We start from the raw sequence: 110,561 nt of genomic DNA, 5'->3' as shown, positions 1-110,561 counted from the left end.
GCCCGTTCGTCTATCGGTTAGGACGCCAGGTTTTCAACCTGGAAAGAGGGGTTCGATTCCCCTACGGGCTACCACTTGTGCTTGTGCCATTGGCAGATGGCCCGTTCGTCTATCGGTTAGGACGCCAGGTTTTCAACCTGGAAAGAGGGGTTCGATTCCCCTACGGGCTACCACTTCCCTGACTTACACCCCAAATTTTTCGCGGCAAAGATCCTGAATCTGTCCCCACAGCGATTTGAATTCCGGTGTATTTTCTGCAGCATAATGGAAATTCTTCATCAAACCGGTAAGCTGTGTAAAGACTTGACGGACTTCACCCTTATCCGCAAATTCCGCGGTCGATTGCGTGACATCGTAGACCAGTTTGAACGTCATCTTCTGACGCTCCAGCGGAACGGTGGCATCCACTTTGTCGAATGCGTCCTGCTGCAGATAGACCATGTCCACGAACAGGCCCTTTTGCTGGATCACGAAATCCTCGATCGTGACGCCCTCTTCACCAGTGACCTGCATCATCTGATCGACCTGCTCGCCTTTTTCGATCAGCGCCAGCAGATCGCCCACCTTGCCTGTCCAACCAGCCTCGGCGTTCTTGTCATACCAATCCGAGAGTTGTTCAGTATAGCGCGACCAACTGAGCAAGGGATCGACGGCGGGATAGAACCGTTTGTAGGCTCGTTCCGAGGACAGCCCAAGAAAGCACTTCACCGTTGACAGCGTGGACTGCGTCACTGGTTCGTCAAAATTGCCTCCCGCTGGTGACACAGTGCCGATCAACGTCAGGCTACCCAGGTCGCCATCGTTTGTTTTCAGCGCCCCAGCACGCTCGTACAGGCCCTTGATCGAACTCTCCAGGTAGGCAGGAAAACCCTCTTCACCCGGAATTTCCTCCAGCTTGCCGGAAGTCTCGCGCATGGCCTGCGCCCAGCGACTGGTACTGTCCGCGATCAGCAGAACATCATACCCCATCTGACGGTAGTATTCGCCCAGCGTGATTCCGGTGAAAATCGACGCCTCGCGAGCCGCAACGGGCATGGAAGAGGTGTTGCAAATGATGATCGTCCGATCCATCAGACTTCCGCCCGACATCGGATCGGTCATCTTGGGGAATTCGTGGATCGTTTCAACAACCTCGCCCGCGCGTTCACCACAGGCAACGACGATCACGATATCCACTTTGGAGTTCCGCGCGATAAGGTTTTGAAGCACAGTCTTACCCGCCCCGAACGGGCCGGGAATACAGGCCGTACCACCACGCGCGATGGGAAAGAACGTATCAATCAAGCGTTGCGAGGTCAGCACAGGTTCAGTCGGGTACAAGCGTTCGGACAGGGCACGTTTCAGAACCGTTTCAGGCAAGGGCCGCCGAACTGGCCACTTCTGACACAGCGTCAAAGTGTGCTCACCCCCCTGCTCGTCTTCAAGTCGGGCAACAATCTCATGGATTGACGCGGCCCCTTTCTGAACCCAAACGACCTTGTATTCGCCAACCCAATTGAAGGGCAGCATAATTTTATGGGTGAACCGGCCTTCCGGAACAGTTCCGATGCTGTCGCCTGCCGTGACTGTATCTCCAACCTTAACCGAGGGCGTGAAGGACCATTTCGCCTGATCGTCCAACGGTGCTACATCGGCCCCCCGCGGCAAGAAGGTTCCAAATTCGGAAGCAACTTTGGGCAAAGGCGATTGCAGGCCGTCAAAGACCTGACCCAACAGCCCCGGCCCCAGTTCTACAGACAGCAACTGACCCGATTGTTCCACCGGATCGCCAACGGCCACGCCGTCTGTGCTTTCATACACCTGTACATCAGCTGTGTCCCCGCGCACGCGCAGCACCTCGGCTTTGAGCCGTTCCTGACGCCCGCCCGGTCCAGCACGGGTCGGCAGGATGAACACCACCTCGTTTTTGACCAATTGGCCCGGAACTCCGGCGGCATCTTGGTTGGCCTGAATCTGCACCAGCCCTTCCTGGACCGAGACGACACGGGCGGTTGCGGTTTGAACTGGAGGTGTTTGGGCAGTCATGCGCTTACTCTCTCAAAATCGAATTCTGCGACATTGGCCATGGCCTGCTGGGCCAGTTTCTCAAATCTTGTGGCTGCGTCCTGAGCGTTGCTTTGCGCCCATCGATCAAAAATGTTCCAGATCAGGACGTATATTGCCACGGCCTCAAAATCGAACAGGTGGCGGGCGGCGTACCGTTTCAGTTGCTTATGGCTGACCGATAACAACAGTCGCTCCAGCCCCAAAGGGTCCTCGGCTTCTAACAGCTGACGCGCGTCCTTGATCCACGGCATCGGCACCAAAAGTCGGAAATCCGGGTCCCCCCAGTTGGCTGGAATATGGCGGCTCCAACGTCCAATGCCGTACGCTCCCGAGGGCGGATTGCCTCCACGCGCGCGCAGGCGCAGTGCAGCAACTACAGTGCGCAAGTCCATCCGCTCAAGGAACAGTCTACGCAAGGTTGGTTGCGGAATTTTGCCCAACGCCTGATTGCATCGCTGTACTGCCTGCGCATCCGTGACATCCATGTCATATGCACTCCAGTTCAGCGCCTGCTCCAACGCTTTCAGAACACGCGCATCCTCAGATGCAAGCGCGGTCAGGCGACGATCCAACCGCAGCCGTGACAGCGGTGGCTGCTTGGCCACAAACAGCCGTTCAGATCCCGGCAGGCTGCTGATCAGCGCGATATAGGCGTCAGGGTCTGACATCTCAGCGGATCACACCTTCCAGCACGGCACGGAACCGCGGCTGAAGATGCTCCATCAGCAGTGAGGCGACCGCCTTGTCCGTCAGGTCCAGCACAACGCCCTGATCTTCGGCCCGAACGCGGATACCATCTTGGTTGTCGTCCGATGCATGCAGCTCTACCTGTTCGCGCAACATTTCAGCTGTCAGCCCAAGAACATATTTGGTCAGCTTGCCAGACTGGATGTCATCCGCGTTCTGCTTGATGTCTTCCTGCGTCGCGACTTTGGCAGGCAGAATGACCTGGACCTTGCCATCCAGATTGACGCCATCAGCCTCTTGACCGACGACCTCCAAAATCATCTGTTTCAGCAATTTCGGGTCAGCCATTTCCTTGGTCACCAGACGTTCGACATCTTCACGAAACCGGTCGGTCAATCCACCTTTCATGGTCAGAACTGCATCACGCATGGCGGTATTCAACGCCTCTTCTCCCGCCGCGCGGTATTTGTCGGAATCGCTGCGCGCCTTTTTCTGATAGTCGTCCGCTTCGCGTTTCGCGTCAGCCAAGATTTTGGCGGCTTCGGCCTTGGCCTCTGACCGCAGTTTTTCAGCGTCAGCCTGACCAGCCGCCACGCCATCATTTCGCAGCTTATCGATCAGGGCATCCACACCGTGTGAAATCATGCCATCCTGCGCCATCAGCTGATCCCCGCGCTGATCACCAGAGCAAAGACAAAGGCAAAGACGCCGAACCCTTCGATGATCGCCGCCGGAGCCAGTGCCAGGCCAAAGATCTCGGGCTTTTCCTTGGTGGCGTTGATCGCCGCAGCACAGGCCCGACCCTGCCAGATCCCGCAATACATCAATGCGATGCCTGACAGGATACCTATCCCGAACAAGCCGCCCGCGTTTTCGGGTGTCACATCTCGGTTCAAGGTAAACATGATGACGATGCCGTAAATCACCATGGTCGACGGAAAGGCTGATACGCCAACAAAGCGACCATAGCCGCCTTCAGTTTCTGTCATGGCGCCAATACTGGCCATGCCGGCGATGGAGCACCCGATCGCGCTGGAGGCCGCGCCCAACGCCATAGGCGCGTAAATGCCCAGCCAACCCAATGTCAAAACAAGCTCATTCATTCCTGAACCTCCTTGCGGGCGAACGGGCGAAAGACAACGCCTTCGTCCGGCAGACCCCATTTTAAGAATTCGATGTAATTGAGACGTAATCCGTGGACGACGCCGCTCATCATGGCGAGGGCGAAGTTGAGAATATGGCCGATGATTAGGATCAGCAGGGCAAGCAGAACGCCGAGCCCCTTGAGGGACTGCATCACCGACCCCGCCAGATCGTTGAACGTGATCGCCAATGAGGCTGAGGCCAGACCTAACGCAAACAGCCGCATGTAGCTAAGCACATCGCCAAATGCACCCATCGCCCCGGCAAGGCTTTGCAGCCCTTCGATCAGCCGCCATAACCAGTCGGTTGGTTTCTTGATGACCCGCTCGCTTGAGAACCAGACGATGGCCAGAACCCCGATCCCCATCAAGGCCGCACCCGGCACCGGAGAATTGCCCTTCATGTAGCTAAGCCACAAAATGAATCCTCCAATCAGCGCCGCGATCCAGCCCAGATTGGCAATGGCGTTTCGGTGCCCCCAAGCCGCGCGGGCGGCAAGCGCATTGGCCAGCACCAGATGCAATACGCCAACGACAATCGAAACCATCATCATCGCGCCGAAATTGTTCAGGTCGAGCAGTTTGAGCTTGGACCAGAACGACCCCTCAGTTGGCGATACGCCGAAATAGCTGCCGACCAATATGCCGTACAGGATCGTCGCCCCCGAGATGATCACGCCAAAGCGTCGCCAGGAACGCTCATGTGGTGTGCGATCAAGGCGTTTCCAAAACAACAAGAGCCCCGCCAAGATAATTGCCCCGTACCCGGCATCGGCCACGATCATCGCAAAGAAGATCGCGAACGAAACGGCGACGATGACGCTAGGGTCCCAATCCTTGTAACCCGGCACTTGATAAAACAGTGCCAAGTCTACAGCAGCACTGCGCTTTTCTGGTTGTTCTAACAAGGTGGGCGGGCTGTCTTCGGGGCCGGGTTCTTCGATCAGCACAGCGGCATCCTTGGCGTTTGCCATGTCCAGAACCGCATCTATACGATCCTCGGGCACCCAGCCCTGAAGGGCAAACATCGCCTCTTCGTCGCGCACCTTTTGGGTAGCATGGGCCAGCTCAGCCGCACTTTCGGCAACCGACAGGTTCCGGCGCATCAGTGTCAGGTATCGGGTCTGCGCGACGCGCTCAGCCTCAAGCGCTTCGATGGCGATCTCAGCCTCTTCCAGTTGCGCCTCAAGCTCGTGAATGGGCAGCGATCCTGTGTGCGTGCGCGGGACTGGAAGGATATCGTCATCCGGCTCATCCGGGTCGATCAGCACGGCATAGATGAACCTATGGTCCTGCTCGAGTATAGCCCAGGGCATATCCAGGGCTTCCAACGCATCGCGATGCTTGAGCGGCAGTTGATAGAACCACAATCGGTTCCCTGCTAATACATCGTCGGGTGGAAAATCCAGGTCACCCCAAGGGCGAACCTGCGCGATCCGGTTGGCCAGAAAATCCCTTTGGTCCGTCATGTCACGGGTCCGTTGCATCAGGTCCAGCACATCCTTGACGAACTGCTCCATGTCAAAACCGGGGTCGCGCTGGATTTGTCGGCGCGGTTCGGACACGTCATGCAGGAACCGCAGCGCCTTATAGGCGTCCCGCGCACCACGCTCGCTGATCTTTTCCGGTTCAGGGGGCGGCGGGACCAGCGGCAGGACGTGCATGCATCCCAATTCCTGCAGCGCCTCAAGCGTTTCGGTCTTTTGATTTGATCGCCCGACCAGTGACAGTTTCTTGAGGCGCGCGACACTCATGACACCGCCTCCTGCGCATGTTTGCGCTTTGAGATTTTCGACCGGACCACGGCCTGCATCTGTTCATCACTCAGATAAATGCGGATTTTCTTTATGTTCGCTTTGGCGCGCGGGATCAGAACCTTTTCGAACAGATTGACACGCTGGGTGATGGTGGCCACAGCCCTATCGAATATCTTCACCCGCTCTTCGGCCACTTTGACCCGTAGACGCGCCTCGATCATATCGTGCAGCAACCGGGCCGCCGCATCGACCCAATGAGGTTTGGCCAGATAGGAATACAGACGCACCGCGACCTCGATCCGGTCTAGCGCAGGCATCTTTACGCCCACGACGTTGACCTCTTTGACTTTGTAGTCTTTCAGCGCGACCAACCCGTCCAGATCAACGCCTTGCTGCGCCAGCATCGGCAGTTTTTCTCCAACCTTTTGCGCCAGTTCCTGCACCTCATCCTGAAGGCGCTGCACATCTTCGCGCGCCTTCGCGCGCTCGGCCATCAATTGCTGACGCTTAAGGTCCAGCGATGGCAAGAACCGCTCATAGCTTTTCAGCTGCGTCTGCTCGCGCGCGAGCGACGATTTATTCAGCTGAAACCGCGCCATCGGCATCCTTTGGGAAATACTTTTCGATCAGGGCCTGTTTCATCAGTAGCTGCTCAGGTGCGAAACACTCGGCCAGAGTTTTCCACCCCAAATCCAGCGCATCTTCCAGCGAGATTGAAACGTTGATGTCCATGAACCGGGTCTTGAACAGGTCACCAAACTTCAACAACTGATGGTCGTAATCCGAAAGGTCGAACGCCATTGCCTGTTTCTGCGCGGCGTCGCGACTTTCGGAATAGAACCGGATCATCGTGTTCATGATCTGCCCGTGATCCTCGCGCGTCGTCTTGCCGATCACGTTCTGCTTGAGCCGTGAGAGGCTGCCGAACGGGTCAATCACTCCCGAGTGCAAATAGATCTGCCCCTCGGTGATATAGCCCGTGTTGTCGGGCACCGGATGGGTCACGTCATTGCCGGGCATCGTCGTAACGGTGAGCACAGTGACCGATCCGCCCTTGGCATAGTCGCAGGCTTTTTCGTATCGGCGGGCCAGCTGGGAATAGAGGTCGCCCATATAGCCACGCTGCGACGGTACGCGCTCTTGGCTGATACCAACTTCCTTCATCGCGTCGGCATAAGCGGTCATATCAGTCAGTAGAACCAGCACGCGTTTGCCTTCTTCCACCGCGAATTTTTCGGCCACGGCCAGCGCCATATCGGGTACCAGCAGCCGTTCGACCAGCGGGTCCATCGCCTGGTTGACGAACATCACTGTCCGGGAAAATACGCCCGCATCCTCGAAGGACGTCCTGAAAGTAAAGTAGTCGTCAAAGATCAGCCCCAGCCCGCCAAACACCACGATATCCGCATCCGCCTGAATACCAATTCTGCTGAGGAACGCGTTGAACGGCTCACCCGAGACCGAAAAAATCGGGATTTTCTGACTTTCGACCAACGTGTTGAACACGTCGATCATCGGCACATCCGTTCGGATCATCTTGTTGGGAACGGCGCGTTCCGCAGGGTTCACGGTCGGCCCGCCAATATCCACGCGCGGTTCGGATGACAGGTCGGGTCCGCCATCGATTGAAACGCCCGCGCCATCAAAAACGCGGCCCAGAATGTTCTGCGAATACGGCGTCTGCATCGGATGACACAGGAACGTCGCCGTCGCCTCGGTCGAGATGCCCTTGGTGCCGGAAAACACCTGCAGGGTGACAACATCCCGGTCAATGAAAATCGCCTGCGCCAGTGTCTTGTGGCCGTCCACGGTTTCGATCACGGCCAGATCGTTGAAACGCACCGCTGCGTCGGTCGATCCGTCCAGAGGCACCCTGACCTTTATTGTGTCTCCAACAATCTCAAGAACACGCGTGTACTTCAAAAGACTTCCGGACATTGCTCATCCTCGGTCGTTAAAGGTGTTTTTTGAAATCAACGCCCCGTAATAACTTGGCGTTTTTTGCAATCATAAGCTCAGCTTACAACGAATTCATGAATTGGCAAATGAGGATGTCTTTGTTGCGACAAAGGAGACGAAAACTGCCTCTGGTGACCAAAAACGTTGGTATTCAAACGCGCTGGGAGAGCTTACCACCCCCTGCGCCCGAACAGGGATTGCAGCCGGCTTTGCCCGGCAAAAGGATCGACCTCTGATGGCGCAGTCAGGCCCGAGACAACGCGGCGCACCATTACCCAGCAGATTGCAGCAAATATCACACCGCCCAGCGCCTGCCCCAACAACACACCCGGAGCGCCTGCGAAATAGGCTCCGGCCACTGCAAATGGCCACGTGCCCAGCGTATGTCGCCCCCAGTTAACCCACGTGGAGTAAATGGGATAGCCAAGGTTGTTGAAGCTGGCATTCGCAACAAAGATCACCCCGTTGAAGAAGGACGCCAGGGCCAGCGGCCCGCAAAACAGGTAGATCAGCGCCCGCGTCTCGCCCTGGGCCTGAAACAAGTTGGCGATGGGGGCACGCAGGACGAACAGCACCGCCGCCATCAGAACCACATAGACGGCAGTGAATTTTACACCCGCCAGGAACGCGCCCTTCACCCTGTCATACTGCCCTGCCCCAAAGTTCTGCCCGACAATCGGGCCTATCGCCCCGGATAGAGCAAATACCACGGAGAATGCGACAGGCATCAACCGCCCTATTACCGCCATGCCAGCCACGGCGTCTGTTCCAAACTGTGCAACCTCACGGATCACGATGGCGTTGCCGACCGGCGTGGCGACATTGGTCAGAACTGCCGGTATTGCAATCGCCCGAACCGGTTGGAGGTCATCCATCACTTGCCTCAGCGACGGTCGCGCAAATCCATGGTGCACGCGCACTGCGGGCCGGACCGCCGCTATCAACATACAGATACGTGCAATAACCGAGGCAATCGCCGCCCCGTCCAGGCCAAGACCGACAGCGAAAATCAGGATCGGATCCAAAATCGCGTTGGCCAGCCCGCCGTAAATCGTGGCCTGCATGGATCGGCGCGCATCGCCATGCGCACGCAGCACGGCCATACCGGTCATTGCCACTGCCATAACCCACATGGTTGGCAGAATGATGCTGACATACCGTGCGGCCAGTTGCAGAACTTCGCCCTGCGCGCCCAGCAAGGACAGAAAAAACTTGATATTGATCATGACGATAGCAGACACAATCAACCCAATCAGAATCCCAAGAAGGGCAACGCTGGTCCCAAATTGCCGGGCTTTTTCGAGCCGCCCGGCCCCCAACTCGCGGGCGACTAGAGCCCCGGCTGCGATGGACAGCCCCACATTGATCGAGTTGGTGAAAAACAAAAGCGTGCCCGCATAGCCGACCGCTGCGGCCAAGGCGTCATTGCCCAGCATTGAGATGAACACCATGTCCACGAAATCCACGGCAAAGATTGCCATAAGACCAATGCTGGTGGTCAGCGACATTCGGGTCACATGCCGCATCAGACTGCCGGTCAAAAAGACAGCCATGCCCGTGGATTGTTGTGTCATTGGCTGGTCCGTCCCTTTGTCCTGGAAATCAATCTGCCCGCGATGGGCACTAGTCAGCAACCTCAAACTTGTGCCGTGCGCGCCGATTACAGCCCTACCTTTTTTGGCAATCCGCATTTTGCGCCGCTACGATGATGTTGCAGTACGAAAATCCTTACCGCTTTGGATATCGGCGTCCGCCGCTGCGTCCACTGGCGCCTCGCATCCAGCATTCTAAGTCAACGGATTTTGCCGGGAATGCCTGATCGACGGGAAGGTTGCCGTTCTCAACGAACAGGACAAACTCACCCATCCCGGCGCGTACTACCTTTTCGGCGCATACGTTCGCGCAGTGTATGTCGAGGGCGGGCACGCATGTGGCCGCCGTGCGAAACGGTCGATGGCGGTGAGGTACTCTGACCGCGGGTACCGCCATGCGGGGTACCAGCCTGCACTGGACGCAGGTCTCATGGTAGAAAAATCAGTACCAAAACTCGCTCAATACATTATAAGAAATGAATATACTGAATTTACGATATTCGATTAGCGCGAAGACCTGGGGAGGATTCAATGCTTCGACTTACAACCTGTTTGATCTCTTTGCTGACACTACCAGCGCTTGTTTGGGCAGACGCGGTCCCCAGCAAAGAGGCTGCCGAGGGCACCTTTGCAGACCGCCCTTATTCGCCCTACGCCAACCGATCGTTCCCCGAACGGCCGCTTTGGGGTGATACACACCTACACACCGGATTGTCGCTGGATGCGGGCGCGTTCGGGAACACTTTGTTGCCCGACGAAGCATGGCGGTTTGCAAAGGGGGAACAGGTTATTTCGTCGACCGGCCAACCCGTCCGGCTGGCGCGCCCCTTGGACTGGATGGTATTGACGGATCACACAGACCTCATGGGGTTTGCACCCGATCTGCAGGCAGGAAAACCCGGTGTGTTGGCGGACCCGAAGGGTCTGGAATGGTACGAGGGATACAAAGCAGGCGGTGAAGATGCGGCCAAGGCGGCTTTTGACATCATCACCAACTTTTCGCAGATGACCCTGCCCGAGGTTTTGCTGGAATCCTACAGCCCCGGCGCGGATGCTTTTGCGTTCACATGGGAGCAGATCGTTCTGGCTGCCGAGCGTCATAACGACCCCGGCAACTTTACCGCATTCATCGGGTTCGAATGGACCTCGGTCCCAAAGGGGTTCAACCTGCACCGCAACGTCATGCTGCGCGACGGTCCAATTCGCGCACTGCAGGTCGTGCCACCCGTAACCCAACCCCCTTATGGCGACACGGACCCCAAGGCGCTGTACGCGTGGCTTGAAGAATACGAAGCCAATACTGGCGGCCGCGCTGTTGCGTTTGCCCATAACGGAAACCTCTCCAACGGCTGGATGTTTCCGACCGAGGACACCTATCACGGCGGCAAGGTCGACGAAGAGTACGTGCAAAACCGCGCCAAGTGGGAGCCCCACTACGAAGTCACCCAGATCAAGGGCGACGGTGAAGCGCACCCGTTCCTCAGCCCCAATGACCCGTTCGCGGATTATGAAAACTGGGATGTCGGAAACCTCGATATCACAGAGCTTAAGACCGATAACATGCTGGCCGGTGAATACGCGCGCGAAGCACTGAAACGCGGTCTGGCGTTAGAGGAAAAATTCGGCGTTAACCCCTATAAGTTCGGCATGGGCGGGGCAACCGACAGCCATACATCCCTGGCCACGGCGGAAGAGGACAACTATTTCGGTAAATCCGTCAGTGCCGAACCCTCGCCTACCCGCGTCCTGCATCCATTTGTTGAAAGCGATCTGGGCGCATTCGAAGGGCACACTCTGGTCGCGTCCGGCTACACGGCGGTCTGGGCCACGGACAACACCCGGTCGGCCATTTTCGATGCGTTCAAACGGCGTGAGACCTATGCCACCACCGGTCCGCGGATCGGCTTGCGTTTCTTTGGCGGCTGGGACTTTCAGGATGACGACTTGCTGACGCGGCTTGTTGCGGATGTGGGCTATACCAAGGGCGTCCCAATGGGCGGCGACCTGCGCCCCAGTGAAGGGGACGGAGCGCCTTCGTTCCTGATCGGTGCGCTGCGTGACCCGGTCGGGGCCAATCTGGACCGCGTTCAGGTGGTCAAAGGCTGGTTAGATGCCGATGGTGAATTGCAGGAAAAAGTGTTCAACGTTGCCTGGTCTGATGACCGCGCGCTGGACGCAGAAGGCAACTTGCCCGAGGTCGGCGACACGGTTGATCTGGAAACCGCAAGTTGGAGCAACACGATCGGTGCGTCCGAGCTGGTAACCATCTGGACCGACCCGGAATTCGATCCCGGCCAGCGGGCCTTCTACTACGTTCGCGTGCTGGAAATTCCGACACCGCGCTGGGTTTTGTACGACAAACTGCGGTTTGGTTTGGACCTGCCGGAAGAGGCGCAGCTGATCCATCAAGAGCGCGCGTATTCGTCGCCAATCTGGTACACACCTAGCGAATAACCGAACAATACACTAATGACATTGCCGGGCGGTCAACCCCGCCCGGCAATATTGCGACACGACATTGAGAACCCGAATGCAAATTCTAAAACAGCCGTTATTCCACTTCATTTTGATCGGGGTTGCCATTTTCGCTTGGTTTGCATGGGTTTCCCCGCAACAGGACGTCGCTGAAGAAACCGACACGATCACAGTCGACGGTAATGATGTCGCCCTCCTGAAAACACGTTTCCAAAACAGCTGGAACCGCCCACCGACGGAAGACGAGTTACAGGCCCTGATTGACGGGGCGATCCGCGAAGAAGTTCTTGTGCGCGAAGCACGCAAGCTGGGTCTGGATCAAGGTGATCAGGTCATCCGTGCCCGCCTGGCGCAGAAGATGGATTTTCTAACTGACGCAATCGCGGCTTCGATCGAACCCGAGCCCGAAGTGTTGCAAACCTTTCTGAACGAAAATCCGGAACGGTTTACCAAACCGGCACAGATTGCTTTTGATCAGATCTACCTGAACGAGAACGCTGAGCTGGATGCCATCGAAAACGCGATTGAGGCTGCAAACACTCAGCAGGACTGGAGCAGCATCGGATCGACAACTTTGCTTCCAAAGTCGATGCCCCTGACGGTAGTGCGCGTGGTGGACGCAAACTTTGGCACTGGCTTTTCGGCGGCTCTGAATTCGTTGGAGCCAGGCAACTGGTCCGGCCCGGTCCGATCCGCATATGGCATCCACGTCGTTCGCGTTACAGACAAACAAGACCCCATATTGCCAAAGCTGGAAGATATCCGCGATACCGTTTTACTGGAATGGCGCCGCGAAGCCGGGTCGGACCTGGCGCAGGCGCAATATGAAAGCCTGGCGTCGAATTACCAGGTCGAAACACCCGACATGGACAAGGCAGTCGAATGAAGCGGCTCTTTTGCCTGTTATTCTCGGGCTGGCTGATGTTCGCTGCACAAGCGGGACATGCACATGCACTTGACCCCGGTTATTTGGACCTGCGGCAATTGGCGAGCAACACCTGGCAAGTGCTATGGCGCAAGCCTGATGTGAATGGCCGCCCCATGGGTATCGATGCCATATTGCCCGCTCACTGTGCCCAAAACCGAGGACCCGAGCCACGGTCCGACGGAACAGCTTGGATCGCGACCTGGGTTCTTGAATGCGAGGACGATATCGCCGGTCACACCATCACCATTGAAGGGCTGGAGCAACAACGAAACGACGTTCTGCTGCGCATCCAACCCATCTCGTCAGAACCATCCACATTGCGGTTCACACCCGAGACACCTGCATTGATCATTCCAGAACAGCCAACGACCTGGTCAGTTCTGAGCAGTTACTTCCGCCTTGGGTTCGAGCATATCCTGGAGGGTTGGGATCACCTTCTGTTTGTTTTCGCTTTATTTGTGCTGGTGCGCGACCCATGGCGGTTGGTCGGGGCGGTTACAGCCTTTACCGTCGCGCATTCCATTACGCTGGCGCTTGCCACGCTGGGCGTTCTGAACGTGCCCGGTCCACCGGTCGAAGCCGTGATCGCCTTGTCGATCGTGTTCCTCGCTTTGGAAATCCTCAACCGAAAGGATGGTGAACTGCGCCTGTCCGAACAATATCCCTGGATCGTCTGCTTTTGCTTCGGATTGTTGCACGGACTGGGATTTGCTGGCGCGCTGGCCGATATCGGAGTTCCAACCGAGGATATCTTCGCTGCACTGCTGGCCTTCAACATCGGGGTCGAGGCCGGTCAGCTTCTGTTCATCGCCGCACTGTCGGCCCTGATCCTGTTATGGCGTCTTGCGCTGCCAACGATTTCGCAAAAGGCTGGCGTCGTCGCCGTACCCGTCACCGGATATGCCATCGGCTGCGTGTCGCTGTACTGGTTAGTTGAACGCGTCAGCGGGTTTTGATTGGCGTGTCCGCTAATTCGCGGCCTCTTGCAGCAGCAGTAAACACGCCTGAACCCGGTCCGTTTCGACCTGCGCCCAGCCTTCGTTTGTTAGTTTCTGGTGCTGGCGCGCCTCGATCAACACCTGCTGGGCGCCCTCGGGATCACCGGCCTTAAAAAATCAGCTTGGCGATCAAAATCAACGGGTACCGTTTGTAGTTCCTTGCACCACTGTCCCACCAGGCCTCGGCCGTCTGACGCACCCCACTGATGTTGTTAAAGGTCGGCGCATCATAAACAGTCGCCTATTTGCGCCCGGAAAATCGCAATTGCTGGTCCAGTTACCGGCGTCACCGACGGGGCATGTCACCATCAAGGACGACACCAAAGCTTTGGCCAAGTGCTACGACAGGGGCGGGCCGACGGGCGCATTTGGCCGGAACCTACGCGACGGAATGGTGGTAACCAAAGCCGATACGCTCTTAACTCGGACGAAATCCGGAGAGAAACGGGAGGGGGCCGGTACGACCGGTTCGAAAATCGATTGATCATCAAGGCGCTGAAAATCATCGCAGGCACGCTTATTCTGGGTGTCGTCGCAATTGTGGGCTATCTGCTGATCGCCCCGCCTGACCTCTTGAAGGTTGGGACGAACTATTCGGCCAAGATCGTCTGTTCCAACGTCTTCATAGCCGGGCGCGACCCGGAAGAGGTTTTGACCGTCGATGTTCAGGCCCCGGGGCATCCACTGCTTAGGCAGATCTCGATCGACGTGGACGCCGAAGCCCAAACCGTGACGGCACGTATTTTCCGGTTCTTTGCCCCCGCGACCTCGCAATATCGCGAGGGGCTTGGCTGCACCAATGTCCATGACGCGACGCTCAGCGACGCGACCCTGACCGCGATTGAGCCCTTGCCCACTGGAATCTGGCCCGTCGGTAACGAAGTTCTACTGTCACAAGATCCTGAAGTTGCGCGTATCCTGGCAGATAGCACCCTTCTGGGCGAAGGATACCGCGCCGTGGTTGTCGTGCGGGGTGGGCGTATCGTTGGCGAGACCTATGCGGAGGGGTTTGACGAAAACACGCCTTTGCTTGGGTGGTCGATGACCAAGACGGTTACTGCGGGCTTGATCGGTACCCTGATCAAATCCGGCCAGATGTCGCTGGAGGATACGCTGACCGACAGTTATCCGGACTGGGCACAGGACGGACGCAAAAACATCACCCTTAAGGACATGATGGCCATGTCCAGCGGTCTGCAATGGAATGAGGAATATGGCGACGTCTCGGACGTGACCAAGATGCTGTATCTTAATGATGACATGGCAGGTTTTGTCTCGGGCCGTCCGGCGGAAAGTGAGGTTGGGGCGGGCTTCAACTACTCATCGGGGACGACCACAGCCTTGTCGCGCGTCTGGCAGAACAAGCTGACCGATGGCAGCCTAACCTATCCGCAAGAGGCTCTGTTCGAACCATTGGGCATGACATCCGTCGTGCTCGAGACCGACGCGGCGGACACATTTGTCGGGTCCAGCTATATGTATGCCACTGCGCGTGACTGGGCGCGTTTTGGGCAACTGCTATTGCAGAAAGGCGAATGGAACGACCAACAAATCCTGCCCGAGGGCTTTACGGACTGGATGTTTGAGCCGGTTGCCGCATCTGACGGGATGTATGCCAAAGGTCATCTGTGGCTGGACTCTCCGGGAGGGTTGCCGCCCTATGAGGACGCCGTCTGGCTTCAGGGGCATGACGGGCAGTTCATCGGTGTATTCCCATCCCAAGACATGGTCGTTGTGCGGTTGGGTTTGACGCCCTCCCGGCACGGATATTCCTCGTTACCGCTGGCCGAGGCGCTCATCTCTGCCTTGCAGAATTGATAAGAACGGCCCGCTGGTCGGGCCTCTGCTCTATTCCAGAATTTGCGTTGCAATACCGGTGCTTGCCAGCTCATCTTCTACAAGGGCCTAGATCTGATCCGGCGGCGTGTTCAGAGAATAAAGCATCAAAGCAGGATCGACGCCCAATTCGATCAGTTGCTGCATTGCTTCGCCTTGCCCCTTTTGGATGCTTTCAACGGCAAAGACCACGGGGATCAGGCGTGGTTGGTCTTAGTAATGCTGATGAAGTCCGACAATGCCTTGCAATGACACGATACGCGCGACCCCATCGGCCAGAACATATGGACAGGCGGACGTGCAGACCGCGCCCGGCTGTACAGCCGATGACAACCCGGTCTCGCGAATCTGCGCGCCGATCAACAAAGCTTCGGACACGTGGCCGCCCGGGCTGAGCAGCGCGACCATGTCGGGTTGTTCTTGCATCTCGGACAAATAAGTTTCGAACCTTTCGGCATCGCCCGTTTCGATCTGACCACTCATCAGAAGGACACGCCGCAGATCACCGGCTTACTCCAGCTCAGCCAGATCTTCGAAGCTTTGACGCGCGCGCTCGACCTCTTGCCCCAGCGCCTGACCGCTAAGTGCAATGTCATGCGCTTGCTCAAGCGCTGCCTGGTAGTCGCGCACGGTGTTTTCCAAGTGCTGTTCGACCGCTGCGGCACCAGCCAGTGCAGTGGCGTTAAGCCAGCTGGACATGGCTATAATTGCAACGGATCCAACGATCGTCGACAACGTCAGGCCAACGAACCGCTGGCCGTGCAAATCGACGGAAGTAACCGCAGCATATGGCTCCAGAACAAAAAGATGCCGACGGACACCGCGATCGAGTATGCGACCGCTGCGAAAAAGATTACCGCGCCATTGTCTTCCAACAGTAACGAAACACCAAGGTAAGTGTAGATTCCCTAAGCGATCGCCAAAACACCCAAAGCGGCTGGCGTGAACGTGTCCAACCAGGCCAGATGCGCCTCAAGCTCTTTGGCCGTCCGCAGCCCCCTCGCCTCCTCCGCGGTCAGGCGGTCCCTTTTCTCTGTCATGTCACCCCACGCTCCCAATCGATAAACTTGGATAATCACTAGATAATAACGCATGCGACCATTTGATTTGGTCCCATGCGTAACTTCAAGTTGAGCGGGTTGGGGCGAAGTGTTGTGATCGTTCCAGGATTACCGCGACGGGTTCAAAACACCGGCGAGCCCAGCATGACAGAACTGCAACAGGTTCCCGATTGCGCCCTCGGCGTCGCGTTTTTGGTCAGGGCCGGAAAGTGCCCCAATCCGCCACTCCGACGTGCACAACGCCAGCATGGACGACACTGAAAAGACCAACGCCCCGGCAACGTTCGCCGGGTCGGCCTTGGGATATTTTGTGCACAGCTTGTGAACGACCAGCGAAGCGACGGGATCAAAATGGGTTTTGGCCAGCGCATGCCAGCGCGCATCAGCGGAAACAATCGCCACAATGCGCGCGTACGCCAGCCACTGCGGGTCATTACTGAATGCGCGGGTCAACAGCGGCCGCATGAAGGCTGACATCAGGTCCGCGGCGTCCCAATCGCCGCGATCCTCCAATCGGCTGATGGCTTCACGACGCTCTTGCGATAGCTCGCTGGCGCGGCGTGCCACGATGCGTTCAAAAAGCTCATCCTTTGGACCACCGTGAAAGTTCACGTTGGCCTTCTGAACCTGCGCCCGTTCGGCGATGTCGCGAATCGAGGCACCGTCGAATCCCTGCTCGGCAAAGACAAGTTCCGCAGCGTCAAGAATACGTTCTCGTGCCGCAATGGATCGCTGCGAGGGCGCCCTTTTTCTTTCTTTTACAGCGTGTTGTGCCATTTCAAAAACTAATTTGCCTTATTTCGAACGATCGTTCAAGATAAATAATGTCGCAGGAGGAGAGACGGATGGAACAGGTGCAAGTCGGAGCGGGCCAGCCGGTCACGGTGAAGGCCCGCCCGGAAGAGTGTTTTGCTCTGATCGGAGCTGGGCCCATGGGTCTGGCGATGGCCAAGACACTTGTCGAGCAGGGAGTGCCATTTCAGGGATTTGAACTGGCTGATGATGTGGGTGGCCTGTGGAACATCGATGCCCCTCGGTCTACGATGTACGAGACCGCCCACCTCATATCGTCCAAGAAAATGACCGAATTCACCGACTTCCCTATGCAGGAAGAAACGGCGGAGTATCCATCACATCGCGAGCTCAAGACGTATTTCCACGACTTCGCAAACGCATTTGACCTGTACCAGCACTATCACTTTGGTGCCGAGGTCCTGAGTACCACACCGCTGGATGCAGGCGGATGGGAGGTGAAATGGCGTGACAAGGCAGGCACTGAGCACTGCCAGATCTTTGCGGGTATCCTGATCGCCAACGGCACATTGTCCGAACCCAACCTACCCAAGTTTGAGGGAGAGTTTTCAGGCGAGCTGATCCACGCCTCGGACTATCGTTATCCGACGCAATTCACAGGCAAGCGGGTTCTGGTCATCGGGGCCGGAAACTCGGGCTGCGATATCGCGGTTGACGCCATTCACCACGGGCAGTCTTGTGACATCTCGATGCGCCGGGGGTACTATTTCGTACCCAAATACGTCTTCGGCGTTCCGGCCGACACGATGGGCGGGAAGATCAAACTGCCCATGTGGCTGAAACGAAAGGTCGACGGTGCAATCCTGAAATGGTTCGTGGGTGATCCGCAGAAATATGGCTTTCCCAAACCGGATTACGCCCTCTACGAGTCCCATCCCGTCGTCAACTCGCTGATCCTGTTCCACGCCGGGCATGGCGATTTGAAGGTGCGCCCTGACATTGAAAGATTTGACGGCAAGACGGTCCATTTCCGTGATGGTACCAGTGCTGAATACGACATGGTTCTGGCCGCGACCGGATATAAACTGCACTACCCGTTCATCGATAAGTCACACTTGAATTGGCAGGGCGACGCCCCGCACCTGTACCTGAACTGCATGCACCCAACCCGCGATGATCTGTTCATTCTGGGAATGATCGAGGCGTCGGGCCTTGGGTGGCAAGGACGGCACGAACAGGCCGAGATGGTGGCGCGCTATATCGCGGGACTGAGATCCGGAAACTCTGCCGCAAAGACCATTCACGCGGCCAAATCCCAAAAATTCGAACGTGCGACCGGCGGCATGAACTATATCGACCTGCCCCGGATGGCCTATTATGTCGACAAAGCGACCTACCGCGGTGAAGTGACCCGGCAGATCGCGGCGTTGAAAGCGGCCCAGTCATGAACGGGATCGACGATGTCGCGCTGAACTTCGATGCAGGTAACCTAAAGCTGCTGAACGTCATCCTTGCCGTCGTGATGTTCTCAATCGCGCTGGATCTTAGGATGGATGACTTTCGCCGGATCCTGCGCGGACCGAAACCGTTGCTTGTTGGGCTGGCGTCCCAGTTTTTGGTTCTACCCGCACTCACCTTTCTGATGCTGCTGGTGGTCAATCCACTACCGTCGGTCGCGATGGGGCTGATCCTTGTAGCGGCCTGCCCGGGTGGGAACATCTCGAATTTCATGAGCCATCGCGCAGGCGGAAACGTGGCGCTTTCGGTGTCGATGACAGCTTTCGCAACCGTCGGCGCGATCATCATCACGCCCGCTAATGTTGCGCTGTGGGGGAATCTTTACGCCCCAACACGAGAAATCCTGCAAAGGACAGAAATCGACCCAGTCGCAGTGGCCATTACGGTCGGCTTCATGCTGATCCTACCGCTGATCCTTGGCATGCTGGTCAATGCGCGCTTCACAGCCGTCGCCGATAAAATCCGCCGCCCGATGCAGTGGCTCTCGATGGCGATCTTCATCACATTCATCATGGTTGCGCTCGCCGCGAACTGGGCAATTTTCCAGCATTTTGCGACCATGATCATCGGGATTGTTATTCTGCATAACGCGCTGGCTTTTATGGGCGGGTATCTGACCGCGACGGCAGCTAATCTGTCGGAACGCGACCGCCGGTCTGTCACAATCGAAACTGGGATTCAGAACTCGGGCCTTGGCCTCATCCTGATTTTCGCCTTTTTCGGAGGGCTTGGCGGCATGGCGGTGGCCGCCGCTCTTTGGGGCATCTGGCACGCAATCTCGGGGTTGGCTCTGGCCGCCTTCTTCGCAAGACGAGAGGTGCCCGAATGCGCCACATCCTGATCACCGGAGCTGCGGGCTCGGTGGGCACTGCCCTGCTGCATCGGTTGGGCGATCGTGCCGACATCACGATCACCGCAACCGATATTCAAGAACCCGCCAACTTGCCGAAAAATGCACGGTTCGTACGAATGGATGTCACCGGCAACGCGCCTCTCAACGTCATTCTGGCCGAAGAACCGGACACCATCGTTCATCTGGCGTCCATCGTGACCCCCGGTCCCAACTCGACCAGAGACCATGAATATCAGGTTGATGTCGAAGGTACCCGAAATGTGCTGAATGCGGCGATTGCCGCCGGGGTCAAGCGTCTGGTGGTTACCTCTTCGGGGGCCGCTTATGGGTATCATGCCGATAACCCGGTTCCCTTGCGCGAAACGGATACGATACGAGGCAATAAGGAGTTTGCCTATTCCTGGCACAAGCGGCTGGTCGAAGAAATGCTGGCCGAAGCCAGACAAAGCGCGCCCGACCTCGAACAGGTTGTTCTGCGCGTGGGCACAGTATTGGGGCCCAAGGTCGAAAACCAGATAACGGCTCTGTTCCACAAGCCCAGTCTGCTGGGCTTGAAAGGCTCCGACAGCCCTTTCGTGTTCATTTGGGACGAAGACTTGGCCGATATACTGGTTCGTGCGGCCACGGACGGGCCTGCCGGCGTTTTCAACGTTGCGGGTGACGGCGCGCTGACCATCTCACAGATCGCGTCACAAATGGGCAAATCGGTGCGTTGGCTGTCCCCTGCGGTGGTCAAGATCGCCCTGTCCATTGCCCGCCCGCTGGGTCTGTCGCGCTATGGGCCAGAACAAGTGCGTTTCCTTCTATACCGTCCCGTGTTGAACAATGCCGCGCTGAAAGGCGAATTCGGCTATCACCCCAAATTCACAAGTGCCGAGGCGTTTGATCGCTGGTGGGAGGCTGCCCAATGAAACCAACCGCTGTCATCACCGGAGGCGCTGGCGGTTTGGGCCGTGCGCTGTCCGCCGCGCTGAGGGCCGACGGCTGGCACACGGCGTTGATCGATTTACCGGGGCCAGAGCTTGACGCGCTTGCCAATCAGGATGACGTCAGCATCTATGCCTGTGATCTGACCGACGCTGATCAATGCAAAGACACCTGCACCCGGATCATTGCGGCAAGGGACTCCATAGATCTGGTGATCTACAATGCAGGCGTCTCGCAGATTTCCGCGTTTTCGGACAGCGATATGCGCTCGCACCGAAACTTGTTCGAAATCAACTATTTCGCTGCGGTTTCTTGCGCTCAGGATTTTCTGGACGCGGTCAGGAAGGCCAAGGGTACGCACCTCGCGATCTCTTCCGTTGCAGGTTTTGCACCCCTCATTCATCGAACCGCCTATGCAGCCAGCAAACACGCGATGGAGGGGTTCTTTAAGTCCCTTCGCGCCGAGGAATCCGCCCACGGGGTTCGTGTTTCCATCGCCGCGCCATCCTTTGTGGCGACCAATATCGGGCGACCGGAGGCCGCAGACGCTGGGTTCGTTCGTCCCGGCTCTGCCTCGGATGGTATCGACTACATGGAGCCGGAAGCGGCGGCGCAAGTAATCTTGCAAGGTTACCGGCGACGTAAAGACTACATCCCTGTCGGGCGGATCGCACAGATCGCCAATCTGCTGAACCGTCTGGCACCAAAGCTCTATTTCCGTCAGATGATGCGGACGGTAGGTAAGCGACGAACGCCCTGACCTGTCAACTGACCGAAGCCTCTAACACGGATTTTAGCTTTTGTGCATCAATCGGCTTTTGCAGCAAAAGGTAGCCTGCCGTTTTGCAAGAGGTCGCCAATTCGGTCGAACGATCAGCGGAAATGATGCAACCGGGCAGTTGCCCGAATTCGCGTGTCAGTTCGGCAATGGCTTCGGTACCGGCCTTTCCGCCGTCCAGTTGAAAATCGGCGACAATGACATCCGGTAAAATCCCGATCTCGTGCAGCAGGTTTGCCGCCTCATCTTTGCTGGCCGCTTCCAATACCTGAACGCCCCAGTTTTCCATCGTCATGCACAGCGCCCCGCGCAGGTTGTCATCGTTTTCAATCAGCAAGGCAACCGTCCTGTGCAGCACGTCCGAGCGCGATTGTATCGACGGCTCACCACTATTCAGCGCATCGCGTGCCTGGCCTGCTGATGGAACCGTGATTGAAAAAACGGTTCCGCGCCCCAGTTCGGACTGCAGACGTATCGGATGTTTCAACAAACCACAGGCGCGTTCCACAATGGCAAGGCCCAAACCCATCCCTTCGGCCGCACTGGCGTCTGAATGAATACGTTTAAATTCTTGAAAAACAACGTCTCTTTGGTCAGGTGCGATCCCAATGCCGGTATCCCAGACCTGAATCGATATGGTTTTCCCCAGTCGTCTTACACCGACCAGAACCCTGCCCGTTTCCGTATACCGGATCGCGTTCGACAAAAGGTTTTGCAGAATACGCCGCAAGTAACTGGCATCGCTTCTAACAACCGCATCGGTACCCACAAATCCCAATCCAAGCCCTTTTGCTTGCGCCATAGGCCTAAAGGCGTCCTCCATCTGGGAAAAAAGCTCTCCGACCGGGACGGAAGACAAGTGAACCGATGCCCGCCCGGAATCCAGTTTCGATATGTCCAGCAGCGCCTCAAGAATGTGTTCTACACTGTTGAGTGCGCTTTCCGCCTTCGCAGCGACATCCCGCGCGTCAGCCTTGTCCAATCCACTGCCCAGCGTCGAGACGTAGAGTTTTGCAGCCGACAGAGGTTGCAACAGGTCGTGGCTGGCCGCCGCAACAAAGCGCGATTTTGATGCGTTCGCGCGTTCTGCCTCGTTCAGCGCGTCCGCGAGCTCCATTGTCCGCGATGCAACGCGCTGTTCCAACAGTTCCTTGGCCTCGACCAGGGCTTGCGCGGATTTTCTGTCTTCCGTCACATCAGTGAAAGAAATCACAAATCCCTGATCCGGCATTTCCTGCGCAAAGACTGACAAAATCTTGGCACGACCGCTGTGCATCTGGAATTGCAGCGGCGGACGTTCGGTCGAGCGATTGACCCAGGCCAGCAGGTCAGCGTCGCTCACGCCGCCCTCAAAACTGATTGTCGCGCTTAACCGGTGAAACAACGTCTGGAACGGTGCGCCCATCTGAAATTGCGCGTTGGGAATGGCCAGAAGTTCGCTGGCGCGGTTGTTCCACCCGACCAGACGCAGCTTGCTGTCAAAGATACAGACCCCCTGATCGATATGTTCCAGTGTCGCGCGGATCAGGCGCGCTTTGTCATCAAGGATACGGTCCCGTTCCTGCCGCTCGAACCGCATGATGTCGGTCACATCCGTCTGCAGGATCACCGTGCCGCCATCCGGCGTCCGGTGTTCGGATACCTGCATCCAGCGGTTGCCGCTAAGGCGGATGTTAAAGACAACGTGATCTTCAGCATGGCGCGCCATGCGTCGTTGCACCCAGTCCTTTGGGGAAACGACCCCGGGCAGGGACAGAAACCTGGACTGGCTGACCAACCCGACATAATCGGTGAACCGCAGCCCCGGTGTCAGCTTGGTTTGGATGTCAGGCATATGCAGGCCAAAGCGGCTATTGCACAGGACCATTTCTTCATCCCGGTTGAACAGCGCAAACCCTTCCTGCACCGCCTCGATCGCATTGGCGAGGTTTGCGCGGGCGGCTTCGGTTTCCTGATTGGCCTGCGCCAAACGGGCGTTCGAGTCGTTGAGCAAGTCCAACGCCCGCTCAAGGTCATCCGTCCGCGCTCGCACTTCCTGTTCAAGCATGGCAGCCCGCTGAAACTGTGCGTAAGCCGCGCCCGAGGCGTCAGTGGATTCTTCAACCCGCCGCATCAGGGCCGCGACGATTTTCAGCAGCTTTTCATTTTGCCGATCAAGCGGATCATTGGGGTCGGTCAGAGATTCAATCATCGCCTACCCGTCTTCCGGGGGGTAAATCGCGACGCCGGTCAGCGTCTGGTTCACATGGATCGAATTGAATTGCTCGCCATAGGTCGAAAACCCCACGACATGGTTCTCAGCAAGCAGTCGCGAGATCTCGCCCGTCTTTTGCTTTTCCTGTGCCTCCAGCCGGCGCAGGATGCAATCGCAGCCCAGGATCGTGTCCGGACGGGTGGTCTGTGTCAGCGCAGCGATTTCTTCCTCGAGATGCGAAACCATGTCGCGAGGTTCGGCCAGCGTCAGCACCAGCCCCTCATCAATCGCGGAAAAGAACACAAGGTCACCATTGCCCGCGACGCGCTGAATGGCCCGCACATGATGCTGGCCGCCAATCTGCACAACCAGCGGGTGGGCCGCAAAGGTAAAGGTCGTCAGCTGTTCAGGGTCTTTTCCAAGTAGACGGGCATATTCGCGCGCGGCTGGCTCGGCGTTGATTTCCTGCACAATGCGGTTTGCCGGATCGGCCTTGGTGACAACCATACGCCGCGCCGTTGGCACCAGGTGATCCGTCTTGAACACTTTGATCGGGCAGCGCGTGCGAACTTGTGTCAGGATCGCCGCGTTCTGCATGGCCTGACCGTCCATCAACACATAGGTCGCGCCGAAATGGGTTCCGTCCCCTGCGGACCCGCCGAACAAGGGCACCGGCCCCAGTCCAATGGCGAGTTCCGACGTCAGCGCATCCTCTTTCGTCGACAGCCCGTCGATCATCAAAAAGGAAAACTCATGTTTCCAATCCGGTGCGGACGCCGCCATTTCGTTACGGTTGCGGATCATCTGGTCAATGATGTCCTGCGCCGAGAAATTCCCAAGGTCGGGCACCAACAGAGTGCGCACCTCGAAATGCGAAGACGGTAATCCGATGGCGACAATCTGATCTTCGCCGTAACCGCAATCTGCAAGCTCGCCCGCTGTGGTGCATCCGATTACCGGCGTTGGCGCAAAAGCATCGACTGCCTCGGAAATAACCGCCGCCGCATCCGCGCCGGAGCTCACGAACAGAATAACCAAGGACAAAAGATCATCGCCCAAGGATCCGGCGAGTTTTTCAATCGCCTGATCCGTGTCGCGATGTACAAAGCCCGTTTTGACGATACCTGGCGCACGGGCAGCAGCTGTCGCCCACCCGACTGCTTGGTTCATCCTGCCCTCCTCCCTGAAGCGCAACGTTTTCATATGATATGGCGCGAGGGCTTATTCTTGCAAGACGCTGGCAAGAGAAGCCTTCTTGGCAAGCAGCACGGCTTGCGTACGGCTTTGCACGCCGAGTTTACGCATGATTGCAGTTACATGCGCCTTGACTGTGGTCTCGGCAATGGACAGATCAAACGCAATCTGCTTGTTCAGTTTGCCTTCACAAATAAGCTGCAGAATGCGCGATTGCTGATTGGTCAATGTGGCAAGCCGATTGGCGGCGTCGCTGTGTTCGGTTTCCGCATCGTCGTCAATCAGTGCAAAACCGTCCGGCACAAAGACGTCCCCGGAATGAACTGTCTCGAAAGCTGTACGAAATACATCTCGCTGGCTGTGCTTGGGGACATAGCCTGAGGCACCCGCGCGGATCACCTGACTGATCACACGGTTCTCTGAAATCGACGACACCACGATGACCGGTGCATCGGTGGCCGCTTTGACGCGCACCAAACCTTCAAGCCCGTCCACATCCGGCAGGTTGAGGTCCAGTATAACCGCATCTGGTCGCAACCCACCAGCAATCAGAGCAATCGCGTTTTCCAATCGATCTGCGGTGTGGATTTCACCAATACGAGTGACACTTTGCAACGTCATCGACAAAGCATCACAAAACAATGGATGGTCATCGACGATCAGGACCTTGTCAAAATCAATCTGTCCGGCATTTTTTGCAAACATGAAACTTGGCCTTCGCAATCTGGTTGTCCCAACCCTAGCAACCAGCAGGTGCCGCGCCTACTGGCGAAACGTCGTATACCCGGAACCCATGCTTAGTTAACATTCCTTTTTTTATACAAAATCGACTGACGTAGTACTGCTGTCACCTTGGCTCCGATTTGGGGGGCTTCGCTTTCTCTGGGACCCGCGACGTTCAATACCGCATTGGGTCTCGCCATAACCCAATGCTTTACTTGGCGCGCGCACGCCTCAAGCCCCTGCCCTAGATCAACGACCAGATTAGGCTTTCCGATCTCTTGCGCGAAATCGACGGTCAACTGCGTTCCCGGACTGGTCGATCCATCCAAAAACACCAGCAACGCGTCGCAGGACAAAACGTTCATCCTTGTGCGCTCGGCAACATCTTCAGACTGCGTTTCAGACAAATTGGTGAAGCGATCCGGAATGCGGCCCGCCTCATTCAAGCGGCCTTTCGGAACCCAGCCGCCATAGGGGATCTCGTTTTCCAAAGCGAACTGGAAAGCCGCCATATCAACGCCTGTTTGTCCGCCGGTTATGATTTTCACAAGACGTTCCTTACCCTAAACCGGCGCCTTGCTAGCCCAACAGACCGATTTCATGCCCGTCAATGATAATCGCCAGGTCCCAGTATTTTCTGATTTCTTCCTCGGCGGCCTGGGCTGCAGCGGCCTCTTCGGGAACGCGTTCGACACGAAACCCGAACCGTTCAAGACCGCAATAATCAACGCGGCTGAGAATGACCGGAAAAACCTCCCGCTCCATCGCGGCGGCGGCCAAAAGCCTGGCGATGCGATACGGTATCTGTGGCGGTTCATGCACCCGCACGCCGATATGCACCGGACCACCGGGTTCGCGGTCCCACAGCATAAGCGACGGTGCCAGCCGCATGTTCGGAAAGACAACCTTGCCAAGCGGCTTGGCGCCGTGATCCTCATTGATCAGATCGTCCAGCGGCACGGGCCGATTTGGCGACGCTCGGCTGAGGATTTCGAACCATAGATCACTGGTCATATCCGACCCCCAATTCGGTCAACAATTCGGCGGCCTTGACTGCCCCCGTTTTTGGCAGCTCAAAATCATTCAAAGCGGATCGGTACAATTCGGCTCCGTCATGATCCAACCAATCTGCGACCGTGCGTTCAAGCTTCATGAATTCGCGCTCGGTGATGGCGGCGCACAAGTCACGGTCGGCCATGGCTGTGGCGCGCCGTTCCTGATCGTCCAGATAGGGTGCTGACTGCGGAATAAATATCGCCGGGATGCGATGGTACAGCATCTCAAGGACCGAGTTGTAACCGGCTGCAGATATAACCACATCCGCGGCAAGACAAAGCTTGGTCGCCTCTAACGTCTGAACCACGTGGGTGTTTTTCCAACCAAATGTGGCAGGCTGAACCGTGCTTCCGGGCCACGTTACAACAAGGTGCAGGCAATCTTTGCGCGCCTCAAGCATGCCCGAGATCGCCTGCAATTGTGCAGACCTGTCCGAGGCAACCCCACCCCCTAACATGCTGACAACCAGTTGCTTGAAGTCGCGCCCGAAACGTTCCGCCAGCCGGGCCCTGAGCTGTTCTTTTTCCGCGGCGGATTGTTCCACCTGACGCACGATTGGCCCGACATAATGGACATGGTCACCATAGCTGTAGGCGTCGTTCAACTCGTCAAATGCCTCGGAAGGCACGATGACACGGTCAAACACGCTTTCGCGGCGCAGCATGGTCTGCCTGGACCGGCCTTCGGGCCACAACCCGCGCCGGATCCAAGCCGCCGACAACTTGCGTTCACGGATAACACGATAGACGGAGTCAAACACGTAGCCGCCGTCAAAAACCAGCGTGTCGTTTTCCTGAAGCACCCCACCAAGACGCCGATAAGTCAGCACGTCATTGCCATCTGAATTGGTCTTTGTATCGGTGCGCTGAACCAGAGGGATACAGCCGATACCCTCACGGCGAACAAGCGGGACACAGCTGGGAAAGGCCGCGAACATTTTTGTCATGGTGTCCGGCATTTCACGGGCAATGATACTGCACCGCTGCGCGTGGCCCAGCCCCACCCCGTTTGTCGGGAAAAACAGGGTTTTAGGCTTGTCCTGTTCCGTCTGACGCCGTTTCGGTTTCAGACCTGCAGCCGTTTCCAGACGAGAAATATCAACTGTGTGCAACCATTGCGATTTCGAGGCCTGTTCGACAATTTGCGGCACGTTCCCGATCACATTGCCGATCAGATACCCATCCAATGCGAAAGGAGTCTTGGGGCCCAGCAATGCAGGTGCGCCCGAGGACATCAGAACCTCATCGTCGGTACAGTCAATGGCAACGCCGCCCGTTGCAATCAGCTCAACCGCAAAAGCGGCCATGCGAACTCCGGCAATTCCATTACCGAACATCGCCAGAATATCCGTCGAAATTGCCAAAGTCAGCGGCGACAGTCCGGTATACAAGTAGGTCGGCAAATCGTGAAACGGCGACGCCTTGATCGCCTCGTTCTGTGCGCCGCTAACAATGAGTTTCAGGTTATAGCCACTCTGGCTGCTCATCCGGGAAAAACAAGACAGCGTCTCGGGGTTGTCCAACTCCATCGAACCCAGAACAACGGTCACGTTCGGCACCACCCGTTTGGACCGCCGCGATACTGGCCGAACATCCGCCACCAAAGGGCTGGAGGTAGATGGCAACACCGGTCGCGGTTGAAAATCTGTCAGGTCGATCACCTTGGCTTCGCGCCCAAGCGCATAGGCCAGCCGGGCCTTGGCCGCGATATAGCTTTGCTGAGTCATAAAGCGGCCCGTCGCAACAACCGGGACACTCGGGTCGAGCTGTTTGTTGCGCAACGACGCAAGAAGAAAATCATCGATCTCTTCTGCACCCAGTACGAATACACTCTGCGCCTTGTTCTCACCCGGGTCGACAAGGAACTTGGCTGCCTCGTAGATCCTGCCACGCCCTGCATCCTCGGGCAGATAATCGGCATCAATGCAAACATTGAAGCCACGTGCGGCAAGCTGCTCAGCAAAGATCAACTGCGTGTCAAACGACCGCAATGAGCGTGTGCCCACTTCGACATAGATCATTTGTTCACCCCGCTATCGGCGGACAAAACCCCCGACAGCATCGCCTTGAATTTCCCTGCAGAGTAGTTCTGCAGCGCCGATTGCGATCTGGCCACCTGATCATGATACTTCTGCGGTTGGGCGATCAGGTCGGCAATGATTGCGTCCACCTGTGATGGCTGGCAAGCCAAGACAGCATTTCCGAACGTAGCGCCAGTATCAGTGTTGGTTAGAACCACCTTACCCGCGGCAACCGCTTCGGCCACAACGCGACCAAAACTTTCCTGCCAGGTCGGCGCGGTGAAATATACAAAAAAGTCAATCATTCCAAAGAACTCTTGCACAGTTATGGCATCAAAGGGAAGCAAGGTCCAATGCGCGCGAAGAACACGGGCATTCAACAAAGCATCCGCCCCTAGGATTACATTGCACTGCGAATGGCTTGGAAAACAGCTGTCCAAATCAGCAACAACCGGGAACTTCTCGAATCCGGGTCGTGAATGACGCCCACGGCGGTCCTGTGGTGTTTCACATGGGGCGCTCATCTCAGTCTCGCAAATGTTGAACCAGTCAGAGCTCAAAACCTCCCACTGTCGCGCCACACGAGAGGTTGCCAACCAGTCTACGACACCGCTTCGATTAAACGGTGATATCGGCGCGAGTGTTTTCCTCAGCGAAATTGTCGAGGCTTCGATCTGATTTAGACAGCTTGAAACATCAAACCCTTCCGCCCCGCCCGGACGCAGAAAATTCTCATGCGTGATCACGTACAGCTCGCGCGCAATGATCCTTGTGCCAAGCGTGTCCTGAAATTTCAAAAAAGACGGGTTGTGCAAAAACACGAAATCCGCGCTGATCCGGGGTGCATCCCAAATGATCGGAATGTTCAGCTCGTCCAGCACCTGCCGCAAAACCGGTGAAACGTGTTGGTTGGTGCCAAACGTCCTGGAAGTGATCGCGTGCACGACCACCTGCCCGCATTCGGCGGCCACCGGCAATTCGGCCGCCACAGCCGCAGAAGTCCCGCCAGAGAACCGCGGCTCGATGACATAGGCGATCGTTGGTGTGTTCGATCGCCCGAAGGCAAGCATTTCTGACATCCGACTCAGTGTTGCCGCGAGGCATCGAATGCCTCGTTAGCCGCACGGTTCTCGCTGCTGGCCGGTGCACTGGTGGCATAACTGAAATCCAGATTGCCAACAGATGCGACCTCGTGAAAGCTCCGCAGCTCCAGCGACAGTTCATCTTCGCCGGTCAATAGCTCCGGGTTTTTGTCGAGGTAGGAATACAGTGCCTGAATGTCATTGGTGGACAGCATTTGGTCGATGGCCAGCAGATGCTCAAGCGTAATTTCGGCACGCGCGTTTTGGGTCGTCGATAAGAATAGCAGAGCAGTTACGATGCCGATAAGTCGTCTATCCGTCATTTTGGATACCTCGTCGGAAACAATTAACAGTACAAAATCTTGAATCAGTCCTTCTCAGTATAGCTTAAAAATACAGTCATTGGGTCGTCGCTTTCTTAAGTTTGCTCAGGACCTGACTTTTCAGTTGATTGACGCGGTTAGGGGCCTGGGTTCTGGCCGTGCTGCGTGTGTTGGTTCGCTTGACACTGGCGACGCCAGAGCCTTTTCCTGCCAACCATAACTCTACGATTCCACTAGGAGTTTTGGTGTTGGACCCTGTGAAATCCCGCAGCAATGCACCTGAGTCTCTGGCAAGGGCGGCTGCTCTTTCCTCGTCCTGCTTGTGATAGAAGCGAACGTTTGACTGGGTGATCTTAAACCCCACGCGGGCTTGCCCGTTAAGCTCATGTCCGGTCGAAGTCAGGTTGGACACAACAGAATCCACAACGCTCTGCGGAACGTTGGTCGGCGCATAAATCCGGAAGGCCACGGACATGTTTGCCGGGGCAGGCTCTGGTTCCGGGGGTGTGATTACATCATTCAGCAGGGCCGGTGTCCGAGGCAAGACCGGTGATTCCAGCGGGCTTGGTGTCACCGAAAGGACCGGTGCCCGTAAAGCCAATGATGTCTCGAAAGCGGCCGGTGTGATCAATGGGGCCGGCGCATCGATTGGCTTTGGCGCGATTGGCAATGCCGCCAATTCGACAGGCTCGGGCTGGGGTTCGTATGGCAACGGTTGCGCAATCTCGGCAGCAAGGTTTGTTCCCTCTGGCCGCACGGCAATGTCCGAACCTGTTGCATCACTTGTCTGAAGACCCTGTTCCGGCTGAGAACCATTCTCGGGCTCGGTCAAGAGGACATCCAAAGATACTTGCGTCACTGTATAGTCCAGTACACCGGGCTGGATCGGAACTACAGGCGGACGCATTGTTTTTGAGGTTGCAGCTACGTTTACACCTTTCAAAAACTCTTCGGGTTTTACCACAGTCACAGTTGTTTCAAGCAAAGCGACAGAAGTGCTGAAAATTTCCGGCGTGGATTGAAACTGTACGAATCCCAGGTTCACCTCTTCCCGCGGCCGATAGCTTAGCAGGGTTATCGGTAGTGGCGGCTGGACAAGCGTTGGCACTAATGGCGGAAAACTGGGGGCCGTGCGAGACAATTCTGGTTCGATACCGCCCGATTGCTCGGATGCGTCCGATAAGGGCGATGGCAGCAAGGCCAAGACTTGTGAATCAGCTGTGTCTGTTTCAGGCAGAATCGCTTGAGATGACGTATTGAATTCAGACGCATAATTTACAGCCAGGTCCGGCTCGCCTCTTTCAACATCGGGCAGCGGCACCGAGCCTTCGGCCGGTTCTACGTCCAGTCGTGAGAGCGCGCCTACCGCTGTGCTGTTTTGGCTAAGTTGTCCCGCATTTTCGGTTGGCCCGGACGCGTTTAATCCAGACAGGAACAGAAATATCACAGATGAAGCGGCAACACCTATGCCGCATCCCGCCGCGACCAGTCCCAACCGCATCCTGAGGCGAGTCCGGCTCTGATCCACTGTCCTTTCAATAAAGCTTTGATGCAGACGATCCGCTAACCCTTCGTTGGATAGCTTTTGGCCTGACTCCGGGGCGACCAAATCGTCCGGTATATTGGTGGGGTGGATGCCCGGCACAGGCCCGACATGTGGTGGAACAGCGCGCGCTCCATCTCGCTCTTCGCGTGCGACGTTTCTGGTCGCACGGTCGTATTTGTTGACGGTTTGGCTGTCCGCTCGCCGCGCGGTCGTTTTTTGAACCGACTCAACAGATTGATGAGAGCCGGTTGCTGGGGTCGCCTTACCTGCTTTTTCAAACCGCCCCGCCGCTTTGTCTAACGCGCTTGGCAGCCGCGCACCATTGGTTGAGCGTTTGTCCTTTTTGGAGTCAGTATCTGGCGGCTGCGAAGCAACACCATTTGCCTTCCGGGCCGCCAAGTTTGTCGCCCTCTGTTTCCGAGCTTTTTCAAGCATCTCCTCCCATTCGGGAGATTCCAAAAAAGAATAGACATCCGATACATCGTCAGTGTCTTTTTTGGCAACTTTCGGGCGAGCCTTCGGATCGCTGGCCTTTGTCATCAAACCCCCGAACTGGTCGCCGGAACACGCACTTCACTGCCGCAACTCGGGCGAACCAAATACACTCGTTAACATCAAAAAACTCAAGAAAATATGAAAAATAGTATAGAAAATTGACCGCCGGAAGACAAGCATTCAGGTGTTTTAGGCACATATTCAGCCATTCTCACGAAAAACCAACACGCAACGACAAGCCGCCAACACGCCCTTGCCGTTCCTACACTGCCATTCCAAAGGTTCAACTTTTGCCGGGTTTCGTTGATCAGGAAATGCATGGAAAAGCGACGTGCATAAGCTTCTAACTGCCGTTCCGGATCAGGTTGAAGCTGTTTCGCTGTATTAAACCTCTATATCCAAGACCAGAATTCCGTCGATGCCGCCCACGGCGTTTTCGACCAACTGCGCGCCCAGCGCTTTGTGCCTCTCGTTGCTTTGATAGCTTGCCAATGCGGCCCAATCATCGAAATCAATCACAAACCCATGCTTGTAACCGCGTTCGATCTGTTCAGGGCTTTCGCTGCAGCCACCGGTGAACCCACCTGCGCCCGGCAGGGCGTCGGTCAGGTCCGACAGGCCCCTGTAAATCTTCCCGATGGTTTCTTCGGTCACGTCGGACCGAAATTTTGTCAGAACGATATGGCGGATCATAGTTAGTTGCCTTGATCATGAGTGTAGGAGCGCAAGCGTCCGAAGAATTCGAGCGTCACCATAACTAAGGCGTTTGCAACCAGAATGTACCTAAGACTTGGAGCCTGCCCTAGATGGCCAAATACTCCTCGCGGAGGCCGGTGTCTTGAAGCACCTCGTTCGCCGTCCCATCAAATACGATAGTGCCGGTGTCCAGAATGATCGCGCGATCGGCTAACTCCAATGCTCGAACGGCGTTCTGTTCGACGATGATCGTGGTCATGCCCTGTTGCTTGACGTGGGCCAGTGTTTTTTCAATCTCGTCGACAATGACCGGGGCCAGACCTTCGTAAGGCTCATCCAGAAGCAGGACTTTGATATCCCGAGCAAGGGCTCTTGCGATTGACAGCATTTGCTGTTCGCCACCCGACAAGGTAATCCCCTCTTGCTTTCTGCGTTCGCCTAGGCGCGGGAACAACTCATACAGCCGCTCCAGAGACCAACCGACAGGCGGGGCAATCTGGGCAAGCTGCAGGTTTTCCTCAACGGTCAGCCCTGGGATAATTCGTCTGTCTTCCGGCACAAGGCCAAGGCCAACAGACGCCGCTTCGTAGCTTGTCATATTGTGTAGCGGCTGATGATCCAGCCAGATTTCACCGTGCCTTACTTCAGGATCGCCTACCCGCGCAATCGACCGGAGTGTCGAGGTTTTGCCAGCGCCGTTCCGTCCAAGCAGGGCCAGAATCTCGCCTTCGTGCACGTTAAAGCTGACGCCTTGCACGATATAGCTTTCTCCGTAATACGAATGCATGTCCCATACAGACAAGAACGCAGGCGCGGTGCTTGCCCTATTGGCGTTTTTTGAAAAGTCGGGTTTCTCGTTCATAGCTTTTCCTTACGCCGCCTCGCCCAAATAGGCTTCACGAACCTTGGGATGTCCACGGATTTTCTCTGGAGTATCTTCGACCAGCGGCGTCCCTTGCGCCAGAACTGTGATGCGTTCCGCAAGGCTGAAGACCACATGCATGTCATGCTCGATAATGGCGATGGTTATGTCGCGCTCATCCTTGATCTGTTTTAGCAAATCAATGGTGTTGTTGGTGTCCGCCCGCGCCATGCCCGCCGTAGGTTCGTCCAGCAACAACAGCCGCGGATTTTGACTGAGGCACATGCCAATCTCAAGTCGCCGCTTGTCGCCCCGGGACAGCGACGCCGCGTGCATTTCGCGTTTGTCGGCCATGTTCATTTCTTCCAGCATGACTTCGGCCTGTTCGACGACCTCACGTTCGCGAGCGATGGTCTCATAGGCATGCATCCGGAATGCCCCATCCCGCATCGCGAAGATCGGGATCAGCATGTTCTCCATCACGGTCAGCTCGCCAAAGATCTCAGGCGTTTGGAACACGCGGCTAATGCCCATCTGGTTGATCTGGAACGGCTCGAGTCCCAGAACCGAGTTGTTGTTGAACAACACCGACCCGGTGTCTGGCATCAGCTTACCCACCAGACAGTTCAGCAGCGTCGATTTTCCCGCGCCATTGGGGCCGATGATCGCATGAACCGAGTTCTCTTCGATATTGAGGTTCACATCTGTCAGCGCCTTAAGGCCACCGAAGCGTTTGCTGACGTCTTTGACTCTTAGAATTGCCATTTCTCGCCCCTTATTCCGCCGGTTCTGTTTTGCCCGACGGCGCATCGTCGGTGTCTTTTTTCTTGCGCTTGAAGCGCTTGAGCAAACGTTGTCCACCCTCAACAAGACCACCCGGCAGATAGATGACAACCAGCATGAACAGGATGCCCAGCGTCAGGTGCCAGCCTTTGCCGATGAACGGGTGGATCACGAACACCACGGCGTCCTCCAACCCGTCAGGCAGGAATGCGAACCAGCTATGCAGGACGTTGTCGTTGATCTTCGAGAAGATGTTCTCGAAATACTTGATGAAACCTGCGCCCAGAACCGGCCCGATCAACGTGCCCGTACCACCGAGGATCGTCATCAGAACCACCTCGCCCGAAGCGGTCCATTGCATCCGCTCGGCACCTGCCAGCGGGTCCATTGCGGCCATCAGACCACCGGCCAGACCGGCGTACATGCCAGAAATCACAAAGGCCGCGAGCGTATATGGCTTGGAGTTCAGACCCGTATAGTTCATCCGCTGCTGGTTCGATTTTACTGCCCGCAGCATCATGCCAAAGGGCGACCGGAAAATACGGATAGACAGGTAAAACACGACCATCATTATGATTGCGCACAAGTAGTAACCCGCGTTGAAGTCAAAGCTCCACGCGCCCACATCCATCGTGTACGTCGCGCGCATTGGCAATCCAAACAGATGCGGTAAATCCGGCGCGTTAGCGCCCTGCAGGATCTGCGGATCGTCCGCATAAACCTGCAGGCCGGTTTCCCCGTTCGTCAGGTTAAACTTGGGGTTTGACAGAACCGAGTAGGCCAGCGCAAAGCTCATTTGTGCAAAGGCCAGCGTCAGGATCGAGAAATAGATCCCCGACCGCCGCAGGCTGATGAACCCGATAAGTAGCGAGAACAGGCCCGCGACGACGACACTCAGCGCGATGGCTGGAATGACGTTGTAGCTGAGCAGTTTGAACATCCAAACTGCCGAGTATGATCCTACGCCCAGAAAGGCCGCGTGACCGAAGGACAAGTACCCGGTCAGGCCAAACAGAATGTTGAACCCGATGGCAAAGATCCCGAAAATCACGAACCTCTGCATCAAATCCGGGTAACCCGCGTTGAACTGCGCCATGGCGCTGCCCTCTGGAAACGGGTTCAGGATGAAAGGCGCCAGCAAGGTCAGGAGTGCGACGACGATCAGCAGGCTGGTGTCTTTTTTATTCAGTCCCAACATTGATTATTCCTCCATCACGCCCTTGCGCCCCATCAGCCCGCGCGGACGCGTCAGCAGCACGATGATGGCGACAAGGTAGATGATGATCTGATTGATGCCTGGGATCGTTGTGGTGGCCCAGGTGGTCGAGGCAAAGCTTTCCAGAATGCCCAGCAAAAAGCCTGCCAGAACGGCGCCTGGCAATGACCCCATTCCGCCAACAACAACCACGACGAAGCTAAGGACCAGAAAGTCCATTCCCATGTGGTAGTTCGGCGGGTTGAGCGGCCCGTACATCACACCGGCCAGTCCGGCGACACCGGCAGCAATGCCAAACATAATGGTAAACCGGCGGTCAATATTGATGCCCAGCAGGCCCACCGTTTCCCGGTCAGCCATCCCAGCACGGACAACCATCCCGAAGGTGGTGAACTGCAGGAAGGAAAACACTACGCCAATAATGCCTACGGCAAAGCCAAAATAAACCAATCGCCAGATCGGGTAGATGATTGCATTGGGATCAAAACCAACCATGGTGCCCAGATCGACAGATCCGCTCAGCACATCGGGCGGCGGGGTCTGGATCGGGTTGGCGCCAAAGAAATACTTGACGATTTCCTGCAGAACGATCGCAAGACCAAAGGTCACCAGGATCTGGTCTGCATGCGGGCGCTTATAGAAGTGTTTGATCAGCCCGCGTTCCATCACATAGCCAACCAGCAGCATGATCGGGATCGCAAACAGGATGGCCAACGGGACGGACCAGTCGATGATCGTTGCGCCGACTTCGGGGCCGAACCAGGCCTCGATATAAGGGGTTTCGACCTTCAGCGGATTACCCAAAAAGTCTTTTTGGGTTTCATCGAGGGTCACGAAACTCAGGTTCAGCAGCTTTTGCAAAGTAACGGCGCAGAACGCGCCAATCATGAACAAAGCCCCGTGGGCAAAGTTCACGACGCCGAGCGTCCCGAAGATCAGAGTCAGACCCAGCGCGATCAGCGCATAAGCCGAGCCCTTGTCCAGACCGTTGAGTATTTGCAGTAGGATGGCGTCCATTGGGCCCACCTCAGGGTTGGTCAGTGTGGATTGAGTGGTTGGGACCAGGCCCACAGGCCTGGCCGCAAGTCGTCTGACCGCCGAGAACGACGGTCAGACATTCGCCAAAAGGCTTACGCGCCCGGATTGCACTTGCCCAGTTCGCCACCGGCGAACATCGGGTGCTCGGGATCGTACTCGACCTGCGCACGCGGCGTGATCTCGACGATTTCAAGCGTGTCATACGCGTTGGTCGGGTTCTCGTTGCCGCGCACAACCAGCACGTCCTTAAAGCACTGGTGATCGGCACCGCGATACCATGTCGGACCATTGCCCAACCCGTCGAACTCAAAGTCTTCCAGAGCTTCGGCAACACCACAGGGATTGAAGGTGCCCGCACGCTCACATGCATCCGCATAAAGCAGCACTTGTGCATAACAGGTCTGAGCGGAGTTGGACGGCGGCTTGCCGTATTTCTCACCAAAGGACTTCACGAAGGCCTTGGTGCCCTCATCCTGCAGCTGCCAGTTCCAGTTCATCGAACCCAGCACGCCCTTGATGTTCTCGCCCGCACCAGCGGCCATCAGCTCGGAATACAGCGGCACGACGATCTTGAAGTCCTTGCCGTTTGCAACCTTGTCGAGCAGACCGAACTGGATCGCGTTGGTCAGCGAGTTCACCATGTTCCCGCCATAGTGGTTCAGAACCAGCACGTCCGCGCCAGAGTTCAGAACCGGTGCGATGTAGGACGAGAAGTCGGTCGACGCCAGCGGTGTTTTGACCGTGTTGACCGTTTCCCATCCCAGGGCTTCGGTCGAGGCAACGATCGACTCTTCCTGGGTCCAGCCCCAGTTGTAGTCGGCCGTCAGGTGATAGGCACGACGTTCCTTGCCCATCTCAGCCGCCAGAACTGGCGCCAGCGCCGCACCCGACATGTAGGCATTGAAGAAGTGACGGAAACCGTTGGCCTTCTTGTCCTTACCCGTAGTGTCGTTTGCATGGGTCAGGCCGGCCATGAAGATCACGCCCGCCTCTTGGCACAGGCCCTGAACCGCGACAGCCACGCCCGAGGACGAACCACCGTTGATCATGATCGCGCCGTCTTTTTCGATCATCGACTTGGCCGATGCGCGGGCTGCATCCGATTTGGTCTGGGTGTCGCCGGTGACGAACCCGACCTTCTTGCCGAGGATACCGTTCCCCTGCAGCGCCTTCGACGAGAAAGTGTTCAGGCAACCACCGTCGCCTTCGCCGTTCAGATGTTCGACCGCCAGCTGTTGCGCCAGCAGTTCATCATTGCCTTCGTCGGCATAAGGTCCGGTTTGCGGAACATTGAAGCCCAGAGTGACGGATGACCCTGTCGGCTCATTAGTAAAGGCAGCGGCCGACGAAGCCGTAAAGATCGTAGGCAGGGCCAGACCGGTACCTGCAACGGCACCGGACTTTAGCACGCCGCGGCGCGTGACATTTTTCTTAGTCATTTATTCCTCCCATTTCCATTTTTCGTCCTTTGGCTCCTCTTCCAGCAGACGAAAGCGCACTTTTGTGCATTCCAATAATGGAAATCGGACAGAAAATTTCTCAATAAATTACTAGTCTTGAAACAAAATTTTGTAAATTTGTTCACGAAATTCGGGATTTTTTGTAAAGAAAGTAACAGTCAGCTATGCCCGGGCATTGTCGCGCAAATCACGGTGGAGGCTTATTTTGTGCCTCCAGCATGGTGGCCGGAATGCTTTAGCAGTTGGGTTCAAGCTGAGCATGAGACCAAGAACTGGTCCCCCCTACGGAACTGCATCAAAGCAACGCGGCTCGCTGTCTGTTTCGATTAATCCTGATGTAAACCGGGCGCTCAGGCCAATCGGCAATAGGATTGGGTTGCGCGAATCCGGACTGCAGTGAATTTGCCGTCACCCGAAACGTGATAATTCGAGCGCGCCGATATTTGGGTAAGGTCTTGCGGCGGAAAACACATTTGAATTGAGGCGGGTATGAGTGGCGGTGCCGTCAGACAAATTCGAACTAGTCTCAGCTAAGCCAATATAGGTGCCCTTTATGCCATACCAAGTTCGCGCCACTCGGCAAGAGCGACGGTGCGTGTCAGCTTGAAGGTGTCTCAGCTGGCGAGCGATCTTTCCTGGTTGAAGTGTTTGTAGACTGAGGAAAATGGATGGAGGCGAGTTTTTGCAAACTTCGCATACGCCTGAAACGTTGCATAGCGCGCTCTCTTCGTCGGAAAGGCAGGTGCGAATTCTCAACGCGGTTGTTGAGCCAACTGCCCGTCTGTTGTTTTTCGAGAGCACCCAAATCTCTGAGCGCTGCTTTGTAGGATGCAAACCGGTCGGTCACGACCTCCGCGGCGCAACCGTGCCGTTTCATCAATTTCTTAAGGAATTTCAGTGCTGCAGCTTTGTTTCGGCGTTTGGTGACAACGGCTTCCAGCACCTCGCCCTCGTGATCAACAGCCCGCCACAGATAGTGTCGCTTGCCATTCACCTTCACAAAGACCTCGTCGACGTGCCATTTCCATTTCGAGTGTGCTCGCAATTGCTGAACTCGCTTTTGTCTGATCTCGGAGGCAAACATCGGGCCGAACCTGTTCCACCAATATCGGACGGTTTCGTGGCTCACGTCGATGCCTCGCTCGTGCAGCAGATCTTCGACATTCCGAAGCGAGAGCGGGAAACGGATGTAAAGCATCACGGCCAAGCGGATGATCTCGGGACTGGTTTTAAAGTATTTGAAAGAGGCAGGTCTGGTCAGGGGCAAAAGCTACGCAACACCCCTACCCCGCTCAAGCAAAGTTCTTCTGACAAGACCCTCGAAGGGAGTCATTATACTCCGGCGAAGAGTATTTGTTTTTTGCGATCTGCATCCCTTTGACACAAAACGAAATCGTTCTCATGCAAAAAGCCCTGAGGGGAGGACGCAACTAAAAAATGCCCAAAATCATCTCGCCCTGCGACTAGCGCAACCAAAGTTTTCACTCCGTTTTGCTGTTTCATTGACGGCTTTATGAAACGCAACGCCGCACCAATGCGTCTATCGTCCGTGTTATTGGGCCCTGATGCGTGAAAGAGATGCCCGTGATGCATGGAAGCCTGCCCTGCACGCAATTCGGCAGCAACTGCATCTTTTTCGTTCACATCGACTGTGATTTCCTGCCCACGTGACAAAAGATTGTTTTCGCTGAAGGTGTCCACATGAGGCACGATACGGCTTTTATGGCTGCTAGGAACAAACCTCATACACCCGCTTTGCTCAGACGCTTCTGAAATCGCAACCCAACAGGTTACCTCTTCAGCATCATCCAAACCCCAATAGGTCAAGTCTTGGTGCCACGAGACTATCTTCGATGATCGCGCTTCTTTTACGAAAAGTGCGGCGCTCCAAACCATGAGGTCCGGCCCCAACACTGTTGAAGCAGCCTCAATCAGCTTCGGATGGCGAAGAAGTGCATCGAATGATGGTATCAGCCTGTCCGGATAAGAATATAGAAGCTTGAGTTTCTCTGGGTCGTCTCTGAGAATGCGCTCTGCTTTTTCAAAATCATCGCGCAGCTTTTGGACCTCGTAAGCTGTCAGGATATCCAGCGGAGCTACGAAACCGTCTCTTTCATAAGTCTTTGCAATATCACGCATTCGTCTATCCATCGTCATTTTCCGGAAACGTTAACTGCACTTTCATTGATTGGCTTCGATCAGACGCGACCTCAAAGGCAGTTACAGCCTCGCTAACTTCGAAGGAATGCGTCACCAACTGGTCGACGTTTATTAGTCCGCTTCGCATCATCTCGACCGCGACTGAGAACTCGGAATGGAAACGGAAAGACCCACGAAGCACTATCTCTTTTGCAGTCAACGCCTGCATCGGCACAGTCATATCTCCACCCAGACCAAGCTGAACCAATGTTCCACCAGGTCGCAAACATGCGACGCCAGAAGCCAGAGCCGATTGAGCCCCAGAACACTCCAGTTGGACATCAACCTGGCCCTTGTCGTTTTCAAACTGCTCCAGTTTTTGCGGATCGGCGTAGGTGTTGATGACATCGTCTGCCCCGCATTCACGCGCCAGAGCGAGGGTCTGGTCCGAGATATCCGTCGCCACTATTCTGGCCGCTCCAGAACGACGTACTGCCAAGATCGTGAGGCAGCCAATCGGACCGCATCCCGTGATAAGTACCGTTTTGCCTAAGAGGTTCCCGGCTTGTTTTATCGCGTGCAAACAGACAGCCAGAGGTTCGGCCATAGCGGCCTGCGCAGGGCTCAACCCATCTGCCGGAACACATTGACTGGCTTTCGCCACGAGTTTGCTTTGAAAAGCGCCTTGGATATGCGGGAACGGCATCGCGCTGCCATAGAACTTCATATCAAGACAGTGGTTTTGCTGCCCGTTCAGACAATAAATGCAGGCCTGGCAAGGGCGGGATGGAGAAACTGCAACCAGTTGGCCTAAGTGCAGCCCCTGCACACTTGACCCGACTGTCACGATTTCTCCGGCGACTTCATGTCCTAGCACCATCGGCTGACGCAACTTGATCGCACCGAAACCACCGTGGTTATAATAATGCAGGTCAGAGCCGCAAATCCCACCCGCGCGCATGGCAATCAAGACTTCGTCTGGCCCCACGTCGTGTACGTCCCGGTTTTCCAACCTCAGATCTTTTGCGGCATGGATAACAACAGCAACATTGGCCGAAGACATTGCACAGACTCCCTATACATATTGCCAAAAGATACGGATAGTCGGTGCTGACAACCAAGGGGTTTTTGCATGATGCTTGAAATGTTCAACCTAGAGGGAACACGCGCACTAGTAACAGGCTCTAGCCAAGGCATTGGATTTGCGTTGGCCCGTGGCTTGGCTGCCGCCGGTTCGCAAGTCGTTTTGAACGGGCGCGACACCGCGAAACTAGCGGCAGCAGCATCCGAGTTGAGCGAAACAGGCGCCTCGGTACGTGAACTTTCGTTCGATGCAACCGATCATGAAGGTGTCCGATCTGCCGTGGACAACTTTGAAGACAATGTCGGCCCCATAGACATCCTGATAAACAACGCCGGAATGCAACACAGGACGGAGCTACAGGATTTCCCCGCTGATGCCTTCGAGCACCTACTACAGACAAATGTAGCGTCCGTCTTTCATGTCGGTCAGGCTGTGGCACGGCACATGATTGAAAGAAAGTCAGGCAAGATCATTAACATTGCGTCGGTTCAATCCGCATTGGCAAGACCGGGTATTGCGCCTTACACGGCGACAAAAGGTGCCGTGACCAACCTTACAAAAGGAATGGCGACTGATTGGGCTAAGTATGGCCTAAACTGCAATGCCATTGCGCCTGGATATTTCGATACACCTTTGAACGCCGCATTGGTTGCTGACCCTGAGTTTAGTGCATGGCTCGAGAAACGCACCCCGGCCGGTCGCTGGGGCAATGTGGAAGAACTTGTCGGCGCCGCCATATTCCTTGCCTCCCCTGCATCCAGTTTCGTCAATGGACATACTCTCTACGTTGATGGCGGAATAACGGCGTCACTTTGATTTATGTCTTTCAACCGTCTGCTAGGTACGACTGACGCAGGCTTTGTTTAAAGCGCCGACGCCAAAGCAATCACCACAACAACCATCAATGAAGCCGCCATCGCAAAGTTGATCCTTTGATGTGATCTCTCACTTAAATCAAGGCTGCCTAGCTTTGCGCCAGCACCCAGCCAGATCATGTGCACTGGCACCCAAACCATATTGAATATTACGATTTTTATGACGACCTCCCAAACGGGCGCATCGGGCAAAAAGGCAAACCCTGAAAACAATGCAGTGCCGACCACGTAAGCCTTGGGATTAATGAACTGAAGTGTCAGCCCGTTCGCAAAACCAAGTGGCGAGACCGCGGGGGAAAACCCGACCTTTGAGCCAGCTCTTGCAATACGCCAGGCAAGAAATCCCAAATACCCAACAGAGGCAAATAGCAGCAAAGTTCTAAGTACCGGTATAGCCAAAGCTACTGCAGCGACTCCAGAGACAACAAACATCATGTTGATGAACCCGCCCAGCATCAAACCAGCCACAAAAGCTAGCCCAGCTCGAAAACCAAATGCTGATCCAATACCCGCAGTTGTCAAAACACCTGGGCCAGGCGTAATCAGCAGAAAGAAAACCGCAACGGCAAACTCAAACACTATTCAGATTGGCCTTCTACAGATCTCTGCATTCCGGCACAGCTGTGATCACCGATCCGTCCTTAAGGTGTTGCAGGAGATTGTCGACAGTTAGGTCACCCATAGCTGCACGTGTCTCAATAGTCGCGCTACCAGCGTGAGGGAGCAGAACGACATTGGACAACTCGCGCAATGCTTTTGGAACGCGCGGTTCGTCTTCAAAAACATCAAGCCCTGCCCACCCGAGCTCACCGTTTTGCAATGCATTGATTAGGGCAGTTTCGTCGACAACCGAACCTCGACTAACGTTTATAAGAGTGCCCCCAGCCCCCAACGCGCGCAACACCTCAGCGTTGACCAGCCTATTGGTCGACGGGCCGCCGGGCGTGATGCATATGAGGACATCCACATGTTCTGCCATTTCAACCAAACTGTCGAAATATCGGTACGGGACATCCTTTTGATTGCGGGTATTATAAGAGATTTCGGGGGCCCACGGCTCCAACTTATCAACGATCGCCTGACCAATGCGACCAAGACCAAGAATGCCTATTCTTTGATTGTCCGCTGATCGTGTCAAAGGGGCATTACCTTCAACTTCCCACCGTCCGGACCGAACGTAATCGTCGTCACGTATGAGCTCTCGATAACATGACAGCAACAGCAGAACGGCGGTGGTTGCGACTTCTTTGTTCAAAACATTGGGCGTGTGCGTCACAACAATCCCGCGCTCAGCTGCTGCATTTGCGTCGACGGCGTCGTAGCCGACCCCATAGACACTGATCATCTTCAGATTACCGAGTGATGTCATCAGGTTATGCGGAACACCATCGTGCCCGTTCGTAACGATATGCGTAACATTTTCCGCGTTGAAATTGTCCAATTGATGAATGTCGAACGCTGCGGACAGGCGCTCTCGCATCCGTTCTGTGATCCCTCCGATTTGCAATAAGTCAGTCATCTTGACCGACCTTTTGCCGCTGAACACCAAGCCCATCGATGCGAAGCTCCATGACGTCGCCTTTTTTTAGGTAAACTGGTTTCGGTTTGATCCCCATTCCGACACCGGGCGGTGTTCCAGTTGAAATGACGTCACCGGGGTGCAATGTGAAAAGTTGACTTAGATGCTCAATGATCTCGGCAACCGAAAAAATCATCGTAGCAGTATTCCCGGTTTGCATGCGCTGACCGTTTACATCCAGTGACATACCAAGACTTTGAGGATCAGGCACTTCATCCCGGGTCACTAGCCACGGACCAGTAGGGCCAAATGTGTCGCACGACTTGCCCTTGGTCCATTGACCGGTCAGTTGAGTTTGAAAATGCCTTTCCGACACATCGTTTACGATGCAATAGCCCGCAACATGTTCGAGCGCATCGGCCTTGGAAACGTATTTGGCCGTCTTACCGATGACGACCCCCAGTTCGCATTCCCAATCGGTGCAGGTAGATCCGCGCGGCATGACAACATCGTCATATGCCCCTATGACCGCTGAGTTAGCCTTGAAAAAAAGTATCGGATGCTCGGGAATATCTGCGCCGGTTTCTGCAGCATGGTCCGAGTAGTTCAAACCGATGCAAAGAAATTTTCCGATTTCGCCGACACACGGTGCGATACGAGGATCACGCTCCACAATTGGCAGGTTGTTCGGATCCAACGAACGCAAATTATCTAGCGTTCCATCATCCAGCATATCCCCCGTAATATCGTTGATATGAGCTGACAGATCCCGCAATTGACCCTCAGAGTCGACCAACGCAGGCTTTTCCGAGCCCTCGGCTCCGTAACGAACAAGTTTCATTTCTGTTCCTTTTAGTGGTTATCGCGTGGCATGAAGCCTCGTGCGATATCGCGGTAGTTTTCTGCACCCTTGAGCGTCATACCACGATCCAACCGATCTACTTTTTCGCGGAATATCTCCTGCCACGGGGATTGGTTGGGCGGCATTGAATACCCACCCTTTGCCTCCAGATCGCGAGCGCGTTCATGCAGCTCTTCGAGCGAAACCAGCATATCCGCTGTGCCTTTGCCAAGATCGATGCGCAGTCGGTCACCATTTCTCACTAAGGCCAACCCACCACCCTCTGCAGCTTCGGGTGAGGCATTCAGGATAGACGGACTTCCTGATGTACCGGATTGCCGTCCATCACCGATGCAAGGAAGAGCTTCGATGCCCTGTTTCAACAAATATGCGGGCGGCCGCATGTTCACGACCTCTGCAGCACCCGGGTATCCTTTTGGTCCCGCTCCGCGCATAATCAGAATACAGTTTGCGTCGATGTTTTCTGCGGGATCATCGATCCGATGGTGAAAGTCCTCAGGCCCATCAAACACAATCGCCCTGCCCTCAAACGCATTTGGATCATCCGGGTTCGACAGGTAGGTCTCTCGAAATGCCTTTGAGATCACAGATGTCTTCATAATCGCACTCTCGAACAGGTTGCCCGAGAGATTGATGAACCCCGCCTGTTGCTTAACCGGGCTACTGACAGGCTTGATTACGTCGCTATTCTGAGACCGGCGCGTCGAGCAGTTATTGCCCATCGTCTTACCGTTCACCGTTATCGCATCGGGATGCGGCAGCAATCCAGCATCAAGAAGCTCACCGACAACGGCGGGTACACCTCCGGCCTGTTGGTAATCTTCGCCCAGATACTCACCCGCTGGCTGCATGTTAACCAACAGAGGAACGTCGTGGCCAAGTTTCTGCCAGTCATCGTTGGTCAACGGAACACCAAGGTGCCGAGCGATCGCATTCAGGTGGATCGGCGCGTTCGTCGATCCGCCAATCGCAGAGTTGATAACAATCGCATTCTCAAAAGCCTGACGTGTCATCACATCGCTGGGGCGTAGATCCTCCCAGACCATGTCCACAATGCGTTTACCCGTTTCATAACTGATTTGACCGCGCTCTCTATACGGGGCTGGAATGGCTGCTGATCCGGGCAATTGCATACCCAAGGCCTCAGCAAGCGAATTCATGGTCGTTGCTGTTCCCATCGTATTGCAATAGCCCACCGAAGGTGCTGCGGCGGCTGCGATTTCCATGAACTCATCGGTGTCGATTTCGTCAGCCGCAAGGTCTTCGCGCGCTTTCCATATAACCGTGCCCGATCCAGCGCGTTCACCTTTCCACCAACCGTTGAGCATGGGGCCGACCGACAGGGCGATCGCCGGGATGTTGACAGTCGCAGCGGCCATAAGAAGTGCGGGCGTGGTCTTGTCGCAACCAATGTTGAGAACAACGCCATCTATCGGATACCCAAATAGACTCTCAACCAAGGACAGATAAGCCAGGTTGCGGTCGAGTGAGGCCGTTGGCCGTTTACCGGTCTCTTGTATCGGATGGACCGGTATTTCGATGCACGTTCCCCCGGCGGCGATGATTCCATCGCGAACACGTTTGGACAATTCGATATGATGCCGATTACAGGGGCTCAAATCACTGCCGGTCTGGGCAATGCCAATGATCGGTTTGCCTGATTGCAGTTCCTCACGGGTCAAACCGTAATTCAGGTATCTTTCCAGATACAATGCAGTCATCTCAAGGTTCTCAGAATTCATGAACCACTTGCGAGATCGCAAATCGTTTTTTGATACTTTTGTCATTGGCCTGACCAACCCCCGTCAATTATGTGCGTGTGTCCTGTGGTGAATGCACTTTCATCGCTCGCCAGATAGACGACCAATGCCGCAATCTCTTCTGCTTTCGCTACACGCCCCATAGGCTGTCGCGCCACAAATTGTGCAAGGGCCTCTTCTCTGCTGCCCAGTTGCTCGCCCAACGCATCTACGCGGTCACGCCAACTGGGACTGTCGACTGTTCCCGGACAAATGCAATTGCACCGGATTCCTTTTGTTATGAAGTCCACGGCCACCGATTTCGTCAGCCCAACAACAGCGGCTTTTGTCGTTCCATATACAAAACGATTTGGCGCACCGATTGTGGAACCCAGTGCGGAAGACATATTGATTATCGAGCCTCCTCCGCGCTCTAGCATTCCCGGTAATACAGCCTTTGTCGTGCGCACCATTGAGCGCACATTAAGGTCCATGGCGAAATCCCACTCTTCATCGGTTGCATCCAGAATAGTTCCGTGATGCACAAACCCGGCGCAGTTGAACAAAACGTCTGGCTTCGCTCGCGCGACCCCATGATGAATACTGTCATTATTCGTCACATCCATCTCGAAAATTTCGAGATTTTCGAGATTGTGACCGCGAATCAAATTTAGGTTTTCAGGGTTAATATCCGTTGCATAGACTTTCGCACCCTCTCTTGCCATTGCAATTGCGCTTGCAAGTCCGATCCCTTGTGCGGCGGCTGTGACCAGGACGTGTTTTCCCTTAAGTCTTTCTGACATATGAATATTCCGACCTCAGAAGTGGCGACTGGACAAGTGTTACTTCGTCCCACAGATCAACAGAGAAGCAAAGAAACCTTGGCGGATTTGCAACGACTTCTGGCATGTGGGCACAGAGCCGTTAGCGTATGACAGAGATTTTGGTTTGGCCATAACCATGCGTGGCGCACCTTCGGAAGGACAGTAAATGATGGGCAAGCAGTTCAAAGTGGCTCTGTTGGGAACCGGCCTGATGGGAGCTCCTATGGCGCGAAATATTTTGCGCGCCGAGTTTCCGCTCACTGTATGGAACCGCAGCTTGAAAAAGGCAAAACCGTTGACAGCAGAAGGCGCGACATTGGTGGAAACTGCCCCGCTGGCGGTTTCGGGTGCAGACGCAATAATAACCATGCTCTCGGATGGATACGCGACCGGCGCGCTACTTGCTGACGAGGCTTTCCGCGAGCAACTCAAAACGGGGATGATCTGGATTGATATGTCGAGCGCCAAACCCGAACACGCAAGAGAGCAATCCGCGCAGCTTTCCTCGATGGGGGTGCGGCATCTGGACGCCCCGGTTTCCGGTGGCACCAAAGGTGCCGAAGCTGGCACCCTTGCGATCATGGTCGGTGGCGATCAGGACGTTATGGAGCGCGTGCGACCGGTTCTGACAGCAATAGGCCAGCCTGTGCATGTTGGCCCAAGTGGTTCTGGTCAATTGTGCAAATTGGCCAATCAAACAATTGTCGCTGTAACAATATCGGCAGTCGCCGAGGCGACTCTACTGGCTCAGCAAGGTGGTGCTGACCCCAGCGCGTTGAGGGCCGCACTGAAGGGGGGCTTTGCGGATAGTATTATCTTGCAACAACATGGCGAACGCATGTCTGATGGAAATTTTGCACCCGGAGGTTTGTCTAAGTTTCAATTAAAGGATTTGGACAACACGCTAGAAGAAGCGCGCAGCCTTGGCCTTGAGCTACCTAGCACCCGATCTGTGCGCGACCGTTTCGAATATCTGATAGACGAAATGGATGGGGCCGAGCTGGATCATTCGGCTTTGTATCTGGAACTCAAAAAACGGAATGGAATGCTGTGACGCGGATCCTTGTTATGGGCGGTGGAGGAATGCTGGGCCAGAAGCTGGCCCTACGCGTTTCGACCCAAGAAATTTTTGGAGCAGATGCTCAACTCTCACTGTTCGATCTCTCGTTCCCGCCAGACAGTGCGCCAGGCAATCAGATTGTGGGGAACTTGACTGCGGCAGGCATCGCCGAGTCGGTTGCAGCTAAACGCCCGGACGTCATATTCCATCTTGCAGCTATCGTTTCAGGCCAAGCTGAGACAAACTTTGCGTTGGGTTGGGATGTCAACCTTTTGGCGACCTGGGCACTGCTGAACGCACTCAGAGATGAACACGAGGCATCAGGAGGCGAGTACACACCTCGTCTGGTTTTCGCCTCGTCCATAGCAGTTTTCGGGGCGCCGTTCCCCGAAAAGATAAGTGATGAGTTCCTCTCGGCACCTTTGACCAGTTATGGAGCACAAAAAGCGGCGTCTGAATTGATGATCACGGATTTCAGCAGGAAAGGATATATCGATGGTGTTTCTTTGCGCTTGCCCACTTTGTGTGTGCGCCCGGGCAAGGCCAACGCTGCCGCTTCCTCCTTCTTTTCAGGTATAATCCGAGAGCCATTGAATGGGGATGAGGCGGTCTTACCAGTTGCCGAAACTGTTCGCCACTGGCACGCCAGCCCTCGCGCCGCTGCGACTTTTTTGACCCATGCAGCAACTATGGACACGCAGCTTTTGAACGACAGACGCGCCTTGAACATGCCTGGCGTAAGTTGCACCGTCGCCGAACAAATCGAAGCGCTGCGCAATGTGGCCGGTCAAGATGCTGTGGGCTTAATTAGGCGAAAACCCGACGAGGCAATCGAAAGAATAGTCAAGAATTGGCCGCGCGACTTTCAAACAGATCGCGCCCTAGAGTTGGGGTTTAAGGCGGAATCAAGCTTCGACGAAATCATTCAGGTGTATTTGGACGACGATTTTCGACTTTAGTCGCCCATCGTCTTTCCAGTTAGGTGGCGTTTCAGATGATCGTGAATTTTTTCTCGGGTTAACTGCTCATCCCCTGACAATGCTGCTTCAAGTATATCGGCATGGTGTCTTATGTTTTGAGAAATGAACTCAAAGTTCCGATCTGCCACCATCAACTGCTGTCTGAATTGCGCGTAAACTCGGCTATGCATTTGTTTTAAGGTTTCCGAGCCACAGGCAGAAATAAGCGTTTGGTGAAACTCCTTCTCCGAGGCAAACCATATCTCGATCAGGCCGCTCGGGTCGTCTGTGGAGTGTATGCGTTTTTCGATATGGCTAAGTTTGTGATGCGCGGCCGTCAATCTTGCTTCCCAATCCACTCCGCCATTGCGGATCGACATCGCAGTGCCTTCGGCCTCCAACAAAACACGGACGTGTGTCAGTTCGATAAGCTTCTGCGGCGAACGCATTGGCACACGGAAACCTTTTTGTTCCTGAAAGTCCACCAATCCAACAGCGGCTAAACGAAAAAGGACTTCCCGAACCGCACTCGCAGAACAGCCATACTCAATACGAAGTTCTTCGGCTCTCACCTTGGCTCCATGCTCGAATCCATTAGAGACTAGGCGCATTTTAAGATTTTGATAAATATCGATTTCTTCTTTCATCCCTGTGTGCGCCTTCAATTTTTGCCCAAGTAGCGTCGTAAGCAAATTTTCGAGTTTATGCAATAATCTCGAAATTTTTAGAAATTTCAAATTTTTCTTGTTGCATTCGATTCGTCGGCTTAACGTTTATCTGCGTGATAGCAGCGGAGGCGACAAGATCTCCCACAAAGCGCAATGCTCAACGTCTGGGAGGACACTATGAAAATAGTCAAGACAGCGGCCGTGGCGGCCGTAGCCACGACAATGGCAGCCGGTTTCGCGATGGCTGAAACAACGAAACTTAGAATTCAAACCCATTTTTCGCCCGAAACTCTGTCTGGTCAGATGGCTGCAAAATTCGTTGAAGACATTCAAGAGATGTCGAACGGCGAAATCGAAGTTGAAATGTTCTATTCCTCTTCGGTGGTCAAATCAGTTGAAACCTTCGATGCCGCAGCTACGGGAATTCTGGACTGCGACATGACGGGCGGCGGCTATCAGACGGGAAAAAATCCGGCCTTCCAGTTTGCGGGCGACCTGCTCGGTGGGTATCAGAACCCATATCAGCAAATGGCTTGGCTTCTTCATGGCGGCGGAAGAGAAGCTGTGAATGATCTATACAACGGCTATGACATGGAGTTCATCGGATGGTGGATTCCCGGGCCGGAGTCGCTTTCTTCGACCAAGCCGATTGCAAAAGTGGACGACTTCAAAGATTGGAAATTCCGCTCCCCTCCAGGCCTTGCGACCAAAGTGTTCGCGGAACTTGGTGCTTCTCCGATCGTTATGGACTTCAACGAAATCTTTACGGCTTTGGAAACCGGCATCATTGATGGCGCGGATGCCGCGAACCTGACTAACAACGTGGGACTGGGTCTGTACGAGATCGCAGGTCACACAAACTATCCCGGTTTTCACTCGATGCCTGCAGATCACCTAGCCTGTCGCAAAGACGTTTGGGAAGCGATGCCTGCGCACCACAAGAAGATCATGGAAGTCGCAATGGATAGCTTGGCATTGCACAATGCCACAATCAATGAAGTGCAGAACGCTCAGACTGCAAAAGACCTGAAAGCAAAAGGTGTTCAGTTGTACGAATGGTCGCCTGAAGACCTGGCAGCGTATCGCGCGGCCGTTCAGGTCGGTTGGACTGAGTTCGCGACGACCCCTGAGGCACAGGCGCTTTTGGAAAGCCACATCAACTTCCTGCGTGACCTGGGCGCAATGCAATAGTCAGACTTCGACCGAATTACGACGCACGGAGAGGCCGCGTTAGCGGCCCCTCTGGATCGGCGTCTGGATCCATAACTTCATGAAAATCAACAGAATAATAAGCCATGTACTGCAGTACGACATGCCGGAAGTTCTGGGCTACTCACAACAGTATTATGACAAGCGTACAACCCATCTGGTCGAGATTCGGACAGATGAAGGGGTAACCGGTTGGGGGGAGTGTTTTGGTCCCGGAAACGTAGCCATTGCCAACAAGTCCATCGTAGAAAAGGTAATCCAACCATTGGTTCTTGGCATGGACCCTTTGGACAAAGACGTGATCTGGCACAAGGTGTACAACCTTCTGCGAGACCATGGCCAAAGCGGAATGCCAATACAGGCTTTGTCCGGGGTAGACATCGCACTTTGGGACATCACCGGCAAAATCTCTGGCCTACCCCTTCATAAGCTTGTCGGCGGCGCGCATCGCACAAGCGTTTCTTGCTACGGCTACGGCATGATGCTTCGGGATGAACCGATTTCTAGTCTGGCCAGCCGTTTTGAGGAGGAAGCCGCGAAGATCAAGGAAATGGGATTTACCGCCACCAAAATGAAAACGGGCTTTGGCCCGAAGCCTGATGTGAAGTTGTGCGAAGCAGTTCGACGCGGAGTTGGTGACGACTTTCCTTTTATGGTCGATGCGAACCATGCCTATACGACTTCGGACGCATTTTTTGTCGGTCGGGCGCTGGAAGAGCTGGACGCATATTGGTTCGAAGAACCGGTCGCGCCAGAAGACATTGACGGGTACCGCGAACTGCGCACTTCGCTTAAAGTCAACATCTCGGGCGGAGAGGCGATATTCAATCGCTGGGCCTGGCGCAATCTTCTTGAAAATCGCGGCATTGATATAGCGCAGCCAGAAGTATGTGCTTTGGGCGGTGTTTCAGAGTATCTCAGGGTACTGGCCCTATGCCACGCACATTTCACTCCGGTCGTAAATCACGTCTGGGGCAGCGCCATCGCCGTCGCAACTAATCTACACCTACTGGCGGCCATGCCAGCAATTCCAGGCGGTTTGCATCCATGGGAGCCGATGCTGGAGTTCGACACAACGGACAACATGTTTCGGGACAATCTGCTGACCGTACCGCTGGAAATTCAAAATCAGGTCAAGGCCAATAATGGCCGTGTCATGATCCCGACTGGCCCCGGACTGGGTGTCGAGCCGGATCGAGACTTTATCGATCATTACAGGATCGAAGGATAGGGACGAGGGTTACGCGATGCACAAGAATTCAGGCGGACCAATTGAATGGCTCATACCGTTGGCCTTCGTCACGACTGCCAGTTGGCTTGTTTGGCATCTTCCAGCATTCCTGTTGGATTGGCTGCCTTACACCTCTGAATCCCTCAAAAGTCAGGTAACGGAAATATATCTGCGCAGCGACGTCACGCCTGAATTGCCTGGTGTGTTCGGGGGGGTTGTCGACATCATCGACGTGGCCGCGCTAGTACTTCTGCCGTTTCTTGCAGTGATTGGTACAAAGACCGTGCGCCCGGCGACGATGGAGTTCGAAGGCTCGACGGTTATGGATCGTTTCGCCCTGTTCATAGGCCGAGTTACGATGATGATGATAGCAATCATGACTGTCGTCATGCTCTACGAAGTCTTTATGCGCTATATCCTGGAGAAGCCGACCGAGTGGGCCAACGAAATGACTCTCTGGTTCGCCAGCTTTGTGTTTTTGATGTCTGGCTACTACGCCATGCAGCAACGCAGTCACATACGAATATTCCTGCTTTACGACGCAGTTCCACGTTGGCTTCAGCGAGTTTTTGACACGGTTTCAACAATACTGATCGTCCTGTTTGCCTTCTTTCTGGTCTACGGCAGCTACAAACAGGTGTTCGTCAACAAGCTCTATAAATGGGAGCTTTATGGCTCCGCCTTCAATCCTCCGATCCCGGCGACGTTGCAGCCGATGGTGCTGATCGTAATTTCGCTCGTCGCAATGCAAGCAATTTTGAACTTGGTCGCGGATTGGAACAAAGAGCCGGAAATCCACACAGATGAACCGGACGAAGACGAAATTGAAATGATCAAACGAGCAGTGGGACAAGACTGATGGATATTGGAACAATCTCACTCATCCTGATGGTCGCCCTGATCGTGCTTCTGGCGATCGGGATGCCTTTGGGACTGGCCTCGGCTTCCCTTGCGGTTCTGGTTCTTGTCCTGAAGTTCGAACCGACACTGCTTTTGAACCCATTTTCATTCGGCGACGGGGTTCTCACCGGTCGGCCAGGCACTGGGCCGCTCTATATCCTGGCGCAGAAGATATATGGGCTCTTAACGGACTACGTGCTCATATCAGTGCCATTGTTTATCTTCATGGCGTCGCTGCTAGAGCGGTCCGGGATCGCGCGTGACATGTATTCGTCGCTGAATGTCTGGCTTTCCAGAACACGCGGCGGCATCGCGATCGTGACCTCGATCATGGCGGTGATCATGGCAGCCATGTCCGGCATAATCGGTGGTGAGGTTGTCCTGCTGGGACTTATCGCCCTGCCCCAGATGCTGCGCCTAGGGTACGATCAAAATCTCGCGATCGGCGTCATCTGCGCCTCGGGGTCGCTGGGCACCATGATCCCTCCCTCCATCGTTCTGATCATCTATGGGCTGATCACCGAAACCTCGATCAAGTCGCTGTTCACCGCGTCTTTCATTCCTGGCTTCATGCTGGCCTCGATGATCATCCTGTACATCATCATCCGCACGCAGTTGAATCCTCATCACGCTCCGCTGCCGGAACCGGATCCGAACGACCCCGAACCGGCCGAAAAACGCAAACTGTTTGGGGCCTTCATGAGCATCGTCGTCGCCGGGTTTTCCACCGTTCTGTTTATCCGGGCCGCGTTTTTCGAGCTCTCAGGCTCGAACGCTGCCAGCCAGGGCGAGCCCGCGAGGCTGGGAACGGCTGACTACCTGCCCTGGTTTGCCGGCATCACGATCGTTGCCCTTCTGCTGATCTTCTTCGTCTTTGGCAGAGAGCGCGCTAAAATCGGGTGGGAAATGGGCAAAGGCCTCGTCGCTCCGCTGGTCGTCATCGGCGTCGTGCTCGGCTCGATCTATGGCGGGATCACAGGCATCACCGAGGCTGCGGGCATGGGCGCCTTCGCCGTTCTCATTATCGCCATCCTGCGGGGCGAAGGATCGTTCGAGCTGGTTTGGGACAGCTTGATGCGAACCCTAAAATCCACAGGCACCATCATATGGGTTACGATCGGGGCCGCCGCGCTGGCGGGTGCCTACACCATTGCTGGCGGGCCCCAATACGTGGCCGACCTAATCGTCGGCCAGGAGCTGCCAACCATGCTGGTCATTCTGGTGATGATGCTGATCTTGCTGTTCATGGGCGCATTCATGGATTGGGTCGGCATCGTGCTGTTGATTATTCCGGTCTTTCTGCCGATCGTCCTGCGCCTTCCTATCGAAGAAATCGGAGTCTTTGGCCAGTTGGAGCCGAGTCATGTCGCCATCTGGTTCGGCGTCGTGTTCTGTATGAACATGCAGGTCAGCTTCCTCTCGCCCCCATTTGGCCCGGCCGCGTTCTACCTCAAGTCGGTGGCCCCGCCACATATCAGTCTGACGGATATCTTCCGCGGCTTCCTGCCATTCATCGGGATCCAGTTGCTGGCGCTTTCCGTTCTTCTGATTTGGCCGGGCATCATCGCGCTGCTGTTGTGAGGTCGCACCCATGCTGACACAAGATCAGATTGGCAAGTTTCAGACGGACGGATACCTCGTGGTCGAGGATGTTATCCCTGCCGATGTCCTTGATCGGGTACAGATCGAATACTCGGATGTCCTGAGCCGGCTCTATGACGGTTGGTACGAAAGAGGGCTGGTCAAGGACGAACCGTCTGGAATGACCTTCTGGGACAAACTTCTGTCCGCCTATCAGGCCGGTTGCGACTATTTCCAGCCGCTGGACATCTCGTTGCCCGGCGATCGGATCATGGCGGACACACCTTTCCATATCGGGCCTGCAGTGTTCGACTTGCTAACGGCCCGGCCCATGCTTGACATTGTCGAGCAGTTAATCGGGCCAGAGTTGGTGAGCAATCCAATCCAGCACGTCCGGCTGAAGCCCCCCGCTCTCAAGCTGTCCAAGGATGAGGTGCGCGCGCATATCACAGCGACGGACTGGCATCAGGACCGGGCGGTTGCGTTGGAGGATGCGGATCAGACCGACATGGTCACGGTGTGGATTGCCGTCAACGATGCAACGGTCGAAAACGGCTGCCTGCAAGTGCTGCCAAAGGCACAGGACCAATCCATCCTGCCGCATTGTGCGCGGACGCAGACTGGTATTGCCGACGGATTCATTGACGAAGGCCGGGCTGTGCCCCTTCCTGTCAAGGCGGGCGGGATCATCCTGTTTCACCCTCTGACGCCACATGCTTCGCTGGTCAATGAAACGGACCGGTTCCGCTGGTCGTTCGACATCCGCTTCAGTGCGGCAGGCCAGCCCACCGGTCGAGGCCATTTCCCCAGCTTCATCGCGAGGTCCAGATCGCGCCCCGAAACCGAACTGCGAGATTGGCGTGTCTGCAAATCTAATTGGGAAGCGGCGCGAGCAAGGCTGTCCGGACAACCGCACATAGATATTCACCGGTGGACATCGGACTCACCGTTCTGCGCCTAGCTGCTGCCGCCAGGAAAGCTGATTATGACTTTTGTACGTTTAGATCGAACGGATAGCGTGGTTGTTGCAACTCGGTCCCTGGAGGCCGGCAGTATGGTGGAGGATGTCATGACCAATACGCGCATCCCTTCGGGACACAAGGTCGCCACGCGGAATCTTGCACCCGGCGATCCTGTCAGAAAATACGCTCAGATTATCGGTTACGCCACCCAACCGATCGAACCTGGCGACCATGTGCACACCCACAATATAGAGTTCCGCAACACTAGTGTGGACTACGAGTTTGCGACGGATCACAGGCCCATGAAACCCGCCACCTCGGTCGATACGTTCATGGGCTACCACCGGGACAGTGGTCGGGTCGGCACGCGCAATTACATCGCGGTTCTGACCACAGTTAATTGTTCGGCGACTGCGGCCCGTATGATTTCCAACCACTTCACGCCGGACAAGCTGGCCGAGTTTCCGAACGTCGACGGCGTGGTGGCCTTTGTCCACGGAACGGGCTGCGGAATGGCGGATTCCGGCGACGGTTTCGAAGCACTTCAACGGGTCATGTGGGGATTTGCGAAACATCCCAACCACGCTGCGGTTCTGATGGTCGGTCTGGGCTGCGAGATGAACCAGATCGACTGGCTGCTGGACGCGTATGGTCTGAAGCAAAGTCCCACCTTCCAGACGATGAACATCCAGAACGTCGCCGGATTGCGCCGCACCGTCGAAATGGGCATCAGTAAGATCAACCAAATGCTGCCCATTGCCAATGAGGCGGGACGCAGTGAAGCCCCGGCGTCCGAACTTATGGTTGCGCTGCAATGCGGTGGATCGGACGCCTGGTCAGGTGTGACCGCCAACCCGGCGCTCGGGCATGCCTGCGACCTGTTGGTTGCCCAAGGCGGCACAGGGGTCCTTGCGGAAACGCCCGAAATCTACGGAGCCGAACATCTTTTGACCCGCCGCGCCCTTAGTCGCGCAACTGGGGAAAAACTGATCGGACTGATCGATTGGTGGCAGGACTATACCGCCCGCAATCACGGTTCGATGGACAACAACCCAAGCCCCGGCAACAAGCAAGGCGGTCTGACGACCATCCTTGAGAAGTCGTTGGGGGCAGCGGCGAAGGGCGGAACCACGCCTTTGACCGGTGTATTCAAATACGCCGAACCCATCACCGCCAAAGGCTTCACTTTCATGGATAGCCCCGGTTATGACCCGGCCTCGGTGACCGGGCAGATCGCGGCCGGCTGCAACCTAGTGTGCTTCACCACGGGGCGCGGTTCTGCCTTTGGGTCCAAACCGGCGCCTACGCTGAAAATCGCTACAAACTCTGAGTTGGTAGCGCGCATGCCAGAAGACATGGACGTGGATGCTGGCGACATTCTGACCAAAGGTGCCAGCGTCGAAGAGAAAGGACAGGAAATATACCGACGGCTGCTCCAAGTCGCCTCGGGCGCGCGAACCAAGTCCGAGGCGCAGGGCCTGGGCGACTACGAATTCGTTCCCTGGCAAATCGGAGCGGTGATGTGAAACGGATCCTTGTAGCCGGCGGTGGATTGATCGGTATCCGCCACGTGCGCGCCGTGATCGAGCACCCCGGCTGCGTGTTGGTCGGGTTGGCCGATCCAGATGGCTCGATCCAGATCGACGCGCCGCGTTTTGCCAGTATGGACAAGGTGAAGGGCCCGGTGGATGGCGTCATCATCGCGACGCCGACCCGCCTGCATGCCGAACATGGCATTCTGGCCGCATCCCGCGGTTGGCACATGCTGATCGAAAAGCCGGTTGCCGCATCGGTCGATGATGCCCAGCGCCTTAGGGCGGCCGTTCGCAAGGCCGATGTCTGCAGCCTTGTAGGCCACCATCGACGGTATCACACAACCTTGCAGCGCCTGAAAGAAGTGATCAAGCAAGGTACGATCGGACAAGTCATCAACGTCTCGTTGCTGTGGGCCATGCGTAAACCCGAGAGCTATTTTGAACAGAACTGGCGGACTTCCGATGGCAGTCCAGTCATGATCAATCTGGTGCATGATATCGATGTCTTGCGCTTTGTGATCGGGGAAATCTCGGATGTCGTCGCCCTGCCTGGCGCGTCGATCCGCGGATCGGATCGGATAGAAAGCGGGGCTGTTGCGGTTGCGTTCGAAAACGGCGCGACGGGCACTATCAGTTTTGCCGACACCGCACCCAGCCCTTGGGGATTTGAAGCCGGAACCGGCGAAAACCCGAACATCGGCACGACCCATCAGGACATGATGTGGATCACGGGAACCAGCGGCGCTGTGAGTTTTCCCTCCATGACTCTGTGGCGTGGAAAGGATTGGGGCACTGCGGCCCAAAAAAACCAACTTACACGACCGGAACAACAACGCGCACCGCTTGAAGCGCAACTGGATCACTTCCTTGACGTGATCAACGGCGTCCCTCCACTAATCGATGTCGAGGATGCAGCCCGGACGCTCGAGGTCACATCATGGATCGAACAGGGGCTGAAGGCGCGAACGGCTCGAGCGCGGGCGCCGGCCTGATTGACATGCGGCCCGGCAAAATACCGGACCACCCAAAGACCAATGATTATCCGTCGGGCAATATGAGCATTCAAACTGCAAAGCCGCACGCGCCAGACACAAGAATGAAAACCAGACACATTCACGGAAAGGGAAACCAATGAGCAAACCATCAATCGGGTTTATCGGCTTGGGACTAATGGGCGGAGCCATGGTGAGCCGACTGTTGGACCAAGGATACTCGGTCGCTGTATTGGGAAACCGCGACCGCACATACCTGGACGCCGCGATTGACCGTGGCGCCCGCGAGATGCAAAACGCCCAAAAACTGGCTGAAGCCAGCGACATCGTGATGTTGTGCATGGGCACCTCGGAACAGGTCGAAAGCCGTATGCGCGGCGCAGATGGAGTGATCGCGGGATTGAAACCCGGGGCGATCGTCATCGACTTTGGCACCTCGCTTCCAGGCAGCACACGCGCCTTGGCCGAGGAGGTTGCCGCAGCCGGCGGAAGCTATCTTGATGCGCCGCTTGGCCGTACGCCTACGCACGCGCTAGAGGGCAAGCTCAACATTATGACTTCCGGCGACAAGGCTGCCTTTAACAAGGCCGAGCCGACACTGAAAGACTTGGGCGAAAACGTTTTTTATCTTGGCCCCGTTGGGTCCGGACACACGATCAAGCTGATCAACAACTTCTTCGGAATGACCGTTGCGAACGCGATGGCCGAAGCCTTTGCCATGGCTGATATCACCGGTGTTGACCGTAAACAGGTGTATGACGTTATGGCCGCAGGGCCTCTGCATTCTGGAATGATGGATTTCGTCAAAGCCTACGGCGTTGAGAGCGACCCAAATCAGCTGGCCTTTGCCATCAAGAACGCGGCAAAAGACCTTGGGTATTATGACCGTATGGCACGCGATGCAGGCGTTTCCAGCGTGATGTCGCAGTGCGCGCTTTCGGCGCTGAATGATGCGCGCGACCACGGTCAGGCGGATGATATGGTTAGCCAGATGGTTGACTACTACGTCAAGCGTTTCAACACCTGATCGATGGCCGTCTCCGCCAACCCCACCGCTGACCTGCCGCGCCTTGGCATTGTGCTGATGCTGATGGCGTGGCTATTCTTTTCGTTGGTTGACCTTGGGGCCAAGTGGTTGGCGTTGGCCGGCGTGCCGGCATTTCAGTTGGCGTTCATGCGCTACGCGGGGCACTTTGTGATCTCTGTGGGTGTGATCGCCAAAGGCGGGATTGAGGCCAGCCGATTCAAGACCGACCATCCATGGCAGGTCATTAGCCGGGCCTTACTGCTGATCTCGGCGACCGTTTTCAACTTTTATGCCTTGCGGTTTTTGCCTCTGACCGTCGTGTCGGCAATCATGTTCTCAAGCCCGGTCATCGTGTGCTTCCTGTCCGTTTTCGTGCTGAAGGAGAGAGTAGGACCATGGCGTTGGGCGGCTATCATCCTGGGCTTTCTGGGGGTGTTGGTTGTCGTGCGGCCGTTTGGTTCGGCCTTTCATCCGACCATGCTGCTGATCGTCTATAACGCCACTGCGCTGGCCTTGTATTCGATCATGACGCGCAGGCTGTCCGGGGTTGTTGCGGTGGATACCATGCAATTCTACCTCGGGCTTACCGGGACGGTGGTCCTGCTGCCCTTCGCCATCTGGTTTTGGGTCCAGCCGGAAAACACCTGGAGTCTGATAGTCCTGATTAGCCTTGGCGTCTTTGGCTGGTGCGGGCATCAACTGCTGACTAACGCGCATCGGTTCGGAACGGCGAACCAGTTGATGCCATTCACCTATTCGTTCCTGATCTACGTTGCGATCTGGGGCTATCTGTTCTTTGACACTGTACCGGACGCATTCACGTTGGCAGGGGCTGCGCTGATCATGGTTGCCGGGCTCATCATCTGGAAAAGAGAAAAGAAATGACGCGAATTGCCTGCATCGGCGAAGCAATGATCGAATTGTCCATGCTGGAGACCGGCGCGAAGTTGGGCGTCGCCGGGGATACGCTGAACACAGCCATCTACATGCACCGCGCGGCTCCTGATCTGCAGGTGGAGTATGTGACATGTCTGGGCGACGACCCGTTCTCAGGGCGCATCGCGGACTTTGTCGCCAGCCATGGCATCGGGACATCCGGCATCCGCATCATTCCCAACGCTTCTCCGGGACTATACGCGATCACGACCTCTGCGGACGGTGAACGCAGCTTTACCTATTGGCGCAGCGAGGCGGCCGCCCGCCAGCTTTTTGCCGATCATGACTTCAGCTCGCTGAAAGGTTACGACGTGCTGTACTTGTCAGGGATTTCCGTGGCCATTCTTCCGCATTCAGTAAGGCTTGCGCTTCTGGACTGGCTCGAAGGCTCTTCAGTCCGGTTGGTCTATGACAGCAATTTTCGTCCGCGTCTTTGGGACAGCGCCGAACACGCCCGGCAGATCAACCAACGGCTTTGGCAGCGTGCAGATATTGCCCTACCATCCATCGACGACGAGATGGCACTGTTCGGGGAAAGCGCGGATCAAGTGGCGGCACGCTTTACCGATCATCACGGTGTCGGTGCATTGAAACGCGGAGAGGATGGCCCTCTGCCCATTGGTCAGAACATTGACCAAACCTATGAGCCTGCCAAAAACGTGCTGGATACCACAGCGGCGGGCGACAGTTTCAACGGTGGGTACCTCGCAGCCTTGCTGACAGGAAAATCGCAGGCCAAGGCCCTGATGGCCGGACACAATCTGGCGTCCACCGTTGTTCAGTTCCGCGGCGCGATCATTCCCGGATAAGTGACGCGAGATCCTCAGCGCCAACAAGGTCCAAAAGTGGCACTACCGGATCTGGCTGTTTGACAGCCGAGGCGATTTCCAACGCGCAAGGATCGTTCAGCGTCCTGCCCTTGGCGGTCTCGGACATGCAAAAGGAGATCCAGGCCCGCATCCCTGCAATCACCGCCTGAGAGCCGGTCTCACGGAGTGTGGGAACAAACCGATACGGCAGCTTTTGGCTGCCATCCATCGCGATTTGGTCCAGACGGTGCGCCAGCTCGAGGTTTTCAAAGCGGCGCAACAAAGCCTCGGCATAGTCCGGAACCTGTACTTGCAGTGCTGCGGGCAGCGTTGCGCCCGCATCCTTCATCAACTCGGAAACCAGCGGGCGCAAAACCGGGTCTCGAACCGCTTCGTGGACGTAGGTCAGGCCTCGCTCCAAGCCGCCATAAGCCAACAGGGAATGGGCACCGTTCAACATGCGCAGCTTTCGCATCTCGTGCGGGGCTACGTCATCGACCAGTTGCACGCCCGGCCAATCCGGGTGCGGACCGGCGAAACTGTCTTCGATCACCCACTCCGAAAACGCCTCGGTCGGAACAGCCATAGGATCGCCGCTGATTGCGCGAACGGCGTCCGTGGTAGCCGGGGTGATCCGGTCGACCATCGCGTTTGGAAAGCGAACGGCATTCCAATTCACGTCCAGGCCGGCTGCATTCGCAAAATCGGCAACTGCCATTTCGAGCGTTTTGCCGTTTTCCATGCGATTGTCACAGCTTAGCACCGTTACTGGCTTGCACCGTTCCGCAAGGCCATAAGCTAAAAACCCGATCAGCGTCGCAGGCCCTTTCCCTGCCAGATCGGCGGCAATCGCTGGGTCCTGAAGGTTCAGATTGCCCGCGGCGTCCAAATGGTAACCTTTCTCGGTGACGGTCGCCGAGATGATCTCGGCATCCGCCATCACATCGAAAATCTCTGTGCGATCATTGGGCACGACCAGAACGTCACGCAGAGCTTTGATGCGCCGGACGCCCTGCCCCTGTACGCACAAATCGTACTCGAAACCTTGTTGGGCCAATCCATCCCGAACCGAGGATGAACGCAGGCTGACGCCGACAACGTCCCATCCGCCAGCTTGATCCGTGTAGTCCAGCAAATGCGCCCGGGCGAAGTTTCCAAGGCCGAAGTGAAGAATTGTACCCATCTAGCTTTGCAATCCGTAAACTTGTTTCGCCAAATCGACAGCCAGCAACCGCGCAAGATGCTCAGCACTATCCCGACCGAAATAGCCGCGCGCAACCTGATCGGCCAAATGAATCGCCACTCCCCGTCGCCACAGGTCGTGCCGTGCAGGAATGGACAGAAAGGCCCGCGTGTCGTCATTGAATCCGGCCAGATTGTAGTATCCGGACGTTTCAACAATCTGATCGAAATACCGCGCTATACCGGCTGGGCTGTCGTGGAACCACCAAGGCGGCCCGATCCTAAGGCACGGCCAATGTCCCGCCATGGGCGCCAGTTCACGGGCATAGGTGCTTTCGTCCAATGTGAAGAGTATGATGCGCAGTTCCGCCGAGTTTCCGACCCGGTTCAAAAGCGCCTCAAGGCCCGTGACCCAATTCATAGCGATTGGAATGTCCGCCCCCTTGTCCCGTCCGAAGTCCCGCATTACCGCGTCGTTCGTGTTGCGCTTGCTGCCAGCATGTATCTGCATGGTCAGACCATCATCGATAGACATCTGCGCCATTTCGATCAGCATATGTCCATAGAACCGGCGAGCATCCTGTTCGGCCCCTTCCCGCCGTCTCAGCCGTTGGTACAGCGCATCCGGGTCGTCCAGCCACTCGGTCTGCACACGTTCGATACCGTGGTCAGTGGCCGTACAGCCCAGCTGGATGAAATAAGCCCGCCGCATTCGCAGCGCGTTGAGGTAGCCATCGTAGCTGCCCAGATCGCAGCCCGTCAGCTCGGCCAACTTTTTCAGGTTTTGTACGAACTCCGGGTCCGCCCCATCCAAAACCCCGTCTGGGCGGAACGCCGGAATAACTCGCCCACCCCAATCGCTTGTACGAATCTCCCGATGCTCAACGAGGCTGTCGAGAGCGGAATCTGTGGTGGCCAGAACCTCGATCCCAAATCTGTCGAACAAAGCCCTCGGACGAAATTCAGGTCGCGCCAGCTTTCCTGAGATCTTATCGTAAACCTGGTCTGCCGTGCGCGAAGACAACTCCTCAGACACGCCCAGCGTTTCATGCAGCACGTAATTCATCCAGATCCGAGATGGCGTTCCCAGAAACAAATGCCAGTGCTCGGCAAAAGTGCGAAAAACGGCGCGAGGATCCTTCTTTCGCCCCTCTTCCCCAATGCCAAGTTCGGACAAGGGAACGCCCTGCGAATAGAGCATACGGAACACGTAATGGTCGGGAACCACCAGCAGTTCTGCCGGGTTGGGAAACGGCGCATCGGTTGCAAACCACCCCGGATCGCAGTGACCATGCGGAGACACGATCGGGAGGTCCTTGATGCCCAGGTACAGGCCTTCTGCCATGCCATTCAAATTACCAGTCAATTCTGCCTCCGATACTGCTGCCCGCAATTGTTAACACAGTTTTTATGGTTGCATCTTTCCCGTTCGAACCCGCAGACTGACCGGGTGATCCGGGGGAATGAATGAATATTGCGCTGATTGGTTTGGGGATGGTTTCGGGAACGCATGTTGCTGCCATTCAGGCATCGGAGCGAGGTCTCAATCTTGCTGGCGTCTTAGGGCGCAATCCTGAAAAAGCAGCTGAGTTCGCGCAGCGAAACGACACCCGCGCGTTCAGCTCGGTTGAGGAAATCGCAAACGACTCAAACGTCGACTTTGCGATCATCGCAACCCCGCCTGATCAGCGCACAGAGTTGGTGCGGGTTCTTTCGACCGCTTCGAAACCGATCCTAATGGAAAAGCCTATCGAAAGAACGCTGGGCGCCGCGGCAGCCATAGTCGAGCAGTGCGAGGTGTCTGGCGTGCTGCTGGGCATCGTTTTTCAGCACCGCGCTCGCGCCGCCTCGCAGGCGCTGAAATCAGCCATTGTACAGGGTGAGTTGGGCGCGATCGCCACGGTGGAAATCCGTGTCCCCTGGTGGCGCGATCAGAGCTATTATGACGAGCCAGGTCGCGGCACTTATGCACGCGACGGAGGCGGTGTCATGATTTCGCAGGCAATCCACACGCTTGACCTCGCGATGTGGCTGCTGGGGCCGATCTCGGACATTCAAGCCATGATGAGAAAAACTCCGTTGCACGATCTCGAGGCCGAGGATTGGGCAGGTGCAATCTTTGAAATGGATAACGGCGCGGTGGGAACGTTGATGGCAACCACCGCCGTATATCCCGGGGCCGCAGAGTCCATCACCATCCAGGGCACGCACGCCAAAGCGCATCTGGAGTCAGGTGTCCTGACCTTAACCACTTTCGATGGTCAGAAATCCACGTTTGGCGAAACGTCCGCCACAGGCGGCGGGGCCGATCCCATGGCGTTCACCCATGAATGGCACCAGGCGGTCATAGAGGATTTTGCCAACGCACTCGCCGGTGGAACGCGACCCATGGCCACCGGACGCAGTGCCCTTTTGACCCACGCCGTCATAGACACGATGCAGATCGCCAATCGAACCGGCCAGAAAACACGAGTCATCTCATGAGCCTGACCTGCGTCGCCCTAGGCCTGGACCACCGCCATATCTATGGCATGACGGAAAACATGCGCAAAATCGGCGTGGACTGCGTTGGCTTTTGGACACAAGGCGAACCCGAAACGCTGGCGGGCTACGTCAAAAGGTTTCCCGATATTCCACGGCTGGCCCGACTGGAAGACGCCTTAACTTGCGGGGCGGATCTGGCGCTAATTTCGGCAATACCGGCAGATAGGGCCGCTTTGACAATCCGCGCCATGCAAAACGGCATGGACGTCATGAGCGACAAGCCGGGCTGTACGACGTTCGAGCAACTCGACCAGATCAAACGGGCGGTTGCGGACACCGGTCGCATCTGGTCGGTGAATTTTTCCGAAAGGTTTGAAACGCCCGTCAGCACCCGGGCGACCGAGTTGGTCGAGGCCGGTGCCATCGGGCGCGTGATCCAGACGGTCGGACTTGGCCCGCACCGATTGAACCGGGCAACCCGGCCGGAGTGGTTTTTTAAACGTGAACGCTATGGCGGTATTCTGACCGACATCGCCTCGCATCAGATCGATCAGTTCTTGCACTACACAGGTTCGGAAACCGCGGAAATCACAAACGCTTGTGTGGCGAACTACGCAAACCCCAAAGATCCCGGATTGCAGGATTTCGGAGAGCTCAATCTACGAAGCGAGAACGGCACCGGGTACATCCGGGTTGACTGGTTTACGCCGGATGCCCTGCCAAACTGGGGAGATGGTCGCCTGACGATCCTGGGCACCGAAGGCTATATCGAGTTGCGGAAATACGTTGATGTGGGTGGAGCCTCGGGAACAGACCATCTGATCCTAGTCAATGGTGAAACCTGCCAAAAGATCGACGCATCTGACGCCGGCCTTCCCTACTTTTCGCGCTTGGCCGATGACATCCGTAACCGGACCGAAACCGCGATGATCCAAACCCACTGCTTTACGGTCATGGAACTGGCATTGCACGCGCAGGAAATGGCGGAACGCAAATGATCAACGTTGCGATCCTTGGCGCTGGTATCGGTGCGCAACATCTGAGCGCACTGGAACGGCTTGACCGCGACTTCCGCGTAGCCGCCATGGTCGACCAGAATACGGACCGGATAGAACAGATTCGACAGAACTCGGATTTTCGCTCTCTGACCAATATTCAGGACGCGCTGGATGATCCGGCGATTGATGTCATCGACATCTGCCTACCGCCCCATCTGCATGTACCGACCACCCTTTCGGCACTGGCCGCAGGAAAACACGTTGTCTGCGAAAAGCCTCTTGCGACCTCGCTGCAGGATGTGGATCGGATCACCATAGCCGCACGCAGCGCGGGCAAGCAGGTGTTTCCGGTCTTTCAATACCGGTGGGGCCCGTCACTGGCCCAACTGCGCCACTTACAACGCGCAGGCCTGACCGGAGCGGTCCAAACTGCCGCGCTTGAAACCCATTGGTCCCGAGAGGCGGACTATTACGCGGTGCCGTGGCGAGGAACATGGGCCGGTGAACGCGGCGGCGCGGTTCTGGGCCATGCCATCCACAACCATGATCTGCTGACTCATATCGCGGGCGATATCGCCTGGGTGTCTGCAATGACAACGACGCGGGTCAACCCGATCGAGACGGAAGACTGCGCCGCGATCTGCTTCGGCATGACTTCCGGAGCCTTGTGCACAAGCAATATCACCCTGGGCGCCGCCACGGACGAAACCCGCCTGCGGTTCGTCTTTGAAAAGGTGACCGCCACCTCTGGCACAGAACCCTATGCCCCGGGCCAAACGCCTTGGACATTCGCCGCGCGGGATCCGGTGGATCAAGCCGCTATCGACGAGGCCCTTGCAGCAGCCGCTGCCGAACCAACAGGTTTCGAAGGGTTCTTTACCGAAGTCGGCAAGGCACTGCGGTCCGAGGCAAATTCGGCCGTTACGCTGAAGGATGGCGCTGCGTCCATCGGCCTTGTGACGGCGATTTATCACGCAGCGCGCACCGGGCAGCGCGTTGCCCTTCCCATCAGGCCCGATCACCCACTGTATGAAGGATGGCTGCCATGAAACAATGCTGGCGTTGGTTCGGACCCGAGGATCCGATCGCCCTGGCCGATCTCCATCAAGTCGGGGTTCAGGGAATCGTCACCGCGCTGCATCACATCCCACCCGGACAGCCTTGGGATGAACCGAGCATCGCCGACCGGCAGGCCGTTCTTGCCGCGGCCGGGTACAGTTGGGACGTTGTCGAAAGCCTGCCCGTATCGGAGGCTATCAAGACGCAGTCGGCAGACATGGCCGAGCATCTGCAGGCGTACAAGTCCAGCCTCAGGGCCCTGTCCGTCCGTGGCGTCAAAGTTGTTTGCTACAACTTCATGCCGATCCTGGATTGGACGCGCACCGCCCTTCGTGCCCCACAGCCGCATTGCGGAACGGCCATGCTGTTCGACCTGACCGATTTTGCTGTTTTCGACATACATATTCTCGAACGTCCGGGCGCGTCGGAAGACTATTCCAGCGTCGTCCAGCAAACGGCCAAGGATCGCTTTTCGCGCATGTCGGAGGAATCCAAGGCCCAGTTGCAGCACAATGTCACAGCGGGGCTGCCCGGCGCCAACGATCAGTGGAGCGTAGAGGACGTGCGCGGCTTGCTGCAGACATATGCCGAGATAGACCGTGACCGGCTGCGCGCAAACCTCATCGACTTCCTGTCTGAGGTCGCCCCGATAGCCCAAGAATTGGGGGTGCGCTTGTGCTGTCATCCCGATGATCCGCCCTTCTCGTTGCTCGGTCTGCCGCGGGTCATGTCCAGTACCGAGGACTACGGCGCCGTACTGGATGCGGTTGATATGCCCGCGAACGGCGCAACCTTGTGTACCGGATCGCTGGGTGTTTCCCCTGAATTCGATGGGCCGGAGTTCGTTCGCCGGCATGGCGACCGGATTCACTTTGTTCACTTGCGAAACACCCGACGCATCGCGGGGTCAGACAGCCAGAAACCCGATTTCTATGAGGCTCCGCATCTGGAGGGTGACACCGACATGATCGGAACCATTCGCGAGCTGATGAAAGAACAACGCCGCCGCAAATCTCAAGGGCGGGACGACTGGCAAATTCCGATGCGACCCGACCACGGACAAGAGCTGCTGAGCGATCTGGGCGGACACAGCACTCCCGGCTATCCGCTGATCGGACGAATGCGCGGGCTGGCAGAATTGCGCGGCATCATGGCGGCGTTTTCCTGACACGTCGGATCAGGCAGTTTCTTTCCGTCCGTAACACTTCTTTGCTTGCCTGTGCGCCGCATTCTTCGTTTACTTGCGGGACGTAAACGGGCAGCGGGGTGTCTTCCGGACTCGCCCGACGTCTGTTCAAGACGCGTGAAACTCCCGCGAAAACCGATGCCTTGGGGCATCATTTTTCGAAACGTCTGCCAGACGGCAACGACGGAAGAACGGGAGGAGTCCAAATGAAAACCGCAGGCGTAATCGGTCTTGGCGACATGGGCAGCGGCCTTGCCAAGAACCTGATCAAGAATGGCTTTGAAACATCCGGTTTCGACCTGAGCATGACACGCATGACGGCATTTGCCGACATGGGCGGCCGGCCCAAGGACAGCGTGGGGCAAGTCGGTCGTCACGCCGCCACTGTGTTTGTCATGGTGATGAGCGGAGATCAGGCCCGCGATGTCATCTTGGGTGAAAACGGGCTGGTTCCGAACATGGCGAAAGGCGGAACGGTCATCCTGTCGGCGACCATTACCCCGGCCGAAGCCCGCGCCATCGGGCAGGATATGGAGGGCTCGGGCATCCACCTAATAGACACCCCTGTCTCGGGTGGGTTCCCCGGCGCGCAGAACGGCACATTGACGATGATGGCTGCCGGTGCTGCGGATGTGCTGGACAGAAATGCAGAAGTCATGCAGGCAGTGTCGGCAACCATTCATCGGGTCGGAGAAAACGCCGGCGACGGGCAAACCGTGAAAGCCTGCCTGCAATCTCTGATCGGATCGATCTTTTCCGCCACATTCGAGGCTGCGGCCCTGGCGGCCAAAGCCGGTGTCAGCGGTCAGGCATTACTTGATGTGTTCTCCTCATCCAGCGCGGGGTGCGGCGTCGTGAATACCGCCCTTGAAAACATCATTGATCGCAAGTTCGAGGCCACCGGTAGCCATATCGCAACCATGCACAAGGACCTGACTATCTCGCTGGCACTGGCCGGTTCGTTGGGCGTTCCAATGCACACAGCGTCATCCGCAATGCAGATCTTTCACGCAGGAAAAACCAAATACCCGAACGGCGACAACTGGGTGTGTACTCAGGTCATCGAAGAGATCGTTGGCGCAGAATTGCATCGCTGAGAGGACCGGATATGAAACTAGGTGTGATTTGCGACGGCATTTCCCGCGATCTGCGGCAGGCCGTGGACGTAATGGACGAATTCAGCCTGGACTATGCAGAGCTACAGTTCGTGGGCGACACCGAGGTCGGGGACCATTCCCCGCAGGAAATTGCCGAGATCGACGCGCTCTTGCGCGACCGGGGCAAGCTTGTGTCGTGTCTGTCGCGCCATATCTTTGCGGGGATGACAGCTGCCAACAGGCCCGGCGACAACCTGCACACCCGACACATGGACGCCTTGAAACGCGTGATCGACATGGCGCATATCGTGGGGTCTCCGCTGGTTCGGATCATGACCCAACGAAAAGAGCAGATACTCTGGGGAAAAAACGGCGCCGAGAAGTGGAACGTGGCGCATGGGGTATGGGACTCGATGCCGCCGCTGATCGCGCCGGCGGTTGAACTTGCCAGGGCTGAGGGCGTGACGCTTGTCGTAGAAACCGGAAACGGCACGCTGGTCAATTCCAACTATACAGCCCGCAAACTGATCGACGAGTTGGATGCAAAGGATGCGTTGAAAATTCTTTGGGACCCCGGAAACAATTGCTGGTGCCATGAACTGGCATACCCGGACGGTTACGAAGAACTGCGCGGCGGCTATCTGGGGCACATTCACATCAAGGACGTAAAGGTCGACACGCCACGGGCAACGCTGGAAGTGCGCCGCATGGGGGAAGGTCAGCTTGCGCCTCTGTTCCAACCCATCGCGGACGCGCTCAGATCCGACGGCTATGATGGCGTGATTTCCTTCGAAAGCGTTTATCATCCCGGCAACGGAAATTTCGAAGATGGGTTTCGTCTGTGCATAGACAGGTTCAAAGGCCTGTTTGCATGAATGAAAGCTTTAGCGTGTTACAAATTAAATTCTTAAGCCTCAAAGTTGAATGCCGAATGGGGTGCGGAAAGCTGGGCGTATTCGCGCAAAATCAAGGAAAGGATCGGATGGATGAAGCAAGAGTTTTTTGACTTGTCCATTGAAACGCCCGGCAAATCCCTCACCGACATCAGCGGGGTGGTTCAGCGTACGGTGTCTGAACATGGATTTGGCTCGGGCCTACTGACCCTTTGGTGTGTCCATACAGGTGCCGCGCTGTTGGTACAGGCCAATGCCGATCCCGAGGTGGTCAAGGATATCGAGACGTTCTTCGAAGAACTGGTCCCCAAGTCACCAGGCAAATATCACCACCGCCCGACCGAAGACGACAACGCGCCATCGCATCTGCGCGCGCTGGTGACGCAAACGCAGGTGTCCATCCCGGTCGAACAGGGGCAACTTCCGCTGGGCCGCGTACAAAGCCTGTACCTGTTCGAACACCGCGAGGCACCCAAGACGCGGCGATTGAAGGTGCACTACATCGGGACGTGATGCCTTGGGTCCCGTGGCGCGTTGACGGTGTTACCGCCCCATCCAGCCCCCGTCGACAACAAGGATTTCACCGTTGACGTAGTCCGACGCTGCAGAAGCCAGAAAAACCACGGGTCCGGCAAAATCACCAGGCGTACCCCAACGGCCCTGGGGTGTTCGTTCCAGAATCGACTTCGACCGAACCGGATCGTCCTGCAAAGCTTGGGTATTGTCGGTCGCGATGTAGCCGGGGGCGATTGCATTCACGTTCACACCCTGCCCGGCCCATTCATTGGCCAAGGCCTTGGTCAGCTGTCCAATCCCACCTTTCGACGCCGCATATCCGGGAACGGTGATGCCGCCCTGAAACGTCAGCAGCGATGCGGTGAAGATGATCTTGCCCGAGCCGCGCGCCAGCATTTCCTTACCGATCTCGCGAGACAGAACGAATTGCGAGGACAGGTTGACCTCAATCACTTCGTCCCACCAGTCGTCCGGGTGTTCGGCGGCTGGCTTGCGTTTGATCGTGCCGGCATTGTTGACAAGGATATCAGGGGTTTGTCCGTCGGCCCTCAACTGATCAATGAACCCATGCAGCGCGGAGCGGTCCGAGAAGTCGCATTGGTAAGCCCGGAAACTGCGCCCCATCGCCGTGACGGCTTTTTCGACCTCCGAGCCGGACAGCTCGAGCGAGGCGGACACTCCGATAATATCAGCTCCGGCCGATGCCAATGCCTCGGCCATGCCGCGCCCGATGCCGCGTTTGCACCCGGTCACAAGTGCCGTTTTTCCCGTCAGGTCGAAACTTTGCAAAACACTCATGAACGCGGTCCTACTTCGATCAGGCTTTTCATTGCGGTTGGGCTGCGATCCAGTGCTTCGAACGCAGCCTGAATGTCTGACAGAGGGCTGACGTCGGTAATCACAACATCCGCGTCCACTCCGCCCGAAGCGACAACTGCGATCGCCTTCTCGTAATCCTCCGGCTCATAGACCCGAGCACCGATCAGTTGCAGCTCTCGCCAGAAGAATTGGAACAGGTCGATATGGGGTTTTTGAGCATGGATCGCGACCATCACGATCCGGGCCCGCGTCGCGGCAACCGCTGTCATCGCATCAACACCGGGCTGCGTTCCCGATACCTCGAAAACTACATCCGCCCCTTTGTCGCCCGTGCGCCCGTTGATCGTGGCCACCAGATCGGTTTCGATTGGGTTGATCGTGTCAAAACCAAGCTTTTCGGCAATGGCCAAGCGGTTTGGGTTCACTTCGGAAATCACGACGTTTCCGCCCGCGTCCCGCGCAACCATGGCAACCAGGATGCCGATCGGGCCGCCGCCGATGACGACGACGTCCTCGCCAGGTTGCAGGCCAGACAAGCGCACATCGTGGCAGGCAACGGCGACCGGCTCGATCAGCGCCGCGTGATCCATGCGCAAGTCATCCGGTAGAACGTGCAAGGTGTGGGCCGGAACGGTCCAGATCTCTTGCATGGCACCATCGGTATCGAGGCCGAGAAACTTGAGGTTCTGACAGATATGCTGATGCCCCCGTTTGCAGACCGGGCATTCTCCGCAGTGATCCAGCGGTCGGACCACGACCTTCTGGCCGGGTTTTACCGTATCGACGCCCTCGCCCACCGCTTCGACGACACCTGACATTTCATGTCCAATCACCCGATTCAGGCCGACACGGGCATCCATGTTGCCGTGGTAGACGTGCATATCCGTCCCGCAAATCCCACAATAGGCAACGCGAACAGCAGCCTCGCCGGGGCCCGGATCCGTCGCTTGGGCTTGCTCTACAACAAAGCTCTTGTTGCCCCTGTAGTATGCCGCACAGATCGTCTCGGTTGTCATGTATGCATCTCCATGTGTTCCGCATTCAGTTTGTCCCAGTCGAATTCCACTCCGGTTCCCGGTGTATCCGGGGCCACGGCCATACAGTCTTCCACAACCAGCGGACGGGTCGTGTACTGATCTATCGGGAATGAGTGTACTTCTAGCCACCCTGCGTTGGGTTGCGCGGCAACAAGGCTGACGTGCAGCTCCTGCATCCCATGACTGCAAACCGGAATGTCGTACTGTGCGCTTAGCCCGGCCACGCGCAGCCAACCGGTGATCCCACCGCAGTTTGAGGCATCGGGCTGGATGAAACTCAACTTCGCGTCATCAAAGGCGTATTCGAATTCGTGAATCGTGTGTAGGTTTTCACCCATGGCAAGGGGAACGCCCGTGGCTTCGGCAATTCGGCCATAGCCTTTGTAATCGTCTGGAATTGTCGGCTCCTCGAACCACAGGATATCGCAGTCTGCGAACCCTTGGGCGGCCTCGATGGCCTGCTCGACGCTCATGGAGTAATTCGCATCGACCATGAAGAACCGGTCCGGCCCCAGCATCTCGCGCACTGCCCGGGCACGTGCAAGATCGTCGACCAGATCCGGTTGCCCAACCTTGATCTTGACCGCGTTGAACCCACGCGCAAGGTAGCCTTCGGTCTGCCGCAGCAGTTTCTCCAACGAGAAATTCAGGTCGATCCCGCCGGCATAGGCCTTGCACCGTTTGGACGCTCCACCAGCCATTTGCCACAGTGGTGCATTCTGCGTTCTGCCACGAATGTCCCAAAGGGCAATATCCACGGCCGAGATAGCGAACGAGGCGATCCCGCCCCGTGCAACGTAGTGCACATGCCACTGCATGGCATCGTACAGGCTTTCGATCTGTTCGGCGTCTTGCCCAACCAGGAACGGCGCTAGGTCATGCTGGATCATCGCCAGAATGGCATGACCGCCCTTGCCGCCCGTATAGGTGTACCCAACCCCCTCGACCCCATCCGTCGTTTGAATGGTGACGGTGATCAATTGAAAGAACGTGTGATCCCCATGTTTGGCATCGACCAGGACTTCGGCGAGCGGGACGTTGAACAGCCGCGCTGAAACACTTTCTATGCGATTCACGAACCCAAGACCTTCTGCTGCCTGGCAATAACCCGAGACTGTAAAAGGATGACCGCAAAAAGAAAGCCTCCACGTATGACCATCTGCCAATAGGCGCTGAAACTGATGGTGCCCTGACCGTTTTCAAAGTTCAGAACGTTGAACACCAGACCCAACAAAAGCGCTCCGGCCACGGTCGCAGGGATCGACCCCATCCCACCTGTCAACAAGGTGCCGCCCACAACGACGGACGCGATGGCCGACAATTCCCATCCGATGCCCTCAAGGGGTTGTCCGGCTCCAAAACCCGAGGCCAGAAAGACGCCAGCCAGCCCTGCGCAGCCTCCCGAAAGCAAGTAGACGAAAGCCTGGGCGCGATTGACTTTCAGGCCCATTAGGTTCGAGGCATCCTCGCTGCCCCCGATCGCCAAGACGGTCCGCCCGATGGTTGTCCTTTCCAGCACCAGCCAAAGTACCAGCGTCAATCCGGCTACGATGACGATTGCCCAAGGAAACAGGCCAAACGCCTGCCCCATGCCAAGCTTGGTGAAGTTCGACCCCCAATCGACCGAAATTGTCTGGGCGCCCGAAATCACCAATGCGCCGCCTTTGGCGGCTAGCATGGTTGCCAGTGTGGCGATGAAGGGCGGGATCCGAAGGATGATTATGCAAAAGGCGTTGATCGCTCCGAAGCCAACGCCGGCAAGAACGGCCCCCGGCAGCGCAATCTGAATCCCGTAGGGGCTGAGATAGGCCGCAACAACCGACGTAAAGGCCGCCACGGATCCGACCGACAAATCAATCCCGCCGGTCATGATCACGAAGCACATGCCCAGCGCGATCGCAATGAACATCGCGTTGTAATTCAGGAAAGACGAGAAATTGTAGGCGCTTCCAAAGTTGTCATAGCGCATCAGCCCAAACAGGATCAAAGTCAGCAGTGCGATCCACACCGTCACCGAAGCCGAATTGCGCCGAAGGTATTTTCGCAGGTCAAAAGCCGTTTCATCCAACACCAATCATGCCCTCCGGAATTGCTGGACCCAAACGGCCAGGATAATGATGACGGCTTTGGCGATTAGTGCAACTTCGTCCTCTACCCCGTTGGCCAACAACGTATATTTGACCAATTGGATGATAACGGCTCCCAGTATGGCACCAAAGATCGGCGCCCGCCCGCCTTGCAAAAGAGCCCCGCCAACAACCGCGGCCGCGATGGCATCAAGCTCCATAAGATTACCGTTGCGCGCCGCGTCCGAAGCCGAGTTGATAGCAACGACGATCAGCCCCGCCAGACCCGCAAGCACGGCGCAGATGACATAGGCCCCAATCTTGACCCGCCGGACGGGACCGCCCGACAGATAGGCCGCGCGTTCATTGCCGCCGATGGCCAGCAGGTAACGACCCCAAGTGGTTCTGGTGATAACCCAAAACAGAACACAGGCAATGACCAGCGCCAGCCACCCTTGGAACGGCAAGCCAAGCACTTTGCCGGTTCCAAGATAACTGAATGAAGGGTTGGAAAACGTCTGCAGGTTCCCGTTCGTCAAGACTTGGGCAATACCGCGACCCGAGATAAAGAGAATGAGCGTCGCAATAATGGGTTGCACATTCAACACGGCAACCATCACACCGTTGAACACCCCGCATAGCCCGGCGATAAACAGCGGTAGGACAATGGCCAAAGTGACGCCCAGCATCGGATAGGCAGCGCCCAGATCCGACAGGAAAATCAGCGGAGCAACTGCCCCCGCCAGTGCCATGACCGCACCGACCGAAAGATCGATACCACCCGTGGCGATCACCAGCGTCATGCCCATGGCCACGATGGCGATCGTGGCAACCTGGCTGATATTCACGAACAATGTTTGCAGTTGCAGGAAATTGGGGGTGAAAAACGCGTTGAACACCAATAAGGCGACCAACGCGGCGATGCCGCCGTGAAAGCGGAAGGGCATTGAGGCGACCCGTTGCGGCAACTTCATTGCTCGGTCCATGAACCAGATCCTCCTTCATGATGCGCAAGCGCGCGCACCAGTATGTTCTCGGTAATCCCGGGGTTGGTCAGTTCCTTGACCGAGCGCCCCTCGTGCATGACCACGATGCGGTCGGCGCCTTCTACCAGTTCTTCGAATTCTGAACTGATGAGGACCACGCCAAACCCCTTCTCGACGTAAGACCGAATGAACGATTGGATCTCTCGCTTGGCGCCGACATCCACGCCTCGGGTCGGCTCATCGAGTATCAGGATGTCGGGCTGCGTCGCCAGCCAACGGGCAAGCAGCACCTTCTGCTGGTTGCCGCCGGACAACTCGCGAATGGGTTGGTCCATATGCGCCGCCTTGATGCCCAGATCGTCGATGAAGGCCTGAACGATCTCGCGCTCGCGGGCAAAATCGATCTGACCACGGCTGGCTAGTTTCGGCAACAGGGCCAACGTTATGTTCTCACGCACGGACATGTCGGGAATAATCCCTTCGGCCTTGCGATCTTCGGTCAGAAAGCCGACCCCGTTTGCTATCGCTTCACCCGGTCCGGACGGTTGCCCGACCGCACCGTGTATCTCGATTGCGCCGCTGCGTGCTCCGTCCACTCCGAACAAGGCCCGCGCCGCCTCGGTCCGGCCAGAGCCCAGCAGCCCGCCCAGCCCAACAATTTCCCCGCGGTGGAGTGTGAGGTCGAAATGCGTCAGTCGTGGGCCAGTCGAAACAGAGTCGGCCCGCAGAACGATATCGCCCTTCTTAGCCTTGGCGCCGGCGAAGTCCGTCAAACCGTCTGCCGCAATCTCGTCCTTGTTGCGGCCCAGCATGTCCGCGATCATTTCCAGCTTGGTCGTGTCCTGGACATTGCGAGTGCTGACAGTGCACCCGTCTCGCATCGTTGTGACCCGATCGCAGATCTGGAACAGCTCATCGAGGAAATGCGAGACATACAGAACGGACACGCCCTGTTTCTTCAACTCGCGCACCACACCGAACAGAACCTCGACCTCGCTGGCATCAAGCGACGACGTCGGCTCGTCCATAATGACCAGCTTCGCGTCCAGCGACACCGCTCGCGCTATCGCGACCAACTGCTGGATCGCAGTCGAGAAATTCCCCAGAGGCTCGGTTACGTCGATATCTATGCCAAAGCGCGCAAGAACCTCGCGTGCGCGCCAGTTACCCTCGCGCCAGTCGACCAGAAAGCCGAGGCGTTTGGGCTCGTACCCCATGATGATGTTCTCGGTCACTGACCGCAGCGGCACCAGGTTGAGCTCTTGATAGATTGTGGCAATTCCGTATTTCTGCGCTTCGCGCGGGGTAGAAATGCGGCTTGGCGCGCCCGTCAGATAGACGTCACCGGCATCCCGGCCGTAAACTCCGGTCAGGACCTTGATCATCGTCGATTTGCCGGCGCCGTTCTGCCCGATGAGTGCGTGAACTTCGCCGGGTGCTATTTCCAGACTGGCCTGGCTGAGTGCTGGAACCTCAGCAAAAGACTTGTCGATCCCCGACATCGAAACGAGCGCGTTCATGATATCTCGTACTCCAATTGTTTGCGGGCAGCGCTGACACTCAGCCAGCACCACCCACCAGGGAGAATCAATAGGCTTCGTCGATGTGATCAGCGGCGTTGTCTTGCGTAAAGATCCGGTCTTCGACCTTTACCCACTCAGGGATCTGCTCGCCCGCCGCATACTTCTTCATGACATCACAAGCCAATGGGCCAAAGAAGGGTGAGCTTTCTACGGTCACGCCCATCTTGCCATCGATAATTGCCTGAAGCGCATCACGCGTTCCATCAATCGAAACGATGGTCACGTCCTCGCCTGGCTTGCGGCCGGCCAGTTCCAGAGCCTGGATCGCGCCGATCGCCATCTCGTCATTGTGGGCGTAGACCACGTTCACGTCGGGGTGCGCCTGCAGCAGGGTTTCCATCACCTGACGACCCAGATCGCGCGCAAAGTCACCGGTCTGAGAAGCCACGATCTCAAAGCGGTCGTCCGCTGCGATCGCGTCGTCGAAACCCTTTTTACGGTCATTTGCAGGTGAAGAACCAGTTGTGCCCTCCAACTGGACGATAACGCCCTGGTCGCCGTCAAAATTGTCCATCAGCCATTGCGCGGCCCGGTTGCCCTGATCAATGAAGTCCGATCCTAGGAATGCTACGAAATGCTCGCCTGGCTTGGCGACGGCCGGATCAACCGAGCGGTCCACGAGAAAAGTCGGAATGCCGGCGGCGCGTGCTTTCATAACGGCCGGAATCAGTGGCTTTTCTTCCCTTGGAGGCAGAAACAGAACGTCGATGCCTTGTGCGATCATGCTGTCCACATCTGCTACCTGCTTGGCCGCTGATCCAGCTGCATCCGTCGCGATAAGGTCCCAGCCGCAGGCCTCGGCCGTGTCATAGAACGATTTGGTCTCGGCAATACGCCACGGATTGTTCGACTCCATCTGCGCAAAGCCGACTTTGTAGCGCTCCTTCTGCTCAAGCTGTGGCAGATCCTGCGCTATCGCAGTCGTGCCCAACAGCGCACCCGCGACAACCGTCGAGATCAAAAGAGTTCTGCGTTTCATGGTTATTCCTCCTCCATTGGTGCGGTCGCCTCCGTTTTGACCGCGAGTTTTAGGTCATGCCCAATTCATGTAAGTCGTCTGTTTCCTCAGATAGCCATCGAAGCCATAAGCGCCGTCTTCACCCCCAACCCCGGACATACCCCAACCGGTATGAAATCCCTGCACGGCCTCGCCATTGGAGCGGTTCAGGTACAATTCGCCGAACTTCAAGCGGCTCGGGGCTTCCATCAATCGCCGGTGCGATGCCGTAAAGAGATAGGCAGACAGCCCGAATGATGTGTCATTCGCTGCGTCTATCGCCTGATCAAAATCATCGACTCGCATTGCTGTCGCCACGGGGCCAAAGACCTCCTCTTGCATCGCGGCATTGCCGTTGTCTGAGACCTCAAGAACCGTCGGGGACATCCAGTGCCCCTTATGGTGCGCCCCGTCCGTCAGGGGCCCGCCTGCAAGATGAACCGTGGCGCCTTCGGCGATGCTGCGCTGGATGATCTCGACGACCTTGGTCACTTCGGCCTTGCTGACTTTGGGACCCAAATCGCAGTCGTCCATCGGATCCCCGATCGACAAAGCGCGGGCCGCGGACACGAATTTTTCCAGGAACTGATCCGCAATGCCGCGATGCAGATACATACGCTCGTTGCAGGTGCAAATCTGGCCGCAATTGGCAAACCGGGCGGCAATGGCGGCCGAAACGGCGGCGTCAATATCCGCATCCTCCATCACGATGAACGGAGCCTTACCGCCAAGCTCGAGCCGGACAACCTTGATCCGGTTGGCCGCAGCGCGAAAAATCTCTTTCCCGGCGCGTGTGCTGCCGGTCATTGTAATCAGTGAAGTATCGGGGTGTTCGACCAACCGCTGCCCTACCACCGGCCCCTTGCCTGTCAGAACATTAAGAACACCAGGCGGAAACCCGACCTTGTTGGCAAGCTCGGCGACCGCAAGACCGGACAGCGGCGTGATTTCGTGCCCCAACAGAACAACGGTGTTGCCCGCGACCAGCGCGGGTCCGACCTTCCTGGCGGCCAATGCCAACGGATAGTTCCAGGCCGTCAACGCAACAACAACGCCATAAGGATGACGCCGGATCTGGATTTCCTCGGACTCGTTGTCCGATGCAACTATGTCACCCGAAATCCTCCGGGCCTCTTCAGCCGCATGGCAAAGAAAGGTGACGGCAGCATCCACTTCACCTCGGGCTTGCGAGATCGGCTTGCCCTGCTCGGCGGTTATCAGAGCAGCCAAACGACCGGCGTCGACCCGGACGGCCTCAGCGAGTCTCAGGACCAGCCGAGCCCGCTCGATCGCCGGGCGCGAGGACCACGAGCCAAAAGCCCGATGGGCCGCCTCGACCGACGCATCCGCGTGAGCGGCGGCGCCATCTGGAACCAGCGCAACGATCTCTTCATTTGCAGGGTTTTCGACAACAACCGTGTCCGCGTCAAAGTCGACAAAGCGGCCATCGATGAACATCGAATGCCGAACGACTGGACCCAGCTCCCCTACTACAGACCGCAATTTCGCCTCCCGCGCTTGCTCGGTCAAACCACAATGGCGACCGCACCACCGATCAAAACACTAATAATATTATTTCGTCAACACTAATATTAATTACTATCAACTAATATTAGTTGCACGTCCTCCGCATAGACGATAAAAAGGATACGAACAAAAAGGTTGAACGATGAACGATCAAGCGAACAAGGCCGGGCAACACAGGGGTGTAGGACGAGTCGCGGGCCGGCAGCGCATAACGATGCACGACATTGCACGCGTCGCCGGATGCTCACAAACGACAGTATCGCTAGTTCTGAACAAGAACGATTCTGTCAAAATCTCCGAGGACACAAAGCAACGAGTCCTGGATGCCGCCAACACGCTTGGATACGCCATGCCCTCTCAACTCAGGAAACCCCAGGACAGCGCGCGCCGGCCCGCGGCGCTGGACGGGACCATCGCTTTCGTCGTGGATGATCTGGCGTCAAGCCCCGAAATGGTGAACGCTTTTAACGGGGTGAAACAGGCCGTTCGGGACACCGGTAATCTTGTATTGCTGGCAGAAACCCAAAACGACCCCGAGGTCGAGCCCAATACGCTCCGGTATTTCCTCGACCAACAGGTTGCGGGCATCATTTACGCAACCGTTTTCACCCGGCGGGTGGTCGTTCCGGAAATCCTCAGGCAGACCGCAACCCCGGTTATGCTACTGAACTGCTTTTGCGACGACCTCTCCTTTCCTGCGGTGATCCCCGGCGAAGTCGCTGCTGGACATACGGCGACCAACGCCCTGATCAAGGCCGGGCACAAACGGATCGCCACAATAACCGGTGAGCCGTTCATGGAATGCGCCGCTGGACGAACGACCGGGTACAGAAACGCCTTGGCTTCCGCCGACATTCCGTTCGACGAGGACTTGGTTGTCGAAGGCAATTGGTTGCCCAGCGCCGGATATGCCGCCACGCGTGAATTGATGGATCTGCCCTCTCCGCCAACCGCCATTTTCTGTCAGAATGACCGTATGGCAATCGGTTGCTATGAGGCACTCAAGGAACTTGGCCTTTCAATCCCCGAGGACATCTCGGTCATCGGATTTGACGATGACGAAACCGCGCGGCACCTGTCGCCACCCCTGACCTCGATGATCCTTCCCACCCGGGCGATGGGACGCTGGGTCGTCGAACAGCTATTCCACGGGCCGACGGATGGTCAGAGGCACCCACTCGTAAAGCTTGAATGCGAACTGGTCGAGCGCGACTCGATCAGCGAACCCAAACGCCGGACCTGAAGGCGAAATCATGACGGAAACCTTCGATCACATCGTAATCGGCGGCGGCTCTGCCGGCGCCGCAGCTGCAGCGCGACTGGTCAACCAGGGCAAGTGCAGGGTTCTGTTGCTGGAGGCCGGGCATTCGCACCGCCATCCGTTGCTGGACATGCCGCCGGGTATCTTCAAGATGATCAACGGGTCCAAGTTCATGACCTATCACCAGACCGAACCGCAGGACCACCTTGACGGCCGCGTGCATGACATTCCGCAGGCCAACGTACTTGGCGGCGGGTCGTCCGTGAATGCGCAGGTCTATATGCGCGGTCGCCCTTCCGATTATGACGCTTGGAACGACCTACTCCGAAATACCAACGACAGGGTTGGTTGGGGATGGGACGATGTGCTGCCCTATTTCCGCAGGATGGAAGACAACAACAGACTTCACAATGACCTGCATGGCAGCAACGGTCCGCTGCAGGTCTCGGATCCGGGGCATATCGACGAAATGTCCCGTTGGTTCGTTCAGTCGGTGCAGGCCCTTGGCGAACCATTCAACACTGACTTCAACGGCGCAACACAGCGCGGTGTCGGCTTCTATCAATTCACCAATCGCGCCGGAAAGCGCAGCTCGTCAGCTTATGCTTTCCTCGACCCTCTCGAGAAAAACTCTAATTTGATCGTCCGGCTTGGCGCAACGGTCAGCAAAGTCATTGTCGAAAACGACAGGGCTGTCGGTGTGCAGTATCGCGACAAACACGGGTTCCACACCGTCCAGTGTGATGGTGAGATTGTCCTTGCGGCGGGCGCTCTGGTCACGCCGAAAATCCTATTGCTGTCGGGTATCGGACCGGATGCACATCTTGCCGAACACGATATTCCCGTGGTCTGCTCAGTGCCTGGGGTCGGCCAGAACTTGATCGACCACCCCGAAGTTCCAATCACCGCCTTTGCAAACGGTCCATACGGATATTTCAAACAAGGTGAAGGCTGGCGGATGCTGCGAAACGGCATACAGTTCAAACTGTTCGGCAGCGGCCCCGTGACTTCGGCCGGGGTCGAAGCCGGCGCGTTCGTCAATCCTTCGGCTCCTGATGGAGAACCAACCATCCAAGCCTTTTGCGTTCCCATCGTATATCTGGATCGCGACGCGCTGGACGAGGTGCAGGATGACTTTGGCCTGACCGTTACGACCGTCGTGGTCAAACCGAAATCACGCGGAGAGGTTCAGCTTCGTTCGAACGATCCTCTCGCCATGCCTGTGGTCTCGCCCAACCTTCTGAAGCATGAAGACGACATGCAAGAGATGATCCGGGGACAGCGGTTCTTTCGCCAGGCATTCACGTCCGGCCCACTTGCACAAAGGATCCGCGAAATCGTCATTCCGATAGCGGACGACGAACAGACGCTGCGAGCACATTGTAAGAGATTCGTAAAAACCAACTATCACCCGGCGGGCACTGCCAAAATGGGCCGGGACGGCGACGGTATGGCAGTGCTGGACGCCAGAATGCGTGTGCGCGGGATCGAGCGCTTACGGGTTTGCGACATGTCCGCAGTGCCTGACATCAACGCCGGCAACACAAACGCACCTGCCATGATGCTTGGCGAACGATGCGCCGACCTGATCCTTGGCATCGGATCAGCACGCGAGGGACGCAATTCTTAACCTAAGCTGCGGCGTCGTCCGTCATTGATCCGATTTCTGGCGCAAAAAATGGCGTCGCGCTGCCCGCCCGACCGAAAACGGATTTTCCTAGATGTTTTCCGACTAATTCGAACTAGCCTCAGTTTGCCGCGGAAACCGCGAACCTATCCGGAACAAAGTTGACGCCACTCTCTAAGGGCGGCGGCGCGGGTCAGCTTGAATGTATCTCCGCTGGTGAGATCGCTCCTTGTTAAAGTGGTTGTAGACGGAGGAATGGACGGAGGCGAATGTCTGTAAACTTCGCACCCGCCTGAACCGCTGCATTACGCGTTCACGTCGTCGAAACGGCAGGTGCGAATTCTCGACGCGGTTGTTGAGCCACCTGCCCGTCTGTTGTTTTTCAAGCGCGCCCAGTTCTCTGAGAGCGGCTCTGTATGAGGCAAAGCGATCCGTGACGATGGTTTCCGCTTTGCCGTGTCGCTTCATCAATTTCTCAAGGAATTTCAATGCTGCAGCATTGTTTTGGCGCTTGGTGACAACAGCTTCCAGTACCTCGCCTTCCTGATAAACGGCCCGCCAAATATAATGCCGCTTGCCATTTACCTTCACGAAGACCTCGTCGACGTGCCACTTCCATTTGGAGAACGCGCGCAGCAGCTGAACACGTTTCCGCCTTATATCAGCAGCAAACATCGGGCCAAACCTGTGCCACCAAAATCGAACAGTTTCGTGGCTCACGTCGATGCCTCGCTCGTGCACCAGATCTTCGACATTCCGAAGCGAGAGCGGGAAAGGATGTACAGCATCACCGCAAAGCGGATGATCTCGGGACTGGTTTTGAAGCATTTAAATGGTGATCGTCTTTCCATCCACAAAGGCTATGAATGCCCCCTGCCCGCCTCAAGCCAAGTTCTTCTGACAAAACCTACATTGCAGCGATTCAGACATCAGTCAGAGAGCCTTGCGCGCCAGACCTCAAATCGTTCAAGAACGTCTGGGTCGGTTGCAGGATAAAGTCCGATTACGGGGGTGTTTTTTCGCACTTCTTCCAGAACGAAGCGTTCGAACAACTCCATTGGGCCTGCCTCGATCGCAATGTCATCGGCGAGGTGACGTGGGATAATCATGACACCATCGCTGTCACCCAGAACGATGTCACCAGGATAGACCGCCACGCCGCCACACCCGATTGGCAAACCGACATCAACCGCATGATGTTTCGTAAGGTTGGTTGGGGCAGATGGTTTTGCGGCAAAGACTGGCATCTCAAGTGCTGCGGCACCGTCGGCGTCGCGAATGCCACCATCCGTGACAACGCCCGCTGCTCCGCGCATTTCTAGTCGCGTCAAAAGGATCGAACCTGCCGAGGCCGCCGATGCATCCTGCCGACAATCCATGACCAATACCGCGCGTTCAGGACATGTTTCCACGGCCACGCGCTGCGGGTGATCTGGCTCACGAAACGCCTCGATCGGGTCGGTGTCAGGCCGTGCAGGAATGTAGCGCAGTGTAAAAGCCGGGCCGACAAGGGAGGGCCTACCCTTGCCCAATGGGGCAACGCCTTGAACATAGGCGTTTTGATAACCGCGTTTGTAAAGCAGCGTGGCTACAGTCGCTGTGCTGACCTTTGACAAGCGATCAAGCGTATCCGGATGCAGTTTGATCATTTCGGCAGGCTGAGGGTTCGGCAAGGGCTGGATCCTTCTGCTAAGGCTGTAGGCAACTATCGAGCAGGCTTTGGTTGATGGGAACAAGTGCACCTTTGCCTTGCACGACATGCCCTGCCAGTTTGCAGGCCAGTGCTAAGCTGTCAGGTAAGGGTGTATCCGTTGCCAGCCCCGCCAGAATGCCAGCGTTGAAACTGTCGCCTGCAGCAGTCGTATCCACAACCGAGGCCAGAGGCGGAACATGGACAGAGCCCTCTGCGCCGCGAGTACGATAAAGGACCGTTTCTGCGCCATTCTTGACAACGATCGTTTCCGCGCCCGCCCTTGCATAGCGCTGCAAAGTGGCCGCGGGTTCCTGGTCGCTGAACCAACGTGCCTCGTCCTCGAACGATGGCAAAGCGATATCGCTAACTGCGGCGGCCTGCATGATGTTCTCGGTCATCTCAGAGGGGCTGTCCCAAAGATGCGGGCGCAGATTGGGGTCGAAGGCAATCCGTTTTCCGGCGCGCCGCGCTGACTGAGCAACGTCGAGCAAGGCGGCGCGCCCTTCAGGGTTCAAGATTGCCAGAGTGATGCCCGAGAAATAGATGAGATCTGATTGCGTCATGGCGCGGGCAAGTGCTTGCTTGTCTTGGGCCAACAGGCGTGCGGCCGACTGGCCGCGCCAATAGGTAAAGCTGCGTTCTCCATTGTTTAGCGTGATAAGATACAACCCCACTGAACGGTTTGGCACGATCCGCACCTGCTGGGTGTTGACCCCGCTTTCGCGCATCGCATCCAGCATCCGGGACGAGATGGCATCATCTCCGACGGCGGTAAAATAGGACAAGGGCGTTTCGGGTGTGAGTTGGGCCAGATACCAAGCTGTATTGAACGTGTCTCCGGCGAACCCCATTTGATACGTGCTTGGCGCGTCAGTTGGAGCCATTTCGGCCATGCATTCACCTATCGCGAGAATTCGCATATTCCGGTTTCCAGTACTTCGAAGTTTGACAAACGGTAGCGTTCGACAATTAGGTAACCTGTTCTGCAGTGGTCACGAGAACAGCATCCCACCATTAATATCGACATTGGTCCCGGTCAGATAAGCCGAGTCCTCGCTTGCCAGAAACGCCACGAGGTTCGCAACGTCCTGAGACTGGCCTTGCCGCTTGAGCGGCGCAGCAGCTTCTAGCCCCCGACGGCCTGCATCGGGAGTATGTATGTTATGGAAATCCGTGTCGATCATGCCTGGGCAGATTGCGTTGACACGGATATCAGGACCCAGTTCTTTTGCAAGACTACGGGTGAGCGTCATGACCCCGCCTTTTGACGTTGCATAAGCCGACGCACCCGGGCCACCACCGTCGCGACCCGCCTGACTGGCGATGTTTACAATGGCCCCGGATTTCATATGCAGCAGTGCCGCTTTGACCATAAGAAACGTGCTGGTCAGGTTGAGATCCATGACAGCCTGCCAATGCTCAAGCGACATCTCGGCGATTTTCTTGCGCGCGATCAAACCTCCGGCATTGTTCACCAGAATGTCCAGGCTGCCATAGGTATCGACCGTCTTGGCGATCAACGCATCGACCTCTTCGGGTTTGTTCAGGTCGCCTTGCATTGCAAACGCCTGTCCACCGATCTTTTTGATCTCGGCTACGGTTTCCTCGGCGCCGGCACTACTGGCGAAGTAGTTCACCGCGACATTCACCCCTTCGGAGGCGAGTTTGACAGCGCAGGCGCGCCCGATATCGCGGCCACCACCCGTGACAATTGCGGTCTTTCCCTGAAGTTTCATGGTTGCTTTTTCCCGTTCAATTGGTGCTGCTATGCTTGACTGATGGATCTGACGCTAAAGCTTGGCAAAATAGTCGAAGATTTCCGGCACGTTGCCGTCGCCCATGCCTGCGTCCGCGGCTGCCTGAAGGTTGTTCGCGGTTCCTTCAGCGATCTCGGCACGAGTGCCCACGTCCTCGGCCAGCTTCAGGAAGTAACCAAGATCCTTGTTGGCGTTGTTAATCGAAAACCCCAAATCGCTGACACCATCCACCGCGTAGTTCTTACAAAAGTGCATAAAAGGGGAATTGGACGTTCCAGCTGACATGATGTCAAAAAGCTGCTGTTTGTTTACACCTGAGCGTTCAGCCACAGCAAAGGCTTGGCTCATGGTGCAAGCTGTCGTCATGCCCATATAATTGTTGATGAGCTTGGTCACATGGCCCGCACCCAGCTCGCCGAGGTGAAAGACATTTTCCCCCAGTACATCCAGGACAGGTTTCACATTCTCAAAGGTGGCTATATCGCCCGCTGCCATAATGTTCAGCAAACCATCCTTGGCGTGCGCGGGTGTGCGTCCCAGCGGCGCATCAATCATACCAGCACCTTTTGCGGCCAAGTCTGTGCCGATTTTGCGTGTGGACGCTGGGATCGAGGTACCAAAGTCAATGACCACAGCACCATCTTTGATGCCTGCCAGGATGCCGTCATCGCCGTAGATCAGGCTCTCGACGACATCCGATGTTGTTACACAAAGCATCACGATATCGCTGTTTTCAGCAAGCTCTCGTGGCGTTGTAACCTCTACAGCACCGCGGTTGACTGTGGCTGCGACGGCTTCCTTGTTCCGACCCATAACAACCAGATCAAAACTGTTGTTTTGCAGGCACTCTGCCATGTTACCGCCCATAAGACCGAGGCCGATGAAACCGATGACGGGTTTTGTCATATCTGACTCCTTAAACTCTTTCCAATTAGGCTTCGCAGAGTGCCGTGACCCCTGCCTGTGCAACTTCGAGATCCTGAGCTGGCGAACCCGAGCTGACACCAATCCCCCCAACCACCTGTCCGTCGACCGTCACGGGAAGGCCACCTGCAACGGTCACCATTCGTCCGCCCAGCGTTGAGGATATTCCGTGTGCGGCCATGCCAGGCTGATTTGCTTCACCAAGAGCATCGGTTCCTTTTTGGATACCGGTTGCAGTGAAACTCTTGTCGATGGCCAAAATGATGCTGGTAATCTTGCCACCATCCATCCGCTCAAACGCGATGAGGTTGCCGCTTTCGTCTGTGACGGCAATACACATCGGTACGCCGATTTCCTGCGCCTTGGCTCGCGCTCCTGCGATCAACTTGCCCGCGTCATCGATGTCCAGGCGTCTTATTGTCAGCATCGCCTCATTCTCCTTTGATTTAGGGGCCAATGATTAGGTTCGGCAGCGTCAGCGATATTGCCGGTACAAAAGTGATCAGCATGAGCGCGGCAAAGATGGCGAGGTAGAAAGGCCAAATCGTTTTGACCGCTTTCTCCATCGGTAGTTTTCCAACAGCACACCCCACAAAGAGACAGGTCCCGACAGGTGGTGTGCAAAGACCAAGACCGAGGTTCACCAAAAGGATCATGCCGAACTGTAGCGGGTCGATGCCCAGCATGTTCATCACCGGCAGGAAAATCGGTGTGCAGATCAGGATCAACGCGGCCATGTCCATGATCATCCCCAAGAGCAACAGCACAGCGTTGATCATCAACAAGATCAGGATCGGGTTTTCTGTGATGCCCAACAGGAATTCGACTGTTTTTGTCGGCACCCGGTTGAACGTCAGCATATAGGCAAAGGCACCGGCGCAGGCGATCAGGATCATCACCATGGACGTTGTGCGCACCGAAGAGATAACGGCGGTTTTGAAGTTTTCCCAGGACAGGCTGCGATAGACAATAAGCGTCACCACAAAGGCATACATTGCCCCGAACGCGCCGGATTCAGTGACCGTAAAGACGCCTGACAAGACCCCTCCAACAATGATCACGGCCGTCAACAAGCCAGGGATCGATCCAACAAAGGCGATGGCCAGTGCGGTCCAACCCGGAAACTGTTCGGCCTGATAGCCGCGCTTGACCGCCACGACATAGGCGGCAATCGCAAGGCAGCAACACATAAGGACACCGGGCACAACTCCAGCCAGGAACAGTTTTGAGATTGAAACTGCACCGCCTGTTGCAAGGGCAAAGATGATCATGTTGTGGCTGGGAGGGATGATGATCCCGGCAATTGATGATGTCACTGTGACGTTCACCGCATAGTCGGCATCATAACCTTTGTCTTTCATCACCGGGATCAGGATCGACCCAAGGGCCGAGATATCGGCAATCGCCGATCCGGAAATGCCACCAAACAACATGGACGAGAAGACATTGACGATGCCAAGTCCACCGCGCACAGCGCCTACGGCGGCCTGCGCAAACCGAACCAACCGGATCGCGATACCACCGTGAAACATAAGCTCGCCCGCAAAGATGAAGAACGGGATCGCCATTAGGGAAAAGACGTTGATCCCCGACACGATACGCTGGAATCCAACAAACAGCGGTAATCCTTCAAACCAAAAGGAAGCCAATGCAGCGATACCAAGGGCGTATGCCACTGGAGCGCCGATGATGACACATAGGGCAAAAACCCCCAACAGAATCATGAGTCCCATGACTATCCCTGATCTATGTTGTCTTGGCGTTCGTCTCGGCCCAGAAACAGGCGGATCAGATGGCCAGTGGAAAAAAGGAACACCAACGCGCCGCTGATTGTCAGTGGCAAGGAGCGCAAGCCCTCTGACCATTGGATTAGCGGGATCAGGGTGTTCCATTTGAATATTGTCAGCTCGATCCCGTACCAAAACATCATGCCACCGAAACCTGCCATCAGGACATCAGTGAGCACGACGAAAACCGTTCGCACAAAGGGTGGGACTAAATTGCGGAACACGACAACAGAGAGGTGCGTGTGATTGTGCACACCCGCAGCCGCTCCGAGAAACGCGATGACCATAACCAAAAGCAGTGAAACCTGCTCAACCCAAGTGGGCGTGTTGTTCAGAACGTAGCGCCCGAACACCAGCCAGGCAAAGATCGCAGTCATAACCACAATGGCGACGCCAGACAGCAACATGCAAACTCGTGCGAGCAGATCAAGAATCCTGTCCATGTTGCGCATGGCGGCAGGGGAGGTATCGGGCTCTTGCATTGGATTTCCTCTGAGACAAAACGCCCGGCATCCAATTGGCGGAGCCGGGCGCTCAAAGTTGAACTGTTAAGACAACTTATTCAGTGGCTTGCGCCATTTCTACCAACGCTTTCATATCAGGATTTGCAGCCAAGTAGTCTGCATAAACCGAATCCATTGCGGACTGGAATGGGCCTTTGTCGGCGATTTCATTTACGGTGATGCCGGCCGCTTCAACATCTTTACGCGCTTGTTCAGAACCAATTGCCCAAAGCTCACGCTGGACCAATGCGGCTTCTTCTGCGGCACCGCGCACAGCGGCTTGCAATTCAGGAGACAGCGCATTGAATTTGGTCGTGTTCACGCAGATGCACTCGGGGATAATCAGGTGTTCGGACAAAGAATAATTTGTGGTCACTTCATAGTGACCGACATTCTTGAACGACGGGAAGTTGTTCTCCGCACCATCAACAACGCCGGTTTTCAGCGCTTGCTGAACTTCGGAGAATGCCATTGGAGACGGGTTACCGCCCATAGCTGAAATCATAGATGTATAAAGATCGTTGTTCATTACACGGATTTTCAGACCTTCGACATCTGCGGGCGTGTTGATCGGCTTTTGGCTGTAGAAAGAACGCGCACCGGCATCAAACCATGCCAGTGGCAGAACACCTGCTTCACCCATCGCAACTGAAACAACCTCACCGGCGTCGCCGTCCAGCACGCGGAACATGTGCGGCACATCTTTGAAGATGAAAGGAAGCGATACAAGGTTAGCTTCTTTCACCATTGGGCCAATTGGACCGAGGTTGAAGTTACCAACCTCGATTGCGCCGATACGAACCTGTTCTAGGGCATCCGGTTGGGAACCAAGAACACCACCGTGGAACACATCGACGGTAACTTCGCCGTCTGTAGCGGCGTCAACCAGTTCGGCAAACTTGTCCATTGCAGCCGTGTTGGGATGGCCGTCGTTGTGGATATTCCAGGCTCGCCAGTTTTCGGCTGAAGCTGACGTTGCAATGAATGCCACAGCGGTCGCAGTTGCAAAGAACGATTTCGTGAAAGTCATGGGTTCTCCTCCCCGATTAATTTTGGACAGGATTTGGCTTTCATGGAATTTCAGAGACCGTAAGCCACGTAGCTTTCGATTTCCCCCAAGAACCAGAATCGCTGCTACCCTCAAAGGGACACTAGGATCCAAGTTATGTCAACTGTAGGCTTTTAGTATGTCAGATTGCTTGACAGTCGAAAGCGCAGGGCGTTTGATAGGTGACAGGCCTACATTGGTTCGCTCAAGCAAAACAAAATAGAATATTCTATTTGATTCAATGCTATAATGGTGAATCTGTAATTTGAAACGTGACTAAGACAGAGGGCGCAAGCAACATACCGTGGAAGAAATTGTCAGACGAACTACAACCGATGCGGTCTATGAAGCGCTACACGACGAGATCGTTTCGCTTGAAATTCTTCCCGGTACAAAGCTATCCGAAACAGAGGTAGCCAGCCGATTCGGCGTATCACGCCAACCTGTTCGCAACGCATTCACAAGGCTCGGCAACGAAGATCTGCTCTTAATACGACCACAAAAGGCGACCGTAGTTCGAGGGTTTTCTATGGAGCGTGTGGCTCTCGCTCGATTGGTTCGAATGGCGGTGGAGCTGGAGATCGTCCATCGAGCAATGGAAGTCTGGGACGCAACACGTGAAGCAAAACTTGCGGAAAATCTCGCCTTACAAGAGCAGGCGATCAGTGACGGTGATCTATCGGCGTTTCACGCGCTGGACTATGATTTTCACAAACTGATCTACGTGCTCAGCGGCAATCCGATGGCATTTGATGTAATGCTAGAATCCAAGCAAAAGGTTGACCGGCTTTGTATGCTCAGTCTTGAAAAGGGCAGTGCCGCAGACGCCATCCTCGCCGATCACCGAGAGATTGCACAGGCCATGGCGGCAGGAGACCATGATCAAGCGCAAGCCGCTGTCAGAACACACCTGTCCCGCCTCGACGAAACCATCGACTTCATTCACAAGACGCACCCAGGCTACTTTGAGTAACCGAGGCCATGCGATCTGTTGGTCTCAGGCCGTTCCTCGTTCCGGACGGTCATTATCAATATTGAATTTCATGCCGTCCAAAAGCTCTTCCAAATCGGGGCGTGCTGCTGGGCCGTTTGAGATATCGACCAACATCAGCGTCCCGTTCGGACGGATACCAAACGCACCAGGTTCGGCGAATAGACCTGTAGTTTCTGCATCAGACAGAGGTGATGACACAAAAAGACCAAGCGAGCGCATTTGCGCTTCGGTCATTCCATAACAAAGATCAAAATCCCAGCCAAATTCTGCTTTGTCCGCCGCAGCTTTTTCTTTGGTGTCGGCAGAGACAACGATAACGTCCATAACGTCAGCCCATGCTGACAGCGCCGCATTCAACTTGTTCAAGAAGCGCTTGCAGCGAGGACAATGCTTGCCTCGATAAACAAACAACATGGTCCAGCGGTCTTTTTGTTGACCGATCGTAACCTTGCCCTCAGACCCCAGCCTAAAAAAACTCATTTGCTCGATTTGCGCGCCAACATTTGGTTTGGCTGAGGTCATGAGTCGTTCCTTTCTTCTACAAACAAAGGCTTTGCGCGGATACCGTTAGCTTAGTTCATGTCACGTCAAGGCAATTATTGAAACCAAGATCGCGATATTATTTAGTGCTTGAAAGGCACGCTCGATCTAAGATTGCTGTCAGTTAACGAGGAATCACCGATACTTACCCGCCGTCACTCTACGGCCCTCGTTGCAGCCGCGCTTCTAATGCCGTAACAGGTGTGAGCGCAACCAGCGTACTTGTGTCGAATTCAACGCGAGCTGATCACCTGTGGCCCCCAAGAAACCTTTACAATCGAGACCAGAACGATCAAACGATCTGCCTGGTGAAATCCACAACGTCACCGTTACTACTTAACTGTAACTTTAGGCTCACCGCAGTCATTGGACCGATTCTCTCAAACGTCAGCTTTGACGCGTTGAGCTGCCGTTCACGACCGGAAATTCGAAGTTTTTGTCCTGAACGACTGCTTTCACCAAAAGCGGACACTTACGGAAAACCGGTCCACTTCCGCTGTGCGGACGAAGCGGTCCTTCATAAGCGTTGCTTCAATGTTAGCTTTGCCCCGCCAAGCTTCCGTTAGCAATCTCTTGCGGATACCAATTCCTCAAGACGGGACTCCGGCTTTTTGCAAGCTATCGAGAACCAGTCGCCGCGCCTCGGCACTCCTAATTGGCAGTACTTGCTCGTATCGCGTCGTCGTCACATCTGGGTGTTTTCCTAGCAGTTCTTCAGCAGCATTTTTTGCATCATCTAGTCGTTCGAGCTTCGCGTAAATTGTTATCAAGACCCAATAAGTAGAATCCCATCCAGAGCTCATCGCCAGAGCACGCTGTGCCAGTTCCAGTGCTCGTTCTGGTGCACCTGCAACCAGGTGACCAAAGGCAGTGACAGTTAGGTAGCCGAAATAATTCGGATCTTTCGGGCAAAGATCAAGTGCACGGCCCAGTAGATCAAGGCCGTTGCTGAGTTCGTCGCCAAATACAAGAGCGCAGCCTGCCATCGCATTGACGAAACCGGAACCCGGATTGATTTCCACGGCCCGCTTTACGGCGTCTAAACCTGACAAATAGTCCGTGCCAGTCATAGCAAGGACGAACCCACCAAGAACAATCGAATGCGCATCATCGCTTTCGTTGGTTAACACTCGGCGAGCCTTTGAAACCGCCAAGCCAATATCATTATCACCAAATGGTGCCCACAATCGAGTGGCACGCTGCACTAAACACCAGCCAATATGTGCCAAGGCAGGCGAAAAATCCGGATCTATGTCTGTCGCTTTGGTCAACAACTCCAGCGCTTTAAGGTTGGCATCAGAATGAGATGCATAGACATGAGGCAGCGCCTGGAGATAAAGATCGTAAGCCGCCATGTGCTCCACCGGTTTTCGGCGTGCGCGTTCAATTTCAGCTTTACGTATCGTCGGTTCTAAGGCGCCTACGACCTTGGCGGTGACTTTGTCTTGAAGTGCAAAGACATCATTGAACACACCGTCAAACTTCTCGGCCCAAAGGTGATTTCCCGTCTTTGCGTCAATCAATTGACCTGTAATACGAATTCGGTCACCCGATCTTCGAGCGCTTCCTTCCAGCACATATCTCACGCCGAGATCGCGTCCAACCTGCGTTATGTCAACGGCGCTGCCTTTGTAAACGAAACTGGAGTTCCTCGCGATTACAAAAAGCTGCTCGAATCTGGACAAAGCTGTGAGGATGTCTTCTGCCATTCCGTCCACGAAGTATTCCTGATCGGCGTCTCCAGACATATTTGTAAAAGGCAGAACTGCGATAGATGGCTTATCAAGAGCATTCCGGACAGTATTGGCATATTCGCCGGTTGGAGGGCCAGTGGGGCTTCCGACTTCCAACGCATAGACCTTTAAGGGTTCGCTGATGTTCTTTAGCGATTTAGTTCCCAAGTCCGTAACTGACAAGTCGAGCCGGGCCCGAACCTGACGATAGGCGTCTTCAGATATGCAGATGGCGCCAGGATCAGAAATACTTTCCAGACGCGCAGCGATGTTGACTCCGTCCCCCATAAGATCACCGTCGCCTTCTTCGACGACATCTCCGAGATGGATACCCATCCGGAATTCTACGCGGCTATCTTGAGGTAATCCGGCGTTTCGTTCGTTCATCGCACGTTGGATTGCGATAGCGCATCTTACAGCCTCTACCACACTTCGGAATTCAATGAGCGATCCGTCTCCGGTTCGCTTCACCAGGCGACTTTGTGTACATCGATTGCCGGCTCGACGACCTCGCTACGAAGGGTTCTTAGTCGGGCGAGAGTGCCTTCTTCGTCAGCACCCGTCAGACGACTGAAACCAACTATGTCAGTTACCAAGATCGCTGCAAGCTTGCGATTCTCCAGCATTGCTTCGCACCCCACCGGTTCGTTTGGAGTTCTGGATTAAACTCAATAAGAACAACGTCTAGCGCGCTGCTGTGCGCGACCTTTTCCGAGGCTTCGCAGTCACGGTTTGCGATCACTCGGTGATGCCTGATCAGCCCTGTTGGCTACCGGACATAATCCATCGGGCACATTCCACTCCAAGTTGAGTTTTTGCAGTCTCTTCATACTTATCAATGAGGGATTGCGGCAGTGTATCCCTCCACCGGCCATTCATTCCTTTGTGAATAAATGTGCGGGCGCCTCCCTGCCAAAATGCACCCCCTAAAGGCGCCGATTGAGCTGCGTTTGTTTTCATATAGTCGAACGAGCAGTGTTCAAGCGCGCGTTCCATTGTCTCTTCGTCAACGGTCACATCAATGAAGTCGGTGCTGTCAGACCAATTCGAACCAGTCTCTGTTTACCCCTAAATGCCAGAACTTATGCTGAACAAAGTTGGCGCCACTCGGAGAGAGCAGCGGCGCGGTTGAGCTTGAAATTGTCTCTGCTGTAGAGGGCGCGTTCCTGATTGAAATGGTTGTGGACGGAAGAATGAACTGCGGCGAACTTCTGCAAACACCGCATTTGCCTGAAGCGGAGCATCGCACGTTCTCGTCGTCGAAATGGCAGATGGGAATTCTCGGCCCGATTGTTCAGCCAGCGGCCGGTCTCTTGCCGACTACCGTTCCCGACAACTCTCATCGCCGCGCCATAAGACCGCAGTTTGTCTGTCACGATGGATTCAGGTTGACCGTAGCGTTTCATTGATTTTTTGAGGAATTTCAACGCAGCTTTGCGGTCACGGCGCTTGGTCACATAACTTTCCAGCACCTCGCCTTCGTGATCCACAGCCCGCCATAGGTAGTGCGTCTCGCCATTGATCTTCACGAATACCTCGTCCAGATGCCACTGCCAGTTCGAACAACATCGCATCCGATTGACCCTGTTTCTGCGGATCTCTGCCGCGAATATCGGGCCAAATCTGTTCCACCAATAACGCACAGTTTCGTGGCTGATCTCGATGCCGCGCTCGTGCAAAAGATCTTCAACATTGCGAAGCGAAAGCGGAAACCGAACATACATCATGACGGCCAGACGGATGATCTCGGGGCTCGTCTTGAAGTAGCGAAAAGGGCTGCGTTTTGTCATCCTGCGACGCTAAGTGCTCGCACTGCCCGCCTCAATAAGTTTCTTCTGACAGTGCCTCACCGCAAGGCGGATAATCTCAGGGCTGGTCTTGAAGTACTTGAATGGCGACTGTTTGATCATGCGCGAAGGCTACGAGAGCACCCTGCTCTGCCTCAACCCAAGTTCTTCTGACAAGACCCAACACGGTTTCTGTGGAGTGAAATCCACTGGTTTTATTTGCGCGGCGCTACGGGAGTAGCAATCTTATTGAATTCGGGGCATAATTTGGCATTGAGTTTTTTTGCTCTCAGGAAGCACCGCGTAGACACCGCTCAGGGCCAATGTGAATTACTTGAGTAATATTGGCCTAGTGGGATGGCAAAACATACCGTCGATCACATGTTTGGTCAGATTTGGAGGGCTAAAAACAATGGCAACCAAAGCCGAATTTTGTATGGCAGCAGCATAAGCCAGAGCTGCCACGGACGCACTAAAGAAAATGGCGCGTGATCCTTTAGGTGCGTTTGACCCTGGGTTGGCCACAACGGTTGCCAAGGCAGTGATCAAGAACCTGAATAAATGAGAGGAAAAGGCCGGCTACATGGATTGTAAAACACTCCTCATCCTCAATCGAAAATCTGCGGCCCGACCTGACGTACGTTCGGCTGTTAGACCTCTGGAAAAGGAGCTTGGTCTGGAGATTGCTATCCCATGGTCAGGTAAACAGTTGCGAAAAACGATACACAAGCACTTGGCCAAGGGGGTGACGCGCTTTGTTGCAGGAGGTGGTGACGGGACACTCAACGCGGTTACCAGCGCCCTATTGCGATGCGATGCGGGACCAACCATTGTTTTGGGGCTTATGCCTTTGGGCACTGCTAACGACTTTGCCAGGTCTTATGGTGATGACGGATCGGATCTTTCTGCATCATTGGTGCAGGCCGCAACCGGAAGAGCCCGGTCGATAGATATTGGTTCCATCAACGGTCGCCCATTCGTGAATGTCGCCAGTGGCGGTTTTGGGGCCATGATTACCGCGACAACTCCCAAAGAAGTTAAGAGGCGGCTAGGAGGGTTAGCCTACACCCTTACCGGATTGGCGCGAGTTTCTGAGCTGAAACCAACGCAGGCCACGATTGCTTTGGATGGGTCAGAGCATAACTGGGCGTCGGTTTCTGCGCTGGTAGTTGGCAACAACCGCTTTGCCGGTGGTGGGTTCGAAGTAACTCCAGAGGCTGACATGTTCGACGGGTTGCTCGATCTGGGTGTTTTGACCACGGACGAGTGGCCACCTGCAAACCTGTCTTTTGGGCATTTCCCCGACCTGAGTGACCCGATTGCGGGGCTCGTAAAACGTAGCCGTTTCAAACATGCGGTGTTGGAAACAGAAACACCGTTCCACTTAAACCTTGACGGTGAACCGATGGTGGACACGAGGTTCGAAATTTCGGTTCTACCGGGTAGACTAAGCTTTGCGCTACCTTCAACTGGGTCTTGATCTCTAAAGAATTGGAGCGAACAGGCGGGCAATCGGGGCGCCAATCCGGATATGCGGGGGCTGTTCAGCAAGCAATTTGTCTAGCCTAAACGACCGTTCGAAATCCTTTTCCAGCATCGCGGCTGTAGCCCCGGCGGCGCGTGTATCGAAGAAAACGGCCATTGCTTCAAAATTCAGCCGGAATGAGCGGTTATCCATGTTCGTTGTCCCTATCGCGGCCAAAGTATCATCAACAACCAATACTTTTTGATGCATGAAACCGGAACTATATCTCAAGACCTGTACTCCGGCCTCGCGGATTTCATCAAAAAAGGCAAAAGCGGCAAGCCAAGGAATCTTATGGTCAATGACGTCCGGAACCAGGATGCGGACATCCACTCCTTGCAACGCAGCGTGTTTTAAAGCTGTGAGCACATCGGTATCGGGTACGAAGTACGGCGAAGCGATCCAAATCCGACGTTTGGCATTCGCGATTGCCGTGAAAAAGAACAAGGCACCGGTTTCCATTTCGTCCCCGGGACCGGTTGGGACGATTAATCCGGACATGTTCTCTTCCATGTGACCAGCCTCCCAGTTCATCTCCGAAATCAGGATTTCTTCAGTTGCCCAATGCCAATCCTCTACAAACACCAGTTGCAACTGCGAGGCGATCGGGCCACGGATTTCGACATGTGTGTCGCGCCAATCACCGAATTTTGGGTCGCGCCCCATATATTCGTCTCCAACATTCAATCCGCCGGTAAAGCCGACCGTTCCGTCGACGATCACCGTCTTGCGGTGATTGCGTAAATTGAGTTGAAATCGGTTTTTAGCTCCGCGCATCTGCGCGGGTTCAACTACTTGCACACCGGCTGAACGGAGATCATTAAGATAGGAGTTTGGAAGTTTAACGCTCCCAACTGGATCGCACATGAACCGAACTGCAACTGCACGTTTTGCTGCGGTGATCAGATGGTCCCGCAGTTTCCGACCCAGATCATCATCATGAACAATATAAAACTGCACCAGAATGTAATCTTGGGCTGCGTCAATAGCGGCAAAGATTGCATCGAACGTTTCTTGCCCGTTTAATAGGATTCGCATGTTGTTGCCCCGGACCACGGGGAGTTCAGATATCCTTTCCAACGCTTCGGACGGAAACTCTGTAGGCACGTCGGGCGCATTGACCTCGCGAAACGTCTTGATTCCGTCAATTACCTCCTCGCTATCGCGGCGCGCAGTTAAGTATCGGTCGAACTTGTGATGTCCCAAAAAAAGGTAAAGCGGAACGCCAAGATACGGGGCAGTAATCAGAAAAACGACCCAACCCACTGCACCCTGAGAGGTTCGCGCCGATGAGATCGCCCTCCATGCAAACCAAATGGCAGTGGCTTCGAGGGCTATCAGGAGCAAGACCAGAATTGTGGACACCATGTGGGCCTCTTTGGTTCACAGTTGCTGAAAGGGCGTTCCAACACCCGGTGGAGATCCACCAGATTAACCAATACTCGCAGGAAAGGATCGCCTAGGGCAAGCGCGTAGAAACGCAGTTCTTGGTGAGTTCGGGTGGCAATTCGATAGAGAATTCTCATTCGTGTGCCGCTTTGACAAATTGGGAGCAATTTATCCCGATACTCCAGAAAAAGCTGGAAGATTCTCCCAGAGTTTCCGATGCTGTCCTCCTGCAAACTTCGGGGGTCGTTTGAGAAGTTTACGACCTACATGATCCAAAAGAGAGGCCAGTTCAGCAATTGGAAGAAACTCAATCTCCGTCGATGAGCGCAGTTGTCGAAATGCAGGAACGTTTCAGCCACTGGCAGGCCGACCTAAATCAAAGCAGCGTAATTCTCTCTTTGTTCTTTCTCTTGGCCGTTGTCATCGGCAGGGGGCCACTTGCACGATGGCTTATGGCAATGTTTCGGGCACTTCTCAGACGTTTGTCCATTGAACTTTCGGAAAAGGTAGCTGACGAACTGATGAGGACCACATCAGTTTTGATTGTGACCTTTGCTGTTTTTGTGGTTCTGGAAACATTGAATGTTCCAAACATGCCTGGTGACATTTTTAGGCGCGTTATGGCCTCAATCGCTGTGATCGCAGTATTCTCAGGGTGGTACAACCTGAGCGGGTCTTTTGTATCCCTTCTTCAGAGCGACCGGTTTGGAGAAGTCAAGATGGAGGCCGGATGGATGGAGCGCGTTGCCCGTTTTGGCATCTTGCTGTTTGCCATTACGTCACTGCTAGAAGTTTGGAGGGTCGACATCAGCGGTGCGCTGACCGGTGTTGGAGTACTGGGCGCAGGATTGGCTATCGCGACGCAGGACCTGATCCGCAATCTTGTGGCAGGCATGAATAACATGAGTGAAAAGCGCTTCGCTATTGGGGACTCGATTCAAATCGACGGTTCGTTTGTCGGGACAGTCGAATCCATTGACCTGCGTTCCACCCTAATCCGTGGGTTCGATCAGATCCCACGGCATGTTCCGAACTCCGAGTTATCCAACGCAGTTGTCCTAAACTATTCACACCGCCGACATCGAAGGGTCATGCTTAGCATACCGTTGCTTCTAGACAGTACCGAGGCTCAGGTCCTTCAGGTGCGTGATACGTTGCGGGAACATTTGTCGGCCTGTGGAGATTTCGAATTGTCTGAGGAGGCACCGAAACATGTCTATGTCGAAGGGTTGTCAGAAAGCGCCGTAACCATCATTTTTTACGCGTGGACGACTACCCCTGAATACGACAATTTCCTCCGTGTGAATGAAAGTCTTTCGCTCAAAATCCTTGAGACGGTGCGCGCGGCAGGAACAGAACTGGCCTATCCAACACAATCGATCAATCTGCGCGGGTCAGCCATTCCGTGACCTCCTGATGATACCGATCAGTATTTCCAAAGCGTCTAGCTCCGGTTATCTAAGTTTTGCTCAAATTCCTGACGGATTGCTTCTGTTTCGGTATCTAGTTCGGATTTGGATACCGTCAGCTTAGATTTTCGACGTGCAGCTTCAGAAGCTTCGCCCTGTGCTACTTCCCTTACTGGATTGTCTTTTTGACTGCCGCCGGACAAGTTACCATCGCCCGACATCAATATTGCGAGTGACTTCGTCGATGGGATGTTGGCTAACACGATCATAGTACAGACGGTAATCGGCACGCTTAGTAGAGCCCCGGGGATACCCCAGATTGCGGTCCAGAACGTCAGTGCGAGGATGACCATCAAAGGCGACAAGTTTAGTGATTTTCCGGTTAGCGAGGGTTCCAGAATATTCCCGATGATGAACTGAACCGCCCCACAGCCCACCAAAATAATTAGAAAAGGCGTGTTAGTATCAAACTGCACAAGAGCAACGAGCGAGGGCAACGCTACCCCGATGATTGAACCAATCGTTGGAATGAAGTTCAGTACGAATGCCAGGATGGCCCAGGTTTCGGCAAAATCCAATCCCACGGGCTTCATGATCGCGTAGCTACCGACACCCGTTAGGAAACTAACGAGTGTTTTGATTCCTACATATCGCTGCACGCTTTCTGAAATGCGTGTCAGCACGCGGTGTAAGTTTTGTGCGGATTCCGCATCTGGCGCTGCCAGTGCGACTTTCAACCTCATGGGCCCCTGTTCCAGCATCATGAAAGGAATATAAAGAAGGATCAGAAAGAAGGCGCTTAAAAAGCTTCCGGCTGAACCGATTGCTCCGCCAGCGAAGCCGGTGAAGTCCATCTCTAAGATCGCTTGTTGCGCTGCCTGATAGTTCTTGTCTCCAACAAGAGTGACCACTCGGGCCAAGATTTCAGAGAACCTTGCTTCATATCTAGGCAACGCATCAGCAACCGCGCCCGCTTGACTGGTCAGAATTGACAGTAATCCGAGCAATCCCAACACTAAAAGAGCAGCGCTAATGACATGGGCCAACCATCTAGGGATCCGTGTCCCGAGAATTTCAATCTGACATAACCTGTCGACTGCGGAAGTCAGAAGAATGAAAACCAAGGAAGCAATCGACAATGGCACTAGAACACCAGCCGCCAGGACCAGTCCTGCGATAGTAAAAAAGGCGATCACGACAACCCGGTGCCAAAACGCCAGACTAAAAACGTGTGTTTGCTGTTGATCTGGCACCGGCTGGGCTACTTCCTGACTATTACCCTACGGATTTCCGAACCTTGTCATAAACTGCTTTCATTTTCAAACCAAGTTCCCGCGCAGCTTCGCCGACTTCATCCGCCGACTGATTAAATTGTGATGTAGACAGGAACCTATCCCACTCCGAAACAAGTGAATCCCACTCGTCTTCCGCCTCCATTGTTCCAAGGTTCAACTGAAGTTTAATTTCATCTCTCTTTTGTTGTAGCTCGGCCATCATGGCCTTCAGATCTGGCATTTCTTTCACCTTTTGTAACACGTAATTGCCGAGAGACGGCTCTCGGGTTTACCTGCAACGCCAATTTTAAACGGTGCTGGTTGGATGTTTAAACATCTTACTAAAAAGAATTAGGTCAACGCTTCTTTGGCCAGTGACATTGACGCATCTAGCTTGGCCTTTCGTTCTTTGTAGTCTGCCTGAATTTCAGCTTTACGCTTTTCAAACTTGTTCCTTGTATTTTCTTTGGCCACCGCAATTTGCTCGTCAATCGCCTCGAGCCTTGCAGCTGTTTGGCTGTTCAGTTCGGTGATACGTTGCGAGATTTTTTCTTTGGCTATACTTGCCTTTGCCTTGGTTACGTCGATTTTGTCGTGGATTGCTTGTTTGGTTTCTTCGTTAGATTGCTTCCACTCGTCTTTTAGCTCTGCAATTTCCCGATTAAGTTCCGCCATTTCAACAGCGTATTGTTCATCGATTGCATCGGCGCGTGGCTTGCGGAAAACCACTCCTCCAGCCTCGCTCATTTTGACATCCAATGGCGATGTCCAAACTTCGTCAACCGAGGCCACCAAGCAAGATTTACCAGGAATAAGTTCGATGCTGATTTCGTCAAGCATCGTGGAATCTATTCCCGCAACCCAAAGATCTCTGTAGACACCAAACAATCCACCTGTCATCGATCCGACAGCCATTCCTGAGGCGGCCACTGATGCTGCAGCCGCAGATCCGGCGACTGCAGCTCCGGATGCGACTGCCACCGGGCCGGCCAAAACACCAACCATTCCGCCGAGAACGAGGCCCAGTGCCGTTCCCAAAGGCCCTTCATCTTCCACCTTCTTAACTTCAACTTTGCCTTCGAGATCTTTCCCAATGACGGCAGCGGCATACACCGCGAGATCTCCTTGGATATGTAGCGCGCGCAGTGCGGTTTCACCCTTGAATGCAGCAGCATCATCCTCGAAAACGACGGCAATAAACTTTTCCATGTTGGTACTCCTGATGGTTGATTTTAGGCGGGAATTTCTTAGTGGACAGGAACTTTTCTAAACACTAAATGCTCATTGAAACTGCATGTTAAGTGCCGCGTAAATTTGCCATTTGGGCAGACCGTTTCCTTTGTCGAAAACCGAGTACTGCGGTTCGACAAAAAAGTTGTAAACGGTATTGCCGCGTTTGGTGACCTTGCCTAGGCGAATGCCCAATGGGACAGAATAGCTGTCATTAACAAAATTGTAGGTCCAGATCGGGGCGCCGCCCGTGTAGTACCCATTGCCCAGTTGGTAAAAAACAAAGGGTTGAAAGGCACCCAAATTGGCACGTGGGCGCCCATTTGTATCCCCAACGCCTCCACGCCATGTCAGAAGATATCCATACTGAAAGACAGGCGAAGTTGCATTGAAATAAACGTTGGCTAACCCAAGCTGCCATTGATCGGCTCCCAAGCGGTCGTCGGAGGCTGTTGGCACGACCACTTGCGGACCAAGCGCAAAACTAATTCCGGGGTTACCCGTATTAAACTGATAGGCCGCAAAAACATCAAAATCTCCGACGCCACTCAAAGTTTGGCCATCTGTTCCCACCGGTAACGAGTTAAATGGCAACGAGGCTCGGATCAGCCAATTTGAGCTGCCTAAAGTGACTGGCTTTGCATAGCGCAGAACAAATTGATTTCCGGTCGCATTACCTGGTCCTGTAAAATCACCGATATAGTAGTTTTGGATATTGAACGCTGTGATATCAGCCAGAGGATTGTTGGCTTGCGCTGCATCAGATTGCGCATAGGCCGGAGTGCTGGCGACGCACAGAATGGAAAGTTGGGCTAAGCGCATAAAGAAGGATTTCATGGGGCTGCCTTTGTCTCGGGCATCGCTTCTGGCAAAGGTACACCCACCGCTCCGGAAGGGGGCTTAGTGCCCAGAAGAGACGCAATCGTAGGCGCGACATCCACAGTTTCGACGCGTCGTGCGACGGTTTGTGGAACAATATTTGAACCTGTAAAAATTAGGGGAACGTGTGTGTCATATGTCCAGGGAGAGCCATGAGCAGACGCAACGTGCAACCCGTCAAAATCAGCCACAAACCAATGCGGTTCGAACACCACATAGATATCTCCCGACCTATCTGGATTAAAGTTAGCCAAGACGGCATCGCTAATCTTGGTTTTTGCAAACGACCCGCGTCGCAAATCTGAACTCCCAACCGCATAGGCAATGCCGGGGAGCTTTTGAAGTTCCTCAGCAACAGCTCGCTCGACGACCAAAGGATCTAAAGAACGTTTGGAAATAAGATCTTGGTCCAAATAGACGTAGGGGTTGGAAAAGTTCTGAACCAGATCAGCGGATTCACCAAAATCCATTTGAAGACGCACAAATCCTGGTTCTGTATCGACGCGTTCAAAGCTGAACAAACCAGCTTCAATGCCTAGAGTCGCCAGAAACTCCGGGTGTTCCGGTGCGCCGTGATCTGCCGACAAAACGATCAATGTGTTTTCCAGACCAACTACGGCATCCACATGTGTTAAAAGGTCAGCGATTTGCCTGTCGAGATGCGCGAAATTGTCTTCGGCTTCTAGGCTTGAAGGGCCGAACATATGGCCGACATAGTCTGTAGATGACAAGCTGACCGACAGATAATCAGTAACGTCATCTTGCCCCAGTTGTTCTGCATCCAACAGGGCTTTGGCAAAATCTACTGTTATTTCATCCCCTGCCGGGCTGAGGGTTAAGAGCGTTGTGAAGTATTTCCCTTCTGCCGCTCCCCAGTTATGCGGAAATGTCCGGCCAAACCCCTGTATATCGGTTTCCCACGGTTGGTCGTCGCGGTCTGCAAAGGCATACTTCCCGACGTCTCCCAGAAGAGTCCAAGATCGATTGGCATATGATGCGACAAGGCCCTTTGAGTTCCAATCCTCAATCCAACCGGGGTAGGCGTCGCGATAGAACGTGCTTGTAACAAACCGACCTTCTGACTTTGAGAACCAGTAAGCGTCACCAGCGTGACCTGCCATTGCAATTGCACCGCGATCCTTGACCGACACACCAAACACTTTTGAAGTCGGCCCAAAGTGCAGGCCAATTTCATCGGAGATAGTTGAATTGATGATATTGCGGGGAGATCGACCGTCAGTTGTGGCTGCTCGTTGGGTCGGATCGATTTCGTTCTCCGCATCGACTCCGGAAGCCCCGACCAAAGGATAGTCCGGATCCTGCACGTTATAGAAAGGCTTGCCAGTTTTTCGATCAAACCACAGGTTGGCTACCATACCATGGATAGCAGGGTCCGTGCCGGTTGCGAGCGTCGTGTGCCCGACAATTGTTTCAGTGTTGGCATGGCGGTGATGAGCATTTGTAAAATTGACGCCACGATCCAACAAATAGCGAAAGCCGTCCTCTCCTATGTGGATACTGAATCTGTCGATTAGGTCTCCACGCAACTGATCAACAGTAATTTGAAGAACCAGTCGAGGCTTGCCTTGAGCGCTTGAGACAGACGGAACGACCAAGCTGACTCCAACAACCAACCATTTGATTAGCAGGGGAAGAGTTTTCGGTTCGATCACGTATTTCGTCCTTTTTTGTAACAGTAGAATTTGTGTTTACCCAACGTTTGCCGCAGTTTTGGGTCGTTTTTTCAGACCGCGACCGACACGTCGTTCCTTAGGCCATGGGCAAAGCGGATATATCCTGCGCCCTCACCGATCAGCGATACGCCTGCAACGATCCCCAACAGCATCACGCTCACTTCGGGGTACTTCACTAACAGATATCCCGATGCCAGTACGGACACACAACCAACGGAAATGACCCAGCCAGAACCTTGATCCGGTCGCGCCATTACGCCAACTGCAATCCGCACCAAGCCATTCACAAAAATTGCAACAATCAAGACCAACGTAAGCGCCATGAGCCCTTCAAGAGGGCGAAATATCAGCAACAACCCGGCAATCAGATTGAAGCCCCCCAAGATGGAATAGATGAGCCTTGCATTCCAGCCATCTTTGGTTGTGAAAACCTGCACTAGCACCACGAAGCCACCTACAGCGAAAACAAATCCCACAGCAAATTCAATGGCCAATGATACCAAAAAAGGTGCAAAAATTGCGAATACACCCCCGATAGCCAACACAATCCCGAGTCCAAGAAACCAGCCCCAGTATTTTTGCAGATCGTTGTCTGAGTGTCCCATACTCATTGTATCTTTCCCTTGGTCGATTGCATTTTCAAACACTGGCGACTGCTTTTGCGTTTAGGCGCCCTCAAGCAGGTCAAAGCCTGTCGAGTGCGACCTTCCGTTTAGTTTCGAGCGTAGTGAAAGCGCGGCAGGCTTTTCAGATTTTCCTTGGTCGCATTGGGCAAAACCAGATCGCCATCCGCGTTGATCTCGAAGGCGACCGCTGGCAGCGCGATCAACTTTTCACCGATGTTCAGGAAGCCGGCGACGTTGACGATCACAAAGGTCGTATCACCATCCGGCAAGACGAGCGCATCATGGACATATCCCACAAAGTCGCCACCATCATTGTAAACATCACCGCGTAAAAGCTCGACTACGCTCCAACCGGAAGCGACTAAGGCGACATCAAGATTGTTGTACTCGACAACAACACCGCCAGCCACATGAGGTGTGGACTGTGCGAGCGCATACATTGGGTCTCCAATTGCGAAAGCACACAAGAGAGCCGTTGTTCTCAGAACTTTTTTCATATTACTGATCCCGTCTCGACAATGTGAAAATTGAATTCAGGTCGCCGGGTGATCAAGCAGCCCGCCCCCAAAACAAACTGGTCAGTTTCCGGACAAAGCGGCACGAAGCTCTTTTTCATCACTGACAGACAATGATGTCTCGATAACCTCGCCCTTCATGCCCTCCAATTCGCCCAACAACTTCGTAGGTCGGTTTGACCACCCGATAACGGCCAGAGCCGATGAGTCAGGGCCCATCTTTGAGCCGACGCGAGCTGCCAATGCGTCCTCTTCGTCTGCTTGATCCAGCATTCCTGCAAGTGTCCCAGAGCCAGCACCAACAGCCGAACCTGCAATAAACCCGGCAGCAGGGTTACCGACCATGGCACCGATCAACGTACCGGTCAGTGCTCCAAGAGAAGTGCCTCCGACGAAACCCGTTGCTGTAAGAGTATCGGAATTCCGGGTCCGCACTACGCCGTTCTTATCGCGGGTCATTACCACGACCTCGTCGAGATCGACTTCCCAATCCAGGCTCATTTTTTGCAGACGCAAAAGTGCTTCGTCTGCTGTATGACGGCCCTCGAAGACAATAATGACCAAATCACTCATCGTATCTCTCCCTAGTTGAAAATTGTTTTTTGCAGCGCAATGACACACAAAAGAATGTACGTCCTGACGCGATACCCTGACGATGTTTCATTTTTGAACTCCATGCGCGGTTCTCTCTCAACACCGCGCATGAATTAAGTTTACCGAGCTCGAAACTACTTACTTCCGTTGTTTGCCGTCATCAGTTCCATGACCTGATCGATTGAAAAGCTGGCTGGCTTCTGACGCGGTGGGAACTCCTGGAATGTAGCCAGGAACTGGCCTACATACTTTTGTGCGGGCACCAGGAAATAGATCCGATCAATCATCCAGTCGTAGTAAGTATTGGATGTTAGATGCGCCTGTTCGAATGGATCACGCCGAAGGTTGGTGATCAAAGGGACGCGAAGTGGGGTCCAAGGTTCGATCCACGCACGCAATGTCGAAACAGCTTTTTGCTCAAGGAAAATCAGTTTCCAATCGTCATAGCGCAAGGCTGTTAATTCTCCGGTATCCGCGAAATAGAAAATCTCATGTCGCGGGCCGTCTTTTGTTTCACCAGTAAGAACGGGCAAGAAGTTGTAGCCATCCAGATGCACTTTATATTCGCGACCAATGGCTTGAACGCCACCTGCTTTCAAATCTTCCTTGATGGTCTCATTGCCCGCTGCTGCCAACAACGTCGGCAACCAATCCATGTGGTGCATGATTTCGTTTGAGACGGAGTCAGGTTCTATTTTCCCAGGCCAACGCACGAGCGAGGGCACGCGCCATCCACCTTCCCAGTTGGTGTTCTTTTCACTGTAGAACGGGTTGGTGCCAGCATCTGGCCATGTATTCTTGTGGGGGCCATTGTCAGTCGAATAATGAACAATGGTGTTGTCAGCAATGCCCAGTTCGTCAAGCACATCCAATAGCTGACCGACGTGCATGTCATGTTCCACCATGCCATCGCCATACTCATCTTGTCCCGAGATCCCGAACAATTCGTCTTTCACATGTGTACGGAAGTGCATCCGTGTGCCGTTCCACCAAACGTAGAAAGGTTTGCCTTGTTCGTGCGCATTTTTGATAAAGTCGACGGCAGCTGCAACGGTTTCATCGTCGACTGTCTCCATCCGTTTTTTGGTCAACGGTCCCGTGTCTTCAACAAGCCCATCAGCCGAAGACTTGATAACGCCACGAGGGCCAAATGCCTGGCGGAAGGTCTGGCCGTCCGCCAAAACCGCGTCGCCGGGATAGTCGCGATTTTCTGGCTCTTCTTCCGCATTCAAATGGTACAGGTTTCCGAAAAACTCATCAAAACCGTGGTTTGTGGGAAGCATGCTGTCCTGATCACCAAGGTGATTTTTCCCAAACTGACCGGTCATGTATCCTAAAGGCTTCAGAAGGCCCGCAATCGTGGGATCTTCTTCCTTCATACCCAAGTCTGCGCCCGGGAGGCCTACCTTGGACAAGCCGGTTCTATAGACAGACTGTCCCATAATGTAAGAAGCCCGACCAGCTGTACAGGACTGCTCCCCATAGTAGTCGGTGAACATCATGCCTTCATCAGCAACCCGGTCGATATTGGGCGTTTCGTAGCCCATTAATCCCCTAGTGTAAGCGGATATGTTGGATTGCCCAATATCGTCTCCCCAAATCACTAGAATGTTTGGTTTGTCTTGTGCAGAAACTGGTGTGCCAACCACGAGGACAGCGACCGACAAAGCACCCAATATCGCTGACTTTGTTATGCCCAAATTATGTTTCATGTGCTCTCCTGAAAAATTCGAAACCAACGCATCAATCGACAGACTGGTGACATCGCGATCAAAGTTCATTCCCACGATGACCCCATTTGTTAGCGGTGTTTGCCCTACAATCTGTCGGCAAATACGAATCAAGGCTGCAAAAGCAACATTCATATTCACAAAAAACGTGTGTTAGCCTGCCAACGACGGGAAGCATTCATATATAAGAAGTTATATGAAGAGATTCGCTAAACACGCCAAAGCACATAATGAATCACTGTCCGAGCACAGTGTATGAGTGAAAAGGTCAACGAATTCACGATTAGAGCGGGCTCATTCCATGGTCCAATCTCCTTGCTTACTGACAACGCTCGGATGTTTCAAAAAACGCTGCATTCTTTCAACCTGCCAACGGAGCCAGAGGAGATTGTTGACGTTTCCAACTACCTAGAGGGCATGAAGAAAATAACTCGGTTCGCTGACGATGATGATTTCTTTGCCCGAGCAGGCTATGTTCAGAAAGTGGAAGATTTGGGCGTTTTTGGTCGCGCAATCGTTTCCGCTGATACCTTGTGGGACGCTTTGCAGATCGCCAAGTCTGCGCTGTTGTACTATCAGAGCGATTCAGAGTTAGTAATCAGAACCTACAAAAAGCGTTGCCATATCTGGTATTTCAATCCTTTTGAAGCTTTTGAAGGCGCCAAAGATGTTCAATACACAATAACTCTATTGGCCAACGTTGTCTGCCTTGCAAACAATCGCACCGATCCGAACATTGATGTTTCCTACCCTAATGGCTGTTCGACGCACGTTCTGTTCAACTCCGCTATCAGTCGCGTTAGGGCTTCCACCCAAGGGTACATTTCGTTCGACGAAGAAGCACTCAAGTCGCAGATGTCCAAAATGGATGCACTGAGAGCCGAAGTGTTTTCGCGCTATTTGGCCGATGAATCCATAAAGGCTTGCGAAAAACCACTGACGAAGGACATTGTCGCAGGCCTAGTTCGTGCTTCATTCGGAGTTGCGCCATGGTCTCTAGTCAACACCTGTGGAGCACTGCAATTACACGAGCGGACGCTTCAACTTCGTTTGAAGTCTGAAGGAACTTCTTTTCGTGAAATCGTTCAGACTGAGCGGCACCTTGCATCAAAGCGCCTCCTAGTGGCTGGAAAAGACATAGTTGAAACTGCCGAAATACTTGGCTTCGAGCATCGGCAGAGTTTTTCAGAGGCATTCTCAAGGTGGGAAGGCCTTTCTCCGTCGGCCTTCACAAGGGTGCTGTCAGACTAATTCGAACCAGTCTCAGCTAGGCCAGTATAGCTGCCCTTTATGCCGAACCAAGTTCGCGCCACTCGGCGAGAGCGGCGGTGCGCGTCAGCTTGAAGGTGTCTCGGCTGGTGAGCGATCGTTCCTGGTTGAAGTGGTTGTAGACGGAAGAATGGACGGAGGCGAATTTCTGTAAACTTCGCATGCGCCGGAAACGTTGCATAGCGCGCTCTCTTCGTCGGAAAGGCAGGTGAGAATTCTCAACGCGGTTGTTGAGCCACCTGCCCGTCTGTTGTTTTTCGAGAGCACCCAAATCTCTGAGCGCTGCTTTGTAGGATGCAAAACGGTCGGTCACGACCTCCTCGGCGCAACCGTGCCGTTTCATCAATTTCTTAAGGAATTTCAGTGCTGCAGCTTTGTTTCGGCGTTTGGTGACAACGGCTTCCAGCACCTCGCCCTCGTGATCAACTGCACGCCAGAGATAGCGGCGTTTGCCATTCACCTTCACAAAGACTTCGTCCACGTGCCACTTCCATTTCGAGAACGCGCACAGCTGCTGCACCCGCTTCCGTCTGATCTCAGCAGCAAACATCGGGCCGAACCTATTCCACCAGTATCGGACAGTTTCGTGGCTCACGTCGATGCCTCGCTCGTGCAGTAAATCCTCGACATTCCGAAGCGAGAGTGGAAACCGAATATACAGCATCACCGCAAGGCGGATAATCTCAGGGCTGGTTTTGAAGTATTTGAATGAGGCAGGTCTGGTCATGAACAAAAGCTACGCAACCGCCCTACCCCTCTCAAGCAAAGTTCTTCTGACAAGACCCCTTGATGGCTTCTCGCCCCTTTGAAACGCGGAATTGTCGAACCGGAGGCACGACTGCCTCTATCGACTGTGCGTTTTCGGCATACATTTCATCAACACTTGCAAGGCCCCTGCGCTCACGCATGGCCTGAACGAATGATCTTCCGATTTCAATCAACTCTTCCATGAGCCCCCCCTGAATTACCATTGACAGTACCACTTCTTGCCCGCGCCAATCTTGACAAGGATCAATAAGCATATCGATGGATACTGTGAGGCCGGTTCGAACAAGTCTCAGCTAGGCCAACAGAGATATCGCTTATAACGCGCCGAGTTCGCGCCACTCGGCAAGAGCGGCGGTGCCGTGTCAACTTGAAGGTGTCTCGGCTGGGAAGGGATCGCCCCTGGTTGAAGTGATTGGAGACGGAGGAGTGAACGGCGGCGAGCTTCTGCAAACACCGCATCCGCCTTAACCGCTGCATCGTATGTCGCAAACGGCTGTTTCGTCTGCAGAGCAATCATTCATGACCGACGCAGCGAATGTCCACTTCGGGCCCAACGCGGTTATCCGCTGCACTGGGCATGAACGACCACTTTGCGGACTTTCCTGCCTTTCGCTGCGCCTGCGCGAGTGGCTGCTTTTCGATTTGGCTTAGTTATTATTTAAAATA

At 55.2% G+C, this 110,561-nt stretch carries 101 protein-coding genes, 1 tRNA gene and 5 pseudogenes; 36 read left to right on the top strand and 71 right to left on the bottom strand.

Going from position 1 to position 110,561, the window contains the following annotated elements; translation table 11 throughout:
* Positions 1–98: 98 nt before the first annotated feature.
* Positions 99–173 (top strand) — tRNA-Glu (locus AC2FI8_RS18270).
* Between the two features lie 10 nt (positions 174–183).
* Here the strand turns inward: AC2FI8_RS18270 and AC2FI8_RS18265 are convergent.
* The 8 genes from AC2FI8_RS18265 to AC2FI8_RS18230 form a co-directional block, all read right to left on the bottom strand.
* Positions 184–2,025 (bottom strand): V-type ATP synthase subunit A, encoded by a 1,842-nt coding sequence (locus AC2FI8_RS18265; RefSeq protein WP_496769698.1) that lies wholly within the window; start codon positions 2,023–2,025, stop codon positions 184–186.
* Positions 2,022–2,714: a hypothetical protein gene (locus AC2FI8_RS18260; protein WP_496780489.1), complete on the bottom strand. Its 693-nt coding sequence runs from the start codon at positions 2,712–2,714 to the stop codon at positions 2,022–2,024. Before AC2FI8_RS18260 ends, AC2FI8_RS18265 begins: the two co-directional genes overlap by 4 nt.
* Position 2,715: 1 nt before the next feature.
* Positions 2,716–3,393, bottom strand: a complete 678-nt coding sequence (locus tag AC2FI8_RS18255; protein WP_496722054.1) for a hypothetical protein — start codon at positions 3,391–3,393, stop codon at positions 2,716–2,718.
* Entirely contained in the window at positions 3,393–3,836 is a 444-nt protein-coding gene (locus tag AC2FI8_RS18250) for an ATP synthase subunit C (RefSeq protein ID WP_050602715.1), read from the bottom strand. Before AC2FI8_RS18250 ends, AC2FI8_RS18255 begins: the two co-directional genes overlap by 1 nt.
* Positions 3,833–5,629: a V-type ATP synthase subunit I gene (locus tag AC2FI8_RS18245; protein WP_496780488.1), complete on the bottom strand. Its 1,797-nt coding sequence runs from the start codon at positions 5,627–5,629 to the stop codon at positions 3,833–3,835. The genes AC2FI8_RS18250 and AC2FI8_RS18245 overlap by 4 nt, the downstream gene beginning before the upstream one ends.
* On the bottom strand, positions 5,626–6,231 hold the full coding sequence (locus AC2FI8_RS18240; RefSeq protein WP_496780487.1) for a V-type ATP synthase subunit D: 606 nt from the start codon (positions 6,229–6,231) through the stop codon (positions 5,626–5,628). The genes AC2FI8_RS18245 and AC2FI8_RS18240 overlap by 4 nt, the downstream gene beginning before the upstream one ends.
* Entirely contained in the window at positions 6,209–7,570 is a 1,362-nt protein-coding gene (locus AC2FI8_RS18235; RefSeq protein ID WP_496780486.1) for a V-type ATP synthase subunit B, read from the bottom strand. The genes AC2FI8_RS18240 and AC2FI8_RS18235 overlap by 23 nt, the downstream gene beginning before the upstream one ends.
* A 191-nt stretch (positions 7,571–7,761) precedes the next feature.
* The gene (locus tag AC2FI8_RS18230; protein WP_496780485.1) at positions 7,762–9,165 is read right to left on the bottom strand and encodes an MATE family efflux transporter; all 1,404 of its coding nucleotides are present in this window, start codon (positions 9,163–9,165) and stop codon (positions 7,762–7,764) included.
* 549 nt (positions 9,166–9,714) lie between these two features.
* On the opposite strand from AC2FI8_RS18230, the gene AC2FI8_RS18225 reads away from it, so the two are divergent.
* The 5 genes from AC2FI8_RS18225 (at position 9,715) to AC2FI8_RS18205 (ending at position 15,402) form a co-directional block, all read left to right on the top strand.
* The gene (locus AC2FI8_RS18225; RefSeq protein WP_496780484.1) at positions 9,715–11,637 is read left to right on the top strand and encodes a DUF3604 domain-containing protein; all 1,923 of its coding nucleotides are present in this window, start codon (positions 9,715–9,717) and stop codon (positions 11,635–11,637) included.
* Positions 11,638–11,713: 76 nt separating this feature from the next.
* Entirely contained in the window at positions 11,714–12,544 is an 831-nt protein-coding gene (locus AC2FI8_RS18220) for a peptidyl-prolyl cis-trans isomerase (RefSeq protein WP_496780483.1), read from the top strand.
* On the top strand, positions 12,541–13,542 hold the full coding sequence (locus AC2FI8_RS18215) for a HupE/UreJ family protein (RefSeq protein WP_496780482.1): 1,002 nt from the start codon (positions 12,541–12,543) through the stop codon (positions 13,540–13,542). The genes AC2FI8_RS18220 and AC2FI8_RS18215 overlap by 4 nt, the downstream gene beginning before the upstream one ends.
* A gap of 307 nt (positions 13,543–13,849) precedes the next feature.
* On the top strand, positions 13,850–14,068 hold the full coding sequence (locus AC2FI8_RS18210; protein WP_496780481.1) for a hypothetical protein: 219 nt from the start codon (positions 13,850–13,852) through the stop codon (positions 14,066–14,068).
* Positions 14,065–15,402 carry a serine hydrolase domain-containing protein gene (locus tag AC2FI8_RS18205; RefSeq protein ID WP_496780480.1) on the top strand — a complete coding sequence of 446 codons (1,338 nt, stop codon included), beginning with the start codon at positions 14,065–14,067 and terminating at the stop codon, positions 15,400–15,402. The genes AC2FI8_RS18210 and AC2FI8_RS18205 overlap by 4 nt, the downstream gene beginning before the upstream one ends.
* Positions 15,403–15,633: 231 nt before the next feature.
* On the opposite strand, the gene AC2FI8_RS18200 is transcribed toward AC2FI8_RS18205, so the two are convergent.
* From AC2FI8_RS18200 to AC2FI8_RS18190, 3 genes and pseudogenes are all read right to left on the bottom strand, one after another.
* Positions 15,634–15,903, bottom strand: coding sequence for a hypothetical protein (locus AC2FI8_RS18200; RefSeq protein ID WP_496722034.1), 270 nt, complete (start codon positions 15,901–15,903; stop codon positions 15,634–15,636).
* Positions 15,904–15,933: 30 nt separating this feature from the next.
* Positions 15,934–16,460: pseudogene (locus tag AC2FI8_RS18195) on the bottom strand (hypothetical protein); the annotation flags it as partial.
* Between the two features lie 129 nt (positions 16,461–16,589).
* Positions 16,590–17,258, bottom strand: a complete 669-nt coding sequence (locus AC2FI8_RS18190; protein WP_496780479.1) for a TetR/AcrR family transcriptional regulator — start codon at positions 17,256–17,258, stop codon at positions 16,590–16,592.
* A gap of 68 nt (positions 17,259–17,326) precedes the next feature.
* Here AC2FI8_RS18190 and AC2FI8_RS18185 point away from each other — a divergent pair, with 68 nt between their 5' ends.
* The 4 genes from AC2FI8_RS18185 to AC2FI8_RS18170 are packed head-to-tail and all read left to right on the top strand — an operon-like array spanning position 17,327 to position 21,292.
* Entirely contained in the window at positions 17,327–18,682 is a 1,356-nt protein-coding gene (locus tag AC2FI8_RS18185; protein ID WP_496780478.1) for a flavin-containing monooxygenase, read from the top strand.
* Positions 18,679–19,593, top strand: a complete 915-nt coding sequence (locus tag AC2FI8_RS18180; RefSeq protein ID WP_496780477.1) for a bile acid:sodium symporter family protein — start codon at positions 18,679–18,681, stop codon at positions 19,591–19,593. Before AC2FI8_RS18185 ends, AC2FI8_RS18180 begins: the two co-directional genes overlap by 4 nt.
* Positions 19,578–20,516, top strand: coding sequence for an SDR family oxidoreductase (locus AC2FI8_RS18175; protein ID WP_496769718.1), 939 nt, complete (start codon positions 19,578–19,580; stop codon positions 20,514–20,516). The genes AC2FI8_RS18180 and AC2FI8_RS18175 overlap by 16 nt, the downstream gene beginning before the upstream one ends.
* Positions 20,513–21,292 (top strand): SDR family NAD(P)-dependent oxidoreductase, encoded by a 780-nt coding sequence (locus AC2FI8_RS18170; RefSeq protein ID WP_496769720.1) that lies wholly within the window; start codon positions 20,513–20,515, stop codon positions 21,290–21,292. The genes AC2FI8_RS18175 and AC2FI8_RS18170 overlap by 4 nt, the downstream gene beginning before the upstream one ends.
* Before the next feature lie 4 nt (positions 21,293–21,296).
* On the opposite strand, the gene AC2FI8_RS18165 is transcribed toward AC2FI8_RS18170, so the two are convergent.
* The 18 genes and pseudogenes from AC2FI8_RS18165 to AC2FI8_RS18080 form a co-directional block, all read right to left on the bottom strand.
* Positions 21,297–23,501 (bottom strand): PAS-domain containing protein, encoded by a 2,205-nt coding sequence (locus AC2FI8_RS18165; protein ID WP_496780476.1) that lies wholly within the window; start codon positions 23,499–23,501, stop codon positions 21,297–21,299.
* A gap of 3 nt (positions 23,502–23,504) precedes the next feature.
* Positions 23,505–24,674 carry an FIST N-terminal domain-containing protein gene (locus AC2FI8_RS18160; RefSeq protein ID WP_496780475.1) on the bottom strand — a complete coding sequence of 390 codons (1,170 nt, stop codon included), beginning with the start codon at positions 24,672–24,674 and terminating at the stop codon, positions 23,505–23,507.
* Positions 24,675–24,725: 51 nt separating this feature from the next.
* Entirely contained in the window at positions 24,726–25,403 is a 678-nt protein-coding gene (locus AC2FI8_RS18155) for a response regulator (protein ID WP_496780474.1), read from the bottom strand.
* Between the two features lie 92 nt (positions 25,404–25,495).
* Positions 25,496–25,969, bottom strand: a complete 474-nt coding sequence (locus tag AC2FI8_RS18150) for a putative molybdenum carrier protein (RefSeq protein ID WP_496780473.1) — start codon at positions 25,967–25,969, stop codon at positions 25,496–25,498.
* Between the two features lie 31 nt (positions 25,970–26,000).
* Entirely contained in the window at positions 26,001–26,435 is a 435-nt protein-coding gene (locus tag AC2FI8_RS18145; protein ID WP_496780472.1) for a hypothetical protein, read from the bottom strand.
* Positions 26,425–28,497: a glycosyltransferase gene (locus AC2FI8_RS18140; protein WP_496780471.1), complete on the bottom strand. Its 2,073-nt coding sequence runs from the start codon at positions 28,495–28,497 to the stop codon at positions 26,425–26,427. The genes AC2FI8_RS18145 and AC2FI8_RS18140 overlap by 11 nt, the downstream gene beginning before the upstream one ends.
* The gene (locus tag AC2FI8_RS18135; protein ID WP_496780470.1) at positions 28,494–29,567 is read right to left on the bottom strand and encodes a hypothetical protein; all 1,074 of its coding nucleotides are present in this window, start codon (positions 29,565–29,567) and stop codon (positions 28,494–28,496) included. The genes AC2FI8_RS18140 and AC2FI8_RS18135 overlap by 4 nt, the downstream gene beginning before the upstream one ends.
* A 14-nt stretch (positions 29,568–29,581) precedes the next feature.
* Positions 29,582–29,902 carry a hypothetical protein gene (locus AC2FI8_RS18130; RefSeq protein WP_282150864.1) on the bottom strand — a complete coding sequence of 107 codons (321 nt, stop codon included), beginning with the start codon at positions 29,900–29,902 and terminating at the stop codon, positions 29,582–29,584.
* 76 nt (positions 29,903–29,978) lie between these two features.
* Positions 29,979–31,988, bottom strand: a complete 2,010-nt coding sequence (locus tag AC2FI8_RS18125; RefSeq protein ID WP_496780469.1) for a hypothetical protein — start codon at positions 31,986–31,988, stop codon at positions 29,979–29,981.
* Positions 31,989–32,327: 339 nt separating this feature from the next.
* Positions 32,328–32,636: a Dabb family protein gene (locus tag AC2FI8_RS18120; RefSeq protein WP_496780468.1), complete on the bottom strand. Its 309-nt coding sequence runs from the start codon at positions 32,634–32,636 to the stop codon at positions 32,328–32,330.
* Positions 32,637–32,745: 109 nt separating this feature from the next.
* Positions 32,746–33,501 carry an ABC transporter ATP-binding protein gene (locus AC2FI8_RS18115; RefSeq protein ID WP_058274761.1) on the bottom strand — a complete coding sequence of 252 codons (756 nt, stop codon included), beginning with the start codon at positions 33,499–33,501 and terminating at the stop codon, positions 32,746–32,748.
* Positions 33,502–33,510: 9 nt separating this feature from the next.
* Entirely contained in the window at positions 33,511–34,266 is a 756-nt protein-coding gene (locus AC2FI8_RS18110) for an ABC transporter ATP-binding protein (RefSeq protein ID WP_058277369.1), read from the bottom strand.
* Positions 34,267–34,276: 10 nt separating this feature from the next.
* The gene (locus AC2FI8_RS18105; RefSeq protein WP_496694899.1) at positions 34,277–35,482 is read right to left on the bottom strand and encodes a branched-chain amino acid ABC transporter permease; all 1,206 of its coding nucleotides are present in this window, start codon (positions 35,480–35,482) and stop codon (positions 34,277–34,279) included.
* Positions 35,483–35,485: 3 nt separating this feature from the next.
* On the bottom strand, positions 35,486–36,517 hold the full coding sequence (locus AC2FI8_RS18100) for a branched-chain amino acid ABC transporter permease (protein ID WP_496780467.1): 1,032 nt from the start codon (positions 36,515–36,517) through the stop codon (positions 35,486–35,488).
* Positions 36,518–36,630: 113 nt separating this feature from the next.
* Positions 36,631–37,977 (bottom strand): substrate-binding protein, encoded by a 1,347-nt coding sequence (locus tag AC2FI8_RS18095; RefSeq protein ID WP_282150858.1) that lies wholly within the window; start codon positions 37,975–37,977, stop codon positions 36,631–36,633.
* A 572-nt stretch (positions 37,978–38,549) separates the two neighbouring features.
* Positions 38,550–39,259, bottom strand: a pseudogene (locus tag AC2FI8_RS18090) (IS6 family transposase).
* Positions 39,260–39,330: 71 nt separating this feature from the next.
* A complete protein-coding gene (locus AC2FI8_RS18085) occupies positions 39,331–40,137 on the bottom strand; it encodes a phytanoyl-CoA dioxygenase family protein (RefSeq protein WP_496780466.1) in 807 nt (268 codons plus the stop codon).
* Positions 40,138–40,141: 4 nt separating this feature from the next.
* Positions 40,142–41,200, bottom strand: a complete 1,059-nt coding sequence (locus tag AC2FI8_RS18080; protein WP_496780465.1) for an L-idonate 5-dehydrogenase — start codon at positions 41,198–41,200, stop codon at positions 40,142–40,144.
* A gap of 69 nt (positions 41,201–41,269) precedes the next feature.
* On the opposite strand from AC2FI8_RS18080, the gene AC2FI8_RS18075 reads away from it, so the two are divergent.
* The gene (locus tag AC2FI8_RS18075) at positions 41,270–42,037 is read left to right on the top strand and encodes an SDR family oxidoreductase (protein ID WP_170777660.1); all 768 of its coding nucleotides are present in this window, start codon (positions 41,270–41,272) and stop codon (positions 42,035–42,037) included.
* Between the two features lie 47 nt (positions 42,038–42,084).
* Here the strand turns inward: AC2FI8_RS18075 and AC2FI8_RS18070 are convergent, their stop codons facing one another.
* From AC2FI8_RS18070 to AC2FI8_RS18050, 5 genes are read right to left on the bottom strand one after another with little or no spacing between them, the layout of a single operon-like run.
* Positions 42,085–42,675 carry a LysE family translocator gene (locus AC2FI8_RS18070; protein WP_496769748.1) on the bottom strand — a complete coding sequence of 197 codons (591 nt, stop codon included), beginning with the start codon at positions 42,673–42,675 and terminating at the stop codon, positions 42,085–42,087.
* A 16-nt stretch (positions 42,676–42,691) separates the two neighbouring features.
* Entirely contained in the window at positions 42,692–43,615 is a 924-nt protein-coding gene (locus AC2FI8_RS18065) for a 2-hydroxyacid dehydrogenase (RefSeq protein ID WP_496780464.1), read from the bottom strand.
* Positions 43,608–44,456 (bottom strand): fumarylacetoacetate hydrolase family protein, encoded by an 849-nt coding sequence (locus AC2FI8_RS18060; protein WP_496769752.1) that lies wholly within the window; start codon positions 44,454–44,456, stop codon positions 43,608–43,610. The genes AC2FI8_RS18065 and AC2FI8_RS18060 overlap by 8 nt, the downstream gene beginning before the upstream one ends.
* 11 nt (positions 44,457–44,467) lie before the next feature.
* Positions 44,468–46,264: an IlvD/Edd family dehydratase gene (locus AC2FI8_RS18055; RefSeq protein WP_496769754.1), complete on the bottom strand. Its 1,797-nt coding sequence runs from the start codon at positions 46,262–46,264 to the stop codon at positions 44,468–44,470.
* Complete coding sequence (locus AC2FI8_RS18050) at positions 46,261–47,019, bottom strand: SDR family oxidoreductase (protein WP_496769756.1); 759 nt, start codon at positions 47,017–47,019, stop codon at positions 46,261–46,263. The genes AC2FI8_RS18055 and AC2FI8_RS18050 overlap by 4 nt, the downstream gene beginning before the upstream one ends.
* Positions 47,020–47,206: 187 nt before the next feature.
* Here AC2FI8_RS18050 and AC2FI8_RS18045 point away from each other — a divergent pair, with 187 nt between their 5' ends.
* Positions 47,207–48,094, top strand: a complete 888-nt coding sequence (locus AC2FI8_RS18045; RefSeq protein WP_496780463.1) for an NAD(P)-dependent oxidoreductase — start codon at positions 47,207–47,209, stop codon at positions 48,092–48,094.
* A gap of 14 nt (positions 48,095–48,108) precedes the next feature.
* A complete protein-coding gene (gene denD, locus AC2FI8_RS18040; protein ID WP_496780494.1) occupies positions 48,109–49,059 on the top strand; it encodes a D-erythronate dehydrogenase in 951 nt (316 codons plus the stop codon).
* On the opposite strand, the gene AC2FI8_RS18035 is transcribed toward denD, so the two are convergent.
* Positions 49,056–49,706: a GntR family transcriptional regulator gene (locus AC2FI8_RS18035; RefSeq protein ID WP_496780462.1), complete on the bottom strand. Its 651-nt coding sequence runs from the start codon at positions 49,704–49,706 to the stop codon at positions 49,056–49,058. The genes denD and AC2FI8_RS18035 overlap by 4 nt on opposite strands.
* Before the next feature lie 198 nt (positions 49,707–49,904).
* Between AC2FI8_RS18035 and AC2FI8_RS18030 the strand changes: the two genes are divergently transcribed.
* The 10 genes and pseudogenes from AC2FI8_RS18030 to AC2FI8_RS17985 all read left to right on the top strand — a co-directional run bounded on the left by AC2FI8_RS18030 (position 49,905) and on the right by AC2FI8_RS17985 (position 60,909).
* The gene (locus tag AC2FI8_RS18030; protein ID WP_480793242.1) at positions 49,905–50,918 is read left to right on the top strand and encodes a TRAP transporter substrate-binding protein; all 1,014 of its coding nucleotides are present in this window, start codon (positions 49,905–49,907) and stop codon (positions 50,916–50,918) included.
* A gap of 79 nt (positions 50,919–50,997) precedes the next feature.
* Positions 50,998–52,167 (top strand): mandelate racemase/muconate lactonizing enzyme family protein, encoded by a 1,170-nt coding sequence (locus AC2FI8_RS18025; protein ID WP_496780461.1) that lies wholly within the window; start codon positions 50,998–51,000, stop codon positions 52,165–52,167.
* A 16-nt stretch (positions 52,168–52,183) separates the two neighbouring features.
* Complete coding sequence (locus AC2FI8_RS18020) at positions 52,184–53,026, top strand: TRAP transporter small permease subunit (RefSeq protein ID WP_496769766.1); 843 nt, start codon at positions 52,184–52,186, stop codon at positions 53,024–53,026.
* The gene (locus AC2FI8_RS18015) at positions 53,026–54,648 is read left to right on the top strand and encodes a TRAP transporter large permease (protein ID WP_142634770.1); all 1,623 of its coding nucleotides are present in this window, start codon (positions 53,026–53,028) and stop codon (positions 54,646–54,648) included. Before AC2FI8_RS18020 ends, AC2FI8_RS18015 begins: the two co-directional genes overlap by 1 nt.
* Before the next feature lie 10 nt (positions 54,649–54,658).
* Positions 54,659–55,609 (top strand): phytanoyl-CoA dioxygenase family protein, encoded by a 951-nt coding sequence (locus AC2FI8_RS18010; protein WP_496780460.1) that lies wholly within the window; start codon positions 54,659–54,661, stop codon positions 55,607–55,609.
* A 24-nt stretch (positions 55,610–55,633) separates the two neighbouring features.
* Entirely contained in the window at positions 55,634–57,136 is a 1,503-nt protein-coding gene (locus AC2FI8_RS18005; RefSeq protein ID WP_496780459.1) for a UxaA family hydrolase, read from the top strand.
* Complete coding sequence (locus AC2FI8_RS18000) at positions 57,133–58,137, top strand: Gfo/Idh/MocA family protein (protein ID WP_496780458.1); 1,005 nt, start codon at positions 57,133–57,135, stop codon at positions 58,135–58,137. Before AC2FI8_RS18005 ends, AC2FI8_RS18000 begins: the two co-directional genes overlap by 4 nt.
* Positions 58,138–58,237: 100 nt before the next feature.
* Positions 58,238–59,164: pseudogene (locus AC2FI8_RS17995) on the top strand (NAD(P)-dependent oxidoreductase); the annotation flags it as partial.
* 3 nt (positions 59,165–59,167) lie between these two features.
* Positions 59,168–60,049 (top strand): DMT family transporter, encoded by an 882-nt coding sequence (locus tag AC2FI8_RS17990; RefSeq protein WP_496780457.1) that lies wholly within the window; start codon positions 59,168–59,170, stop codon positions 60,047–60,049.
* On the top strand, positions 60,046–60,909 hold the full coding sequence (locus AC2FI8_RS17985; RefSeq protein ID WP_058277412.1) for a sugar kinase: 864 nt from the start codon (positions 60,046–60,048) through the stop codon (positions 60,907–60,909). The genes AC2FI8_RS17990 and AC2FI8_RS17985 overlap by 4 nt, the downstream gene beginning before the upstream one ends.
* On the opposite strand, the gene AC2FI8_RS17980 is transcribed toward AC2FI8_RS17985, so the two are convergent.
* Both AC2FI8_RS17980 and uxaC read right to left on the bottom strand, forming a co-directional pair.
* Complete coding sequence (locus AC2FI8_RS17980; RefSeq protein WP_496721883.1) at positions 60,896–62,092, bottom strand: mannitol dehydrogenase family protein; 1,197 nt, start codon at positions 62,090–62,092, stop codon at positions 60,896–60,898. The two genes, AC2FI8_RS17985 and AC2FI8_RS17980, sit on opposite strands and share 14 nt — an antisense overlap.
* Positions 62,093–63,436 (bottom strand): glucuronate isomerase, encoded by a 1,344-nt coding sequence (uxaC, locus tag AC2FI8_RS17975; protein ID WP_496780493.1) that lies wholly within the window; start codon positions 63,434–63,436, stop codon positions 62,093–62,095.
* A 122-nt stretch (positions 63,437–63,558) separates the two neighbouring features.
* Here uxaC and AC2FI8_RS17970 point away from each other — a divergent pair, with 122 nt between their 5' ends.
* From AC2FI8_RS17970 to AC2FI8_RS17940, 7 genes are all read left to right on the top strand, one after another.
* A complete protein-coding gene (locus tag AC2FI8_RS17970) occupies positions 63,559–64,575 on the top strand; it encodes a Gfo/Idh/MocA family protein (protein WP_496721881.1) in 1,017 nt (338 codons plus the stop codon).
* Positions 64,572–65,573 (top strand): Gfo/Idh/MocA family protein, encoded by a 1,002-nt coding sequence (locus tag AC2FI8_RS17965; protein ID WP_496780456.1) that lies wholly within the window; start codon positions 64,572–64,574, stop codon positions 65,571–65,573. The genes AC2FI8_RS17970 and AC2FI8_RS17965 overlap by 4 nt, the downstream gene beginning before the upstream one ends.
* Entirely contained in the window at positions 65,570–66,622 is a 1,053-nt protein-coding gene (locus AC2FI8_RS17960) for a Gfo/Idh/MocA family protein (protein WP_496689780.1), read from the top strand. Before AC2FI8_RS17965 ends, AC2FI8_RS17960 begins: the two co-directional genes overlap by 4 nt.
* Positions 66,619–67,800 (top strand): mannonate dehydratase, encoded by a 1,182-nt coding sequence (gene uxuA / locus AC2FI8_RS17955; RefSeq protein WP_496689779.1) that lies wholly within the window; start codon positions 66,619–66,621, stop codon positions 67,798–67,800. The genes AC2FI8_RS17960 and uxuA overlap by 4 nt, the downstream gene beginning before the upstream one ends.
* A gap of 224 nt (positions 67,801–68,024) precedes the next feature.
* Positions 68,025–68,915 carry an NAD(P)-dependent oxidoreductase gene (locus AC2FI8_RS17950; protein WP_496689778.1) on the top strand — a complete coding sequence of 297 codons (891 nt, stop codon included), beginning with the start codon at positions 68,025–68,027 and terminating at the stop codon, positions 68,913–68,915.
* Between the two features lie 11 nt (positions 68,916–68,926).
* Complete coding sequence (locus AC2FI8_RS17945) at positions 68,927–69,790, top strand: sugar phosphate isomerase/epimerase family protein (protein WP_496780455.1); 864 nt, start codon at positions 68,927–68,929, stop codon at positions 69,788–69,790.
* Positions 69,791–69,901: 111 nt separating this feature from the next.
* A complete protein-coding gene (locus AC2FI8_RS17940; protein WP_496780454.1) occupies positions 69,902–70,321 on the top strand; it encodes a secondary thiamine-phosphate synthase enzyme YjbQ in 420 nt (139 codons plus the stop codon).
* 30 nt (positions 70,322–70,351) lie between these two features.
* Here the strand turns inward: AC2FI8_RS17940 and AC2FI8_RS17935 are convergent, their stop codons facing one another.
* From AC2FI8_RS17935 to AC2FI8_RS17900, 8 genes are all read right to left on the bottom strand, one after another.
* A complete protein-coding gene (locus AC2FI8_RS17935; RefSeq protein ID WP_496713107.1) occupies positions 70,352–71,122 on the bottom strand; it encodes an SDR family oxidoreductase in 771 nt (256 codons plus the stop codon).
* Positions 71,119–72,159: a zinc-dependent alcohol dehydrogenase gene (locus AC2FI8_RS17930; RefSeq protein WP_496713105.1), complete on the bottom strand. Its 1,041-nt coding sequence runs from the start codon at positions 72,157–72,159 to the stop codon at positions 71,119–71,121. Before AC2FI8_RS17930 ends, AC2FI8_RS17935 begins: the two co-directional genes overlap by 4 nt.
* The gene (locus tag AC2FI8_RS17925) at positions 72,156–73,256 is read right to left on the bottom strand and encodes a mandelate racemase/muconate lactonizing enzyme family protein (RefSeq protein ID WP_496780453.1); all 1,101 of its coding nucleotides are present in this window, start codon (positions 73,254–73,256) and stop codon (positions 72,156–72,158) included. Before AC2FI8_RS17925 ends, AC2FI8_RS17930 begins: the two co-directional genes overlap by 4 nt.
* Positions 73,253–74,251, bottom strand: coding sequence for an ABC transporter permease (locus AC2FI8_RS17920; RefSeq protein ID WP_496780452.1), 999 nt, complete (start codon positions 74,249–74,251; stop codon positions 73,253–73,255). The genes AC2FI8_RS17925 and AC2FI8_RS17920 overlap by 4 nt, the downstream gene beginning before the upstream one ends.
* Positions 74,252–74,254: 3 nt before the next feature.
* Positions 74,255–75,232 carry an ABC transporter permease gene (locus AC2FI8_RS17915; RefSeq protein WP_496780451.1) on the bottom strand — a complete coding sequence of 326 codons (978 nt, stop codon included), beginning with the start codon at positions 75,230–75,232 and terminating at the stop codon, positions 74,255–74,257.
* Positions 75,217–76,752 carry a sugar ABC transporter ATP-binding protein gene (locus tag AC2FI8_RS17910; protein ID WP_496780450.1) on the bottom strand — a complete coding sequence of 512 codons (1,536 nt, stop codon included), beginning with the start codon at positions 76,750–76,752 and terminating at the stop codon, positions 75,217–75,219. Before AC2FI8_RS17910 ends, AC2FI8_RS17915 begins: the two co-directional genes overlap by 16 nt.
* Positions 76,753–76,819: 67 nt before the next feature.
* Positions 76,820–77,794: an ABC transporter substrate-binding protein gene (locus tag AC2FI8_RS17905; protein ID WP_496780449.1), complete on the bottom strand. Its 975-nt coding sequence runs from the start codon at positions 77,792–77,794 to the stop codon at positions 76,820–76,822.
* 54 nt (positions 77,795–77,848) lie between these two features.
* A complete protein-coding gene (locus AC2FI8_RS17900; RefSeq protein ID WP_496769800.1) occupies positions 77,849–79,315 on the bottom strand; it encodes an aldehyde dehydrogenase family protein in 1,467 nt (488 codons plus the stop codon).
* Between the two features lie 166 nt (positions 79,316–79,481).
* On the opposite strand from AC2FI8_RS17900, the gene AC2FI8_RS17895 reads away from it, so the two are divergent.
* Positions 79,482–80,582, top strand: a complete 1,101-nt coding sequence (locus AC2FI8_RS17895) for a LacI family DNA-binding transcriptional regulator (RefSeq protein ID WP_496769802.1) — start codon at positions 79,482–79,484, stop codon at positions 80,580–80,582.
* Positions 80,583–80,592: 10 nt separating this feature from the next.
* Positions 80,593–82,230, top strand: a complete 1,638-nt coding sequence (locus tag AC2FI8_RS17890; protein ID WP_496769804.1) for a GMC family oxidoreductase — start codon at positions 80,593–80,595, stop codon at positions 82,228–82,230.
* 143 nt (positions 82,231–82,373) lie between these two features.
* Here AC2FI8_RS17890 and AC2FI8_RS17885 read toward each other — a convergent pair.
* The 9 genes and pseudogenes from AC2FI8_RS17885 to AC2FI8_RS17845 all read right to left on the bottom strand — a co-directional run bounded on the left by AC2FI8_RS17885 (position 82,374) and on the right by AC2FI8_RS17845 (position 89,921).
* Positions 82,374–83,078 (bottom strand): annotated as a pseudogene (locus AC2FI8_RS17885) (IS6 family transposase).
* A gap of 78 nt (positions 83,079–83,156) precedes the next feature.
* The gene (locus AC2FI8_RS17880; RefSeq protein ID WP_496780448.1) at positions 83,157–83,900 is read right to left on the bottom strand and encodes a ribonuclease activity regulator RraA; all 744 of its coding nucleotides are present in this window, start codon (positions 83,898–83,900) and stop codon (positions 83,157–83,159) included.
* A 16-nt stretch (positions 83,901–83,916) separates the two neighbouring features.
* Positions 83,917–84,840: a sugar kinase gene (locus AC2FI8_RS17875; RefSeq protein WP_496780447.1), complete on the bottom strand. Its 924-nt coding sequence runs from the start codon at positions 84,838–84,840 to the stop codon at positions 83,917–83,919.
* A 72-nt stretch (positions 84,841–84,912) separates the two neighbouring features.
* Positions 84,913–85,656, bottom strand: a complete 744-nt coding sequence (locus tag AC2FI8_RS17870; protein WP_496780446.1) for an SDR family NAD(P)-dependent oxidoreductase — start codon at positions 85,654–85,656, stop codon at positions 84,913–84,915.
* A 54-nt stretch (positions 85,657–85,710) separates the two neighbouring features.
* On the bottom strand, positions 85,711–86,646 hold the full coding sequence (locus AC2FI8_RS17865; protein ID WP_496780445.1) for an NAD(P)-dependent oxidoreductase: 936 nt from the start codon (positions 86,644–86,646) through the stop codon (positions 85,711–85,713).
* Positions 86,609–87,028: a GlcG/HbpS family heme-binding protein gene (locus tag AC2FI8_RS17860; RefSeq protein WP_170558403.1), complete on the bottom strand. Its 420-nt coding sequence runs from the start codon at positions 87,026–87,028 to the stop codon at positions 86,609–86,611. Before AC2FI8_RS17860 ends, AC2FI8_RS17865 begins: the two co-directional genes overlap by 38 nt.
* A 19-nt stretch (positions 87,029–87,047) precedes the next feature.
* Positions 87,048–88,334 (bottom strand): TRAP transporter large permease, encoded by a 1,287-nt coding sequence (locus tag AC2FI8_RS17855; protein WP_496780444.1) that lies wholly within the window; start codon positions 88,332–88,334, stop codon positions 87,048–87,050.
* 2 nt (positions 88,335–88,336) lie between these two features.
* On the bottom strand, positions 88,337–88,870 hold the full coding sequence (locus AC2FI8_RS17850; RefSeq protein WP_496780443.1) for a TRAP transporter small permease: 534 nt from the start codon (positions 88,868–88,870) through the stop codon (positions 88,337–88,339).
* 76 nt (positions 88,871–88,946) lie between these two features.
* The gene (locus AC2FI8_RS17845; RefSeq protein WP_496721845.1) at positions 88,947–89,921 is read right to left on the bottom strand and encodes a TRAP transporter substrate-binding protein; all 975 of its coding nucleotides are present in this window, start codon (positions 89,919–89,921) and stop codon (positions 88,947–88,949) included.
* A gap of 322 nt (positions 89,922–90,243) precedes the next feature.
* On the opposite strand from AC2FI8_RS17845, the gene AC2FI8_RS17840 reads away from it, so the two are divergent.
* Positions 90,244–90,912: a GntR family transcriptional regulator gene (locus AC2FI8_RS17840; RefSeq protein ID WP_480793256.1), complete on the top strand. Its 669-nt coding sequence runs from the start codon at positions 90,244–90,246 to the stop codon at positions 90,910–90,912.
* 24 nt (positions 90,913–90,936) lie between these two features.
* Here the strand turns inward: AC2FI8_RS17840 and AC2FI8_RS17835 are convergent, their stop codons facing one another.
* From AC2FI8_RS17835 to AC2FI8_RS17820, 4 genes are all read right to left on the bottom strand, one after another.
* The gene (locus tag AC2FI8_RS17835) at positions 90,937–91,455 is read right to left on the bottom strand and encodes a redoxin domain-containing protein (RefSeq protein ID WP_496769812.1); all 519 of its coding nucleotides are present in this window, start codon (positions 91,453–91,455) and stop codon (positions 90,937–90,939) included.
* A gap of 608 nt (positions 91,456–92,063) precedes the next feature.
* Entirely contained in the window at positions 92,064–93,635 is a 1,572-nt protein-coding gene (locus tag AC2FI8_RS17830) for an adenylate/guanylate cyclase domain-containing protein (RefSeq protein ID WP_496780492.1), read from the bottom strand.
* Positions 93,636–93,962: 327 nt separating this feature from the next.
* Complete coding sequence (locus AC2FI8_RS17825) at positions 93,963–94,229, bottom strand: sulfotransferase domain-containing protein (protein WP_496780491.1); 267 nt, start codon at positions 94,227–94,229, stop codon at positions 93,963–93,965.
* A 59-nt stretch (positions 94,230–94,288) separates the two neighbouring features.
* Complete coding sequence (locus AC2FI8_RS17820) at positions 94,289–94,996, bottom strand: IS6 family transposase (RefSeq protein ID WP_496780442.1); 708 nt, start codon at positions 94,994–94,996, stop codon at positions 94,289–94,291.
* 580 nt (positions 94,997–95,576) lie between these two features.
* Here AC2FI8_RS17820 and AC2FI8_RS17815 point away from each other — a divergent pair.
* Positions 95,577–96,473 carry a YegS/Rv2252/BmrU family lipid kinase gene (locus AC2FI8_RS17815; RefSeq protein ID WP_496780441.1) on the top strand — a complete coding sequence of 299 codons (897 nt, stop codon included), beginning with the start codon at positions 95,577–95,579 and terminating at the stop codon, positions 96,471–96,473.
* Between the two features lie 3 nt (positions 96,474–96,476).
* Here the strand turns inward: AC2FI8_RS17815 and cls are convergent, their stop codons facing one another.
* A complete protein-coding gene (cls, locus tag AC2FI8_RS17810; protein ID WP_472723355.1) occupies positions 96,477–97,886 on the bottom strand; it encodes a cardiolipin synthase in 1,410 nt (469 codons plus the stop codon).
* A gap of 542 nt (positions 97,887–98,428) precedes the next feature.
* Here cls and AC2FI8_RS17805 point away from each other — a divergent pair.
* On the top strand, positions 98,429–99,316 hold the full coding sequence (locus AC2FI8_RS17805; protein WP_496780440.1) for a mechanosensitive ion channel family protein: 888 nt from the start codon (positions 98,429–98,431) through the stop codon (positions 99,314–99,316).
* Between the two features lie 35 nt (positions 99,317–99,351).
* On the opposite strand, the gene AC2FI8_RS17800 is transcribed toward AC2FI8_RS17805, so the two are convergent.
* From AC2FI8_RS17800 to AC2FI8_RS17760, 9 genes are all read right to left on the bottom strand, one after another.
* A complete protein-coding gene (locus tag AC2FI8_RS17800) occupies positions 99,352–100,569 on the bottom strand; it encodes an AI-2E family transporter (RefSeq protein ID WP_496780439.1) in 1,218 nt (405 codons plus the stop codon).
* Positions 100,570–100,591: 22 nt separating this feature from the next.
* Entirely contained in the window at positions 100,592–100,831 is a 240-nt protein-coding gene (locus AC2FI8_RS17795; protein ID WP_271946087.1) for a hypothetical protein, read from the bottom strand.
* 110 nt (positions 100,832–100,941) lie between these two features.
* The gene (locus tag AC2FI8_RS17790) at positions 100,942–101,799 is read right to left on the bottom strand and encodes a DUF1269 domain-containing protein (RefSeq protein ID WP_496780438.1); all 858 of its coding nucleotides are present in this window, start codon (positions 101,797–101,799) and stop codon (positions 100,942–100,944) included.
* A gap of 72 nt (positions 101,800–101,871) precedes the next feature.
* Positions 101,872–102,657: a hypothetical protein gene (locus AC2FI8_RS17785; RefSeq protein ID WP_496780437.1), complete on the bottom strand. Its 786-nt coding sequence runs from the start codon at positions 102,655–102,657 to the stop codon at positions 101,872–101,874.
* On the bottom strand, positions 102,654–104,372 hold the full coding sequence (locus AC2FI8_RS17780; protein WP_496780436.1) for an alkaline phosphatase family protein: 1,719 nt from the start codon (positions 104,370–104,372) through the stop codon (positions 102,654–102,656). The genes AC2FI8_RS17785 and AC2FI8_RS17780 overlap by 4 nt, the downstream gene beginning before the upstream one ends.
* Before the next feature lie 71 nt (positions 104,373–104,443).
* Positions 104,444–105,040 carry an HdeD family acid-resistance protein gene (locus AC2FI8_RS17775; protein WP_496780435.1) on the bottom strand — a complete coding sequence of 199 codons (597 nt, stop codon included), beginning with the start codon at positions 105,038–105,040 and terminating at the stop codon, positions 104,444–104,446.
* Positions 105,041–105,105: 65 nt separating this feature from the next.
* Positions 105,106–105,459 (bottom strand): PRC-barrel domain-containing protein, encoded by a 354-nt coding sequence (locus tag AC2FI8_RS17770; protein WP_496699999.1) that lies wholly within the window; start codon positions 105,457–105,459, stop codon positions 105,106–105,108.
* A gap of 138 nt (positions 105,460–105,597) precedes the next feature.
* Entirely contained in the window at positions 105,598–106,107 is a 510-nt protein-coding gene (locus tag AC2FI8_RS17765) for a DUF1269 domain-containing protein (RefSeq protein WP_271946075.1), read from the bottom strand.
* A gap of 155 nt (positions 106,108–106,262) precedes the next feature.
* The gene (locus AC2FI8_RS17760) at positions 106,263–107,840 is read right to left on the bottom strand and encodes an arylsulfatase (RefSeq protein WP_496780490.1); all 1,578 of its coding nucleotides are present in this window, start codon (positions 107,838–107,840) and stop codon (positions 106,263–106,265) included.
* Between the two features lie 273 nt (positions 107,841–108,113).
* Between AC2FI8_RS17760 and AC2FI8_RS17755 the strand changes: the two genes are divergently transcribed.
* Complete coding sequence (locus AC2FI8_RS17755) at positions 108,114–109,109, top strand: AraC family transcriptional regulator (protein ID WP_496780434.1); 996 nt, start codon at positions 108,114–108,116, stop codon at positions 109,107–109,109.
* A 37-nt stretch (positions 109,110–109,146) separates the two neighbouring features.
* Here AC2FI8_RS17755 and AC2FI8_RS17750 read toward each other — a convergent pair whose 3' ends face one another.
* The 3 genes and pseudogenes from AC2FI8_RS17750 to AC2FI8_RS17740 form a co-directional block, all read right to left on the bottom strand.
* A complete protein-coding gene (locus AC2FI8_RS17750; RefSeq protein WP_496780433.1) occupies positions 109,147–109,854 on the bottom strand; it encodes an IS6 family transposase in 708 nt (235 codons plus the stop codon).
* A gap of 31 nt (positions 109,855–109,885) precedes the next feature.
* Complete coding sequence (locus AC2FI8_RS17745) at positions 109,886–110,077, bottom strand: hypothetical protein (RefSeq protein ID WP_496780432.1); 192 nt, start codon at positions 110,075–110,077, stop codon at positions 109,886–109,888.
* Positions 110,078–110,209: 132 nt separating this feature from the next.
* Positions 110,210–110,387 (bottom strand): annotated as a pseudogene (locus AC2FI8_RS17740) (IS6 family transposase); the annotation flags it as partial.
* Positions 110,388–110,561 lie beyond the last annotated feature (174 nt).

The organism is Ruegeria sp. CDSB029, assembly GCF_059611125.1.
This window is presented reverse-complemented; position numbering and strand designations above follow the sequence as displayed.

Bases quoted from the DNA above. Each gene is read 5' to 3' on its own strand.
- AC2FI8_RS17950 (WP_496689778.1), top strand. From the start codon at position 68,025: ATGAAAACCGCAGGCGTAATCGGTCTTGGCGACATGGGCAGCGGCCTT.
- AC2FI8_RS17875 (WP_496780447.1), bottom strand. From the start codon at position 84,840: ATGCGAATTCTCGCGATAGGTGAATGCATGGCCGAAATGGCTCCAACT.
- AC2FI8_RS18160 (WP_496780475.1), bottom strand. From the start codon at position 24,674: ATGAACCAAGCAGTCGGGTGGGCGACAGCTGCTGCCCGTGCGCCAGGT.
- AC2FI8_RS17940 (WP_496780454.1), top strand. From the start codon at position 69,902: ATGAAGCAAGAGTTTTTTGACTTGTCCATTGAAACGCCCGGCAAATCC.
- AC2FI8_RS17855 (WP_496780444.1), bottom strand. From the start codon at position 88,334: ATGGGACTCATGATTCTGTTGGGGGTTTTTGCCCTATGTGTCATCATC.
- AC2FI8_RS17755 (WP_496780434.1), top strand. From the start codon at position 108,114: ATGAGTGAAAAGGTCAACGAATTCACGATTAGAGCGGGCTCATTCCAT.
- AC2FI8_RS18055 (WP_496769754.1), bottom strand. From the start codon at position 46,264: ATGACAAAAGTATCAAAAAACGATTTGCGATCTCGCAAGTGGTTCATG.
- AC2FI8_RS17935 (WP_496713107.1), bottom strand. From the start codon at position 71,122: ATGAGTGTTTTGCAAAGTTTCGACCTGACGGGAAAAACGGCACTTGTG.
- AC2FI8_RS18240 (WP_496780487.1), bottom strand. From the start codon at position 6,231: ATGGCGCGGTTTCAGCTGAATAAATCGTCGCTCGCGCGCGAGCAGACG.
- AC2FI8_RS18105 (WP_496694899.1), bottom strand. From the start codon at position 35,482: ATGTTGGGACTGAATAAAAAAGACACCAGCCTGCTGATCGTCGTCGCA.
- AC2FI8_RS18060 (WP_496769752.1), bottom strand. From the start codon at position 44,456: ATGAAACTTGTTCGTTACGGAGCCGAGGGCTCGGAAAAGCCTGCGTTG.
- AC2FI8_RS18190 (WP_496780479.1), bottom strand. From the start codon at position 17,258: ATGGCACAACACGCTGTAAAAGAAAGAAAAAGGGCGCCCTCGCAGCGA.
- AC2FI8_RS17790 (WP_496780438.1), bottom strand. From the start codon at position 101,799: ATGGAAAAGTTTATTGCCGTCGTTTTCGAGGATGATGCTGCTGCATTC.
- AC2FI8_RS18080 (WP_496780465.1), bottom strand. From the start codon at position 41,200: ATGTCTTCGGCCAATGTTGCTGTTGTTATCCATGCCGCAAAAGATCTG.
- AC2FI8_RS17760 (WP_496780490.1), bottom strand. From the start codon at position 107,840: ATGAAACATAATTTGGGCATAACAAAGTCAGCGATATTGGGTGCTTTG.
- AC2FI8_RS18030 (WP_480793242.1), top strand. From the start codon at position 49,905: ATGAAAATAGTCAAGACAGCGGCCGTGGCGGCCGTAGCCACGACAATG.
- AC2FI8_RS17895 (WP_496769802.1), top strand. From the start codon at position 79,482: ATGAACGATCAAGCGAACAAGGCCGGGCAACACAGGGGTGTAGGACGA.
- AC2FI8_RS18085 (WP_496780466.1), bottom strand. From the start codon at position 40,137: ATGCGTGATATTGCAAAGACTTATGAAAGAGACGGTTTCGTAGCTCCG.
- AC2FI8_RS18095 (WP_282150858.1), bottom strand. From the start codon at position 37,977: ATGACTAAGAAAAATGTCACGCGCCGCGGCGTGCTAAAGTCCGGTGCC.
- AC2FI8_RS17750 (WP_496780433.1), bottom strand. From the start codon at position 109,854: ATGACCAGACCTGCCTCATTCAAATACTTCAAAACCAGCCCTGAGATT.
- AC2FI8_RS18050 (WP_496769756.1), bottom strand. From the start codon at position 47,019: ATGTCAGAAAGACTTAAGGGAAAACACGTCCTGGTCACAGCCGCCGCA.
- AC2FI8_RS18140 (WP_496780471.1), bottom strand. From the start codon at position 28,497: ATGATCTATGTCGAAGTGGGCACACGCTCATTGCGGTCGTTTGACACG.
- AC2FI8_RS17815 (WP_496780441.1), top strand. From the start codon at position 95,577: ATGGATTGTAAAACACTCCTCATCCTCAATCGAAAATCTGCGGCCCGA.
- AC2FI8_RS18260 (WP_496780489.1), bottom strand. From the start codon at position 2,714: ATGTCAGACCCTGACGCCTATATCGCGCTGATCAGCAGCCTGCCGGGA.
- AC2FI8_RS17985 (WP_058277412.1), top strand. From the start codon at position 60,046: ATGACGCGAATTGCCTGCATCGGCGAAGCAATGATCGAATTGTCCATG.
- AC2FI8_RS17745 (WP_496780432.1), bottom strand. From the start codon at position 110,077: ATGGAAGAGTTGATTGAAATCGGAAGATCATTCGTTCAGGCCATGCGT.
- AC2FI8_RS17965 (WP_496780456.1), top strand. From the start codon at position 64,572: ATGAGCCTGACCTGCGTCGCCCTAGGCCTGGACCACCGCCATATCTAT.
- AC2FI8_RS17980 (WP_496721883.1), bottom strand. From the start codon at position 62,092: ATGGGTACAATTCTTCACTTCGGCCTTGGAAACTTCGCCCGGGCGCAT.
- AC2FI8_RS17930 (WP_496713105.1), bottom strand. From the start codon at position 72,159: ATGACAACCGAGACGATCTGTGCGGCATACTACAGGGGCAACAAGAGC.
- AC2FI8_RS18170 (WP_496769720.1), top strand. From the start codon at position 20,513: ATGAAACCAACCGCTGTCATCACCGGAGGCGCTGGCGGTTTGGGCCGT.
- AC2FI8_RS18175 (WP_496769718.1), top strand. From the start codon at position 19,578: ATGCGCCACATCCTGATCACCGGAGCTGCGGGCTCGGTGGGCACTGCC.
- AC2FI8_RS18065 (WP_496780464.1), bottom strand. From the start codon at position 43,615: ATGACTGACTTATTGCAAATCGGAGGGATCACAGAACGGATGCGAGAG.
- AC2FI8_RS18230 (WP_496780485.1), bottom strand. From the start codon at position 9,165: ATGACACAACAATCCACGGGCATGGCTGTCTTTTTGACCGGCAGTCTG.
- AC2FI8_RS18180 (WP_496780477.1), top strand. From the start codon at position 18,679: ATGAACGGGATCGACGATGTCGCGCTGAACTTCGATGCAGGTAACCTA.
- AC2FI8_RS17915 (WP_496780451.1), bottom strand. From the start codon at position 75,232: ATGGACCGAGCAATGAAGTTGCCGCAACGGGTCGCCTCAATGCCCTTC.
- AC2FI8_RS18145 (WP_496780472.1), bottom strand. From the start codon at position 26,435: ATGACCAGTGATCTATGGTTCGAAATCCTCAGCCGAGCGTCGCCAAAT.
- denD (WP_496780494.1), top strand. From the start codon at position 48,109: ATGGGCGGTGGAGGAATGCTGGGCCAGAAGCTGGCCCTACGCGTTTCG.
- AC2FI8_RS17905 (WP_496780449.1), bottom strand. From the start codon at position 77,794: ATGAAACGCAGAACTCTTTTGATCTCGACGGTTGTCGCGGGTGCGCTG.
- AC2FI8_RS18135 (WP_496780470.1), bottom strand. From the start codon at position 29,567: ATGCTTGCCTTCGGGCGATCGAACACACCAACGATCGCCTATGTCATC.
- AC2FI8_RS18045 (WP_496780463.1), top strand. From the start codon at position 47,207: ATGATGGGCAAGCAGTTCAAAGTGGCTCTGTTGGGAACCGGCCTGATG.
- AC2FI8_RS18100 (WP_496780467.1), bottom strand. From the start codon at position 36,517: ATGGACGCCATCCTACTGCAAATACTCAACGGTCTGGACAAGGGCTCG.
- cls (WP_472723355.1), bottom strand. From the start codon at position 97,886: ATGGTGTCCACAATTCTGGTCTTGCTCCTGATAGCCCTCGAAGCCACT.
- AC2FI8_RS18115 (WP_058274761.1), bottom strand. From the start codon at position 33,501: ATGAACGAGAAACCCGACTTTTCAAAAAACGCCAATAGGGCAAGCACC.
- AC2FI8_RS18200 (WP_496722034.1), bottom strand. From the start codon at position 15,903: ATGAGTGGTCAGATCGAAACGGGCGATGCCGAAAGGTTCGAAACTTAT.
- AC2FI8_RS18250 (WP_050602715.1), bottom strand. From the start codon at position 3,836: ATGAATGAGCTTGTTTTGACATTGGGTTGGCTGGGCATTTACGCGCCT.
- AC2FI8_RS17850 (WP_496780443.1), bottom strand. From the start codon at position 88,870: ATGCAAGAGCCCGATACCTCCCCTGCCGCCATGCGCAACATGGACAGG.
- AC2FI8_RS18225 (WP_496780484.1), top strand. From the start codon at position 9,715: ATGCTTCGACTTACAACCTGTTTGATCTCTTTGCTGACACTACCAGCG.
- AC2FI8_RS17960 (WP_496689780.1), top strand. From the start codon at position 65,570: ATGATCAACGTTGCGATCCTTGGCGCTGGTATCGGTGCGCAACATCTG.
- AC2FI8_RS18035 (WP_496780462.1), bottom strand. From the start codon at position 49,706: ATGAAAGAAGAAATCGATATTTATCAAAATCTTAAAATGCGCCTAGTC.
- AC2FI8_RS18130 (WP_282150864.1), bottom strand. From the start codon at position 29,902: ATGACGGATAGACGACTTATCGGCATCGTAACTGCTCTGCTATTCTTA.
- AC2FI8_RS17990 (WP_496780457.1), top strand. From the start codon at position 59,168: ATGGCCGTCTCCGCCAACCCCACCGCTGACCTGCCGCGCCTTGGCATT.
- AC2FI8_RS18075 (WP_170777660.1), top strand. From the start codon at position 41,270: ATGATGCTTGAAATGTTCAACCTAGAGGGAACACGCGCACTAGTAACA.
- AC2FI8_RS18235 (WP_496780486.1), bottom strand. From the start codon at position 7,570: ATGTCCGGAAGTCTTTTGAAGTACACGCGTGTTCTTGAGATTGTTGGA.
- AC2FI8_RS18215 (WP_496780482.1), top strand. From the start codon at position 12,541: ATGAAGCGGCTCTTTTGCCTGTTATTCTCGGGCTGGCTGATGTTCGCT.
- uxaC (WP_496780493.1), bottom strand. From the start codon at position 63,436: ATGGCAGAAGGCCTGTACCTGGGCATCAAGGACCTCCCGATCGTGTCT.
- AC2FI8_RS18020 (WP_496769766.1), top strand. From the start codon at position 52,184: ATGCACAAGAATTCAGGCGGACCAATTGAATGGCTCATACCGTTGGCC.
- AC2FI8_RS17860 (WP_170558403.1), bottom strand. From the start codon at position 87,028: ATGCTGACAATAAGACGCCTGGACATCGATGACGCGGGCAAGTTGATC.
- AC2FI8_RS17805 (WP_496780440.1), top strand. From the start codon at position 98,429: ATGAGGACCACATCAGTTTTGATTGTGACCTTTGCTGTTTTTGTGGTT.
- AC2FI8_RS18010 (WP_496780460.1), top strand. From the start codon at position 54,659: ATGCTGACACAAGATCAGATTGGCAAGTTTCAGACGGACGGATACCTC.
- AC2FI8_RS17820 (WP_496780442.1), bottom strand. From the start codon at position 94,996: ATGACAAAACGCAGCCCTTTTCGCTACTTCAAGACGAGCCCCGAGATC.
- AC2FI8_RS18110 (WP_058277369.1), bottom strand. From the start codon at position 34,266: ATGGCAATTCTAAGAGTCAAAGACGTCAGCAAACGCTTCGGTGGCCTT.
- AC2FI8_RS17845 (WP_496721845.1), bottom strand. From the start codon at position 89,921: ATGACTTTCACGAAATCGTTCTTTGCAACTGCGACCGCTGTGGCATTC.
- AC2FI8_RS18155 (WP_496780474.1), bottom strand. From the start codon at position 25,403: ATGTTTGCAAAAAATGCCGGACAGATTGATTTTGACAAGGTCCTGATC.
- AC2FI8_RS18125 (WP_496780469.1), bottom strand. From the start codon at position 31,988: ATGACAAAGGCCAGCGATCCGAAGGCTCGCCCGAAAGTTGCCAAAAAA.
- AC2FI8_RS18255 (WP_496722054.1), bottom strand. From the start codon at position 3,393: ATGGCGCAGGATGGCATGATTTCACACGGTGTGGATGCCCTGATCGAT.
- AC2FI8_RS17795 (WP_271946087.1), bottom strand. From the start codon at position 100,831: ATGCCAGATCTGAAGGCCATGATGGCCGAGCTACAACAAAAGAGAGAT.
- AC2FI8_RS18025 (WP_496780461.1), top strand. From the start codon at position 50,998: ATGAAAATCAACAGAATAATAAGCCATGTACTGCAGTACGACATGCCG.
- AC2FI8_RS18245 (WP_496780488.1), bottom strand. From the start codon at position 5,629: ATGAGTGTCGCGCGCCTCAAGAAACTGTCACTGGTCGGGCGATCAAAT.
- AC2FI8_RS17890 (WP_496769804.1), top strand. From the start codon at position 80,593: ATGACGGAAACCTTCGATCACATCGTAATCGGCGGCGGCTCTGCCGGC.
- AC2FI8_RS17785 (WP_496780437.1), bottom strand. From the start codon at position 102,657: ATGAAATCCTTCTTTATGCGCTTAGCCCAACTTTCCATTCTGTGCGTC.
- uxuA (WP_496689779.1), top strand. From the start codon at position 66,619: ATGAAACAATGCTGGCGTTGGTTCGGACCCGAGGATCCGATCGCCCTG.
- AC2FI8_RS18185 (WP_496780478.1), top strand. From the start codon at position 17,327: ATGGAACAGGTGCAAGTCGGAGCGGGCCAGCCGGTCACGGTGAAGGCC.
- AC2FI8_RS17835 (WP_496769812.1), bottom strand. From the start codon at position 91,455: ATGACCTCAGCCAAACCAAATGTTGGCGCGCAAATCGAGCAAATGAGT.
- AC2FI8_RS17970 (WP_496721881.1), top strand. From the start codon at position 63,559: ATGAATATTGCGCTGATTGGTTTGGGGATGGTTTCGGGAACGCATGTT.
- AC2FI8_RS17910 (WP_496780450.1), bottom strand. From the start codon at position 76,752: ATGAACGCGCTCGTTTCGATGTCGGGGATCGACAAGTCTTTTGCTGAG.
- AC2FI8_RS18015 (WP_142634770.1), top strand. From the start codon at position 53,026: ATGGATATTGGAACAATCTCACTCATCCTGATGGTCGCCCTGATCGTG.
- AC2FI8_RS17770 (WP_496699999.1), bottom strand. From the start codon at position 105,459: ATGTATGCGCTCGCACAGTCCACACCTCATGTGGCTGGCGGTGTTGTT.
- AC2FI8_RS17945 (WP_496780455.1), top strand. From the start codon at position 68,927: ATGAAACTAGGTGTGATTTGCGACGGCATTTCCCGCGATCTGCGGCAG.
- AC2FI8_RS18265 (WP_496769698.1), bottom strand. From the start codon at position 2,025: ATGACTGCCCAAACACCTCCAGTTCAAACCGCAACCGCCCGTGTCGTC.
- AC2FI8_RS17870 (WP_496780446.1), bottom strand. From the start codon at position 85,656: ATGAAACTTCAGGGAAAGACCGCAATTGTCACGGGTGGTGGCCGCGAT.
- AC2FI8_RS18165 (WP_496780476.1), bottom strand. From the start codon at position 23,501: ATGATTGAATCTCTGACCGACCCCAATGATCCGCTTGATCGGCAAAAT.
- AC2FI8_RS18005 (WP_496780459.1), top strand. From the start codon at position 55,634: ATGACTTTTGTACGTTTAGATCGAACGGATAGCGTGGTTGTTGCAACT.
- AC2FI8_RS17765 (WP_271946075.1), bottom strand. From the start codon at position 106,107: ATGAGTGATTTGGTCATTATTGTCTTCGAGGGCCGTCATACAGCAGAC.
- AC2FI8_RS18120 (WP_496780468.1), bottom strand. From the start codon at position 32,636: ATGATCCGCCATATCGTTCTGACAAAATTTCGGTCCGACGTGACCGAA.
- AC2FI8_RS18220 (WP_496780483.1), top strand. From the start codon at position 11,714: ATGCAAATTCTAAAACAGCCGTTATTCCACTTCATTTTGATCGGGGTT.